Genomic DNA, 114798 nt, shown 5'->3' on the forward strand with positions numbered 1-114798 from the left:
GTCACATGGATGTCACCGGTGCCGGAGACACTGACCACAGTAGTCGCCCGGGTGCCGTAGTCTGAGCCGGCGATAAAGGGGGACGAGAGGAAGCGTTCGGTATCAATCCCCACCCCGGTGTCGGGTAATAGCCGGTCCGGGGCCGGCGTGGTGTCCTGAAGCAGCGCAACCAACACGCCGTGCAGTTTGCCGGCATCGTTACCGGCGGCGGCAACGGCATCGCCAACGGCCTGGCGCAGCCGGACCAGCTTGGGCCAGGGAGTCTGCAGAAGATGGTTGCTCAGGCCGTAAACGCCCCGGTGGATGTGCCGGCCGGGATGAGCGTCCCGGTTGCTGAAATACCAGCCGTCCCGGGGCGTCAGGTGAACGAGGTTGAAGCCGGAAAAATGATCGGCATTACGATGCAGGTAGCCTTCAAGGTGCCGCCTGGAATCGTTGAGCGCCCGCAGGGGAAGTTCGCCCCGGCTGATACGGCCGGTTTCCGGTGTACCTTCGCGTACGTTGGTGACAGCGCTGACGTCCCCTTCGGCAGAGACCGCAAGCCAGGTTCCGCCGGACTGAAGATCCCGGCCGGCGAGCACCCGGGTGCCTGTGTCGGTTGTCCACCAGTCCATGGCGGCCGTGGGGCGACGAAAGAATTCATCCCGGTTGGCCGCGACAACCAGCGGAAAATGAGGGTTCTGGCCAAGGGCAAAGGCAATCAGGCACATGGTGGAGAACGGGCTCCCGGAGTTAATGAAGTTGACTCTTGCGCTGTGTATCATACCAGCCTTGGTTTTCCCGGGTGCGTGACAAACTATGACGCTGATCTTCGAAATAGCATCGTATCTGGCCCTCGGCGCCCTCGCAGGCACCGTTGCTGGCCTGTTTGGTATCGGCGGTGGGCTGATTATCGTGCCGGTGCTTATTTTCAGTTTCGGTCTCCGGGGGATCAGCCCGGAGATTGTTCCTCACTTGGCGGTGGGTACGTCGCTGGCAACCATCGTGTTCACGTCGGCCAGTTCCATCCGTTCCCACCACCGGCATGGCGCTGTGCGCTGGGATCTGTTCCGGCCCATGACCATGGGGATTATTGCCGGAGCCCTGATCGGTGCCTGGACAGCGTCGTTGATGAGTGGCCCGGCCCTTGAACTGGTTATTGGCGTTTTTGTCATCCTCGTTGGCCTCAAGATGTTTTTTCAGGTGGACCCCAAACCTGGCCGGGATGTTCCGGGTATCGCGGGGTTGGGGGTTGCCGGCGGAGGCATCGGCTGGGCCTCGGCCATCTTCGGGATTGGCGGGGGCACGCTCACCGTACCCTACCTGAGCTGGAGCAATGTACGCATGCAACAGGCTGTGGGTACATCGGCCGCTTGCGGCCTGCCGATTGCCATCGCCGGTGCACTTGGCAACATCTGGACCGGCTGGCAGAATCCAGCTCTGCCGGAACTGAGTGTCGGTTTCATCTATCTGCCTGCGCTGACCGGTATTATCCTCACCAGCGTTTTCTTTGCCCGGATAGGTGCCAACCTGGCCCATCGGCTGAACCCCCGGGTTCTCAAGCGTATTTTTTCCATCATGCTTTTGCTGGTGGGTCTCCGTTTTCTCCTGAGCTGAGAGGTTAATCGATGCTGCAACATCCCCAGATTGATCCGGTGGCCATTGCCATTGGCCCCCTCAAGATCCACTGGTACGGCCTGACCTATCTGGTGGGCTTTGTCGCCGGCTGGTGGCTTGGCAAGATCCGCACACGCAAACCCTGGTCTCCCATCAACGAAGAACAGATGGGCGATCTGCTGTTCTACCTGGCGCTGGGGGTCATTCTCGGGGGCCGTGTGGGTTATGTGCTGTTCTACAATTTTGATGCCTTTCTGGCAGATCCGCTCTGGCTTCTGCGGGTCTGGGAAGGCGGTATGTCCTTCCACGGTGGCTTGCTGGGCGTGATATTCGCCATGTGGTGGTACGGGCGCAAAGTAGAGTGTGGTTTCTGGCGCATGGCCGATTTCGTTGCACCGCTGGTGCCGGTAGGGCTTGGCGCCGGCCGGATTGGTAACTTCATTAACGGGGAGTTGTGGGGCAAACCCACGGACGTTGCCTGGGGCATGGTGTTCCGTACCGCGCCGGATTCCCTGGCCCGTCATCCCTCCCAGCTCTACCAGTTTGCCCTGGAAGGCGTCGCCCTGTTCGTCATCCTGTGGTGGTTCTCCTCCAGGCAAAGGCCCAGAATGGCCGTCTCCGGCCTGTTCCTGATCGGCTACGGCGTGTTCCGCTTTATGGTGGAATTCGTGCGCCAGCCGGACCCGCAGCTGGGCTACCTGGCCTTTGACTGGCTCACCATGGGGCAGGTGCTTTCCTTCCCGATGATTGTTGTGGGTGCAGCCCTGATGTTTATTGCCTACCGGAAACAAGCCGAATGAAAGCCTACCTCGACCTGATGCAAGACGTTGTCGATAACGGATTCGACAAGGGTGACCGTACCGGCGTTGGTACCCGCTCGGTATTCGGCCGCCAGATCCGGTTCAACCTGCAGGATGGCTTTCCTCTGGTAACCACCAAGAAAGTCCATCTGCGCAGCATCATCTACGAACTGCTCTGGTTCCTCCGCGGCTCCACCGACAACACCTGGCTGAAAGAACGCAAGGTATCCATCTGGAATGAATGGGCACTGGCGAATGGAGACCTCGGCCCCATCTACGGCAAACAGTGGCGCAGCTGGCAGTGCCCGAACGGGGAGGTGGTGGACCAGATCAGCGAGGTCATCGGGCAGATCCGCACCAAGCCCAATTCCCGCCGCCTGATCGTCTCCGCCTGGAACCCGGCGCAACTGCCGGACGAATCCATCGGCCCTCAGGACAACGTCCGCCAGGGCCGCATGGCGCTGGCTCCCTGCCACTGCCTGTTCCAGTTCTACGTGGCCGACGGCAGGCTCTCCTGCCAGCTCTACCAGCGTAGCGCGGACCTGTTCCTTTTAGACGAACAAGAAAAAGATGCACAATATATGGTAGCTGCGTAACGCTCACCAAATCTTACTCCTGTTTATTTCCGACAATTGAAATTTGCACAATACGTAGCTATCATCTTTGTTAAGATGGGAGAAAATTGTGCAGATATTCATCGCTAACAAACAAAATTTATCTAAAAGTCAGATCGATGGATTGAGTCTAGGTTCGCAGACCGTCTCAGGTGCTCTGGTTCTGGATGATGATGAAAAAGTTATCAGATATCCTTCCAATTGGTTGTCTACGCTTCTTGATTTACAGGAAATCTCATATAAATCCGCCGAGACTTACGGGCGAAATACGATCTATTTCCTCAAATTTTTGATTGAGAGGCCGGAATACGTCGGATTAACTCCTGATGATATTCTTCTCCGAGTAAATCGGTCGGTTCTTGAGGACTGGATTATCAGACAGCAGGATTCGGGGTTGTTGGATCGGTCAACGATCCGAAATCGCGAGAGTTCAGTGCGATCATTATATGATTTTCTTTCTGACAATGAACGGCAAGATTCTGTTCTTGAAAAGAGTCCTTTCCCCAAAAAATACATTAGCGCTCAACCACATAAGAAGCAGGTTGTCAGTGCTTCTTTAATTGATCTCCTAGCGCTGATGTATGAATGTCGTTACGAGAGAGATCGGCTGCTTCTCCAGTTTATGTACGACGCTGGTGTCAGAATCAGCGAGGTAGAGCGAATTACCTTTGGGGACATCCAAAAGGCTATAAGATTTACGAACTCGGCCTTTGTGAATTCAGAGAAAGTCGATGTGCCTGTTCGTCCTGGCTATGCGCCCGTGCTCATACGTGGCGCAAAGGGCCGGGGGGGCTCGGTGAAAGAGCGGTTTGCCGTAGTTACGACGGCGACTTTGAAGAGAATCGCTTCGTACCACTCGACTCCACTATATAAACGGTATCAGCAGAAATACCGTAATCGACACAATTTTCCTGCCTTCTTAAACACGGAAGGCAACCCTTACAACGAAGACTCCTTGGCGAAAATGATAGAGCGGCGCTCAGACAAGGCTCTTAAAAAGGGACGTATTTCGAAAACGATCCACGCACATCTTTTCCGACACGCATCAGCTTATTTGACGTTGGAAGACCCCGATCTTGGTGAGGATTTTCTTGATCGCTTGGTTAATGTCCAGAAGACGCTTGGTCATTCTTCGATTACGACCACTGAGCGTTATACAAGCATTCCTCACGACATATACAACTCCATAGCAGATTCTGAACTTGGCGCGCTGAGGACCAAAATCGACAAGATGGAAAAGGTTGTTGAACAGACCAAGCTCAGAATCAAGCCGGGAGACAGGAAGTGATGGAATTGAAGAGCCGAAAAAATAAGGACTTATGCCGAAGGCTTGTTCAGGAGTGGATAGGAGAAGCCTCCAAAGATCCTGGGATTCTCTACCAGGTGAAGTTGACCGATCGAGGGAATACCGAGGTTCCGATGGTTAGCAGTGGGGACTTAGGGGTCAAGATTGGTCTTTCGCGCAGGCAAGCTGCCCGGGTATTGCCTAGCATGTGTCGGGGCGAATTGGATCAAATTCTTGAGATGATGCGCTCTGAGGGCCTGGTTACCCCGGGTGCCACTGCTCAGAATATGAATCATATAAACAAACTGAAGTTATTTTTATTGAGGGCTAAAAAGAATCCGGCCCTGCTAAAAAGAATCCCAATGCACGGGAGAAAAATTCAGGTTACGAGATTTATCCACGAGTTTCCTGAGTACGAATTTCCAACGATTTTCACAAAGTCTGCCTTCAACCGATCGTCAAGGGTTTCATACGAGTATTTCCACAGTGTTTTTGCGCCGGAAGTTGTTAATGAGCTCAAAAAGGCTGGTCTTTGCGATGAAATATTTACAGCCTCAAATAGAAAACCGCGTTCTGAGCCAGCAAATAATACTTTTAAGGAAACTAGGGATGGCATCGATATCTCTTCAGTTTCTGAGTTCGAGACTCTTTGCAAAAAGCCTTTTGATTCGGTCTATTTCTTGTTCGCACTTGGTGCGCGAGGTGTATCGTCTTTGTCAGCGATAGAGCAATACAGGACAACCGCGCAGTTCGTAGAAAGCTTCTTGAGATCTCAAGGTATGGATGGTTCTGAAACTGTCCGAGAAGTCTTGAGTGATTATCTTGCAGTGAAGTTTCGAGCCTATTTGGAAAATTTAATTGCTGCAAAAGACATCTCTCCAACCTACGGCTCGACACAAGTTTCGAATCTTCTGAGGTCGCTTCAACGCTTCTCTGAGCTGGTCGGGGCGGAACATTTCGATTTTATAAAGGCTTCTGGCTTCAAGGTGATGGGAAGGACAACTGAGAAGTACCAGCCTTACTCTCGAACGGAACGCGAAGTTATCGCCGGTGCCTTGGAAAAAGATATGCGGCGAGTATGGGAGCAATATTCTAGCGTTTACGAACCTACACAGAGTGGTCAAACCTTTGTGGTTGAAACGAAAAGTGGACTCCAGATCGACGGAAGCCTTTGCACGAAAGAAAACTTGCGTTGGTTTTTCGATCACAAACTTGGGAGTAAGCCATTCCGTCTAAGTGAACTTATAGGGAGTGAGGCCCAATCAAACGAGAAGCTTTTCCGATCAGGCTTTGAGCAATACCGGTGGCGTTATTCTGATGAGCAAATGACTTTGTCGCAGCTTTACGACTCCTGGGGTGTTCCAAGGAATCCTTACCGAGAAGATATTTTTGCTTTTTACATGCGCCTGGTCCAAGTCACAGGCATGAACCCCATGTCCGCTTTGGACTTAGAGGTCGATTCATTCGAGCCAAAGCATCCGGCGACACTGAAGCCATGCTTGCGTTATTGGAAAGAACGAAGCAGTGGAGCGAAGGAAATGCACCTTGATATCTTTAGCTCTGAGATAACGTGGCTCTCAGCGTCTCAAGCATCCAAGATTTCTGAAATTATTGAAAGAGTAAAAGCTCTTACAAAAAATCTCAGAGACAGCCTTCCTGAAGATCACGAGAACAAAAACCTATTGTTTATAGCCGAAGCAAAACCGCCACAGGCCCTTGGCACGGTGCTTCGTTTCTACTCCTCTGGCTACGACAAGTATCGAAATATTTTCGAAACGAGATATATCAATGAGCTCACAGACTCTGATACGGGCGAGATGGTTTCAATTGTTGCTACGCGCTTCCGAGCCTCTATGGTCAGCGAGATGATTGAGGCAGGAGTGTCTGTGCGCGAAATTCAGTTAATGATGGGGCACTCTTCGATAAAAACTACCCTTAGCTATTTGGATCGAATGGATTTCAATAAACAATCTCGCCAAATGATTCTCGAAAAGCTGGAGATGATTTATAACAACGCCTGGGTTCCTCAGGAGAAGGATAAACTGCCTGAGAAGGAAAAGGATCATGGGGAGGTTATTTTTAAGACTCCTTTGGGAGGGTGTGCGAATATCTTTAATCCGCCAGATTTCATAAAAAATTCAGCTAGTTATGATGGTGGTGCATGTTCTAACTTTAATAAGTGCTTGAGTTGCGAAAATGTGATCATCACTACTTCCCACCTTCCAGATCTTTTTGCCTTGCTGCGCGACTACCGAGTCGCTTGGAAAAACGGAAGCGTTGCAGCAACGCCGTACGGCTCAGTCATTCGTGAAAATATTGAAATCCTAGAACTGATTTTGGGAGACGAATCGGAGTTCCAGAAAAGCGAATTGGAAAAGGCCGAACGGCTCTCCAGGTACATTGATTCTGCGGTGATGATAGATGGGGCGGCTGTATGAATATTGGGAATGTATTTGAGAGTTTAAGGCAGTACCGCCAAATATCCTCTGCGCTCCTCATACTGAGTCTGAAAGGACAGAAGGCTAATAGTGCTTCGGAATCGAAAGAGGTCAAGGCTCTACTTGAAATATTGAATCTGAAAGTATCTGGTTCCTCAATTTTTTCAGACAAAGTTTGGCATTTCGAGGAAGCCCAAGAAAAGTCTGCAAAATCAATATCAAAGGATAGGTTTAAGTTCAATTTTGATGATTACCCAAACATTCCTGAGCCCATCATTTTTGAGTTAAAAATGGTTATTTTGATGGTCTCACTGCTTCCACGCTCTGAACTCCAAAGGATTGAGAAAAAGAACACATCGTTCAAAATTCAGTCCCTCACGAGCATGTTCAAGGCTACCCTTAGGTATTTTGATCACATCTTTTCTTCTTTGATTGATGCTTTTGGTGCTGATGTCGTGAGCGATAACTTCCAATCATTGCAGGACCTGAAAAGGACCCACTTCGTTGAGTATTCCGAGGGTTTTGAGATCACAAGCCAAACTGCAACTCTGATTGAGCGAGCTTTTGGTTTTTTTCATGCTAAGCGTATTCGCGAATATGTATTTGCCAAAAAGCTCGTTCTCCCTCGGTTAGCCCAAACAAAAGCAGTAGTTTCTGAGTCTACGAAGCGAGACCGCGATAAGGTTTTACCAGGTGAGGTCTTTGAGAAAGTATCTGCAATTTCGGGATATGTTATAACTGATTTTCTAACAAAGCTTGGAGTCGAAGTTACGGACAAAACTGCACTAAAGATGAGGCGAAATTTTCCGTTCGAAGTTGAAGATCTGGGGTTGCTAGATGTTGATTGGGGTGTCATAGATACCTACGCAATGAATAGGTTGCTAGGCCGAGGCTATCCCTACGATGAAGCACTTAAGTATCTAAACGATGTTTCAAACTTGTTGACGAAAGGTCAGCAAGTTGCCGCGATGCGCGGGGCTTTAAACCAGCGTTTTGACGCTAGAAATGGATCCGCTCTTGTTCAAGACTATCTGGCTCTGGTCTATCGATCAGCGCTCTATATCATTGCTCAATACACAGGGATGCGTCCATCAGAGCTATTCGAAATTAGATTGGACAAGCCTCTTGAAGAGTCCTTCGGCGTTCCTTGCATTGTGTCGCATGTAAAAAAACACCAGGAATTTGAGCGATCGCTGTTCGACGATAAATGGGTTTGCATTCCCGCAATGGTTGATGCCCTTAACGCAGCGAAGGTCATTTCACGCATCAGAGTAAATCCCTATCTGCTTTCAAAAGACGGGACAACAGCTTTCGGTGGCGAGCCATCTCATTACTCTGCAAACGGGCTGAAAACCCCGCTCAAGCTGCATTTTCAGCAAATTGTTCCCGAGGACTATGACGAGATTGAGGTCTACCCCTATCTCCTGCGACACACCCTTGCATACCAGCTTTTCAGGGCCGACTTAGGGCTTCCGTTTATCAGTCACCAGCTCAAGCATTTCGGCAATCTCGTGGGTGCGTTTAGTACAGCATCGAATAAAGGCTTTTCCGTAAACACCCTGAGCTACGGTGAGATCGGCGAGCAGCTGAGTGGATCTGGGAGAGCGAGAAATCTTCGCCATAAAGCAGAAGTTGATGCTGTGCGAGCCGCTTTCGATCCGGATGCAGCCTATGCAGGAGTAAATGGTGAAGACCACAAAAATAGAATGATAAGAGTTTTTGAGGGCTACCAGGCATCTGGCTTCACTAAAGAAGAGATCTTTGAGGCTATGGCAGAGCAAGGTATGGCAATCGCAAACGTTGGGACTGGGATGTGTTACGGGGGTAAAACCGAAGATTTCGATGAAAGCCTTCCTTGTATTGGCGGGCTTAGATGCAATCCCGTTCGATGCTCAAATGCTGTCGTCACGGAGGCCCACATTCCGAAGTGGCGTGAGGTGTATGTCGAGAATATGAGAGTCGTTGAAAGTGGAAGTGAAGATGTGTCCACAGAACACGCTCTGGAGGCAGCCAATGAAGCTCGAATGGTTTTACAGTCTTTAGGGGCATTTTGAATGACCGAATTACCATTCGATCAGCGGAACCAGGAAGACTTTGAGGATGTCACTGAGCGGATCAGCGAGGCTCTTCTGGAAATTGCGTCCGATTCGAAAGTCAAAGCGACGATTACTGAATTGGCGAAAAGAGCAAAAGTACATCGAAATACCATCAGGAACCGAGAGTGGCCCTTGGATCGGCTAGACGCGATTAAGTTAGATCGAAAGTCGGCGGTCGAGAAAAAGGCAGATCAGAATCAGCCTAAGCCCGTCGATGTTCTTGCTGAAAGGCTTGAAAAGTCTCATCAAGAGATACTCTATTGGTATAAAGAATATAAAGGTATGAAAGCCATGTACGAAGGTGCGAGTGAAAGCGTTACGTTTTTGGCAAAATCGAAAGAAAGCCTAAAAGCGAAAGTTAAGACCTTAGAGCAAGAGCTGCAGAACTTGAGAGATGAGTACGAGCGAGTCCGCGACCTTTTGAATACGGTGAGTGAGTAATGAAACAGTATTTGGATTTATGCCAGCGAATCATTGATGACGGTGTGTGGGTTGAAAATAGACGCACCGGCAAGCGTTGCTTAACCGTGATAAACGCAGACATGGAATATGATGTCGCTGGCAATCTGTTCCCGCTGATTACGACTAGAAAGAGTTTCTGGAAGGGCGCTGTTGCTGAACTGCTGGGTTATCTCAGAGGTTATGATAACGCAGCTCAATTTCGATCCATCGGCTGTAATACGTGGAATGCGAATGCCAACGAAAATGAGGCTTGGCTAAATAATCCAGCCCGTAAGGGTGAGGATGATATGGGGCGGGTTTACGGCGTGCAGGGGCGAAGCTGGCAGACCCCGGATGGCAAGCCCATTGATCAGTTAAAAAAGGTTGTCGATGATTTGTCAAAAGGGATCGATGATAGGGGGGAAATCGTCACATTTTATAACCCCGGCGAATTCCATCTTGGATGCCTGCGCCCGTGCATGCACACACACAATTTTTCTTTGCTCGGGGATAGACTCTATTTAACATCAACACAGCGATCGTGTGATGTGCCGCTGGGCCTTAACTTTAATCAGGTCCAAGTATTCTGCCTCTTGGCGTTAATAGCGCAAATCACAGGTAATAAACCAGGCAAGGCATTTCACAAGATTGTTAACGCGCACATCTATGAAGACCAGTTAGAGCTCATGCGCGATGTTCAGCTGAAGCGCGAGCCTTTCCCATCGCCTCAGTTCCATATCAATCCGGACATCAAGACTCTAGAGGACATTGAGACGTGGGTGACCGTGGATGATTTTGAAGTAACCGGCTACCAACATCATGGGCCTATCAAGTATCCCTTCTCGGTGTAAATTGGTCTGGCCAAGTGGGACAACTTTTTGGGTGAAAATGGAGAACACTATGCCTGTTGGACGTGAACTTGCCTGAGTTTATTACATGGAAACAGTTTGAAGCATACCACCCTTACCCCGAACAGGCTGGTAAGGACCGTCTCTTTCATCTGCGGCCTATCGCAGGCGTTAAAGATTGTCGCCTGGAACACTTGTTTGTTGATGGCTTGCTTTTTCACTCTGCACCAGAACGCCTCAATGACCCATTTGAGTGTAAGCCGCACTACAAAGAGCCCGCGAACCAGGCGGAGCGAGATATATTATTGAGCCATCTTCACAAGGTCCTTCTGAAACACGGAATGCATGCAGATGAGGCTATGGCTAGGATAGTGGGGTGCATTAAAAATCCGACACTTCTCTCTCAACTTCTGCATCAAAGCGGGCTTGAATCATTCGCCGAGATGCGAATGTATAGTTTTACTGCATCCAATAACAACCTCCCTATGTGGACGCACTATGGAGCCCTACATACTGGGATTTGTATTGAGTTCGATGCCACAGTTTGGCCGATCAGCGGTGCACGAAAGGTTAAGTACCAGAAAGAATATCCTCAGATTGCCTATCCGCCTGAAGAAGATGAGAGAAATATGCGTCCAGGTTTAATCAAGTCGGAAGCGTGGGGGTATGAGCAGGAATTTCGACATATTTTTTTCCCGGGAGCTGAGGTAATTCCGAGTAACGGAGATTCGATACCACTGCATCCTGAGACCATGACTGGACTTTACTTCGGGGTCAACGCAGATCCTGACGAGAAAGATCGAATTCTAAAAATGGTAGAAAAAGGACCCTTTAATCCAAAAATTTATGAAGGGGCTCTGTCCTCGACCAAATTCAAGATTGAATTTGATCCGATGAGTAACCGTTTAGATTGATTGTTGGTTCGCAGTGAGGCCCTGAGTGACTCTCTGAGCGCCTTGTTCGTTTGAGGGGGGGGGGAGGAGGAGTGTTGGGTTTAGTTGTGTCGTCCCCTAGAAGTGCCTTTTAAGGAGAAATATGAGCAAGGAAAAAGGCAGGGAGTATTTGGAAAAGTTCAGGGCTTGGGCTGCTTCCATGAGCGACGATGATTTCCTCAACATCGTTTACGCCCCCACGGGCGGTCTGAATAAGCAGGAGATCAAGAAGGTTGCGGGCTTGAGTGATCAAGCGATTAAAAAGAATGCTGGGGTGGTATCGGCCCTAAAAGAGCTGGAGAGCGAGCTGCGGGATCGTGGTGTCCTGCCACCACTTACAGAACACGGTGAAAAGGCTCAGTCCGGGCCGAAACACTATGACAAGAAGGCCCGCAGTGCCTCAATGGATGCCCAGCGAGTCGCGCACTTAGAGTCCGATAACCATGACCTTAGAGTGCGAATAGACAAGCTTGAGAAAGAAAATGAAGCGCTTCGATCCAAGATCTCTTCAAGCAAGGAAACAATCGAAGCAATCACAGACGGTCTAGCGGTATTTACACAATGTCCGTCGAGCTGATCCCTGGCGAAGAAATGATTCGAGTCACTGGCGTTCCCCTCAAACGCACTTACTCAACGGTGATTCGAGGCGTGCCGGTCAACAATGAACACCAGCTGAAGTCTGCAAATTATTTCGTTTCAGTGATTGTCGAAACCCAGTTCCTGCCGGTAGATCCGACGCCTGGGCAGCTTTGGAAGCTGCGAGGAAATAAGACCGTCACAGAAATGGATCATGGTAACTACAAGACCAACGAACACGCCTACGACAGGCCGGAGGTGTTTGACCTCCACATGCCAGATACCGGCGAAAGTTTCATCACCTTTGTGGGTAAGGACAAAGCGTTCACGGGGATCGGAGAGTCCAAAGCTCGCCAGCTTTGGGCTCGCTTCGGCGTCGACATCCACCGAATACTCTCAGCAGGCACCGCAAAGGACGTGAAGGCCTTGCAGGAGGTGATCACCGATAAATCGATCAAGGCCCTTTTTGCAGGCTATGAGAAGTATCAGAACCTGCGCCATACGGTATGGATGAGCCAAGCCGGAATCCCCCATCACGTTCAGCGTAGAATCCTGAAGCATCACAAACTGGGTACGATTGAAGCGATCAGGGGGAATCCTTTCGAGTTGATTCACTTCGGGATGAGCTTTAAGGACATCGACAACCTGCTGAATGCCACATATCGGAATGCCTGGGAGCATGACCGTTATCCAGCAGAGCGGAAGAAAGCCGCTATGATCCAAGCACTGAAAGATTGCATGGAGGACGGCAGTACGTGGCTCAGGGCTGGTCAGGTTAAGACCAAGGCATTCAACTATCTCAAGAATGAAACTCTTTGTGAAGAAGGCATCGAATGGCTTAAAAACACGCCCAGAGTCGCTCTCTATTACGAGCCGGATGGCCGGCTGCATCCAACAGCAACTGCCATCCAAGAGCTTGCCACCGCGAAGCGCATCAAACACTTATTAGCCCGTAAAACACCACTTTCGGATCAGGATGAAGGGGCGTTTCAGGAAGTTTTGTCTCAACTTCCTTACGAACTGACGGGCAAGCAACAGCTCGCCGTTATGACCAGTCTTACCGAAGGTATCAGTTGCATTACCGGCGGTGCGGGAACGGGCAAAACCACCGTGTTGTCGACGTTCCTTCAAACAGCTTCAAAAATTGGTTATAGCATCCATGCGGTTGCCTTGTCTGGTCGAGCTGCCATGCGACTCCACGAGTCTATTGGTTATCTCACGATGACCATTGCCCGGTTTTTGCGGGAAGAGCCTGTTTCATGCCCAGAAGGCGGCAAAGTGCTACTGGTCATCGACGAGGCATCGATGATCGATCTCCCAACCATGTTCAGCATTATCAATCACGTTCATTCATCCGTGAAAATCGTCTTAACTGGAGACCCAAGCCAACTCCCGCCTATAGGTGTTGGGAAGATCCTTCATGACCTGGTTTTGTCCGATCATGTCCAAAACACCATGTTGGATATCGTAAAGCGCCAGAAGGGAAGCACAGGGATCCCCGAGTATTCGAAGAAGGTTAATCTAGGCGAGGTGCCTAACGAATTGACTACTGGAAACATTCATTTCCATGAAGTTGATAACACAGATCTTGGGCTGAAAAAGGCCGTCGAACTATACCTGGAAAGCCCCGAGGCATCTCGAATAATCGCGCCCACAAGGAAGCTGGTTGAAGTGGCCAATTCGTCTATTCAAGAGATTTACAACGGTGACTCACCGGTTATGAATTTCAACTTGGAAAGTGAAGAATATTACCTAAAACTGCGATTAAACGATCAGATCTTGTTTACTCAAAACAATCCCGGGGTCGGTGTCCAAAACGGGTCGCTCGGAAAGCTGGTAAGCGTGACGCAAGAAGGTGACGTTTTGGGCATCGTAGAGTTGGATACAGGGGGGGCTGTCGAAATCGAAGGTGGGCTACTGGATGCGCTGGAACTTGGCTACGCGATGACCCTGCATAAAGCCCAAGGCAGCCAGTTCCGGCGTGTGATCATTCTCCTGAAAGCAGGGAGAGTTATGGATCGGAGCTGGATATACACAGCCCTCACTCGTGCTGAGGTAGAAGTTCACATTATTGGTTCCCCCTCGGTCTTCCGTAAAGTCGTTGAGGCACCACCTAAAGCCTTCAAGCGAAAAACATTGCTACCGCCGCTTCTCAATCACCTGACGTGAATTGGCTGGGAAACAGAAGGCCCCATTTTGGATAAACGCTAAGGTGAAAAAGGCTTGCGATTAGGTTATGGGAAGTTGATATTTGCTGCCTCATGAACACGAAATGGCCACTCAAGTTCAGCATTAATCATTATTGCTCGGGACAATGACTATTACTTTCGCGTCTAGATTCAGTGCTTGGCCATCCCCGATCTCGATTAATGGACCATCAGGCCAATGCGTGTGACCGAATAAAGTAAGACCTGAAAAGCTCTTTTCCAATGACTGAGTAATTGCGGGATTGCCCTTTCGGCCTCTTTCCTTGTCTTCGGGGCCCTGATGCAGCATAAGAATATGGGGACACTTTCGGGTACACAGTTCCATGTAACGGATAAATGTGTCCTCATCACGACGGTTGTAGCGTTTTGGATCCCCAATGATGCCACCAAGACCACCAATCCGCAGTCCAAAGCTAGTTGTGATGACGTTTCCCTCCAAAATCGTGATTTTGGTGGGTAGTCGAGGTTGAGAAACCAAAGTGTCATGATTTCCCAGAACCGCAATCACTTCTTCAGACACGCCGGAAAGCGATAAAAAAACCGTTTCAACTGGGCCGGTACCCCCAGGTTTTCGGCAGTCCGGATAGTCGTATAGATCCCCGCATACCATGACCGTACTGATTTGAGGGATTTCGCCGAGGCCCACGAGGACAGAAAGCTCTTCGGCAACCGCTTCACCGAGTAACCTTTCAGTGCCCACTAAATTCGCCGATAGGTATTCCCGACCTTGCAGGTCTGACAATAAAACCAGGGATCCAATGCCGTCTGGGAGTCCTTCAGCTTTGGCATGGAAAAACGGCAGTTCTCTTTGGCGCGGAGTTCCGCCGGGGCCGCTCGACCAGTATGACAGCGAATGAAACGGTGTTGCCTCAATACTATTTAGTCGCACGGGACACCCAGAAATGAATTGGTTTTTTTGTCTAATGCTCACATTTTACGCTTTTTCCAGGGCATTGAAGCTTTGCTTTCGCCCGGGGTCAGGCGACCACCATCTGATCCAGCATATATTATGGTTCGAGGGCGCCAAGCTAGAACTCATGCTGATTATGGCTGGCCTGCCAAATTTTAAATTCTCATGGTGTAAGCACCGCGATAGCTGTTTCAGATGGTGTAAGCAGCACGAAAGCTGGGTCTACTTGTGGTGTAAGCAGCAGCCTTTCCGTTTCTTAAAATAGTGTAAGCAGACTGATTTGCTCACCCGCCGGCCCGATCTTCCCTCTGTTTACGAGGATTGTCGTGGTGTAAGCAGATCGACCCGCTACTCACAAAATGGTGTAAGCAGACCAAGTGTCGCTCAGCGATCCTACCAGCCTCAATTTGTAGTAGTCGGTCGCGTGAGCGGGCAAAGAGATTAGAGAAAGGTCTGTAGGTCAATGAAAATAGTGGGATTCAGTCTTCTCAGATATAGGAGCAGAAAATCAACGCACCTTTTCAATGCCGGCTCTGGGGAAAATGCTTGGGGCGATCTGCTCACATATAGACCCAGCTTTGCACCATACGTCCTTATTTTTCACCCAGAAAGAGTTCAAGCTGAGTCACATTGGCCTGCACCAGGAGCTGCTGCTCATATATAGAAGGAGAAATTCACCATGGGTATGGCTTCAGCCGGTTCTCGAACAAGATGACTTGCTGAAGCTTGGAAATGCTGTCCACAATATTTATTCACGTCATGGAGACGGAAAAAGATAGAGATGAGAGGTTTTTATGGATGAAAATTCAGTTGAGCATGGCGTGAGCGGGCTACGTTAGGGGTCAGTTACGCAACGACCGCATGATCTGAGGCGTTTGGCTCGGTTATCAAGTAAGTGGACGGCGGTAACCTAGGTCTCGTCCAGGGCTAGTGAGCAGCGACGGCAATAGACAGCAATAATTGAAAACTGAGAGGTTACAAATGAGTACTAAAGCGTCAATCGCCGCAGGTGATAAATTCCATCTGTACAACGAAGAACTTCTTTCCTCCGAGCCTCGCTCAGTATTCCTCAACCTCGAAAAACCCTCGTCTTATGAGATTTCCAAAGAAACCTTCAAAGATCAGATCATTGAGAGCCTTACCGTTGAGATTCCTTCTGAGGTGCTAGACGAAATAGCGATCAGATGGATCAAGTACCGGAAGCTTCAGGGCGCTGTTGGAGGCCCGGTTGGTTTGGAATGGGGAAGTCCCGATTGCCCCTATGACTAGACGAAGGGGGGCGATGCTGGCTCGCTTTGGGGACAGAAGCGGTGCGTTGGGACTATCCATGAGAAATCGAAGTACTCGGCCTGCCAGACTCCTGAGCTCCCGTAATTGTGAGACAGCCCTCCTGACTTATCGCCATTTGAAGGAGGCGATATCAAGATACTCGATGACGTGCTGGAAACCTTGGACACTGGTCAATTGATCAATCGGTCTCCCTTTCAGCGCTTCGTTGGGCGTCTCCAGCCAATGAGCAAGATTTTCCCGGTCGTCGCCAATAGCGGCGACCATGCTATGCCGGAGTTTTTGGAAGAGTTGCGCGACATCTTCTCCGGGATAGCGGTTTGAAGAAGCGATTTCGACCAACTTGTCGCCAGCAACACCGAGCTCCTCGGCTACAGAACGAATAACTCGCTCTTTGTCATTGTCCATACTTCAATAACTCCAGGCTTTCGAACACTTCCTTGATGGCTTCGAGCTTGCCGGTCAAAACGAAATCTAACGGTCTCTGACCGTAGTAGGGTGGGTTTTGATTGATAGACATCATAAAACCGCTGTGGTTTTCCGGGTTCTGGAAGAGCTCTTTTAGGGAGGCGTGAATATTGAGAAGGTAGGAAATCTTCGTCAATTGACTCTGAGCCGTTGTATCGATCGTTTCAGGGGCGTCAACGAGAGCTTGATCAATGTTTAAAATACGGGCTTGATCGGGACCCTCAATACCCCACGCCTGCAAAATTCGAATGGCCGCCTTTAGTCCGGCACGATGCTGCTCGATTGTTGTTTCACCGGGGGCATGGTTCATTGCTGAAAAATACCTCGTTATACAGTCATGTCTGCGTGCGATTTGTGAGGTTCCTTATTGAGCTACCAAGAAAGTCCTTGGCGCCAAGAAAGACCAAAGCATCACACCAAAACCATTCTGAGGCAATTAACCTCGAACAACCCTGTTGCGAATTCCGGGGTATAGCCGTCGGGCGGGTGATCGGGTGTTTCCAGAATTACGCCATCTCAAGCCGCATCTCACCTTGGATTTGGCTCTTTTTATCAGGTTTTCTCTGATCGGCCGTCATTCTTAACCCCTTTCCGAGAGGCTCGCCGATGAATGCACGGTTTTCGCGATCTCCGTTCTAGGTTTTGCCTTTGTCGATTGAAAGAGCTCGAGAGCGCCACCGTAAACGAGCTCAGCCAGCGTTCTTCGCAAACGGTAATGTCAGGGCAATGACACTCCCCGTTAGGCCCTCTGGACCTCCTCAAGCCCCTTCCAGCCGACATGGCGCAACCGGTCATCCGCGACACGCATCTATAAACGATCGTAACCAATGGGACTCGGACGAGGAGGGCTTTAGGTCGTAACCTTTTACGATCCGGACAAAACGTACGACATAGCCGCATTGACCAGTGGGGGGTAACCACTCGTTCGGCGGCCTTGCACCTTTGCTCCTATTCAAGCTCAATTATAACAAGCCAAAATATACGAAATTTGTTGTCGTGTGAGTGAGCAACCCTTCAATATCAGCCCTGTAATACAGGAAAAAGGCAACATTCATAAAGCAATGCATTTGAAATGACGATCTGGCGGTGTTCCGAGCCAACCCGATCGGGACGCCTGCTATTGAATCCGATAGCGCCTCAGCGAACCATCTGTTCAGCTCACTATGATTGGGTCGCAGTTTCACACCATGGTTTGGCCGGTGTCGGATCGAGCCAGTTTGATATGACCACAAAGCAGACCTTTTCAGATGGGGGCCTACCCAATCCGCTATTCGGAAACAAAGCACGCTGAGGTCGCAAAGCGAACGTTCAGATTTAGGGACAACGCCAGCGCACAACGGCGCCCTTGTAATGGAGGCGCAGCCGCAATGTAAAGGGCGTCCGGTGGCCGCAGGCCGCGATTGATGCGCCTTGTTAGGTTGCCATGCCACGCTGATGCCCGATTTTTCTCAGCAGAACGTGTATGGTTGATAAGTAAAAATAAAACATCCAACTTAACCAGATATTCTCGTCGTATAATGTTTTTTGCTTTTCATTTAGATGCCTAATGCCGAAGTTGTTGGCAATATTGAAAAGGTCTCCCTCGTCCTTGGAGGTAAAAAATTCCTTTACCTGTGGGCGCAAGTATTCAAGAACATCCACAAGATCACGGACAGCCTGCCTGCGGTCATCCATGTTTGACCCGTGACGCCTAAAGCGAATAATGGCTGAGTTTATGCGGCCGACGACGTTTGAATCTGTAGATGGGACATCCGCGTTGAATATTGGCTCAAACCCAGCCTCTGCCTTTCTCAGGACCTGCCCCTTCTCAGACAACTCGAAGTGGTTTTCGTAGTGTTGAAGAAGCAGGTTTATGCGGTCTTTGAATACTTTTTTGCCTTCCTCTTGGCTAAAGACTTCCCAGTGCATTCCGCAATTCCCATAGGAGTGCATAGTACCGTCTATTGGTTTTGATACGTGCTGATACAGGAACTCAATCAGATCAAATAGGTCATCTTCGGAGTAAAGGTAATGCTGGTCTGCAATCGGCCATAGGTCCTTTTTGCGGACTGCTAGAAGGATCTCCAAGTCGATGTCTCCAATCTTTCCAGGAACCTGTCCGGCGTCCACACAGTATGAACCCAGTGCCTCATCGAAAAACCCATCACCACGTAATTGGTCGAAAACCTTCTCAAATAGCTCGCAAATATCTCTGAGCGGCAGCCCGTTGGGATTGGGATTCGTACCGGCTCTTTGTGAGAAATATCTATGTGTCACGAATACCTCCCGGCAACCTAACGAGGCTGTAGAAAAACCCGGTTCTGAGTCGTTCCCATTGCCTGGTTCCTAAAATTTTTGTGGCGGCCATCAGCTAGCCGATTATCGTCATTGCGATGTTTAGCCATCAGTTTCGGCCCTTTGACCGTGTCAGTGCCTGTATTACTGGTCTCCTACGGACACCAAAGCGGACCTTTTCCTGAGCCGCGCGACCCCGTTACCTTCCCCTCCGATTCACTCGAAGACCTGACATGGGAATAACTGGCGAAAAACTCTAATCAGTAGTGCAACTAAACGTTGATATTTGCTCAATAACTCCACAATTTCTTTCGGTGCCAAGGTTAAGCTTGTCCTCAAAATCGCAAAAAAGTGGACTGATCCTACTAAACCGCAGGGGAATTTGGGATTTTCTACAGCCTCAACGCCTCATTCTTTCGGCCAAATAAGTTCCTTTACCTTTCTAACGCCTCGAAGGATAGCCGCGGAAATCGTTTCAATTATTCCTCGTTTAGGGAGAGTCCTAGCGTTCTTAGCCGCGATGTACTGATTAATGGCTCTTTGGTCGTTAGACTGTACTCGTTTTATCGCTTCCTTTGAAAAGGCCGCAGCCCAAAATATACGGTTTTCGTTTATGAAGTAATGAGATTGACATTTGTAAGACCAGTTTCCGATTGAGGGATGCAAGGAAACTCTCCCCCCCTTTTCCGTTAGTCGCCATTGAGCTGGGTTAAGCGGCGTGACCACTTCCTCACCACATCCGCAACAGCATTTATGTACAGCAGTCTGAAATTCCTTGCTTATGTAGAGCTTGCCTTCACGCACTGACTCCGCCGGGGGAATGCATTGAACGAAAACTGGTTCCAAACCTTCCAATTTGTTCATTATTCTTCTATGGCCTCTTCTCTGTGCATTGACTGCAATGACATCGTCATTGTCAGGTTATGGGCCTTTTGTTGGTCTTGATAAACACCAAGGAATTGTTTCCAACGAACAACAGCCATCGCAGCGTTTAATGCATTCATGTCCGCTATCTGAATATTGCTGTCGTAGACATTGTCATCGTTGGGAGCGTAATCGAGAAAGCGATCCATATGATCCTTCTTTTCAGGGCTAACCACGGTTACCCTACAGGTCGCTGAAAGTTGTTCCTGCTGCCCCTCAACACTCTGTAGCGTCATCCCAATGCCGGTATCTATGAACGCTATTCCACGGTCCGCCAGAAATTCACAAATTACCTTTCGCGAATCGCCGTCGTCGATGCAGACAAAAACAAAGTCGAAGGATTCTAGCTCCGTAAGTGTGTCGCCAGAAACCTTATAGGGATGACTGACAATTCCCTTCCGAAAGCTCCCGTACTGCTCTTGGAAAAACACTGCTTTCAATTCGTTTCGGTTGATATTTTCAATCGTTGCGGCACCCGGTGATCGGAAAGCATTGTGCGATTCGAAGGTGTCGCCGTCGAAAAGATGGATCTCTGCTACCGGTGTTTTTGCTATTAAATCGAGCACGTAACTGCCAGTCCCCCCGACACCGACTATCGCCACTTGATAATCTCGAAATCGTTGAGAAAGGTTTGTAATACCAGAACGACAGGATGCAGTGTCTGGATAGCGAAAAACGGATTCAGGATCACGGTTTGCTCGAACCTTTCCCGTCCGACCATCTACGTTGGGAGCAATCTGCTGGGCTTCTGCACTCAATAAGCCGTGATAATGGCTAATCAAATCGTAGAAATTCTTGGGAACCTGATTGTTGGGTTTATTTGAGAGGTAATGATTCCCAACAAAACCTTCACACAATTTCCGATCCGCTGAACTATTGATTAAGCCGTGCATTGGCTTACGAGACGCCGCATGGTGCGGCGTCTCGCCATGGAGCCATATGGTGTGCCCTTTTGGCGTTGCTGATACTCCCTCGACGCGGTTCCCCGTGTAGGGCGCCGCAAGGACCCCCCAGCACACCTCGCCACAATGATTAACGTAAGGGACTCCGTGCACCAAGAGATGTTGGTGCAGGAGCTCAAGCTCGTAGCCCTCTTTGAGCAGTTGCTCGACGCTAGGATCAGGATCGGTTAGTACGGCTGACATCGAACTTCATCCCGTTAACAAGTTTGATAGAACCGCCTTCAGCAAGGGAGCCGTCGGACATGTTGGGTCCGGTATATTTGACCGAGAACAGTACTCCGTCTGTTGTGCCGCCCGGATTAGCCAACGCGACCAACTCGGTGTAGGTAATGGTGTCGCCGTCGTAGGCTGTTGGGCGACCATTGATAAAAATATGTTTGGCCTTCTGCTGGCCAGGAGCATTCTCGTTTGCGCTCATATCATGGATACCTCTGTGGTTCTGGACGTTTTCAGGTCCGCACGTTGTCTGCTAGCTTGATCTGGGTTAACTTTGGTTAACCCAAATATTTCGTCGTTGGCATCAAGTGCCCTCAATAACCCATACTCTTCCCAAATAAAAAGTGCCGATCTTTCTCCACTTTTTTCTTAAGCGGAGTATTGCAGGACTAGGACGATTCGATTCTGTGACCAGTGAGATGTCCCAGCCGGCGCATTACACCTTTGCCGAAGTCCAGCAGTTGTTGGGAACACTTACGACTGCCGACATCGCTCGCCTATTACAGGCCTATCGCATTAGCGGATGCGACGCCCGCGCAGGCATGTCGTCGAATGATGTGCTTTCGGAAGTCGCGCAGGCGGTATTGACGATGGAGAGGGCCTGGCCGCGTCGTACAGAGACGATTCCATATTTGCTGATGACCGGTCGAAGCGTGATCTCAAACGAGGAGAAAAAGTACTCTCGCACCGAGAGTACTGATTCAACCCGAATTGAAACGGGTGATATCGCGCTTCAGAAACCGGAGCTTTCGGCAGATCACTCTATGCGGTCGCCGGAAATTCAGGTTGCGAAGGCACAAAAAAAGTCCACCATGAATGAGTGGATCGACAGAATACGCCAACTGTTTGTCGACGATGAAGACGCGAAATGTTTTCTTACTCAAAAATTGGCAGAGTTGAAAAAGGCAGCCATTCTTGTTGCCTGTAACTTCACCGACCAAGGTTACCGAGCAGTAGAAAAACGTATTAAAGATAAGGTACGGAAGAGGTTTCCCAAAGGCCTCCCTTGGTGGGAGATACAGTGATGAATTTTGAGCTTATAAAACAAATCAATGAATACGTGACCGAATCTCTATTGGAAGCCGAAGAGCAAGAAATTCTTTCTTGTATAGACTCCCCTGACTATCCCTCGAGTCAAGATATTAGTGAAGCTTCACAACTCATTCAGTCAGCGATTCAAGAAAGCAAACGTCGGCGCCTCGCAGAGAGGCAAGCAGCATTTGCTGCTCACCAAGCCAGCCATGCAGATTCTTCCGAGGGCAGCAGACGGAGAACGGCGTCGGAGATGGTCGCCGACATTGCCAAGGCACTTCAGAATAGGGATAACGTCCCGCAGGGGCTGCTTCTAGCCTTCAGGGAGCAACAAAACAATGCCACCGATGAGGATGTCGCAAGAATCTGGCGAGATTTGGTTGCACTGGGTCTGATTGAACCTGACGACACAGACTCCGACCGATGAAGTTTAAACGTGCTCCGGAACACATCCTCAGAGAGATCGGGATCGATAGCCCGGATGAGATTGATTTGGATTTAATCGCGTTTGATTTGAATGCAGTGGTTAAGCGGGACCGATTGCCAGGGTGTGAAGGACAGATCGTTGGTACAGACACTCGTGCAATTATTACGATTAACAATGAGTCTGCACCGCAGCGCCAGCGATTTTCTCTTGGGCATGAAATAGGTCATTGGATAAATGATCGTGGAAAGAATCTAAGCTACCGATGCACTGACTCCGATATGCGTCAGCACGCGATCTCGCGTCACAATTTCAAGCAGCAAAAAGAAGTTCGTGCAAATCGATTCTCCGCTGAGCTTTTGATGCCTGGTTATCTTTTAAAACGATATTTACCTGCAAGGGAAATCAGCGTGAGTACGGTTAATTACCTCTCTCAGCTATTTGACGTTTCGAGGACGAGCGCTTCGATACGATTAGTCGAGGTTTCCGATCTTCCATGCATGCTTGTTTGCTGGGATAAGCAAGGCAGACGAAAGTGGTTCTCTCGCAATCCCATCGTACCCGACTCGATCTGGCCTCACAGACAGATTCTAAGACCACATGAGGTTTTTGGAGAGTCTAACGCCCTGACCGTGGATGCGGATAGGTGGATCGACGGGGCCGCGGCTGCGAATTCCACTATCACTGAGAGCCAATACACGAATGGCTATGACCTGTTCTCTTTGATTTGGTGGCCGGATGAATCGGCTTTAAATCAGGAGCCTGACGAATAGCAACATGAGAACTCTTTAGACACCCGGACATTATGGGATGAGTGCCAAGATTTTCGTGGGGTATACGTTTAGGTCTAGGCCATATTAGCTCAAACATCGCATGCATAGGTCGTATCCAGACATAGCTGGCTTTCCGCAATGTGCGCATTGGTTATTTGGTTGTTGCCCGTAGGGCTTAGATGCTTTCAGCTTGGGTTGGGTTCCGCTTTCTGCGAGCTCAGCAGGGCCGGTGCTAGCTAGGGAATTTCTAAACTTCGCTAGTTTTGAAACTGGGTGGTACGCCCTTTCGATAGCCTCGGCAGAAAATTCTAAATCTTTCCCATTGGGACGTTTCTTGTTTTTCGTTTTTCTTTGTTTGCGTTTTGCCAGCCTTTTTTGTCGATTCGCCTTTTTCTTTTCGGCTTTCTCAAGTTGCTCCGAGAGTTTTTTGGACTCTACTTCCCGATCGTCAGCTTTCTTTGGCTTCCGGCCTTTGATCATCGGCTTGGGTACCGGACGTTCAAATAGTTTCGCTAGCTGCTCTTTGAAACTCTTCATCTTCCACGCACCCGAGAGAGTTTTTAGAAAATGGAGACCATTGCTTTGAGCGAAAGCATGTAAGGCCACCGCCTAAATCGTAGGAGATATTCCGGAAAACAGCCAGTAGCTTGTAAAGCGCTCATTACAATATTTCTTGTATGTCCTGCTTCCTCAGACTTTACCTCTATGGTAATTGCCGCGAGAGTGATCGTCTGCCAATCCAAGCCATCCTAAATAGGTTAATTTGACGCAGTAGAAAGGCCCGCTTTCCAATGGAAGCATGGATCTTTAAAAAAGGCTTACTAATGTTCGCTTTTGTTTAGGGAAGGTCTGAATAACCGCTGATTTTTGCCGATCTTGGTTTTAACCGGCAAAAAATCGAAGATTCAGACACTATTTCCATTTATTTGTGTGTTTTTTGCCCGTTTCCCGCCATTTTGGCGAAAAACAGGCGCACTGGCCCTACGCCAGCATGTATTTTTCACCGATCAGCAGGTTGCTGAACGCGGCCAGCAAATGCAGCCGGTTATTGTTCTTTGCAAGGCCGCGATAGCGGACCTTGCTATAACCGAAGACCTGCTTAATGTACCGGAAGGGATGCTCCACTTTGGCACGAACACTGGCTTTGATTTTCTCGGCTTTCAGCTTGTCGGCATCCAGCGTCTTCCGGGTGCCAGGTCGTTTGGCAATGAACCAGGAGACGTCTTCGCGGTGCTTATGCTCATCCCGATTTTGAATGCCAAGGTAACCGGCGTCGCCGAAGACTCGTTGTTCTTCTCCGTGCAGCAGCTTGTCGGTGGGCACGATGTCGTGAACATTAGCCGCGGTGGTATCGATGCTATGAATCAGTCCCAGCGTGTCATCGACACCAATGTGCATCTTCATGCCGAAGTGCCATTCGTTGCCCTTTCTGGTCTGGTGCATTTCTGGATCGCGCTTGCCGGTACTGTTCTTGGTCGAGCTGGGAGCAGAAATAATAGTGGCATCAACAATGCTGCCTTCGCGCAGCATCAGGCCATTTTTTTCCAGGTGTTTATTCACCTCTTTAAACAGTGCCTTGCCAAGACCGTGTTGCTCCAGGAAATGCCGGAAGTTAAGAATGGTGGTCTCGTCCGGCAATCGGTCCAGCTTCAGGCCGGCAAAGTGCCGCATGGATTCGATCTCGTACAGAGCGTCTTCCATGGCCGGGTCGCTGAGGTTATAGAACAACTGCATGCAGTGAACTCGCAGCATGGCAGACAGCGGATACGGAGGTCGTCCGTTCTGGCCCTTGGGGTAATAACGGGCTACCTTCTTCTCCAATTGCTTCCAGGGAATCAGCTTGTCCATCCGTTCCAGAAAGATCTCACGACGCGTTTTGCGCTTCTTGGTCTGGTACTCGGCTTCGGAGAACGTGATCTGATCCATGGTGGCAACGAATCCTATGTGGTTGGCGATGGCCGTATTATCGCTGATTTCGAGACTTATTCAGAGTCTCCTTAGGTATCGCCCGGGATGCGGGAGGTCGCAAACCGGACATTCATGTTGGACGATCACAGCCTTCTGATGAACCGCTGTTCGAGGCGGGGGAAGTCCAGTATAGCCCCGTCATTCCTCATCACCTCCACCGGTCACATCCAATCGGTAGCAACAAGTTTCCTGACACTCAAGTTACTTACTTTATTACTTACTTTATTACTTACTTTCTTTCTTTGTTCGTCTTTATGTTCTAATATTTAGTACCAGTCTGACATCAGGAAGTGGTTATGCGCCCAGTACAATATCCGAATGAAAAAATTATTGAGGCCGGCACGAGGATACAAGACGAAGGGCGAACGGTGACCGCTTTCGCGATTCGTAAAGCCATTGGAGGTGGGGATACCAAAAGGATCGCTCAAGTTTGGTATCAGCATGTGACCGAAGCGACCAATGATGAATCTCCAGTGCCAGACCTTCCGGTCGAAGTCGAGGAAGCGTTTGCTGCAGGTAGAGAACGCTTCGGGGACTATCTTCGGTCAATTGCAACGGAGATTAACAAAGTCTCTAATCGTGCGGCAGACCGCCGAGTGGCCGACATGACGCGAGATCTTGAGGCTGTAAAGAGGCAAGCGGATGCTGAAATGGCCGACTCTAGCGCTATGATCGAAGAGCTTGAGGATAAAAATAGGGATCTCGAAAACAAAGTCGATCAACTTGAGGAGGATCTGGGTATTGCCTGTCGGCATCGCGATGAGCACAAAGAAAGAGCGGACAAGGCCGAGGCAAAGCTTTCACAGTCAGGTGGCATGGAAGCTCTTCTAAAGCGTATCGAGAAGCTAGAGCACAGCAGTAAGTGAATCGAGTGGTCTCATAATAAAACGGAATTGTACTGTGACTTTTTCATGTCACTTTCCGTTTGCCGCATTGTAGGCCAGAGAACTCTAATTACGCATGCCCCGGTTTTAGGAGATGGTTACAGTGTACCTTGGTGCTCGTTAATTGTAGCCCAACCGCTCAAGATCGATTTTCTCCTGAGCACGAGCAAATTCTCTTTACTCGGCCCTCTCGTACTATATTACTTTGCAGTTCTTCTCATACTCGCTAATTCATACACAGAAAACGGTCGTTTGTTGGACGTCTTCACCACCCCCTCAAAAACCCCGCTTTTTACCTTGTTTAGCGATCAACAATCACGTACAACAATCTATGACTAGAAAAGGTGCCTTTTATGATCATAGGTTATGCGCGTGTTAGCACTCAGGATCAAAATTCCGAACTCCAGGTGGATGCCCTGGAAAAAGCAGGGGCTGAACAGGTCTTCCAGGAAAAGTTGACCGGCAAGCTCCGAGAACGACCTGTGTTGTCGCAGTGCTTGCGTACTCTGAGGAAGGGAGATGTTTTAGTTGTTTGGAAACTTGATCGGCTGGCCCGATCACTGAAAGACCTCGTGGAGATCGTCCAGGATCTTCATGGTCGCGAAATCGGTTTCAAATCACTGACGGAATCCATCGATACCACCAGTTCAGGCGGTCGCCTGGTGTTTCATATATTTGGTGCCTTGGCTGAGTTTGAACATGATCTGATTCGAGAGCGGACCATCGCTGGGCTGAAGGCGGCCCGGGCCCGAGGTCGAAAAGGCGGAAGAAAACCGGCGATGTCGGATGCCGACGTGAAGAAGGCGGCGGCCATGCTGTTAGACCCGAACATCACGAAAAAAGAAGTGGCTGAACATTTTGTCGTAGCCAGAACCACCCTGAATGCTTCGCTCAACCGCCTGAAAAAAGGGTAACCCTCCTCTTAATAAAGGTATAAGGCTCAAGACGGCGCCACTGGGGCCTTTACCTCGTAGATTCCTTGTTGATTACACTACCTATATCTCTCAACCTCCAACCTTGGTGTAGAGACCGGCGGGTTATGCTTCGGTCCTCGATGATTCGTGACTACTTTAGATACATCTGTTGGTAAAAAGGCAAGATAACGCTGCGGTGAAGCCGGAGGGGGGCGAAGCGGCAGAATTCCTTAATGGCCTGCTGGGTGCTTGCGCCGATCTCCTTAACCCGCAGCAAATGATCCGCGAACTCAATCAGCTCCTGACAGCGTTGTGTCTCGGCGGTTAGGGCGATCCAAGCAAACAGCTCCCTCTTACTGTCCCTCTCCTCTTGGGTGCTGGCAATCGCCCCCAGAATATTTTCAATCCGTTGGGTGGCGTAGTACATCTGAATATGCGCATACTCCTCGCTGCGCAGGAAACTATAGACCCTGGGACCTGCCTCTTCAGTATCCTCAAAGAAGTGGTCTCGGTAGAACGCCTCCTCCCGCTGGTACCAATCCAGCAGCTTCGGCGAAGGTTCGCGGAGGCCTTTACCGCTATCCTGCCAAAAAAAAGTAATGTGCTTCAGTTGGGTCTTACGAGCATCTAAATTGACGGGATCATCCCAGTAGCTGTAGGGAATGGGTTTCTCAAGGGCATCGGCAAGTGGGATTCCGGCGAGCCCCCACAACACCCCAGCAATCAGGTACCGTTTCATAATTTCTCCTACCTTATCTCGTTCCAGCATAGCCCGGCACGGCTTAACCTGCAGAATTCCATTGCTGATTTCCGGTATTTCCACCCATTCGCTGTCAACATTAAATACTCTGGGCGGAGCCGCGTTAGGTCTGGACAGTGCCCTTGCCGGTTGGGACGTTGTCGTTTACTTTTCTAATGACAACACTCGCCGATCCTAGCCGGGGCATTTTTAACGGGGAGAAACGCTTCAATGAATACCGCCGACTATAACTTCAGAGACCGGGAATTCATTCAGCTATATACCACCAATGGACAAGAACTCTATCTTCGCGCCGACACCGTCACAGCTTTTGAAGAAGTCGAAAGCAGTCAAAACGATATGTTGAAATCAGTGGTTTATATCGAGGGTTCGAGCCAAGGCTTCGAAGTCAAAGAATCCTGCGACGACATTCTTTACTATCTAAGCATTTGCCAACGGTGCCGAGAGCAAGGCCGAGAAAACGACCAGTAATCTCTCCTCACCGCCTACAAGCGTATTTGCGTTCCAACACGCCTGCTGCTGATCACCGACTGCGCATAAGAACCGAATTATGGTAAACCTGCGTTTCCGATCCGGGGCTTCTTTTGGGGAGTGTGAGCCGCTGGATGATAACTGCTAGCTTCAAGGTCAGGGAAATCACTCCTCAGCTTGGATATATTGCACGAGCATTCGACCAAGTGTCGTGACACTGAAGCGATTACCTTTCTGCTCGACAATCCCGAACCGCTGCAGAGTCTGCTTGTAGCTCTCCTGAAGCGCTGCCTTCGCCAATTGTTCCTGAGAAGCCCCCATTGTTTTGCTTACCGGCTCCAATATTTCTGGGTGCTGCTCCACCCATTCTTTATGGGGGCCATCTCCAAAGACCGGATTCATAGAATAGTAAATCAACCAAATGATCTCCGGATCTGTTAGTTCTCGGTAGATATTGAGCAATTTTCGGCTTTCTTCGTATCGCAACTCTTCGGTTGATAGGGCTCTAGCAACCAGGCGTCCAAGACGCTTTTTGCGGTCTGCAGATACTGCCCTGGATGCCTGAACGAAGCCTTCCTCCAAGAGGTCCAAACCTTCTTCGGTTTGAAGGTGTTGCTCAAAGGTATCCAGTCGCCCGTGAATGCTTGCGACTTCGGAGTCAAGCTGTTTCAAAAAGGCGACTATGCGGTCCAAACGCAAATCTGGAATGATGGTTGTCATCACTTCAGAAATGAGGGTTCCGACAACTGGAAGCGCGCCAGCAGCACTGTTGGCGATACTGACCAACCTATCCCGTGTATTGGAATCCAAAGTTTTCTGGTCGAGATTGCGCATAAATCTGTTATCGATTGTGACAAGCATTAGCGCAGAAGAAGCAGCCATCCACATTGTCATATTTTTGTCGAGCCGCTTCGAGAGCCTCCCTGCATGATGAGAACATGCCCAAATAGGTGCGATTCAGAATTTCAGGCATGAATTGGCAACCCTCTTTATGCACCTCATGCTCACCGGTATTTTGTGCATTGTCGTTTCCGTAATAGTGTTCCACTGAAGCCTCCTTGGCTTAACTGTCTCAATCCAGAATAGACAGCTTGCTACTATTTCGCCAGATTGGGGCCTGCGCCGGCGCGCAGCAGGCATCCACACGGTGATCCGAAGGACCGGATTCCATAAATTGTTGCTCTTATGGCCGCCAGTCTCAGGACGCCCACGCATTGCTCTCGCTAAATATGAAAGGAAAGCGATCACTCCCGATATATCCTAAGCGTTAACAAATAGTTACTTAAAAAATTGTCCATTTTGACATTTGCCGTCGATACTTCACTGAGTTCGAATTACGCTGCAATCTTGTGTCACCACGTATATTCATCGTCTTTCGCGGCATTCTCGACAAAAATAATCTTTATTCAGAGCGGGGATCGTCATCCAGTGATCAGCTCAGAGTTACTCTGGAGATTGCGCGTAAAGGGCATTCTGAGAAGAACCCCATCTGTCAGCAGAGCATGGCACCATGAGCGACATTGAATTTTCTGTGCTGGAAGCGCAGCAAAACATCCATGAGTTGATCGCCCAGCAACATCCGCTGGAGCAGACGCTGGACGCCATAGCTGACTGGGTCGGCAGCATGATGCCTGGCGCACTGGTTTCCATCATGCAGTTTCATCCCGCCTCCAACAGCCTCAGCCTGATGCCCAGTGACCGATTCTCGGATCGTTTTTACCAGGCCATGCAGGATATTCAGGTGGCTGAGAATATGGGTACTTGCGGTACTGCGGCCTTTACCCACCAACCGATAATCACAGACAACATTCAGAAGGATCGCCGCTGGACGGGCTTCCATGAGATTGCCGAGGCAGAGGGTGTTCGTGCCTGCTGGTCCATGCCGATTCTCACCTCGAAGAACGAGCTCCTGGGCACCTTTGCCACCTACTACCGCGCTCCAGCCACCCCAACTGCAGGTGCTCAGCGCAACCTGGCTCGGGGCGCTGTCCTGGTCGCCCTGGCCATTCTTCGACACCGGGATGCTGAGATCCATCGGACCCTCTCCGAATGGCACCGGACCCTGTTCGACAACCATCCAGACGGTGTATACACATTCGACCTCGATGGTCACTTCCAGAGCTGTAACGACGCACTGGAAGGAATTTCCGGCTATTCGGCGGATAGCGTGCATGGCCTTCACTTCAATCTTTTTATTGAACCTGATTACCGCGCAGAGGCCCAGGCGGCATTCAACAGAGCCCGAAACGGTGAAACCATCACCTACGAAACTATGGGCACTCACGCCTCCGGCCACCCCTACTTCCTGGAGGTTACCAACTTCCCGGTCACCATCCAGGGCGAGATCGTCGGCGTCTATGGTCTTTGCCGGGACATTTCCGATCGCAAACACCAGGATGCGGACCTGCATCTGCTCAAGCGCGGCATTGAAGCAAGCCCGAACGGTATGCTGATGGTGGACGCGCGAAGCCCAGACATGCCGGTGGTCTATGCTAACCCCGCGTTCACTGAAATGACCGGTTATGACCACCACGAAGTCATTGGGCGTAACTGCCGTTTTCTTCAGGGAGAAAACACCGCTCCGGAAGCGCTCGAAACCATACGGCGGGGGCTGCATGACCAAGCCGAGGTCAATGTCGAACTGATCAATTACCGAAAGGACGGTACGCCTTTCTGGAATCACCTTCGGATCAGCCCAGTGTTCGACCATGATGGCCTATGCACTCATTTTATTGGCACTCAGCAGGATATTACCTACCAACGGGAGCAGGAAGCCCAGATTACCTACCAAGCCACCCATGACCTACTCACTGGCTTGCCCAATGAAGCCTCGTTTCAAGAGACGCTGCGTGAGTCACTGATTATGGATGGTGGGGGTGGAGCGTTAGCTGCCCTGTATCTGGACCTGGACGGATTCAAGCCCATCAATGACGAACTGGGGCACCATGTCGGCAACCAGGTGCTCATAACCATTGCCCGGAGACTGGTAGACCTAACGGCACCTGAGGCGACCGTTGCCCGGTTGGTTGGGGATGAGTTTGGTGTGCTGCTACCTGGGTACACAAACCGCAAGGAGGTCGTTCAACTGGCCGAGCGCATACTGGTACACCTTGCACAGCCAATTGACCTGGACGGCCAGATGATTCAAATCAGTGCCAGTATCGGGATCGCCTGTAACTGCACGCCTCTGGACGCCCCCCATGGATTGCTCCAGTTTGCAGACATTGCCCGGGAGCGGGCCAAACGGCAGGGCAAAAACACCTGGCAATGGCACAGTGGCCAGAAAGCCGAGCGCAGCCGGCACAGCGTGAACCTGAGGCATGATCTTCACGCCGCGCTGAGGGAAAACCAGTTTGAGCTCCATTACCAGCCCCTTGTGGACGCTGTCACGGGACGCATGCGCAGTGTTGAAGCTTTGGTACGGTGGCATCACCCTGCCCGGGGCATGATCTCTCCCGGTGAATTCATTCCCTTGGCCGAGCAGACTGGCCAGATCGTGCCCCTCGGCCTCTGGGTCCTCAAACAGGCCTGCGTAGAAATAGCCGACTTCAATGCCCAGCGGGAAAGGGGACTGCGCGTTGCCGTCAACATTTCATCGCTCCAGTTTATCCGTGACGGCTTCCTGGATGACGTCCGCCGAGTACTTACAGAAACTGGCCTTCCGCCACAGCTGCTGGAACTGGAAGTGACCGAAAGTGTTTTGCTGGACGGGGCGAAGCCCGTGATCGAGTTGATGGAAACCCTGAAAACTCTGGGCGTACGTGTGGCACTGGATGATTTCGGGACCGGCTTTTCCAGCCTAAGCTATCTTCGGGATCTGCCCACTCACAAGGTAAAACTCGATCGAAGCTTTGTGGAGAAAACCACGACAGATCACCGGATAGCCGCCATCGTTCAGGGCGTGATTACCATGGCCCACCACATGGATATGATCGTGGTTGCGGAAGGGATAGAAACCCGAGAGCAGCAGGACGACCTGGCCCGCCGGCACTGCGATATCCTGCAAGGCTACTTGTTTGCCCGGCCAATGCCCCTGGCGGAATTGAAAAAGCTACCTGATGTCTTGCCGGTGGATCCTGCGACATGACGATACTGCCTATATGCCCGGCTCTAGCCAGACTGCGGCTGAAGCTTTATCCAGAACCCCCGGCCGACTTTGCTGCAGTCGTATAGGACAGGAAGGGAGTCGTGGGCGGGCGGAAAGAAGCGGCTACCCGCTACAACCGGGCTCTGCCAACTCTTGCTGCGCATAATCTGAGGTTATGTTCATTTGGAGGGGAGACCATTCGCAGTAGTATATACTACTGATCTCTTTGCTCTAAGTGGTCCCGACCTCAGTCCGCCTCCAGGATTTCCGCTTCTCCCGTTCGTCTCAAATCATTCGCGTTACTCACAGGCTCGCACACCAACCGCGCCGGGATATGGGGCTTCATCAGTTTCTGAAACGCATCGACTTGGTGGAACTCTGAATCCAACCAAAGATCAAAATCGTCCGACCGAAGCATCAGCGGAATGCTCTTTGGGTGAATGTGACTAAACCTGGGGTGCGGTGGAAGTGTAATGACCGTAAAAGAATTCACGGTTTCGTCTCCAAATTTCCAGGATTGCCACAACCCGGCTAAGGCCGCCGCCTCGTTTTCCGGGTGGATGTTGTAGACCTGCTTGCCCTTCCATTCATGGAACGCACTCACCGGGAGAATACAGCGTTTGGATGGATACGCTTTTTTCCAGAGCGGGCTGCTGGTCAGCCTGTCACTTCGGGCGTTGAAGGTCTGAAATTTTGGATTCGGTCGATAGCCGTTCCCCGTGGGCCGAGGCTCAATCAATAAAGACCAGATGCCCCTTAAAAGACGGCGATTGCCGGCGGCTTCAATGACGAACTCACCGACGCCCCCGGGCGGCACGTTCAACTGCGGGGTCGGCACTGTTCCTGGCAGCTTCAGTTGGCCCATCAGAACCCGGATCTCTGGAGAATCGGTGACGTTGTATCGACCACACATGTACGCCTCTCCCTGAATGTTTATTGACTGATCTACCACAACAATAAATGATTTCAGGACCGACCGCTCAGTTACTAGCTGATGCTCGACGTTTAAAGGTTGCCGATGTCACCTGACTCCAGGGAGCGCGTTCCAGTCTGTTGTGTACGCTGGCGATAAATACCCTCTTCGCATGGTATGCGCGGCTGGGCCAGCCGCTCTTGCCATAAAAACAGTGGCCCGGGATCTTCGGTTGATTTCATCCATGACCGTCATCAGCCTCTCGGACTTGCCACTATCAACATTATCGGTAGTGGCTGACTCAAACAGATCCTCTTGCAGCCCCGTGGCATCCACCAGCTCACTCAGCAATACTCCAGCCTTTGCGTAGTTGTACCCGGACCGATATATGGATCGAAGCTGGGTTAGTGTTCTCTGAACAATCACGCGGGAATCCTGTGTTGGATTCACCAACCTGACGGATATGCTTCTGGAATACTGAGGTTCGCCGGGGCGGAACGGGTTGGTCCGGATGAACACCATCAGCTCACCCGCATACTGCTGGCCTTTCCGGAGTTTTTCAGCGGCTCGGGTGGCGTACTGCGCCACGGCGGCTTCGAGGTCCGGCAGTGTCCGAATTGGCTGGCCGAAGGATCGAGAGAACATGATCTGCTTCTTCGGCGCGGGTGCATCCTCCCAGACAAGGCAGGAAATGCCGTTCAGTTCACGGGCGGTTCGTTCCAGCACCACGGAGAAGCGTTTGCGCAGCGTCACCAGGTCGGTATCAGCCAACTGCAGAGCCGTTGTAAAGCCCATAGCCTGCAGTTTGGCCGAAAGCTTGCGCCCTACACCCCATACCTCCTCAATGGGCACATGGGCCATCAGACGCCGTTGTCGAGCCGGGTCCGTCAGATCAACAACGCCACCCGTCGCTGGATATTTCTTGGCAGCGTAATTGGCGATCTTGGCCAGCGTCCGGGTCGGCGCAATGCCAACACAAACAGGAAGCCCGACGTTCCGATATACGGCATCCTTCACCTGCCGGCCAAACGCCTCAAAAGATACCACTCGCTCAATTCCGGTGAGATCTAGAAACGCTTCATCGATGGAGTAGATATCAACTCGTGGCGCCATGGCTTCCAGGTTGGTCATAACCCGTCGGCTCATATCACCGTAGAACGCGTAATTGGAAGAGAAAACCTGGATGCGGTGGTGGCGGATTTCCCTTTTGATCAGATGGGCGGGCACGCCCATTTTATTAGTACTGTAGTTACATGTAACAAACTTATAAGTGATTGAAAAGATTCAAAAGAGTCGAGGTTACACTTTTCCCGGTTTTCACTCTGATAATGTGACAATATTGTGGCCGGTTCTGGCCGTAGATTACCTGCATAATTCGGCAGTTAAGGTCGCAAAGCGAACATTCGAGCAGATCGATTAAGAACCGGACCAGGAACTGCTTGAGGCGAAGTACAGTCACTACCAGCCGAATGTATTTCTGCTCGATTACTAATAATATTAGAATTTTTCACCCTTAGAGGCGTCGTTAAGGTAATACTTATCACCTGTCGAAATACTTCTGTAAACAGCTTGCAGATATGTCGAAAGATTATCTGTCGAGCTTTTCAGTTCATTGTCAGCTAGCTTTTTAAGAAGTTGATAATCCAATAGCTCAGACAGTGATTCTTCAGATATTTCCGCATACGGACCGTTCGTTGAATCACTGCCACACCGGCCTATAAGCTTCGCGACCTTTTCTAGGCCTGATTCTTCACTTAGCCACCGGCTGAAAACTTGCTTGGCTTTCTCTTTAGACGCGCGATAAAAAACAAAATAAATATGTGAAGCATGAACAGAGTCTACAAGATTTCCTTCCAATAATTCACTCATTACCAAGCCAGACCAGAGCTCGATATATTCTTCGCTCTTCTCTTTTGGCAACCACTGCTCTTGCTTAAATCGCGGGTCGTCTGTTTCTATCCTTCCTATCTGCAACAACAAGCGACGCGTTATATCTGCTGTAATCGGAAGTGCTTTTTGCTCTTCAAGAAGCCCGAAAAGAAAACTTTCTTTTTTATCTGAATTCTCAATAATTGAAAACGTCAACCACATAATGCTTCGATAAAGATCAAACTTAAAAAAACCATGAAACTCGTCTTCGTGTCTTTTAATATAATCCGAATCAAAAAAGACATAGTACATCGCCTTCAAAGAATGAAACGCGTCCTCTTGGCTTGCCTTTTCTATATTCTGTTGCAGAAGCTCGAATAACCTCTCCACAAATTCTTCATCAATTGCTTTCTTCAAATACTCTTCACGATCAATAGTTCCGCTTAGAAACGAAACTATCTCCGTATCTGACACTGAACCAGGTGGAACCTGATAATGAAGGGCCGTATACAAACGTTTCTCCGACGCTACCCGTCCACATTTATCGTAATCGGAGCCGTACATTGAATAAGCGGTATCATCGAGAAGAGGAAACAATTCTTTTAATATCCCTCCTATATAGATAGAATCTTTTTCAGAACACTTCGCGAGAACGGCTTCTCTTTTTCCTTTATTTATTTCTATAACCTCTTCCCGCTTTTCAAAAGAAATATCGTCATCAAATTTTCGGCCGACATACAATTCGGGGGAGTCTTTAATTGATTGATATATTTCGTGGCTCTTTATGGCCAAAATAGATAGGCAGTACAAGTCTGTGAAGCAAACCTTACCCTCGGTCTGAGCAAGCACAAATCGTAAATGATTGAAAATCCTTTTTAGCTCACGAGGGCTTCTTATAAGATGTTTTGCATAACGATGATATAAATAACTCAATCTTTCCTGGTCGCGCTCAAAGCTATCTGTTAAAGATTTTTCCGATAAATTTTGGAGCTCGATATTGGCTAGATTCTGAAGATCACGATGGGCTATAATAGGCAAAGGAATTCTTAGCTGAACTACTTTATCTATATATTGACTTGATTTGTCAATACCCTGCTTTTCAAGCGATCTTGCGAGATAAGTCGGGTCAAATGACAATAAAAAGGATGTACCCGGAAAATCGGCTACGGCCTTTACCAGCCTAATCACTTGGAATGCTTCATCTGGAGTCAATCGGTCAATGTCGTCAATAACAACGACTATTGATACTCCCAGATTTTCTAGAATAGAGTTTATCTTTTTCTTTCTCCCAAGCAGATCAAGTTCTCTTAATTTACTAATCTTTTTAGTGGCGCCACCAACCGCACCGAAAACCCCTTGAACTGTTGAAGCCCATGGTTCCACTCCAGGAATGAATTTCATGGCGTTAAATAGCTTTGAGTACGCCAATAACTCCCTAGAGGCCTTTAATCCTTCTTTTGGCCTATCTGGTATATTGAGTTGCGCGGAAAACTGAACCAAAAAATCTTGTACTAAGGCCTCTGCTTTCCCCGCCAACCATGGATTATACTCCACTATTACAGGACTATTTTCCTGTTGTGATAAAGTTCTTTTAACGAGATTAATTACAGAGGTTTTTCCATAGCCCCAATCGCCTTCAAGAGATACTGTCATACAGTCATCAGTGGGTGCTACGAGAAGTATTTTTGCCAAACGCTCAGAAAATTCCTTTCTACTCAAAAGGTCAGGATTTTCCTCTTCGCCGCTAATCGGCTGATCATTATGGTAACTTCCCATGAACTTATTTTCCCTTTCTATTCTTTACTTCTAGGACGAAAAGTGGCTTTGACTTGAACGAGCCTTGCGCCATGGATAAGCCGCCTCTTTGGGGCGCCGCCACCAAACTGTGGACTTCCAGAATAAATTAGACACGCCCCGTCAGAACCCTATCGGTGCCCTACCAACCAAGGCCACTGTGCAACCATACCATGGCCCTGAATCCAACAATGGGACGTTGGGTCTTCTTTCCTATAATTATCTTCGCCATCGCCATTTCCTTCAGAGGAGTGATCGATTCGAGCCTATTTAATTGGCGCATGTCCATTATTGGCCACGACGAAATTCGAACGCCCGAAATAAACCCGATATCAGCGGTGTTCGCCGAATCGGAATAATTATTCCACTTATCGTTAGTCAATCCGCTTAAGCGCTTCGCCAATCGTCAAAATTTAATCGAAAGCCGATTCTAAGCTGAGAGCTGCAAATATTCACTTTTGTTTAAGCTCCGGCACTCATTCAGAAAAGACGGTATCCATCCAGCCTCGGATGAGGAGGGCTGAAGATTATACTGTTTCACAACACGGAGAAATCTCGCCACATAACCACACTGGGCTGACGGTGGCAGCCATTCGTCCGGGCCCTTGGCGCCTTTGCTGCGATTCAAGCCCAGTTATACGAAGTAGGCATAACTGATTTTTGTTGTTAATTTTTCTCGAACCTCTGAAATCCATGCACTGCTCAGCTTTTTTACAGCAACATTTTTTTGCAACGTTATTTCGACCATCATTGATTCTTAGTTTCAACTCAGCCCGCAACATTTGTTCGTGCGCTCCACGAGACAAATCTAGGGTTGGCATAACGGCTGTGAGCGTAGACAGGACAATGCCAGAGAGAGAAGAGTTCAGTTCAGACATGAAGTGGGCACCCCAGCAGTAAGGGGATGACCGCCACCGTCGCTTTTCACCTCACCCAAGTTGGTCATTGAAATAGCCTTGAGTGCCCTGTTGAGCCATGGCATCCACAATCCGCCCGACACCCTGGATATAGGCGGCTGTGCGCAAGGGTATGGCTTTCTCCTCCGCCAGGTTGAAACAGGCATTCGCTTCACGCTCAAGACGCTGCCTGAGTTGCTTTTCCACGGCTTCGCCTGACCAGTAATCGCCCATCCGGTTCTGAACCCATTCCAGATGGCTGACTATCACGCCGCCGGCGTTGGCGATGATGTCCGGGATCACCGGGATATTACGATCCTTCAGGACGCGGTCACCGTCGCTGCTGACGGGGCCGTTAGCGATCTCCACGATCATCCTGGCCCGGACCCGATCTGCGTTGGCGTCCGTTATCTGGTTTTCCAGTGCGGCCAACACCAGAACATCGACGTCCAGTTCCAGCAATTCGTCGCCGCTAAGGGACTGCGTGTCCGCGAGGTCACACACGGAATCGTCGCATTAGACCATGCCCTTGAGTTCGCGGGTACGGTTTTTGTGACGCAGGATGGGCGAAGGATCCAACCCCTCATCACTGTAGATGCCACCCTGGGAGTCAGACAATGCGACAATATTATAACCGACATCGTGCGCCAGGCGCGCAAAATGCTGGCCGGCGTTACCGAACCCCTGGACAGCCACTGTCAGATCTTCCGGTTTCTGGTGCTGCCGTTTTACCCACAAGTCCAACACCTGCAACGCACCTGCACCAGTGGCTTCCTCACGACCAATGGAGCCCCCTAGTCCCAGGGGCTTACCAGTAATGACGCCGGGCACGTGCCGACGTTCGATCTGGGCGTATTCATCCACCATCCAGCCCATGATTATGGCGTTAGTGTTGACGTCGGGGGCCGGAATATCGCGTTCAGGGCCGATCACATCGTGAAAGGCACGGATATAGCTGCGGGACAATCGCTCCAGCTCCAGGCGGGAGAGGGTCTTCGGATCGACACAGATACCCCCTTTGGCACCACCAAACGGCAGGTCGACCGCAGCGCACTTCAACGTCATCCAGAAACTCAGTGTCGCGACCTCATCCTCGGTGACATCGGGGTGGAAGCGAATGCCGCCCTTGGTGGGGCCACGGGTATCGTCGTACTGCACGCGCCAGGCAGGAAAAACTCGCAGCGAGCCATCATCCATGCGCACCGACAAACTGGCCTGATGGATGCGTTTAGGTTGCCCCAGGCGGTGGCGACTATCGTCAGCCACCTCCAGCCACTCGTAAATGTCAGCCATTCGGGATTGGGCATCTTCGAGTAAGTGATGGGTATTACTGCTCATGGTTACCTCAATATCTCGATAGGGAAAGTAAGGTGTAGACAGCCGTGTCTTTTCTCTGGACACCGCTCCGGTGTAGGCGTTCACTTATGGCGAAATTGAATCGCTTAACCCGGCTCCACGCTCTGCCTTTGTCAACACTTGGGTACAGCGATTCAGCGCCGCCCTCTTAACGGCAAGAGTATCCTGTATTTGCCGCTTGGCTGTGCGGCACTGCTGCTCATCCCCGTTGTCGAGCGCATGAACAAACTCGGCGATTTCCGGGAGCCCCAGGCCTGCCTCACGACAAGCCCCAATGAACTTCAGCCGTTCCAGACAGCGGTAATCAAACAAGCGAAAGCCCCCCGAGGTTTTTCCGCAGGCCTGCACCAGTCGCATATCCAGGTACGTCCGAATTTGCGGCACCGACAGACCACAGCAACGGGCCGCCTGGGAAATGACATACCCTTGGCTTTGTGTTTCCGGTCCGCGTTCAACGTCAGGTTCTGCTCTTAGAGTATTCACCGTCATGTCAGTCACTCTCCGCTTTGTCGAGCAATTGCCGGGCAATGGCCTGACCCAGTTCGAAACCTTCCTGAACAGTCACAATGCTTGCGTGCGGTTTGTCCCCGGACCACGCTTCCCCGGCAGATCGAGAAGCAAAAAAGTGGACATCGCAACAGAAGGCACTGCGAATGTCGCCGTCCGTGGCCACGGAAACCAGCGAGAGAACCGCGTCCTCTGGCTGGAGCGAAAGCACTTCCTGTGGCGTGACCGTCAAGGTGACCGGCTTGTGGGTGTGGGGACAACGCGACCGAACCTGTGCGGGTTCGCCAATGACAGCCGGAAACATCAAGGCGTCGAGTGCACACCAGGTGTAGAGCGGCTGATCGTTTACCACAAACGCATGCGGCGTTTCACGCAGGGTGATGCCTGAGCCGACCAGCCGTCCCTGACCGTCATACTCGACGGTTCCGCAAGGCAGCTGTTCCAGCACCTGCACCACCTGGTCCGTCGTCCAGTTGAGCGACGCTGCAAGCCGCTCAAGAGTGACCGGACGACCCTGGACCAGCTCACGCAATAGCGCCACATGAAGCGTGGCCTCCGCTTCTCCGGTCAGGCCCAGCCGATTTACGATTTCACGCACATCATTCATGGGGCCTTGCCTTATCCCGCGCAGCAGGATAATTGTTTGACATCCTTGGTAAAGGTTTGAGCGCACAGCTTCAGACCCTCAACCATCGTCAGGTACGGGAACAGCTCATCGGCAATCTCGTTGACGGTCATGCCCGCGCGTATGGCCATCACGGCGGTCTGGATCAGTTCGCCGGCCTCACCCGCCACGGACTGCACACCCAGTAACCGCCCGCTTTCACGTTCCGCGACCATTTTAATGAAGCCTCCGGTATCAAAGTTGACCAAAGCCCGTGGCACGTTGTCGAGGGTCAGGGTACGGCTGTCGGTGACGTAGCCTCTTGCCTCGGCGTCGGCCTCGGACAAACCGACAGTCGCGATCTGCGGCTCGGTAAAGACCACCTCCGGCATGGCACTGAGATCCAGGCGGGCATCGCCGTCGGTCATATTGATCGCGGCCCGGCTACCACCTGCGGCCGCCACATAGACGAACTGGGGCTGATTGGTACAGTCGCCGGAAGCGTAAATGCCCGGCACCCGGGTCTGGAGTTGCTCATCGACGACAATGGACCCGCGATCCGTCTCGACACCGACCGCTTCCAGATTCAGCCTGTCTGTGTTCGGTGTGCGTCCCACGGCCACCAGCAGCCGATCGGAGCGCAGTTCCCCTGCGTTCGTGTCGAGCACGAATTCCTCGTTGGTATAACTGATCTGGCTCGCCTGGGTGTCATTCAGAACCTTGATACCCTCGGTTTTGAACGCAGTTTCAATGGCCTCGCCCACGGCCGGGTCCTCCCGGGAAAATAGCCGGCTGCGTGCCAGAATGGTCACCTCGCTGCCCAGTCGGGCAAACGCCTGTGCCAGTTCCACTGCCACGACAGACGCCCCGATGACAATCAGCCGGTCCGGAATGGTGTCGCTGGCCAGTGCCGTGGTGGACGTCCAGTACGGCGTATCGGACAGGCCCGGAACCGGTGGGATGGTAGGCCGCGCACCGGTACCAATGAACGCTCTGTCAAAGCGTACCTCGCGCTCCGTACCGTCGGCTCGCGTCACTGTCAGCGTATTGGCGTCGGTAAAACGGGCCTCACCCCGCACGACAGTAATCGCCGAATTGTCTTCGAGAATGCCCTCATACTTGTCGCGACGAAGCTCATCGACCCGGGCCTGTTGCTGGGCCAGCAACCGGGGCCGGTCAATGGACGGCTCGCTTGCCTCGATACCCTCGTCGAACGGACTGGTGCGGCGCATATGAGCCACGTTTGCAGCCCGGATCATGATTTTCGAGGGCACACAGCCGATATTGACGCAGGTGCCACCGAGGGTGCCGCGCTCGATCAGGGTGACCCGTGCTCCGCGTTCCGTTGACTTCAGGGCGGCGGCCATGGCAGCGCCGCCACTGCCAATCACGGCAATATGCAGGTTGTCGTTACTCATTCATGTGACTCCTTGGTAGATGGGCTATCGCAGCAGGCGTCGTATTTCTTTTTACGCCATACGGCGTAGCAGGTCAGGCCGATAAAAATGGCGAGCGCCGGCAACAGCACGTAATCCAGGTAGCCGGTCAGCGCTGCCAGACCAACGGATCCGAGTAAAACCACCAGAATCGGCGTGAAGCAGCACAGCGCGACCACGACAGTGCCAATAGCACTCGCTCGCAACAGCGTCTTGGGATCTTTCATGGTTACTCCTTGGTCGTCCCGGTTTATTTCAGGGTGGACGGATAACCCGCATTGGTGGTGGCCTGAGTCAGCGCCTCAACGGAGGTTTTCTCATCGTCAAAGGTCACCGTCGCATCCCGTTCCTCATATCGGACATCCACAGCACTTACGCCGTCGACCCGCTTCAGGGCGGCTTTGACGGTAATCGGGCAGGCCGCACAGGTCATGCCTGGAACGGACAAGGTCACCGTTTGTTGTGCCGCCAGGGTAGGCAGGCTGAACAGCGTAAACAGTACGGCGGTGATTAGGGACTTTTTCATGGTGTGGTGCCTCTCAGTAAATAGGTTGGATCAGGTTTCAGTAAAACAGCGGTAAGACGAAAGGGAACGCCAGCGCGGTCAGTATCAGCAGCGCGACGATCCAGAAGGTGATCTTGTAAGCAGTGCGCACTTGCGGTACCGCGCAGACTTCGCCCGGTTCGCAGTCCTGCGCGGGCCGGTATATCCGACGCCAGGCAAAGACCATCGCCAACAGAGCAGCACCAATAAACCACGGCCGGTAAGGCTCCAGAGCGGCAAGGTTGCCGATCCAGGCACCGGAAACACCAAGGGCGATCAGGACCAGGGGGCCAAGACAGCAGGCCGATGCGAGCACTGCTGCGACCCCGCCTGCGATTAATGACCCGCGACCGGATTTGGACTCTGATTTCAACTCTGACATTGTGATTGCACCTTTTATGGCCTTGTTCGATAAGCTAAGCTTAAAGCCGTAGTCAACTACGGAGTCAAGGCAAATGTCGGATGAAATGAACTCATTGACCATCGGGGGGCTGGCTAAGGCGGCGAACGTCTCAGTTGAGACCATCCGCTACTACCAGCGACGTGGGTTGATACCGGAGCCCCAGCGTCCTCTCGGGGGTATTCGACGCTACGCTCCCAGCGATATCAGCAGGTTGAGCTTTGTGAAAACTTCGCAGCAGTTAGGCTTCAGTCTCGATGAGATCAGCGACCTGCTCCGGCTCGAAGACGGCACCCACTGCCAGGAAGCCAGTGTTCTGGCCGAGCATAAGTTGCGGGACGTGCGCGAAAAGATCGACAGGCTGAAGAAAGTCGAGTTGGTTCTGGGCGAAATGGTTGACCGATGCCACGCCCAACAAGGCAATATTACCTGCCCGCTGATTGGGTCATTGCATGAAGGGATCAGGGGGCATATAACCCAGAGGGACGAGCAATCTGCCCAGTAATATTTGGCTTCGGGCCGGTGTTGATCTCGGTTAGCCCTGTGTCCACTCGGCCCCGTACCAAGGTACAGACGTTAATCTGGCAATAGAGATGGCAAGGGTGCCGCCCCACCCGCGCTCCCAGTGACCTTAGCATTCAGAAGTTAATAGAATCGTGGAGCTAGTGCCGACGACCCGGTCAACGAGACCAATAGATACACAGGGTACCACTTGCTTTGAACGCGATTTCAGATCTTCCGAGTAGATTGTCTGGCTCCCACTCGAAAAGTTCGTCTGGGTGCAAATTATCGATAACGTAATGGTCGGTATGCTGACGTACGGACTTGCGGTGTTCGGGTGGTGACCTGCTTCGATTTTTGCTGTCCATTCGTCATCAGGCGATCCCCAACTTCTTTTTTATCGGCAGAGGTAAACCTTCGAAGATTTCGTCCAACGGTTCTGCTGCCAATGTCCTCAACGCTTCGTTCTTCATCCGCAATTCCTTGACCAGATCGACCAGGTCGTCTTTCCGGCTCTTCCTGATCCCGGTGGCTGTGGGGCGTTCAGCCCGCTTCAGTTTCGCGCTCTTGGCTTCGTCTAGATCCACGTTTACTGCATCGAGGTACTGTTTGAGATGGGGTGAATAGCTCGACGTGTTCATGAGCGTCGCGCGGTTCATGCCGAGCACTGCGGCGACTTCGGAGCCTTTGATTTGATAACTTTTCTTCACGAGAAAATCCGTAGGCGTGCGGTGACGCCGAATGTAGAGCGCTTTCTCTCGTTTCATATCCTCAACACACTGCCAGGCGGCAGCACTGGCGTTTCTGTCGGAAACCCAGTCTGGACGATCTTCGAGTCCTTTGCCGGCCCCTGCCTCCGCACGTTTTTTTAGATACTCCATCACCATTACGCAGCCCTCAACTTGTAACTTGTTAACACGGATTCAAGCTCAGGTAGTGCCTCGTGGCGGGCGTTCAGCGTCCGGACGTGACGTGTGACATTGCGCACCAGCTCGAACGAAGGCTGTTTGAAAATGTCCGGGACGACCGGGTTGTTCAGAACCTCAACATGTGACGCAATTTGAAAAAGCATCCACTCGACATTGGTCGTCTGCATCAGATTATGGACGCACCCCAGACACAGCTCAGGGGACGCATTGTGGCGCATCGGTTCACCCTCTTCGGCACATCTGGCTCTATACCTGGTCCGCCGCATCAGCAAACAATACCCCCAGGGATTCGCCTTGATGTTTTCAACCTCTATGTTTGCCAGTTGCTCGGCCAATTCCGTCTGTTGCTCCGGGCTCTGGACGCGCGTCTGCCGGAGGAGGCGGCGCAGTAACTTGTTCATTTGACCGGCGTAGCCTTCGCCGTGATGTTTGATGTAGTTGTGGACAAGCGAACTAATGACACGGATCTTCACCCGTTGGTGGCCTGCGCGGTTGTCTTTATCGCGGATGTAAGCCAGCCACATGGTTCGACTGATGTGTTTGAACTGGCTGCGGATCATCCAGCCTGCATCACCATCAAACCGTCGGTAAATCGCCTCTGCCCACATGTGGCGGAACGCGTGGGGGCTTGGATACAGTGCCTCACCCAGCACCTCGCTGTGGATAGTTTTGGATGTTTCCCCCGATCGGCACTCGACTTCACTGAGTGAGAAAAGCCAATCCCGTGTTTCGTCGGACAGGTGAGTGTTAAGCAGAGCCCGCCAGTCTGGCCGCAGGGTACCGTTACGGTATTGGGTCACCCAGTCTTTCTTGTCGCCGACAGATTTCTGGAAAAAGAAAGCCAGCCGAGGCCACTCTTCACGGGTTCGACGATGCGCCTCTCGTAAATTCCCGTCTATTGTGAGTTCGTTCCATTCGTCGGCGGAGCGCGATACCAAAAGCCGTTCCTTTTCCCGGTACTGGTCCATCGTCAGCAAATCGCCGGATGCTTCAACTTGCGCCAAACTTTGCCACGACCCCCAGTTATCGATCAGTTCAAAACCGGCATAGTTTTGGACGTAGTGCGGCCAAAGGCCACCGACGGCTCTGAGCACTGATTCTTCAGACTGGGAGGGGATTTTTTTATTTAATGTTCCATACAAACATGGCCGGTCATGGTCAGAGCCATGTATACGCCCCAGGCGCTCAGCGATAGCAACAGCACTGAAAGTGACTTCCCGTAACTGTCGGACTCGCCCGGATGTCTTATAGACGTACCAATCTACCTGATAGCGATGCGGGAAGGCATACTGATCCAGCTTGTCCATGTTTCGGTTGCGCTGGATGTCAGAATAGGAAAACCCGAACTCGCTTGCTCGCCATCCGGTCAACGCCACCACACCGACTAAGCCAGCTGACGCGACCAGTTCAATGAATTGGCGAGGCAGACTGTAGCCACCTTTCGTCTTTTTTCCGCCCTCGTAGGCCGTTCCTTCAAGGCCAAAGGATTTAAAAAATGCCACCGTGGGCACAAAAGAGCCACTTTGGTCACAGCGTTGTTTCATGGCATCGAGATTTTGCAGGAACAAGTGCCAGGGCACCGGCCTCTGACATTCCCCCAGAAGGTACTGCGTTTCCTCGATATCCTCCCGGCGCAGCCAGTTCCAGATGATAACCCGCAGGCGGTCTACGGTCTCTGGTGACGGGATAAGGCCGAAAGCCTCGCCAATCTGCTCTAACACATTTTCTTTCAGGACGTGATGTTCGAAGCGTGCCTGACGGTGAGCTTCCAGGAAGTAATCCACAACAGCCGTCTGCACCCGCTGCCCCAATGCTGGCCTACTTGGCCATATCTCGGTGACCGGTCGCCCCTCAAGGACCCGTGAGATATGAGCCCTGACAGATGTCTGGCTCACGCCCAGATCCGTGGCAATCGTCGCAAAGGCTTGCAATGTTTGACTGAGGGCGCAGGCAAGCGCGGCGTGCTCCTCAAAAAAATTGAGACAGTGCTCCACATAATATCTTCCATGATCCAATGTAAGCAGGTTAAAGGATTGGCCTTTTTTCCAATCCTGGTAGGTCAGGTTATTATCCGTCAGTTCAGGGATCAGCTCCTTGAACTGCTTCCTGACATGAGCTTCGGTCACATCCCGAGAAATCCAGTCAAGGCCCAACTCCGAAGTGGCGTCTTTCAGCGCTTGAAGGGGCATGAGAAACGTCATGTCTATTTGACTGCGTACGGCTTTAAGCGGCGAGGGGCGTCCCCCTCTCCAATTGTTCGTTAGCATGAAGGCCAACACCTCTCGGCTGTTTTCGCGGGTGAGGCGGGGCAGGTTTCTTCGCGCCAAGGCGACCATCCATAGCCTCAGTCCTTTCAGTCTTCTTGTGTAGCTGTTGACGGTCGTCGATTCGGCGAGGGACAGCCAGATCTCTTTGGAGAGCGAGACGGGATCAATACCCTGTTCCCGCACCCAGTCTGGGTAGTCCTCAGACAGTGCCAAAACAGTGTCAAAGTCGACTGTGTAACATTTTCCCCTCAGGTTGATGAATTGCCATACGTTCTCCGTAAATTGATTACTCCGGTTACCAGGCAAAGCGTTGAGACGTGCCTGCAATTCATTGAGATCCGGTAGATTCCGATGCCGACGTGCTGTCGTTGCGGTCATTCCACAGTCTCCAGTAGGTAATCAAACAAATTGGGCAGATGGGGCTTAAGGTCGGCATATTGTTTCTGGGCCTCAGCAGCAGAACGCATACGAGCCAGATTGCGCGTCATCCATTCAACGCGGATCAACAGTGTGCGCTCGACCCAATCGGGCCGAACTGCCAGCATTTGCGGTAGCCGAGTCTCGGCTTCGGCGATCGTATGAATAAACAGCAGCGCCTGCTCCACTGTGTCAGGAACGAGGATGACATCGTCGTTTTGGATCCGTTTGATCGACTGATCGATCGAATGAACTCGAGCGTCCTCTGAACCGGTGGCCTCTACCACGCGAGTGTTCAACTCGAGATCGTTCACCGCTGCCGCCATTGCGGAGACGGATGGTTGGTATACAACATTCTGGAGATCGTTCAGAACCAGGCGGGTGACCCGACCTGCACGGTTGACGAAATCCTTATTGGCGTCGGTCAGATAAGCATGCTTTTCGGTTGCCGAGGTGTGCGAGTGGTGGTTGATCAGGTCACCGTCACGGTAACGGTCCGACCCCGCATGGACGGCAGTGGTCTTCACATGCGTGAGAGAAAATATGTTCTGAGGAAGCGGGCGCGCGACCGACTCGCGATACGCCCCGATATTATTTTCGGATGTCTTTGCGAAAATGCCCACAGGCTCGCTGCCCTGAGTCAGCGCCAACGCGGCGTCCAGAAAAATCGAACTGGCACCGGCTCGCCTTAAAGCTGCGTCAATTAGCCGCTGGACGCGAGGCAATTGCCAGATTCGCCACAAGAAAGAGATATCTCCTTTCTGCGCGAAACCTTCTCTAATGTCCGGCATCGCTTTTTCTGACATAACGTTGAATTGGAAGACAGGGCTAGAGACCGGCAAACCTGTTAAGTAGCGATACTGGGCTTTTGTCCAGCAGTCGGACGCCATCAGGATCGCTGGTTGCCGAGTCGAGCTGGCACGGCCCTTGTAGTAACAACACTCCATCGCAATCAGGCGACCGGATTGATTGAATTCGTGTGCGTAATCCGTTGTTTTCAGTTTGGGAATATCGGTTGGCTGCACCGCTTCACAGGCAACCAACCAGGCCATCAGGCGCTCCTCAAGAGGGGAGTAAACGTGTTGATAATCCGGATGATAAATGGTGGGAGAGCGAGCCCAGGATCGAATACGTTGGCCGCAGACCCGAGGCATAGAGGCCAAGCTTTCAATGCCGCTCTGCGATAACAGCGTTTTAATAGACCCTCGGTCAGAGGGGCGAACCAAATCCAGCCACAGCAGTTCTGTCCATGCCTCTCGCGGCTGCCCTGCGGAATCAAACGAACCAAAACGCCTTAATATCTTGTAGTTCCATTTACGAAACCAGTTCTTCCCGCAAGCAGACTCTTCAAACGTTGTGATGGGGTGTTGCTGCCATTCTGCCCGGACGTCCAGTAGATGAAGTAGTGTCTCGGCAATCGTCACCCGAAAGCTCAAAAACATTCTGCTTGGGCTTTCCAGTTGAAGGTATTTTTGCTCACCGAGAACAGATCGCAGCCAGGGCAGATTGAACCAGTCCGTAAGGGTATATGGCTTAGCACCCCCTCCTTTTGAAGGCTTTGACACCTTCAGTAGTGTCTTCAGATAGCCGAAATCCTCGTCCGTCAGGCCGGGGCTAGCCAGGGCCCTGTTCATAACTGCGGTTAAGAATTCTAACGGGCTGCGCTTCTGGCCCTGCTGATTCATGCAATACGCTTCGTAGGACTTCAGGCAATCGTAACGATTGATATCAGTGCTTTCGTAACCCGTTTCATTTACCCAATCGATGAATCGGCGTATGGAGTCCGAATAAGCTCGTCGCGATGTCTCTGTAAGGCCATGAAACCAGTCTGATTGAAATGTGGCAGAGGCCCCTTGGAAAATGGCTTCGTGAAATTTGTTTTCCCGGGTTAAGGCGATGATCTGAGTGGTACCAGCCTGGGTGTTGTATGTGATTCGAGTAGGCTTAATCGATGTATATGTGGGTTGTTCCGGCAGCGTCTGATCGAATGCTTTAGCCATATCGTCCGGTGCATGCGCCAGCTCAGCCACTCCGTCCAACTTTTCACTCACCTCCCGCCCTCAAGTTCTAACATTTGGAGTCTCATGCGGATGTACCGAGTTGTGACCGATGAAGCATGACCGTCTCGCCCGACGGTGTGCCGGAGTCGCTGGGCAACAACAATAAGCGCTGCCGATTCCGAGCGTGTTTCCCGGCCGTCAGGCCCCGTGAGTTCTTCATGAAACAGTTCCGTTGCGAAGGTATGGCGGAGATCGTGAAAGCTCAGACTGGAGTGCAAACCAGCCTCATCGGCCCTCTGTCGAAAGCGTCGTGAAGCGTGCCACTCGCTGATGCCCGTACCGAGGAATCGCGGATCTGTTCTGAGAAAAAAGCTTTCATCCGCCGTTCCGCTTTCGTCAATCGCCCACTGGCGTTCGGTACTAAAATACCGTCTCATATCCGAAAGCAACTCTCTGTCAAAATACACCCAACCACTCTTGCTGTTTTTGGCATAGCGACCCTCCAGCCAGTACCTAAACTGCTCGACGTGGTCGTAAGCTCGGTCATCCAACTGTTTGAACAGAACACACAAGGCTGGTGTGCGCAGACCCCGCAACTCCGCAGTCCTGAGCCCCACCTCAAACCCCAGTCTCATCATGAGTTTTTCAGCCAGCTTTTCACAATGATTCAGCAATGTGAGACGCGTGTGTCTCGGAACGTACTGGATGTAATGCTGTTTGGTGTTCCGTTCCGCCATGGCCTGCCGGGTCCGTCGATAAACGCGCAGCGCCAGGCGTGAAGAGAATTCCATGTAATGCAGGAAGTTATAATAAGCAGTGAGTGCTGATAGATGGGTCTGGAGGGATTGCGAGGATTTAAGACGGTTTGAAAGCACCTCATTGAGGTAATGATTCACGAATCGCTCACTACAGGACGAAGAGGCATGCAGTCCCGCCGTCTGATGACTCAGCCGACATTCTTCCAGGTAGCCCAAAAACTGAGCCAACGCGTAGATATAGGCTCGCATCGTCGCATCAGAGACCTCTCTCTCGACCAGTTCGTAGAGCTTGCCGGTGCGCCCTTGCAACGTTCCGTCGGACAATTCTTTGATCTCAAAGACAGCGCCGAATCGAGCTAGAAAGGTAGTGAACATAAGCGGCAGAAGCGGTGGTTTGCGCCGCTCATTGAGGATAAGCCAGAAGGGCTCAAAACGGTGACCGTTAAATTGATAATCGACTTGCTTCTCGATGAAAACAGTCACATCGTCACCGGCATTTGAATGGTCTTCTTATACTTTGCCGATCCGACTACAAAAGCAATGCTTTTCCTATTCGATATTGGTCTTTCGAAAAACCCAACTCGACCGGCCAAAGGTTGACTGGATCGTTTGCAAACCTTTCCCGCTTCTTCGAGGTCCACGTATCGGCCCCGCGCTCCCATGCCCACTTCAGTGGCACCACATGGTCAATATCAATATCTTGGCTGTTCTGGATAACGTTGCCTGTAAAGGGGCTGATCCAACGACCGGCAACGACCCGGCAACGATTATCGCTCGCGAAACGCACTGGCGTACTGGAACTTGCGATCAACGCCTCAGCGCGGCTGTTCTGGCAGTCGCCATCGGCATCGTCCCAGCCGTGACCGAAGGCCGATCGTCTGTATGAATCGGCCCGATGTTTGTTCAGTTTGGGCGCGTTATTAGAGGCCAACTGCTTGGGTAGGCGACCGCCACTGGCTACGCATGTCTCCAGTGAGTCAAAGGCGAGGAAATTTTCGGTGCGATCGTAATATGAGCTTTCAGGTGGGTGACAAATGCCTGAAGACGTCTTTTTGATTGTCTCAGCTGCAACGGGTGCAAACCCAATGACGATTATGAGCGCCAGTAATGAAAACGGGAGGTACCGCAACTACTTCTCCTTAAATACAAAAAGCGTAATCTGGCGGCCATCGTATCGGGCACGGCCTCGCATGTCTCGCTGTAGGAGATAACCCAATCGTTTTGCAGTGATATCGGCTTTCGCCGGGGGGCCAAGTCGCACATACTGGTTGGGAGTCAATTGATCAGGAAGATCGGGGCTCAGTGCCGGCAGGGATGCCAGGCAAACGCGACACCTGCCCAGTGGTGTGACGCGCCAGGGAGAGGCCTGGCTCCCTTTCCCTGAGACGTTTCACCATAACCTCAAATTTTGTGCAGTCCACAGATCAAGGGCTAACGGGGCTTAAACGGTTGAAAGCCGTCTGGTTTATATAGAGGCGAACCAGTCGATGATCAATCTGACAGATGCGCCGCCTACCGTTAATTCAATGAGGCTTACACTGGCTATGTTGGATTTGCCCACTTTTGCGTGCGTTGAGGATCCGTAATAAGCTGGCCGGTTGGAGCTGGTTGCTTATCAGCGGGCTTGTATACAGCCATGTTTTAACAAGCAGGAAGACAAAAGTTGCAAAACCTATTTAAATATCTTGAAAACCTTTTGCAAAAGGAACAATCCTTCATCTCTGATGGAGCAATCCTAAAGAATGCGGTGGTCGAGGCCGCGTTGAATTTGGACTCTCGACTGCTGGAACTACTGATGCAGTTCGACACGATCAAAGCGCATTTCTTTACCGAGGTATCGGGTGTGCTCGTGTTTGACAAGGTTAAATTTCAGGATTTCATTTCCAACAAAGCCTTCTTGCCAGACAGCTATACTTCTTTCAAAAACCGCATTGGACTTACAGATGGGGGGCGCGACTATTTTAGCCAGTCTCGCGACGTGGTGCTTGCTTGGCCTTATAAAGACTGCGTGCTTGAAGGCGGGATGACGAATGAAGATCGAGGCCGCAATGAAGTTTTCTGAAACACCACGCTGGCGCCGGATGAAATTACCCGACTATTCGAGCCAAAAGTGATGACCGGATGGGAGCGTTGGGACGCCGAGGCTGTTGCGACGGGAGTGCCCAAGCCCGTCGGAAAAGTGGCGGACGATGACAATCTGCTGATTAAGGGTAACAACCTCCTCGCGCTCCATTCGCTTAAGGCCAGCTATGAGGCCAGGGTTAAGCTCATTTACATTGATCCACCCTACAACAAGGTGCTCACTTGGTAGATCAGGATAGGTGGAAAGAGGACTTTCTCAAACAACTTGAGACAGATGCGAAAATGCACCTTTTGTTTCAAGGAAAGGACTACAAGGTTTTCGGGTTGCCATTCTTCAATGATGCTGCACCGTTGATCAACGATTTTCGGGAATGCTTTGGCTCGAAAGCGGGCATTAATAGCAAAGCGTAGCTTGTAGCGTAATGTATACCCAGTTCATATTGACGTTAGAGCATCGCCGAATTAGCCGCGCCTTTAGGTAAGTGCCGGTGCGGCCGAGCAGCTCAAGGCTTCAAGGTTTTTTTGCGCGGCCCGCTGCAGAAGGCGAGGGTACGGACCCTTTAGGCCGGATCCTTGAGTACCATTTATGGGGTTGCAGTCATCGGCTGCAACCCTTGCTTTACCCGCGAGGGCCGGGGTATGGGACTAGCCCCATTAGGGTTAAGCTGAATTACCGCAGGTAAGTTCATTTTGCACACCTGATGCTGGGCTGTTTTTGTGTAATTTTTGGGTTCAGTATTTCGTAAGATCTTGATATATTTAGATAAAATTTTCGCTTCTAGCGTTTTTTTAAAGGAGATTGATTTGTGCAGTTTCTTGAGTGCACAGTAGGTAAATTGAGGGTTAGCCCACCCACCCAGGTGAGTTGTGCAAAAAATCGGTCGTATAATGATCCTGGGTGTACCGTTCAATATCGCCTCCTATGCGTTGTTGACCCACATGATCGCCCAGCAGTGTGATCTGGAAGTGGGTGAGTTTGTCCACACATTCGGCGACTGCCACTTGTATCAGAACCACCTGACTGACGACATTGTCTTCGAGCAACTGACGAGAGAGCCCCGGGCGTTGCCGAACCTCGTTATCAAGCGCAGGCCGGCGAGTATATTCGAGTACGAGCTGGAGGATTTTGAGTTTGAGGGCTATGACCCGTATCCCGGGATTAAGGCTCCTATTGCTATTTGACCCTTTGTCTACGGCCTGGTCCGATAGGTTTGGGGGCGGCAGGGGAGCGGGATGGGGCTTTCCGAAAAACGCTGTGAATACGTCCGTGTACGCTTGGCTCCGCCATCCATGGCTCCGCACATTTTCGGAAAGCCCCATCCCGCTCCCCTGCATCCAAGCTGAAGGAGATAGAATCTCCCGAATCCGCGAACGAGTTGGAATTCCGGTTGTTACAAAGGCACTTGTTAGTGGCCAATTAAAATGACCCACTACTGGCCATTAATTTTGACCCACCCCCGGGTGGCCGTCAGGCCACAGAACCAGCTACTGTCCCCCGCTTTTATCCATGGCCGGGGGCATGTCAGTGAAGGAGTGGGTTGTGATACACAAGATCAAGGCACTGCACGATAACGGCAAAGGGCTGTCGATCCGCGCCATCAGTCAGGAACTGGGGTTGTCCCGCAATACCGTTCGCAAGTACCTGCGGATGGAGGTGGATGCGATTTCAGAACGGTTTGCAGACCCCTCGCGGAGCAAGCGACTCGATGATCACCGGGATTATCTGGTGCATTTGCTCCAGCAGTTTCCCAAGCTCAGCGCCGTCAAGATTGCCCGCAAGCTGCAAGAGAGGGTTGGCGAGTTGTCGGCCTCGGATCGCACCATCCGACGCTATGTGCGGGTGCTTAAGGAGGAAGTGGCCTCGGCCCAGATGCGCTACTACGAACCCATTCTGGACGATGTGCCGGGTGTTCAGTGTCAGGTGGATCCGGGTGAGTTGCGCGGCGTGCTGATCGGTGGCGAAGAGCGGATTCTCCACTTCGTGGTGTTCGTGCTGTCCTTCTCACGGCTGATGTACGTGGGTCTGGCCTTCCGCCCGCTGGATACCCAGACGTTTATCCAGCTCCATGACGAAGCCCTGCGTTACTTCGGTGGCCTGCCAGAGGAGTGCGTCTACGATCAGACCAAGCTGGTGGTGATCAACGAGCAGTACCGGGAACTGACGCTAAACCAACGGTTCCATGAGTATGCCACCACGGCCGGGTTCCGGATCCATGCCTGCGAAGGCTATGACCCGGAGAGCAAGGGCAAGGTGGAAGCTGGCGTGAAGTACGTCAAGCAGGATTGCCTCTACGGTGAAGTCTTCCGGGACCAGGAGCACGTGCGCCAGCACGTGCAGGACTGGCTTGAGAGCGTAGCCAATGTCCGCATCCACGGCACCACCGGAGAACCACCCCGGGAACGCTTCGAACGGGATGAGCGAGAACACCTGGAGGCTTACCTGTCACCAGCTTGCGTGCAATCTGTGGCCCACGAGACACGTCGAGCCGACAAGACCGGCCTGATCGCCTGGAAGGCCAACAAGTACTCTGTGCCCATGGCCTGGCAGCAGGCCCGGGTGGGCGTTCTGGAGTCCGGCGGCCAACTCCACATCAGCGACCTGAACACAGGGGAAGTCATTGCCAGCCATGCTCTGTGTGCCGATAAAGGCAAGGTAATCAAGAACACCCACCACTACCGGGATCATGCCCAGCGGGTGGCCACCCTTGAGGGTAAGATCAACGACCTGATCGGCAGTGACATCGGGCCACGGTTGTGCCAACAGCTCAAGCGTTCCGAGCCCAAGATCTACAAGGACCAGCTGGTGGCTGCCCGTGACCTGCTCAAGCGCCATGCGCCCGTGGATCCGGCATTAATTACGACGCTGGCAGAGCGTCCCGGCATGACCGCGACACGGCTGCAAAGTTATCTGGAAGCAGCCCAGGCCGCCGTTCTCCGGGAGCGACAGCCGGAACCGCTATCGGAACCAAAAGAAACACTGGATCTGAGCGCTTACCGCCATATTGGCCGCTCCAGTGGCCAGGGGGTGACCCATGAGCCAGCTTGAACAGACCGTGGCCCGTTACCGCAGCCTGCGCCTGAGCGCGGCCGCCGACGAACTGACCAACCTGCTGGCCGAGGCTGAAGCCAACGAGATGTCCTATCTCAGCTTCGCGGACCGGCTTGCCGAGCACGAACTGACCCAGCGCCAGGACAAACGCATCCGCCGGAACCGGAAAATGGCTGCGTTCCCAGCGGAGAAGCGCCTGGAGGGCTTCGACTACCGGCACCAGACCACCATTACCAAACGCCAGGTCAATGCCTTGCTGGACTTCCAGTTCATCGACGAGCGAAACAACCTGGTGTTCATCGGTCCGCCCGGTGTAGGCAAGACCCACCTGGCCATCGGCATTGGCCACAAAGCTGTGGAGGCCGGCTACCGGGTGCTGTTCCGCAACGCTCTCGATCTGGTGGAAGAACTAGAGCTGGCCGAGATGAAGGGTGAGCTGAAAAAGCGGGTCAGCCAACTGGCCAAGTACGACCTGCTGGTCATCGATGAACTGGGTTACCTGCCCATGACGCGGCAGGCCCGGTACAACCTGTTCCAGCTGATCAACAGCCTGTACGAATACCGGTCCATCATCCTCACCACCAACAAGGACTTCACCAGTTGGGGCGAGTTCTTCCACGACGACAACGTGGCGGTGCCGATCATTGATCGGGTCATCCACCATTCACACATCTTTATGCTGGGAGGAGAAAGCTATCGGCTGAAGCAGAAAACGACAGGCTAGACTATGAAAGGTGGGTCAATTTTATTGGCCAAAGGTGGGTCAAAATAAATGGCCATTGACAGCACTTGAAGTGCTGTTGAAAAGGCCTTTGGGGCAGCTGCATCATGGCTTGAATCGCAGCAGGGCGGGCACATCCCTCCAAAAATGTGCGGAGCCATGGATGGCGGAGCCCAAGCCGCGCATGGATGCCTTGAGGCGTTTTTTGGAGGGATGTGCCCGCCCTGCTGCAGCCCGCGAACTATGAGATTCAGAGTTACACGTTAGTCAAAGGGAGAGCAAAGGTGAGAAAAGCCCTGATAGTAGCCATGTCCCGAAACCGGGTCATAGGCCGGAACAACAATCTGCCTTGGTACCTGCCGGGCGATCTGCGGTACTTCAAGCAGGCCACCATGGGCAAGCCTATCATCATGGGACGGAAAACCTGGGACTCCATTGGCCGGCCGTTGCCGGGGCGGATGAACGTGGTTATTTCACGGAACGATGCCTGGGAAGCGCCAGCGGGAACCGTGGCGGCAAAGTCGCTGCAAGAGGCGTTGGTGAAAGCCGAGGCTCAGGCTGAGCTGGAAGGCGGAGATGAAGTGATGATTATCGGTGGCGGGCAGATCTATGCCGAGGCGCTGCCGATGGTTGATCGCATGTACATCACCCAGGTGCACGCTGAGGTGGAAGGGGATGCATTTTTTCCGGAAGTAAACTGGGATGAGTGGGAGGAAATCGGACGGGAGGATTTCTCCGCGTCCGATAACAACCCTTACGACTATAGCTTCGTAGTCTATCAGCGCTTGGCGTCGGCATGACGGGGCGGGCGCTTGCCTGCGGGCTTGCCGCCTTTGCCAGGGGGCTTACCCTTCGGGCCGGGACCGCCACGGCCCTTGGGGCCTTTCTTGAAGCCGGGCTTGTATCCGGGCTTGCCACCCGGACGACCACCCTGGCGGTCTCGACGCGGCGGCGCGTTGGCTGAAATCTCCGGCAAGGCCTCCGGTTGCTCCAGCGGAAGCGAGCCCGGCTGGGAGGCTTCCAGCCAGCAGGCCAGGGCGCCGGCCACCATCGCCGTGTCCATGTCATTGCGCTCGGCAATCTCATCCAGCAGCGCCATCGCTTTCGCCAGTTTGCCATCCTCGGAAAAACCCAACAGCTGCGTTTCGAACTGCTGCTCGCGCATTTTTTTCAGCTCAACCGGCGAAGGCAGTTGATAGGCTTGCATGGGTGAGTTGGTGGCACGCTCCAGGGTGCGCAGCCAGCTGCGTTCCCGGGGTGTGACCAGCAGGATTGCCTTGCCTTCCCGTCCGGCGCGGCCGGTACGGCCGGTGCGGTGGATGTAGGCTTCGGTATCGTAGGGTACATCGTAGTTGATCACGTGGGTGATCCTGGGCACATCCAGACCGCGGGCGGCCACGTCCGTGGCGACGATGATGTCCTTCTTGCCGCGTTTCAGGTCTTCAACGGTCTGCTCCCGCTGGCGCTGGTTCAGATCGCCATTCAGCGGTGCAACCGCGTGGCCGCGGGCAGAGAGTTTTTCGGCCAGCAAGGTGGTTTCCGCCTTGGTGCGCACGAAGATGATGGAGGCGTCGAACGGCTCCACTTCAAGAATCCGGGTCAGGGCATCCAGCTTGCGCTCGGCGTATACCGGCAGAACAAACTGGGAGATACGCTCAACCGTGCGGGTTTCGCTCTCGATGCGGACCTCGACGGCGTCGCTCAGATAGGTCTTGGCAACTTTCTTGATCTGCGGCGGCATGGTCGCCGAGAACAGGGCGCGCTGACAGTTTTCCGGCGTTTTCGCCAGAATTGCCTCTACGTCATCAATAAAGCCCATGCGCAGCATTTCGTCTGCTTCATCCAGAACCAGTGCTTTCAGACTATCCAGCTTCAGGGTGCCCTTACGCAGGTGGTCCAGCATGCGGCCCGGCGTACCCACGATAACCTGGGCGCCACGGCGAAGGCCTTTGATCTGGGGATAGAAATCCTGTCCGCCATAAATCGGCAGAACATGGAAATTACGGAACTTGCTGGCGTAGGTAGTAAACGCTTCGGCCACCTGGATGGCCAGTTCGCGCGTCGGCGCCAGCACCAGAATCTGGGGGTCGGTTACAGAGGCGTCAATCCGGCTCAGCAGAGGCAGTGCAAAGGCCGCGGTTTTACCGGTACCTGTCTGGGCGACACCCAGCAGATGCTTGCCGGCAAGCAGCGCAGGGATGGCCTGGGCCTGGATCGGTGACGGGGTTTCATAGCCAACGGCGGATACAGCTTCAAGTACGGCTGGATCAAGCCCCAGTTCGGCAAAAGACAATTCAGACATTGATTCACTCGGAATTCGGGAGGTAGAGCATTGCCGGGCAATGCATGATGTGCGGGTATTATAGCGGTTTTCTTGCTGCTTTAATACGCCAAACCCTGCCGGGCCTGTAGGTAGTTGCCGGTGAGTGTCCCGTTGCTTTGCCGGCCCGTTGTCCCGAGCCGGCAGACCGTGACGGTCTTCGGTTGGGAGAAAGGGTGGCTCAGGCCGCCATTTCCGATCTCAGGGCGTCGATGATGATGCGCGCGAAATCTTCCGGCGAGTCTTCCTGGAGGAAGTGCCCGCCACGCAGGGTGATGTGGGGCTGGCCGTGGGCCCCGGGAATCCGGCGCTGCATGTACCGGTCGCCGCCGCGGGTGATCGGGTCGCCGCTACTGAAGCAGGTGATGAACGGTTTCTTCCATTTTTCCAGAACCTGCCAGGCGGCTTTGTTGGCTTCGCTGTCCGGAGCCCCCGGTTCGGTTGGTACCAGCTTGGGGAAAGCTCGTGCTCCAGCTTTGAAATCCGCGGACGGGAATGGCGCCTCATAGGCGGCAAGTTCCGCTTTGCTCAGGGTGCGTTCAGTGCCCAGTTGAACAATCCGCCCGACCGGGAACCAGGGGCTGTGGGTGGCAAACGTCTTCCAGACCGAGAACACAGCAGGCATCCGGGTTTCTCCCGTCGGCAACATGCCATTACCGACAATGATGCGGCTGAATCGCTGCGGATGTTCGGCAGCCAGTCGCAAACCCAGCAGTGACCCCCAGTTCTGGCACACCAGGGTTATATTCGTAAGGCTCAGGCTCTCCAGCCAGTTGGCCAGCCAGGTCAGGTGACGGCTATAGCTGTAATCCTCAACCGAGTCCGGCTTGTCGGATTTTCCGAAGCCAATCAGGTCTGGCGCCAGCACCCGGTGGCCGGCGCCTGCCACCAGCGGAATCATGTGCCGGTAGAGGTAAGACCAGGATGGCTCGCCATGCAGCATCAGTACCGGAGAGGCATTGCGTGGCCCATCGTCAACATAGTGCATCCGGAGACCGGGCTCTACGTCGACATAGTGTGGAGCAAAAGGGTAGTCCGGAAGACCTGCGAAGCGGGCTTCATCGGTTCTCAGAATACGCATGCCATCGACTGTCCTGACTGATTGGTTGCGTGATTGCCGGGAGCCATCTGGCGATCAGACCTCCCTAATACAATCGTCGAGTGTCAGGATAAATCAGATGGAAATTTTGTGTGTTTGAGTTGCGTAACAGAGCGTTGCCGGTTTGAATCAGGAGGCGATGCCCGGCATCTGGCCAGGTATGGCAGTTCAAGGTCCTGTTGCCGGATTTGTACGGCTCATTTGTCCGGATCGACCAGTGGTTTGCGGTTGGAGCGCTTGTCTTCCCAGTCGAGCTCCTTGGGGTTGTACCAGCCGATGGCGTCCAGCACTCTCTCCCGTGTCTGCGGTGACAATGTAGGCCAGAGTTCCTGGAAGCCCTCAAGACCCAGTTCCCGCTGTTTCAGTTGCTTGCTCTGCAGGCGATTGATAATGCGGGGCAGTTGCAGAGCCTCGCCCAACTGCCCGGGCACCATCACGTCCTGGCCCATCACCTTGCGTCGGTGAGTCCGTGCGGCCAGTACCTTGCGCAACTGCGTGGCAGCTTCCAGGGCGGTTTCTGTGGTGAAGGTTTCCGGTTCCAACAACATGACCTGTTAACTGGTTGATCAATAACCGTCCACTATAACCCGAAGATGACTACAGTGGCCACGCCAGCATGGTAGGCTAGAAGTGCTTGCCATCATTCAGGACGATTTCCGGGGAACCGCCAGTACTATGTACGCAAAACTTGAAACACGGACTTTTCTTGCCTTGTTGGTGGGGGTCTCTCTGGCTTTCGTGTTTCTCATGAAACCCTTTTTCGGCCCTATATTCTGGGCCGTTGCGATTGCCCTGATTTTCCATCCGGTGCAGCAGTTGCTGGTCCGTAAGCTGGGAAACCGGCCCAATCTGAATGCGTTGATTACGCTCTTCATCTGCATGTTTATCGTAGTGATTCCCGTTCTGGTTCTGGTGACATCGCTGGTTGCCGAGGGCGTGGCGCTTTACCAGCAGATCCAGAGTGGAGACATACGACCCGGGGAGTACATAGACCGCGTCAATCAGTCTTTCCCGGCTATTCAGGCATTCCTCGCGCAGTTTGATATCAGTTTTGCCGAATTGAGAGATAGGGCAGTGAGTATTTTCGTGGGAGGCAGCCAGTTCCTCGGCAAGCAGGCCCTGGGGCTCGGCCAGAATACCTTCCAGTTTTTCCTGGGGCTGGCGTTGATGGTTTATCTGGCGTTCTTCCTGCTGCGGGACGGCAGTGCGCTGGTGGAACTGATCATTAGAGCGCTGCCACTCGGGGATGAGCGGGAGCGGTTGTTGTTTGCCAAATTCGCGGAAGTCACCCGCGCTACCGTCAAGGGTAACTTGCTGATTGCCATCATCCAGGGAGCCCTGGGGGGGCTGATTTTCTGGATTCTGGGTATCGGCGGGGCGTTGCTCTGGGGTGTGGTAATGGCGATTGTATCGCTTCTGCCAGCGGTGGGCGCCGCGCTGGTCTGGGTGCCGGCGGCCATCTATCTGGCGGCGGTCGGGGATGTGATCGAGGCGGCGGTACTGACGGCATTTGGCGTGGTGGTTATCGGCCTGGCTGACAACCTGCTTCGCCCGGTCCTCGTTGGGCGAGACACCAAACTGCCTGACTACATCGTGTTGCTATCGACCCTCGGTGGCATCGTGATGTTTGGCATTAACGGCTTTGTGATGGGGCCACTGGTGGCGGCACTGTTCATGGCGTTCTGGGGAATCTTCATACGTGAGTTCAGTGAGGAGGCACAGGTCGCGGAACCGGTGGCCGAAGAAGCTGTTGAACCGGAGCGGAGCGAAGAAACGGGGCCGGATGTCGGGTAGGGCGACATGCGACAAAAGTATGGTAGTCTCTGAAATGTTTGCCCCAGCCTGTGGAGATAGGCACCACATAACAAGAAAGAAACGGGTATCGATGAGATATCAGGAGTTAAGCAGGTGAGCACCATGAGAAACGCAACTACCCGACTGGGACGCCTGGCCGCTGCGGCCGTTATGGCGGTTACACTGGGCTTTGCCCCCGCAGCCTTCGCGGACGAGACCGTTGCACTCAAGAACGCACTTTACGGCGCAGGGTATGAGATCAACAATGTCAGTCCGCAAATGGATGACACAACCCGGGCTGCACTGACTAAATTCCAGAAGGACAACGGGCTTCAGGCCAGCGGAGTTCTGGACGAGCCAACGAAAAAAGCCTTGGGCATGATGTCGGTAAAGGTTGCGTCCTCGGCACCCGCACAGTCAGCAGGCGGTTCCGCCGCCACAACGCAGGAAGCGGCACCTTCCTCCACTTCGACGGCGGAACCGGAGCAGGAGGGCGCCATCGAAGAAAAGGACGATGGCGGCTGGTCTCTCTGGTAAGTCTGGTTCGCGCATAAAAAAAGCCCGCCGGATGGTCTCCCGCGGGCTTTTTGTTGTCCGGCTATCCAGTCTCTCAGTCGAGTTTGCTGAGGTCCCGGACGGCGCCCTTGTCGGCACTCGTTGCCAGCAGTGCGTAGGCCTTCAGGGCCGCTGACACTTTCCTGTCCCGCGGCAGTTCCGGCTTCCACCCTTTTGCATCCCGGGCTTCCCGGCGACGGTCCAGTTCGTGCTGGTCCAGCTCGACGTTGATGGTCCGGTTCGGGATGTCGATCCGGATGACGTCGCCGTTCTGAATCAGCCCGATCGCACCACCGGCAGCAGCCTCGGGCGAGGCGTGGCCAATGGAAAGGCCGGAGGTGCCGCCAGAGAAACGCCCGTCGGTCAGCAGCGCGCACTCCTTGCCCAGCCCCCTGGATTTCAGATAACTGGTCGGGTAGAGCATTTCCTGCATCCCAGGGCCGCCACGGGGACCCTCATAGCGGATGATTACCACCTCGCCGGGCTTGACGTCATCCGCCAGAATGCCGGCAACCGCCGAATCCTGACTTTCGAATACCCTGGCCTTGCCTTCGAAAACATAGATGCTTTCGTCCACGCCCGCGGTTTTGACCACGCAACCGTCCAGAGCGATATTGCCGAAAAGCACCGCGAGCCCGCCCTCTGAACTGTAGGCGTTCTCAACCGATCGAATACAACCGGATTCCCGGTCGCCGTCCAGGCTTGGCCAGCGGGTGTTCTGGGAAAAAGCGGTCTGGGTCGGAATGCCGGCCGGCCCGGCCTTGTAGAATTCCACCACTTCCGGCGTCGGGGAGCGCATGATGTCCCAGGTCTGGAGGGCTTCCTTCATAGTCTTGCTGTGCACGGTAGGCAGGTCGGTATTGATCAGCCCTCCGCGCTCCAGTTCGCCGAGAATGCCCATGATGCCGCCGGCGCGGTGAACGTCTTCCATATGATACTTGGGTGAGTTCGGCGCCACCTTGCAGAGCTGGGGAACCCGGCGCGAAAGCTGGTCGATTTCGTTCAGGGTGAACGGAACACCACCTTCCTGGGCGGCTGCCAGCAGGTGAAGTATGGTGTTGGTGGAGCCGCCCATGGCGATGTCCATGACCATGGCGTTTTCAAAGGCGGCCATGGAGGCAATGCTCAGCGGCAGAACACTGGCGTCGTCTTCCTCGTAATAGCGGCGCGCATTCGCCACAATCTGTCTGCCGGCTTTCAGGAACAACTGCTCCCGATCTGCGTGGGTGGCCAGCATTGAGCCGTTGCCGGGCAGAGCCAGGCCAATCGCCTCGGTGAGGCAGTTCATGGAGTTGGCGGTAAACATACCGGAGCAGGAGCCGCAGGTTGGGCAGGCGCTGCGCTCATACTCCTCCACCTGCTCGTCGCTGGCATTCGGGTCTGCGGCGATGACCATGGCATCCACCAGGTCCAGCTTGTGTTCGGAAAGCCTGGTCTTACCCGCTTCCATGGGGCCGCCGGAGACAAAGACGGTGGGAATGTTCAGACGCATGGCTGCCATCAGCATGCCCGGGGTAATCTTGTCGCAGTTGGAGATGCACACCAGGGCGTCGGCGCAGTGGGCGTTCACCATGTACTCCACGGAGTCCGCAATGATTTCCCGGGAGGGCAGGGAATACAGCATGCCGTCATGGCCCATGGCAATGCCATCATCCACGGCGATGGTGTTGAATTCCTTGGCAACACCGCCGGCGGCTTCGATTTCGCGGCACACCAGCTGACCGAGATCCTTGAGGTGCACGTGGCCGGGTACAAACTGGGTGAAGGAATTGGCAACCGCGATGATGGGCTTGCCGAAATCTTCGTTTTTCATACCGGTGGCGCGCCAAAGGGCGCGGGCGCCGGCCATGTTACGGCCTGCGGTGGATGTCCGCGAACGATACTGAGGCATGGCGTTCTGGTCTCTCTGTTGTTGCCTGACGACGTTGTGCAAAAAACAGAGGATACCAGATTAGACTCCAGGCGCATGGTTGTTTTCAGAAGCGCTGTTTACAATAGTTAACAGAGTTGCCAGACATTTTCCGGTTTGAACCGACAAGGAGTATGCCTATGGCTGGCCAGGAAAGCCTGCCGCTACGTCGCCTTAAAGAGTTTCAGCCGCTTAACCGGCTGACCGATGATCAACTGGTGCTGCTTGCCAGCCGTGCTGAACGAAGGACTCACGGTCCCGGCCAACGGGTTATTGAGCGTGGCGTCCGGGATGGCCTTGATTTCTTCCTGATTGCAGGCATGGTGGAGCTGGAATCGCTGGATGGTCGCAAGTCGGTCATTGAAGCGGAGACTGAAAAAGCCCATAACCCCATTGCCCGCCTCCAGCCCCGAATGTACGACGTGACGGCAGTCAAGCCGTGCGAATTTCTGGTGGTAGAGCAGGAGATACTCAATCAGCTTCTGAGAACGGCGCCGGTAGAGCAGGTTGAGATGGACTCCGGAGAGGGCTCCGATGGTATCGAAAGCGAGGAACACCACCTGCTGATGGAGTTCTACTCGGAACTGCGATCGAACCAGGTCAAGCTTCCGAGTGTTCCCGATGTGGCCTGGAAAGTCCGGCGGGCGGTCGATCGCGAAGAGTCCACGGCGGACCAGGTAGCACTTGCGGTGTCTGCGGATCCGGCCATGGCTGCGAAACTGGTTCGCGCCTGCAACAGTCCCTTGTACCGCGGATTCAGTGACGTCCGGAATGTCCGTGAGGCGGTAGTCCGGCTTGGCATGCGGACTACCCGGCAGCTGGTGACGGTGTTCTCCATGCGGGAAGTTTTCAAGACCCGCCAGGCTGCGCTGCAGAAAGAAATGGAAAAGCTCTGGCGCCATTCAAGGGAAGTGGCGGCCCTGTGCTGGGTGCTGGCGGACCATGCCACTCGCCTCAACCCGGAGGAGGCGCTGCTGGCGGGTCTGCTTCATGACATCGGAGTGGTGCCGATATTGGTGCAGGCAGAGCACCACGTGAATCTCTTTGCCGATGAGGCCAACCTGAACCATGCTGTTAAAGAGTTGAGATCGGACGTGGGCACGGCCGTTCTGGAGAACTGGTCATTCCCGCCAGCGTTCACTGAAGCGGTTCGGCATGCCGAAGACTGGGGTTACGAATGCCGTGAATCGGCTCCGCAACTGGTGGATGTGGTCATCGTGGCGCAATTGCACTCGATGATTGGTTCCAGCCAGAATGCCGAGTTACCTCCGTTCGACCAAGTGCCGGCATACCGGCGTCTGGGCGAGCTTGAACTCAACGCCTCCCGCAGTTTACAGCTTCTGACGGAGGCCAGGGCACGGGTAGACGAGGTTCAGCAATTGCTGTCCATCCGATGATTGTCCGGGCTTGGTAAACTGTGGAATCTGCCTTCCAGTGACTGTTGCACTTATGAATGTACCTCTGTTCCCCCTCAATTCCATCGTCCTGCCCAGGGGGAGGATTCCCCTGCAGCTGTTCGAGCCGCGCTACATCGATATGCTCACCCGCTGCCTGAAGGAGGACCGGGGCTTCGTGGTTGTGCTGTTGCGGGAAGGTGGGGAAACCGGGCCCACTGCCGCTTTCTATGATATTGGCACCTATGTGCGGATCATTGATTTCCAGCAGCTTGAAAACGGACTTCTGGGAATTATCGTTGAGGGGGTGTCGAAGGTGTCGGTGGTCCGCAGCTGGCAGCAGGAAGACGGGCTCAATGTCGGTGATGTGGAGTGCCTGATCGAAGAGGCGGAAAGCGAGGTGCCCCAGGGTTTTAGCGAGCTGCCTTCGGTGCTCCGGGCGCTGTTCCGGCATCCGGTAATCCGGGACCTGAATATGGATATCGACTACGGCGATGCCCGGGATGTGGGCTGGCGCCTGACAGAACTGCTGCCACTGGACAAGCAGGAGAAGCAGAAACTCGTGGAGTTGCAGGATCCGCTGGAGCGGCTCAGTCGCCTGCAGGGGCTGCTGGAAGCGCTGGAGGAGGGCTAGAGTCCGTGGCCAATCGGGCGAAAGTTTGTGATTGCCTCATCCCAGGAAAGTGAAATGTAGGTTACCGCGAAAAGCAGCCACAACGCCGATGCAACCGCAACAGTCACATCCGGTGCCAGTGGCACCCGGTCATACCGGCTGTAACTGGCCCTCACCGCCCCGGTTACCGCAAGGCCCAGCAGAAGCCCCCCGATAACATCCGTAAACCAGTGAACCCCCAGGTAAAGCCGGCTCAGGGCCACAGGCACCAGTGGGAGTGACAGGATGACGTAGGATTGCCAGCGCTTGCGGTTCCGGGTTTCGCCTGCAACAAAGCTGGCCAGCAGGGTGACCAGAAGGGTGATTCCGGCGGTGTGGCCGCTGGGGAAGGCGCCGGAATCCGGCGGACTCAGGACTTCGTCCGGCCGGGGGACTCCGAGCATGGATTTCAGGCCCCAGACCAGAAAAACGGTCATCAGGGCGGCAATCAGAACATGAACTGCGGCGGCATAATAGCCTCTGAACAGCAGTGCCACGCAGGCCAGGACTCCGGCGGCCATCAGAACAGGCGGATCGCCCAGCAGCGTGACGGCAATGAACGGTCCGTCCAGCAGCGGCTGGCGCAGTTGCTCAAACCAGTGCAGGGTCGCCTGATTAAATCCGTCCAGCAAATGAGTCATCGTGGCCAGTTGGCCCCAGATCAGCAGCAGGGCGGTGGCGCCCAGCGCGAGCATGAAGGAGGCCAGCGGGAATTCCCCCTCCCGGGCTGGTCGCTGGTTGGTGTAAAGGCGCCAGAAACGGTGAGTGGCCTCGTACTGCCCCATCCACTGTTTCAGCCATTGGTAAAAACGACCCTCTTCCCCGAGCCCGAGCTGAAACCGCAAGAGCACGAAATAGACGACGAGCAGCGCCGAAAGGCTGATGCCGGTGACCGCATAAAAGTGAGCTGGCGGTCGTATGCCGCTGGCCAGGGCGCTGCCCACCAGAAAGCCGGGGAAAATATACACCGGCGCCCAGGCGACCGCCGAGCCGATGTTGAATGCCAGAAAACGATGCCATGGCATCATCAGCGCCCCCGCAATCAGAGGGATCACTGGCCGTACCGGCCCCACAAAGCGCCCGATGATGACACTCTTGCCTCCGTGGCGACAAAAGAAGCGTTCGCCCTTGTCGATGATCACCGGGTAGCGGCTTAGCGGCCAGGCAGTCGCCAGGCGGCCCTGCATCAGGCGGCCCAGGCCAAAACTCACCGTGTCACCAGCGATCGCGCCCAGGCCCGCCCAGAGCAGGGCCTCTGGCAACGGCATCCCGGTCTCACCTGCCAGCAAGGCCACCGCAAACAGGATAGCGACGCCAGGAACAATGATGCCGGCAATGGCAAGGGATTCGGTGAAGGCTGTGGTAAAAAGAGCCAGTGCCAGCCAGCCTGGATGAATGCTCAACCAGGCCGACAATTCGTTAAGCCAGGCATTGCTCATGTTTCGATGGTTTCTCCGGGGCTGAACCAGACTGAATCCGGGCCTCGTTTGCGCGCCTCTTCCATGGCCTGATGCGCCCGCTTCCGGAGCATGTCGGTCCGGGTGTCGCCGTTGCCACGGGTGGTGCAACCCAGACTCACTGTTGCTTTCCCGACCACCGGCCAGTGGTGCTCGGCAATGGTCCGGCGGATACGTTCAGCAATCACCCTCACTCCTTCTTCCGGTGTGAATGGCAGTATCAGGAAAAACTCGGATTCGTTCAGGGTATACAGGGTGTCGCCGGCACGAATAACACCGAACAGATGCTCGGTCATGTGCCGGAAAAGCCCCTGAACCTGATCCTTGCCGTGCAAGTCGGCAACTTCGTTCGCGTAATCAATGCTCAGGTCTATCACGGACAGGGGGTGCCCGGTGGCGATTGCCCGGCTGATTTCCTTTTGCAGGGTTTCGTCCAGGAAACGGGAATTGTGCGCGCCGGTGACCGGATCGATGATGGCGAGATCCTCGGCAGACTGTGCCATGTGATCGTATTGCCAGATGTACAGTGCGGCGACTGAGAGCAGAATGAAGAGCCCCCCGATGACGGTGATTGCATCTGCCGGAGCCTGCCGCAGGAACAGGATGACCGACATCGGAATCAGCAGCAGAAGCGACAGTGCCACGCCCTGGCGCAATGGCAGAACCAGTAGGTTCAGTGCGACCAGGGGCATGGCCCAGTGGGAAATGCCAGGCGCATCCAGGGTCAGTAGGGCGGCCAGCATGCCGCTGTTCAGGCCCGAGAGAATGACCAGGTGGCCCGGAGCTGAAAGCTGGTGCCGGCGGCAGATGACCGTGTAAATGGCGCCGGCCAGCGTCAGGGCTGCCATGCCTGTGGCCAGGTAAAACAGCTCGTAAAAGCCATACCGGAGATTCTGCATGGCCAGTGTAAAGATAAACAGGCAGGCGATGCTGTAGCCGAAGGCGTGTGTCCAGGTTCTGAGGCGGGTTTCAGTCATGAAGCTGGCCCCTGTGCCTGCGGCTGGCTCGGTTGCGCCGGCTGCGACCAGGAGCTGTATGCCTGGCTCCGGTTACCCCCCTGTTGTTGGGCCCGGCGCAGGGCGTTGGCCGCACTTTGCTGAAGCGTGTTGGCGTCGTCTCCGATATTGAGCCCGGCAATGCCTGTACTGACTGTGAGATTCATACCGTGACTGTTCAGCAGTGTTGCCAGCCCCTTGCGAATGGTTTCGCCCCGGGCGATGGCGTCACTGGTGGAAATGCCCGGGAGGATAACCAGGAGCTGGAGATCAGCCACCCGGTAGTAGGTATCGAAATCCCGTATCTGGGAATGCAGATAGCGGCCGATGCGTGGCAGGATTGAACGGATATCCTCGTCCGGATCATGATCGCTCAGATGGGTGTCCAGCCCGATCATGATAATGGACATGTCCGTACCTTCCCGTTCGCTGCGCTGGATTTCCTTGTGCAGATCGGCAGAGAGGTATTCCCGGCTGGCGGCCTGGGTCAGCTCATCGGTCCGGCGCAGTGGCGCCAGTTGCCGGGTTTTGTATTCACGCAGGAAGACGAGCAGGCCAGACAGCAGTATGGTGAGAAGAAACGCACTGATCATCTGGTGACGGTCTGCCAGGCCGACTGCCCACTGTGTGGCAGCCATGGCCAGAACAACGATGACCAGGGTAATGAGTGCTGCTGCCGCAGGCGGAACAAGCGCAAAAGCAACGAGAGGGATGGCATACAGCCAGTGGCTCAGAACCCATGGGCCGGTCCAGAAACTGGTCAGAAGAATCAGCAGGAGAACCAGGAAGAAAGCCTGCTGAACCCGCGGCCAGGGTTGGTTTGCCCGGCTGGGGTGAAATGTTTTGCCCGCAATCACAACACCGGCGGCTGCGGCCGCTGCCGCCGCAACCATGGGTTCGCCCAGCGTGGCGCACAGAACCGCAATCGCAATCAGGGCCAGGAAGCCTGCCCGTGACAACTTGCTTAACAGGAATTTTTCGGCCATTTGGGCCATGGTGTCCTTCCTTTTCCTCAACTCCCTGAAAAAACTTTCCCGAGGTTTCCGAGTATGGCATACCGCAGCGGTATAATATCCGTTTGGGATGCGTACTTGAAACGGGAAAGGTAAAGTTAGGCACTTATTCCGGATTTCGCTTTGAAATAGCGCTTTGGAAACGAAAAGGTAACTGAATGGATATTGCAGCGTACATGGCTGAGGTGGGGCAGCAGGCCCGCGCAGCGGCAACACAAGTCGCGCGCTCGGCCACCGCCGTTCGTAATCACGCCCTGATGGCAACGGCAGAGGCCCTTGATGCGGCACGGGAAGAGTTGACTGTGGCTAATGGCAAGGATCTGGAACGGGGCCGGGAAAACGGCCTCGATGCGGCCATGCTGGACCGGCTTGAGCTTACGCCCACACGGATCGACGCCATGATCGAAGGGCTGAAGCAGGTGGCATCGTTGCCGGACCCCATTGGCGCCATTACCGATATGGCGTACCGCCCCTCGGGCATTCAGGTCGGCAAGATGCGGGTCCCTCTCGGTGTGATCGGCATAATTTATGAGTCCCGCCCCAATGTGACCGTTGAAGCGGCCAGTCTGTGCCTGAAATCCGGAAACGCCACCATTCTCCGGGGTGGTTCCGAATCGATCCATTCCAATCAGGCCATTGCTCGCTGTCTCGCGGAGGGACTGGCAAGGGCTGGCCTGCCAGAAACAGCCGTACAGGTCATCAAAACAACGGACCGCGCCGCCGTGGGAGAGCTGATCACCATGCCCGCGTATGTGGATGTCATCGTGCCCAGAGGGGGTAAAGGTCTGATCGAGCGCATCAGCCGGGATGCCAGGGTGCCGGTGATCAAGCATCTCGACGGTGTATGCCACGTTTACATCGACAGCCATGCCGATCCGGAGAAGGCACTGAAGGTGGCGGTCAACGCCAAAACCCAGCGGTACGGCACCTGCAACACCATGGAAACACTGTTGGTAGACAAGGAAATTGCGGAGGACATTCTGCCGCTTCTGGCACCGGCCTTCGCCGAAAGAGGGGTGGAGCTTCGCGGTTGTGAACAGACCCGTGCCATTGTTGAAGGTGTTGCCGGGGCGACCGAGGCAGACTGGGAAGCCGAATATCTGGCCCCGGTTCTGGCGGTGCGAGTGGTTGATGGGCTGGATGGCGCCATTGACCACATCAACCGGTACAGCTCGCAGCACACCGACAGCATCGTCACCGAGAATTACACCCGGGCGCGCCGGTTTATCACCGAGGTGGACTCCAGTTCGGTGATGGTCAATGCCTCCACACGCTTCGCGGATGGCTTCGAGTATGGCCTGGGCGCGGAGATCGGTATCTCCACTGACAAGATCCATGCCCGTGGACCGGTGGGGCTTGAGGGGCTCACGTCCCAGAAGTACGTTGTATTTGGCGACGGGCATATCCGGACCTGATGCCCATGCATGTGATTTATGGCGGAACCTTTGATCCGGTGCACCATGGCCATCTGCGGCTGGCCCTTGAAATCGGTGACCGCCTCGGGGTCGGGGGCGTCAGTCTCGTGCCCTGTCATATTCCGCCGCATCGGGGGCAGACCGGTGCGTCTTCAGACCAGCGTCTGGACCTGCTCAGGCTGGCGGTTGCCGGGGAGTCTCAGTTGCGAATTGACGACCGGGAGCTGGTTCGGGAGGGTGCGTCCTACACTGCCGATACGCTTCGCCAGTTGCGGGCTGAACTTGGCCCGGACGAGCCGCTGGTAATGGTGGTCGGCACGGATGCCTTTGCCAGCTTCGATCGCTGGCGGCAATGGCAGCAAATCCCGGACCTTGCCCATGTGGTTGTGGTTCGCCGGCCTGGCCCGGCGCTGGACCCGTCGGGCAAGCCGGCGCAACTGCTGGCGGAGCGGGCTGTGACAGGGCCACAGGTGCTGCATGGCCGTCCCTGTGGCGGGTTTCTTGAGCTGGATCCGCCGCTTCTGGACATCTCTGCCACGGGAATCCGGGAGCGTATTCGTGACGGCCGTTCGCCCCGTTACCTGGTGCCCGATCCGGTCTGGTGGGAAATTCGCCGCCAGGGGCTTTACGGCGCATGCCCCGGCGGGAACTTTTAGTGCTACAATCGCGTCTGAATATGACATTTCGGGCGGCCATTCCGGCAAACGCCCGTCCAACAGGGTGATTATGCAGGCAGAGCAACTGAAAGACCTGGTAGTGAATGCGCTTGAAGATGTGAAAGCACAGGACATCAGCGTGATTGATGTCCGTGACCGGACCAGTGTCACCGACTTCATGGTTCTGGCATCAGGAACGTCCAACCGACATGTGAAATCCCTTGCCGATTCCGTGGTTGTTGAAGCCAAAGAGCAGGGCGTTCGCGCGAGCAACGTGGAAGGTGCCGGCGTCAGTGACTGGATTCTGGTAGATCTTGGCGATGTGGTTGTCCATGTCATGATGCCTGCCACGCGGGAGTTTTACGATCTGGAGCGTTTCTGGCGCGATGCTCCGGATCTTGGTGTTGCAGGCAGCGAATAATCATGCGGTTACGCCTGGTCTGTGTGGGGCAGAAAATGCCCGACTGGGTCAGTACCGGATTCGGAGATTACGCCCGCCGCATGCCGCCGGAGCTGCCCCTGGAACTGGTGGAAATACCCATGGCTCCCCGGGGCAAGAATCCCGACATTCCCAGGCTGATGCAGCGTGAAAGTGACGCCATTCTCGCAGCGACGGGCCCGAAAGACCGGGTGATTGCGTTGGAAGTTGGTGGGCGGCCCTGGTCGACCGAAAAACTGGCCAGTCAGCTTGAAAACTGGCAACAGGATGGCCGGGATGTGAGTTTCCTGGTTGGCGGCCCTGACGGTCTGGCGGAAGACTGCCGGAAACGCGCCGACCAGCAATGGTCCCTCTCGCCGCTTACCCTGCCTCACCCTCTGGTGCGTATAGTTCTGGCGGAACAACTTTACCGGGCCTGGTCGATCACCCGCAATCACCCGTACCACCGGGCTTAGGGGGCTACTATGCCGTGGGGCGAGTTCAAGGATACGGCGGCGGAACGCCGGCTTTTCCAGCGCCGGACTGTGGTCGTGCTGGTGCTTGTTGTGCTGGCAATTGGCGGCCTGCTTGCGCGCATGTATCAGCTTCAGGTCGTGGAGCACGACGTTTATACAACCCTGTCTGACAAGAACCGCGTGCAGGTCCAGTCAGTCCCCCCGCCCAGAGGTCTTGTCTACGACCGCAACAACATCCTGCTGGCCGAGAACCGCCCGGTTTTCAGCGTGACACTTGTGCCGGAACGTGTTGACGGCATGGATGACACTCTCGGGCAGCTGGGCACTATTCTGGATATTTCCGGGGAAGACCTCGAGCGCTTCCGGCGCCGGCTTCAGGAACCCCGGCGGCCGTTCCAGGAAATTCCCCTTCGTTACGACCTCAATGAGCAGGAGATGGCTCGCCTCGCGGTGCATCGCCACGAACTCCCCGGTGTGGAGGTGAGTGCCGAGCTTGTCCGGTATTACCCGTACAGCGAGCTGACCGCCCATGCGCTTGGCTTTGTCGGCCGAATTAACCGGGATGAACTGCAGCGTATCGACCCGGTGAACTACGCGGGCACCAACTACATCGGAAAATCGGGCATCGAACGGTTTTACGAGGAAATCCTCCACGGCCAGGTCGGTTATCAACATGTTGAGACCAACGCCCGCGGGCGGACCCTGAGGGTTCTTGAGCGTGAAAACCCGGTACCTGGTGAAGACCTTCAGTTGCATCTCGATCTCAGGTTGCAACAACGTGCCCATGAGCTGCTGGATGGCCGCCGGGGCGCTATTGTAGCGATTGAACCTGACACCGGAGGCATTCTGGCGCTGGCCAGCGTGCCGGGATTCGATGCTAACAAATTTGTCACCGGTATCAGTGTCAAGGATTATCGTGAGCTCAGTGAAAGCAACGACAAACCTCTCTTCAACCGCGCTCTGCGTGGGCAGTACCCGCCGGGCTCAACGATCAAACCCATGCTTGCTGTTGCCGCGCTCGACAGCGGTGCCACCACCCGGGAATACACCATATGGGATCCTGGATACTTCCGTCTGAATGCAGGTGGCCGGCTCTGGCGGGACTGGAAGCCGGGTGGCCATGGCTGGGTGGATCTTAAAGACGCAGTGGCAGAGTCCTGTGACGTCTACTTTTACGAAATGGCCGTCGAGATGGGCGTGGACACCATGTACAACTACCTGTCCCACTTCGGCTTCGGGGAGGATGCCGCCCTGGATGTTTCCGGTGCACTGAGTGGCCTGCTTCCCTCGCGGGACTGGAAGCGGGCGGTCAAGAATGAGGCCTGGTACCCGGGGGATTCAGTGAACTTTGGTATCGGTCAGGGTTTCATGCTCGCCACGCCACTGCAGCTGGCCACTGCAACCGCCCTGATAGCAAATCGGGGCAAGTGGGTGGCGCCGAGGTTGCTCAAGGACATAAAGGGGGATCACCCGGTCGATGAATATTTGCCTGAGGAAACCCACGAGCCGCTCAAGCTGAAAAATTCGGGTGACTGGGAGTATGTGGTGGAATCGATGGTCGAGGTAATGCATGGCCGGAAGGGAACCGCCCGGGGCGCAGCCCGCGGCGCTCCCTACAAGATGGCTGGCAAGACCGGAACGGCTCAGGTGTTCAGCCTGGCAGAAGATGAGAAATACGACGCGGAAGAGATCCGTGAGCGGCTCAGGGACCATGCACTTTTCGTCGGCTTTGCGCCCGTGGATAACCCGAAGATTGCGGTGGCCGTGATTGTTGAGAATGGTGGCAGTGGTAGCGGCACGGCGGCACCGGTTGCCCGTGCTCTGTTCGATGCCTGGTTGCTCGACTACGCCGAGCAGCCGGAGGGTGCGCTGGTCAGCGGTGTTGAAGCGCAGGTGTCGAACTGATGGCTTTCAAGACGTTACTGGATCCAACCGCGACTAATCCCCTGGGCCGGCACCGGAGCATCTGGATGGCGTTGCATCTTGATCCGATCCTGCTGTTGTTGTTGCTCTTGCTGGTTTTTGGCGGCCTGTTCGTACTTTACAGCGGTGCAGACAGGAACCTGGAAGTGGTCAAGGCACAGGGAATCCGAATGGGTGTGGCATTCGTGGTGATGCTCGTGTTCGCGCAACTGGACCCGTCGGTGTTTCGCCGCTGGGCGCCCTGGCTCTACGGGGCCGGAGTCATTTCGCTGATTGCGGTCATTCTGGTGGGGGTGGGGGCAAAGGGTGCGCAGCGCTGGCTGGCTCTGCCGGGACTGCCCCGCTTTCAACCTTCCGAGCTGATGAAACTCGTGGTGCCCATGATGGCTGCCTGGTATCTCTCCAGGCACTTTCTGCCTCCGCGCGGCCGGCATGTGGCAGTGGGGCTTGCGATCGTTCTGGTGCCCATGGTCATGATCATGAAGCAACCGGATCTGGGGACCTCACTGTTGGTGGGGCTGGCGGGCATTTTCGTTGTGTTTTTTGCGGGCATCAGCTGGAAACTGATCGCCGCTTTTGTTGCCATGGTGTCTGTGTCTGCGCCACTGATGTGGTTTTTTGGTATGCGGGAATACCAGAAGCAGCGGGTCTTGACGCTGCTGGATCCCCAAAGCGACCCGCTTGGTGCCGGCTGGAATATCATCCAGTCCAAAACCGCGATTGGTTCCGGAGGGCTTGAAGGCAAGGGCTGGCTGCAGGGTACCCAGTCCCATCTCGAGTTTTTGCCGGAGAGCCACACTGATTTTATCGTTGCCGTGCTGGCGGAGGAGTTCGGTTTTATCGGGATGCTGGTTCTGATGACCATGTATTTCCTGATCATACTCCGGTGCCTGTACATCGCGGCCACGGCCCAGGATTCCTTCGGCCGCCTGCTGGCCGGCGCACTGGCCATGACCTTCTTTATTTATATCTTTGTGAATGTCGGGATGGTAAGTGGACTTTTGCCCGTGGTGGGTGTGCCATTGCCCCTGATCAGTTATGGTGGAACGTCGAGTGTTACCCTGATGGCCGCATTCGGAGTGTTGATGTCGATCCATACTCACCGGCGAATGATCGGCGCCTGACCGTAATGCCGTCAACCATGGCGGCCGGGTAATGGTGAAGGCCGCGGATAACCCGTTACAATGAGGGTAATGCTGCCGAAACTTTGATGACGGTGGCCCAGGTGATCAAGAGGAAATCCGGACTGTGAACTGCAAACCTTCCCTGTTGTTCGTTCTGGCGGTTGCCGCGGCAGTGATCCTCAGTGGTTGCGCCTCTGCGCCGGAGACGGATCATTCATCCCGCTATACCCTGACGAATGACCGGGCACCTTCGGACAATTTTGATACCTCCGGGCTCAACGACGCGGTTCCGGTTTACGAGGCGCCCCGTCGTTCAGGGAATAAGTCTCCCTACACGGTCTGGGGCAAGCAGTATCGTGTTCTCGACAGCAACAACGGTTATACAGCCCGGGGCACGGCGAGCTGGTATGGCGAGAAATTTCATGGCCATAAGACGTCCAATGGTGAAACCTTTGACATGTATGCCATGTCTGCGGCTCACAAATCATTGCGGATCCCCGGGTACGCCCGGGTAACGAATCTTGATAACGGTCGCTCGGTGATTGTCCGGGTTAATGATCGCGGGCCTTTCCATGGCGACCGGATTATCGATCTTTCCTACGCCGCTGCCAAAAAACTGGGTTACCAGGCCCGGGGCACTGCGAGGGTTGAAGTCGCCGCCATCACGGTGAAGCCGGACGGCTCCATGTTTCTTGCCGGCAAGCCCTTTTCGCCGGAGGATGCGGCCGGACCCGCCGCAAGCCGGGTGAGGGCAAGCGGTGAGATGGCAATGGAGAAGCGTTCGCTGTTCGTGCAGCTGGGCTCCTTCAGTAGCCGTGATCCGGCCGAGAAATTGCTCAGCCAGGTAAGGGCAGTACTTGAGAACCCGATGCGGGTCAGAGCTGTCGATACCGCCTCCGGACGGTTTCACCGTGTTCAGGTGGGACCATTCCGGGATGAAGATTCCGCCAGGAAGACCCAGAGTCTCCTGGAGGCGCGTGGATTTGATCAGTCGATCCTGCTGACGGATTCACACTGAACAAGTCAAAAAAGACGCTGAAAAAAGACACACACCTAACGACGAACGAATGGACCCATGGCCTTAAAATCTGCTTTCCGAACACTATCTGTTGTCTTTGTACTGATGCTCGCCCTGACCAGCAAGGTAATGTCGCAGTCGGTGCTGATCCCGTCGCCACCCCAGATTGCCGGCAGCTCCTATGTTCTGATGGACCCGAAAAGCGGGCGGATCATCATGGAAGAGAACAGCCATGAGCGTCTTCCGCCGGCGAGCCTGACCAAGATGATGACGGCCTACATTGTCGAGCGGGAGCTGGACGAGGGGCGAATCTCCATGTCCGACATGGTCCCGATCAGCGTCAAGGCCTGGAAAACAGAAGGTTCCCGCACCTTTGTAAAGGAAGGTACCCAGGTTGCGGTCGAGGATCTTCTCAGAGGGGTCATTATCCAGTCTGGTAATGATGCCTCCGTGGCACTGGCCGAATTCGTCGCCGGCAGTGAAGGTGCCTTTGTTGATATCATGAACCAGCAAGCGCAGTTGTTGGGCATGAAAGACACCCATTTCGAGAACGCTACGGGTCTGCCGTCTCCGGATCATTTTTCAACCGCCTACGACCTGGCGATCCTGGCCCGGGCGATCATCAACGATTACCCGGAAAACTACCCGATCTACGCAGAAAAGCATTTCACCTACAACAACATCCGTCAGCCGAATCGGAATAGTCTCCTGTGGCGGGACAACAGTGTCGATGGCCTGAAGACCGGCCATACCGAAGAGGCCGGTTACTGCCTGGTGGCTTCGGCCAAGCGTAATGACACCCGCTTTATTGCCGTGGTCATGGGGACAAGCAGCACTGAATCCCGGTCACAGGAAGTTCAGAAGATGCTGAACTACGGCTTCCGTTATTACGAGAGTGAGCGCCTGTTCCGGGCCGGACAGGAACTGATCGAAGCCAGGGTCTGGGGTGGCCAGGCGGATGAGATCTCGATCGGCATGGCGGACGATGTTTACGTCACCATTCCCCGGGGCTCCAGGGACAGCCTTGAGTCGACGGTAGACCTTGATTCGGTGATCAAAGCACCCATCAAGGTGGGGGATGAGCTGGGACAGGTCAAGGTGTCGTATAACGGTGAAGTGTTGGTTGACCAGCCGGTACTGGCTCTGACCGATGTTCCCGAGGGCGGTTTCTTCAAACGCATCTGGGATGCCATAAAGCTCTTTTTCGTTCAGTTATTTCAGTAGGGTGACTTTGGTCACCGGGAGTAAAGCGGCATGAGTCAGCCGAAAGCACCAAAAATTGAGTTTCCATGCGACTACGTGATCAAGGTGATTGGTAATTCTGCACCGGATTTCACTGAGTTCGTGGTCGAGGTCGTGGAACAGCATGCGCCGGGGATCTGCGAAACCGATATATCGGTGAATGAGAGCAGCAAGGGCCGCTTTTCATCGGTGCAGCTGAAAATCGTGGCCACCGGTGAGGCTCAGTTGAAAGCCCTGTTTGAAGAGCTCAAGGCCAGTGGCCGTGTGCACATGGTGCTCTGACCCAGATGGCTGAACTGATCGTCCGGTCCCTGGGAGAACAACCCTACCTGGAAACCTGGGAGGCCATGAAAACCTTCACCGCCAACCGGGATGACACCGTGGCCGATGAGCTCTGGTGTCTTGAACATCCCCGGGTCTATACCCAGGGCCAGGCGGGCAAGGCCGAGCATATTCTGGCGCCCGGTGATATCCCGGTGATCCAGGTAGATCGCGGCGGCCAGGTGACCTATCACGGCCCGGGCCAGCTGGTGATTTACCTGATGATCGATCTGTCCCGGAAAAAACTGGGTATCCGCGGCCTGGTGGACGAGATTGAACAGGCCATCGTCCGCACCCTTGCCGGACTGGGTGTGGAATCCGCACCGCGGCCTGATGCCCCGGGTGTCTACGTGGGCGATTCGAAAATCGCGTCGCTCGGCCTGCGCGTGCGCCGGGGCTGCTCGTTCCACGGGCTTGCCCTCAATGTGGACATGGACATGGAACCCTTCCGACGCATCAATCCCTGCGGTTACGCTGGCATGGTCATGTGCCAGGTACGCGATTTCGTTCCGGGTGTGACGGTTGCGGATGTCCAGAAACGCCTGGTGGAGCAGTTGGTCGGGGGCTTGGCCATGTGGCCAGTTAAACCCGGGCAACTCGGTTAGGCCGGCTCACCGGACTAGCCGTATAATGGCGTGAGCCGCCAAACCTGGTGAAATTCTCTGATCCGAACAGGTCATCCATGTCATCCAGACGCTCAGGAAATTCGGTCTCCCGCATCAAGACAGGCAGCTTTGAACGCCGGTTGAGCATGACGCGTGCCGGTTTGTTCGCTGGTACGCGCATGGCCTCGCACATGGCCACCAACTGGTTCAGCAGCAGGGAGAACCGGGAAAAGCGCCACCGGGCGATGCTTTCCAGTCAGGCGCGATTTCTGGTGGATGAGCTTGGTAAGCTCAAGGGCAGTGTGGTGAAAATTGGCCAGGTGATGGCGCTGTATGGTGAACATTTTCTGCCCGAGGAAGTGACCGAAGCGCTGCACACCCTTGAGGACCAGACCACCTCACTGGAATGGCCGGCGATTGAACGGGTGCTGAAGGCTGAATTGGACCCAGAGCGGCTTGCCGGGCTGGACGTGGACCCTGAGCCCATCGGCGCCGCCTCGCTGGGCCAGGTTCATCGCGCCCGGCGCCGCAGCGACGGACTCGAGCTGGTTCTGAAGGTGCAATACCCCGGCGTGGCCGAGGCCGTAGACAGTGACCTGAATGCCGTTGCCCAGCTGCTCCGGGTCGCCAGACTGGTCAGTTTCGGCCCGGAGTTTAACGATTGGCTGGAAGAAGTCCGGGAGATGATGCACCGTGAGGTGGACTACCGTCTGGAAGCGAAGACGACGGAAAAGTTCCGCCAGATGCTTGCCGGAGATCCCCGGTTTATCGTGCCGAGGGTTTTGCCGGAATTCTCAACCGCCCATATCATCGCCTCGACCTTTGAGCACGGCCACTCGGTCAGTTCCCAGGCCGTCAGAGACTTGCCTCTGGCACGCCGCAGTGCGTTGGGGGAAGCGGCACTGGAGCTGTTTTTCCGGGAGCTGTTTGACTGGGGTGAAATCCAGACCGACCCCAACTTTGGCAATTACCGGATCCGGATCGCCGGCGAAGAGGGCGAAGATCCCGGGTATGACCGCATCGTCCTTCTCGATTTCGGGGCTGTGCAGGTGTACTCGGACGAGTTTCTCAAGCCGGTGATCCAGATGATCAGGGCCTCTTACGAAAACGATCTGAAAGCGGTGATCGACGGTGGCGTGAAGCTGCGGTTCATGAGCCCGGAATGGCCGCAGGAAGTGCTGCAGAAGTTTGGTACGGTGTGTATGTCGGTACTCGAACCCCTGTCCAGCGACAAGGATTCCTGGCCGGATTATGCCGTCAACCGTCACGGGCAGTACCGCTGGAAGCAGAGTGATCTGCCTTCCAGGGTGGCTCGCCAGGCGGCCCGTTCCGCCATCAGCCGGTATTTCCGGGTGCCTCCCAAGGAATTCGTATTCCTGAACCGAAAGCTGATCGGGGTCTACACGTTTATCGCCGTTCTGAACTCCGAGTTCAATGGCGAACCATTGCTGCGCAAATACCTCTATGGTGAGGGTGACGATGCCCCGGATGCTTCCGCCACCAGCCAGAGCACGAAGGCGTAGCGGGTGCCCTTGCCGATAGCCACCAGAATAACGAAGTTCAGCCAGGGCACGCGCATAATGCCACCCACCAGGGTCAGCGCGTCGCCCCCCAGGGGCAGCCAGCCCATCAGCAGTGACCACTGGCCATAACGATTGAAACGGTTCCGCGCCTTGTGCAGCTGCAGTTCGCTGACCGGAAACCAGCGTTTGTGCTTGAAGCGGTCCACTTGCCGGCCGATAACTCCGTTAACGACCGAGCCAAGCGTATTGCCCAGCGTTGCCCAGAACCAGAGCCACCACCAGGAGTAGTCCTGGCTAATCATGGTGCCAAGCAGAATTTCCGAGTACGCGGGCAGCAGCGTGGCGGCGGCGAATGCAGTCAGAAATAGCGTCAGGTAGGCCACCGGACCCTCCTTGATCTGTGATGAACGGAATCTCCAGCACCCCGCAGGTCCGATTTTACCATGAAACAGTTATCGCTCCTCTTCAAGCTCTAAGCGCTCGTCAAGCTCTAAGCGCCTGTTGTGCCACTGCTCCTGACTATGGGCCAGCATTGTGGCGACTATGACGGCGATTCAAAGCATCAATTTCCAATTCCGGCTTGCCGTGTCATCATTCAGCCATTGTCTTACCCATCTCAAAATTTATCGTTACAGACGTTTGGGAGGTCTTTATGGAGCAGGTCACGATTTACGGCCGTTCAAGTTGTGGATTCTGTGTTCGGGCAAAGGACTTGTGTGAGGCCAGGAACATCCCGTATGTCTGGGTCGATATGATCGAAAAAGGCATGAGCAAACAGGACATCGCCGACAGCATTGGTCGGCCGGTATACACCGTGCCGCAGATCCAGGTGGGCAATCGGTATGTGGGTGGGTTCGATCAGTTCTATGCCTATGTGCGGGACCACGAAGCGGAACTGGTCCGTTAACCGCAGATACTGCCCCGCAGAATAAAAAGGCCTGGCAGAGGATTTCTGCCAGGCCTTTTTGGTGCTTACGATGAAGTCCGACAGGCTGTCTAGAGCTGGAACCCGGTTTTCAGCTTCTTCTCGGTGAGCGTGTTCTGCAGTCTGGCAACCCGCGGCAGCCCATTGTCGAACGGCGGGAAGCTCTCCCCGAAAATCAGGGGTTCCAGATAGTCCCGGCAATCCTGGGTGATGCCAAAACCATCGTCCGTGATGTAGTGAATCGGCATCTTCTTTTCCTGGTTCGCCACGTCACTCAGCGGCGCTTCGCCAATCTTCCAGCGGTAAGGCTTCGCCTGTTCGCGAACGATGGTCGGCATCAGTGCCTGTTTGCCATCCAGGGCCATTTCCACCGCGGCCTTGCCGACGGCATAGGCCTGTTCCACATCGGTGGCGGAGGCAATGTGGCGGGCGCTGCGCTGGAGGTAGTCAGCCACGGCCCAGTGGTACTTGTGGCCCAGGGCCTGCTTTACCATATTCGCCAGGGCGGGGGCAACGCCGCCAAGCTGGGTATGACCAAAGGCATCCTTGGCACCGGCGTCGGCCAGGAATCGGCCGTCTTCGTACTGGGCACCTTCGGAGGCGACGACAACACAGTAGCCATACTCCCTGACGCAGTGGTCCACGCGGGCCAGGAAGGTTTCGCGATCAAAGGGAATTTCCGGGAACAGGATAATGTGCGGCGGCTCGCCCTCGCCCTGTCCGGCCAGCCCGCCGGATGCGGCAATCCAGCCGGCATGGCGCCCCATTACCTCCAGGATGAACACCTTGGTGGACGTCTCGCACATGGACTTGATGTCCAGACTGGCTTCCAGGGTTGAGGTGGCAATGTACTTGGCCACCGAGCCGAAGCCCGGGCAGCAGTCGGTGAACGGCAGGTCATTGTCCACGGTTTTCGGAACCCCGATGCAGGTAATGGGGTAGCCCATCTTGTCGGCGATCTGGGAGACCTTGTAGGCGGTGTCCTGGGAATCTCCGCCGCCGTTGTAGAAGAAGTAACCAATATCGTGGGCCCGGAATACTTCGATCAGGCGCTCGTATTCGCGACGGTTCTCGGAGATGTTCTTGAGCTTGTGGCGACAGGAGCCAAAAGCGCCCCCGGGGGTGTGAATCAGCGCCTGGATGGCATCATCGCTTTCAAGGCTGGTATCAATCAGCTCCTCTCTCAGCGCTCCGATAATGCCGTTGCGTCCGGCGAATACCTTGCCGATCTTGTCCGGATGCTTGCGGGCGGTCTGGATAACCCCGCAGGCACTGGCATTGATGACGGCGGTGACACCACCGGACTGAGCGTAAAATGCGTTCTTGATGGCCATCTCGGGCTGGAGCCTCCTGCTGGTTCGACAATGGCGCAGATGATACGCCAAACGCCGGCAATTTTCATGAGCAGGATTGCGGATAGCGTGGCTCTTGACGGGGTGGGGCGGATACGGGAGGCTTGTCGGGTTTCAACACAGAGGGCAGTCGCCGAATGCACATTCATATCCTCGGAATCTGTGGCACCTTCATGGGCAGCCTGGCTGTTCTCGCCCGGGAGCTCGGGCACACCGTGACCGGGTCCGATCAGGGCGTATATCCACCCATGAGCACCCAGTTGGAGGCCCAGGGCATCAGCCTGATGGAAGGTTACAGCCCGGATCACCTGGAGCCGAAGCCGGATCTTGTGCTGATCGGTAACGCCATGTCCCGTGGTAACGCCGAAGTGGAAGCCGTGCTCAACCGCAACATCGACTATATGTCCGGTCCGGAATGGCTGGCCCGTGAGGTGCTGAGGCACCGGTGGGTCATGGCGGTAGCCGGTACTCATGGCAAGACCACCACGACTGCCATGCTGCTTTGGATACTGGATCAGGCCGGTTTTCAGCCCGGCTATCTGGTGGGCGGTGTGCCCCGGGACTTTCCGGTGTCGGCGCGTCTGGGTAACAGTGATTTCTTTGTCATCGAGGCGGATGAATATGACAGCGCCTTTTTCGACAAGCGCTCCAAGTTCATCCATTACCGCCCCCACACCCTGATCCTGAACAACCTGGAGTTCGATCACGCGGATATTTTCGAGAACGTCGAAGCCATTGAGCGACAGTTTCATCACCTGGTCCGAACCGTTCCCTCCCAGGGCCTGATCGTCCGGCCGGCCATCGATGCGCATCTGGATAATGCCCTCGCCATGGGCTGCTGGAGCCAGGTGCAGGACACCGCCATCGGCAGCGAAACCCCGCGCATGTCGGACTGGCGCGCCGAGCTGCTGTCCGAGGACGGCAGCCGGTTTCTGGTGATTCACCACGAACAGCCGGTGGCGACTCTGAAATGGGATCAGACCGGTCTCCACAATGTCCGCAACGCCCTGTCTGCCATCGCCGCCGCCCGCCATGTCGGTGTCACCCCCGATCATGCCGTGGCGGCCCTGTGCCGGTTCTCCGGCGTCAGGCGGCGGATGGAGCTGCTGGCGGATATCGGGGGCGTGCGCGTCTACGACGATTTTGCCCACCACCCGACGGCCATTGCCACCACCCTTGAGGGCCTGCGCAACCGGGTTGGTGAGGAACCGATTCTGGCTTTGATTGAACCGCGCTCAAATACCATGAAGCAGGGTGTCCATCAGCAGACACTGCTGCCCAGCGCCGAGGCGGCCGACCGGGTTTTGTGGGCCAACCTGAATGACATGGACTGGCTGCTGGCCCTGATTTCCAGTTGGCAGCAAGACAATGCCGGGTCTGATTTGCACCGGATTGAGGTCTCTGTGGAGAATCTGATAGCCCGGGTACTGGAAGATCTGCCCAGCCCCTGCCACATTGTGATCATGAGCAACGGAGGGTTTGGCGGTATTCACGGTAAACTCATTGCCGAACTTGAGCGTATTCGTGGCTGATCCGGCAATGCCGGCGACTCTGTTTTACTGACTGGTGGCGCTATCCATGACCAATGACCAAGCCCGGGTATCTACCGTTAATCTGGCGTTCACGGGTGCTTCGGGCGCCCAGTACGGATTGCGGCTGTTGCGGTGCCTGGTGTCGGCCGGTTGCCGGGTGAACGTGATGATCAGCCGTGCTGCCCAGGTGGTCATTGCCACGGAAACCGACCTGAAGCTGCCGGGAACGCCGCCCGCCATGCAGGATACACTGTCTGCCTACGCCAGTGCCGAGCCCGGCCAGGTCCTGGTGTTTGGCCGGGAAGACTGGTTTGCACCGCCGGCCTCCGGCTCTGGTGAAAGGGCCCCTTTGGTGATTTGCCCCTGCAGCACCGGCACGCTCTCGGCCCTGGCGACCGGGGCCAGCAACAACCTGATAGAGCGGGCCGGTGATGTTGCCCTGAAAGAGCGGCGCCCCCTCATCCTCGTGCCCCGGGAGGCGCCTTTCTCGGAGGTGCACCTGGAGAACATGCTGAAGCTGACCCGCATGGGGGCAGTGATCATGCCGGCCAGCCCCGGGTTCTATCACAAGCCGCAATCCGTCGGGGATCTGGTGGACTTTATTGTCGCCCGCATCCTTGACCATCTGAACCTTCCCCAGGACCTGATGCCCCGCTGGGGCGAAGCCCACGCCGAGGACAAGCGCAACAGCTGAGGCCAGAGGTGGTTCAGAGTTAATCCGAAGCTCCCCACGATGGTTTTGGCCAGCCCGATTGATGCTTTTCATCATTGAGCAAACGGACCTCCGGGCAGAGACTTGGTGAACGACAATCACAACACAGGTTATTCACCGAGGTTCACCATGATTCCACGCACTCTCTTCGACGCCGATCTTGAAGGCTTCCGCGATTCCGTCCGCAAGTTCCTGGAGCAGGAAGCCGTGCCTTACCATGACCAGTGGGAGAAGGACGGCCAGGTCAGCCGCGAGCTCTGGCAGAAAGCCGGCGAGCTGGGATTCCTCTGCCCGTGCCTGCCGGAAGAGTTCGGCGGCGTGGGCGCGGACTTCCGGTACAGTGCGGTGCTGATTGAAGAAGTGGCGAGAGCGGGCCTGACCGGAATTGGCTGGGGCCTGCACTCCGACATTGTCGCGCCTTACGTGCTGAACTACGGCTCCGACGAGCTGAAAAGCCATTACCTGCCCAAACTGGCCAGCGGTGAGATGATCGGTGCCATTGCCATGACCGAGCCCGGTGCCGGCTCGGATCTGCAGGGCGTGAAAACCACGGCGGTCAAAAACGGCGATCACTACCTCCTGAACGGCTCGAAAACCTTCATCACCAATGGCCAGCTGGCCGATGTGGTCATTGTTGTTGCCAAAACCGATCCCGGGGAAGGCGCCAAGGGCATCAGCCTGTTCATGGTGGAAACCGCGTGGCAAGGTTTCGAAAAGGGTCAGAACCTTAACAAGGTGGGCATGAAAGCCCAGGACACCTCCGAACTGTTCTTCCAGGATGTGAAAGTGCCTGCGAAGAACCTGATCGGCCCGGGCGAAGGTCAGGGCTTTTTCCAGCTGATGCAGGAGCTGGCGGCAGAGCGTCTGCAGGTGGCTCTCAGTGCCGTTGCGGCAGCCGAGGCGGCCTGGCAGTGGACCCTGGATTACGTCAAAGAGCGGAATGCCTTTGGCAAGCCGGTGATCTCGTTCCAGAATACCCGGTTCAAGATGGCGGAAATGAAAGCGGAAATCACCGCGGCCAGGGTGTTCACGGATCGTTGTCTGGAACTGCACCTGGAGAAGAAGCTCGACATTCCGACGGCGGCGATGCTCAAACAGCTCACCACCGACCTGCAATGCAAGGTGATGGACGAGTGTGTCCAGCTTCACGGCGGCTACGGCTATATGTGGGAGTACCCGATTGCCCGCGCCTGGGCCGATTCACGGGTGCAGCGCATCTATGCCGGCACCAACGAGATCATGAAGGAAATTGTCGCCCGCTCATTCTGAGCAGGACACGGATCTCTGGCCCCGGAGTGTTTGCGCCTCCGGGGCCAGTCGGTTACCAAACTTTACAAATTGCCAAGCCGGTCAAGGTCTCCGGCAAGCACATCCCCTAAAGTAGCGGCACAACCTCTGACAAGGATAAACGGTTGCCGCGATGAAACGCCTCATTTGCCTGTCTGTTACTGCTTTCTCCCTCGTCCTGGCCGGTTGCGGCAAGGAATCCGACGAGCTGCCCGTGGATGGTCGGGATTTCGATGGGGTGGAGTACAGCGAGCCGGTTCCCTACACGGGCAAGGTTATCGACGGCTACCTGAACAACGCCCGGGTCTGGCTGGATATGGATGGTGACAGCCAGTACACTCCGGGGCCCCTTGTTATAGAGCTGGAGAACGGTCAGGACGTTACCCTTGATTCCGGTGAGCCAACCGCCATGAGCGGCCCTGGTGGCCGGTTCACAATGGATATTTCCGGACTCGCGCTGGACCCGGCGGTAGGCCCGGATCTCGATCCGCGAAACTATCCGCTGTATGCCGTGGCCCTGCCAGACAAAACCCTTGAGGAGACCCGCAACGGAGAGGTCCCGGTGGCCAGCGCTTACATAATGTCGGCGCCTCCGGGGGTCCGGAACGTCACGCCACTGACGACCCTGGCGCACTATCGGGGTGTGGCGGGTCTGGGCTCCTTTCTTGAGAATCCGGCCGGAGCGGCGGCCAGTCTGGCGGGTCTGAACCTGGTGCGGGATTACATCCTCGTTGGGGATGACCGCTCCCACGCCTACGCCCGCGCCCTGGCAAGGTTCATGGCCAGCCAGATCCCCGCCGCCTATAACGATCTGCTGGCGATGGCGGGCAGTGATGGCACGGAGCGCTTTCTCAGCAAGGAGGCAGTGTTTCTGCTGGGTCTGTCACTGGTTCAAAATGCCGAAGCTGTCATCGCCGTGGTCGATGCGGCCGAACAAGGGGGCTACGGGAATATTGACGTCGATGCCCTTGAGCTCCCCGAGGTCAGTGTCGAGCTCAGTGATCCGGTCCTGCTCACGAGCCAGAAAATCTATGCCGAGCCCGCCAGCCAGGGTAACCTGCCGGCGAGCCGCTCCAGTCTCCTGATCTCCGCTGAGCTTACCTTTGATTACAGTGAGGGCGGGCGGCTTTTGTCGGTGTCGGCGAACGGATGCCTTGCGCCGTCCATGCGGGAACTGGCAAGGCTGGTCAGTGTAAGCGGCCGGATGGCGGATCTGGAGAGCCAGTGGTTACCGTCAGTCGCGCTCTCAGAGCAGAGCCGTATCAACTATGATGCCGAGGGTGTCGATGAGCGATTGACCTTCGACTGGGACAACCAGCGGATTTATTTTGAGGCCGGTACCACCTGCCATGACCATGAAGGCGTTTCTGCCGGCTCAACCGAGCTGGGGGGCAACCCGGAGGTTGTCTACAGCTGGACCATTGAGGGTGGGGATCTGGTGGAGCTTGTTGCCGAGTATGCCGGCGGAATGACCCGCAGGCTCGTTCCGGAAACCGCCAATGCACCACAGGTGTTCCCGGGTTACCGGATTTCGCAGAATGGTAGCGAACGGGAGGCGGTTGTTTTTGCTTCCGGCATTGACAGTTGTCGTGTTCAGGACGACGCGGCAGGAGCCAGTCAGGTTGTGACGGGTCGTCAGGCGTATGAGTTTTCTGGCTATGAGCCCCAGCCTGCCGGCTTTTCAGGTCTGATGCTTGAGTTCGATACCCGGGCGCTTTCCGGGGCTGAAAACTCAAACCTCCGGCTGTTGCGCTATGGCTTTATGGATCCGGCTCTTTCCGATCTCAGCCGGGTGACTGGAGACCGCGGTTTCGAGTGGGTAATGAACTATGCCGCGGCGGACGCTGCCGGCTTCTATCCGGAGCAGCCGGGTCTTATCCGTAATGCCTACCTCAAGCGTTATAGCGGCGGCGGTGAATGTGGCCGCGAATTCGACGGATTGCCAGTGTCGGCCTATGCGAGAGTGGAATACGGTTACCAGAGGCTGTCGGCATACCTGTTAACGCTGCTGGACTGACCGGGCCTGTCAACCGTTGCTCTCAGCCTCATGGCGTTTGACCTGGCGGGTAATAATGCCGGCCAGGTCTTGGGCACGGCTATGGCCATCAATTGTCTCTTTCCCGCCTTGCGTATGACCTGGAAAACCTCATTAGCCCGGCTCTGGCAGCCGTGATATTAGTGGTCACCAGTTGGCAGGGGCTTTCTCAGGCACCGTAATTGGTTTCATTGCATCGGCACTACTCGTGTCGTGGTTTCAGTAGCTATGCCGTCGGGTGTAAAACCAGAGAAACGCCAGGGTGGCGATGAAGTTGCTGAATTTAACAGGGAGGTAATTGATTCGCATCTCTTGAGGGAAGAGATGGTGCCGAGGAGAGGACTTGAACCTCCACGGGGTTGCCCCCACTAGCACCTGAAGCTAGCGTGTCTACCAATTTCACCACCTCGGCAGGTGATTTGCAGAATTATCGTTAGCTTATTGAAAACTAGACGTTTCTGCCAGCGTTGAGGTTTGTCTCTCAACCGATGGCGCGTACTTTAATAATTCCCGCCGGGGCTGTCAAACGTTTTTTTGCAAAAAGAATGGCAGGTATTTATGCCTATTCACGGCAGGTTGATAGGCAGGAGCTACATCCCAACGTTATACTCCGTTGCAAATGAATCCAGACTGTGCCGTTTTGGTACAGAAGTAAAGCAAGGATCCGAATGGTTTCCAGAAATAAGAAAGACCGGGATCCTCACGCCAGTCGTGAGGCCCAAAAATACGATAACCCTATTCAAAGCCGGGAATTTATCCTCTCGCATCTTAAGGATCGCGGGGCTCCCGCAACACATGAAACATTGTGTTCCGAGCTTGGACAGAACTCGCCGGAAGGTATCGAAGCCCTCCGTCGGCGCCTGATTGCCATGTGCCGGGATGGCCAGCTGATCTGTAACCGCCGTGGCGCCTACCTCCCTATCGAAGAAGCCGATCTGGTAACGGGCAGGGTCATCGGCCACAAGGATGGCTTCGGCTTTCTGGTGCCGGACGATGGTGGCTCCGATCTGTTCCTGACAGCGCGCCAGATGCGCCAGGTATTTCATGGTGACCGGGTTGCCGCCCGGGTTGACCGGGTCGATGACCGCGGTCGCCGGGAGGGTGTCATTGTTGAGGTGCTGGAGCATCGTACCGAGCAGACGGTTGGTCGATTCTTCAAGGAAAGTGGTATCGCCTTTGTTGTACCGGAAAATGCCCGGATCAACCACGAGGTATTGATACCGGAGGAGCATGCTGGCGAGGCATATCACGGCCAGTACGTGGTGGTGGAAATTCTGCGTCAGCCCACAATTCGCACCCAGCCAACCGGCAGGGTGATCGAGATTCTCGGCGAGCACATGGCGCCGGGAATGGAAATTGATGTCGCCATCCGTTCCTACGATATTCCCCACAGCTGGCCGCCTGCAGTGGGTGAGCAGGCCGCATCGATTCCCGCTGAGGTTGCCGAAAAAGACAAGGCAAACCGGGTGGACATCCGCAATATGCGGCTGGTCACCATTGACGATGAGAGTGCCCGGGACTTTGACGACGCGATCTACTGCGAACCCCGTCCCCGTGGTGGTTATCGCCTGGTGGTGGCGATTGCCGACGTGTCCCACTATGTACGGCCTGAGTCTCCGCTCGATGAAGAGGCCATTCGCCGGGGCAACTCGGTGTACTTCCCGGACCATGTGGTGCCGATGCTGCCGGAGAAACTCTCCAATGGCCTGTGCTCCCTGAATCCCGATGTTGATCGCCTGTGTATGGTGGCCGACATGACCATCAGTGCGGCCGGCAACATCAGTGGCTATACCTTTTATCAGGCGGTGATGCGCAGCCACGCCCGGCTGACCTACAACAAGGCCAGCGACATGCTGGAGCGGCCGGATACCGAGCAGGGCTTCCGGCTGGCGGCCCAGTACGCGGATCTTCTGCCGCATCTCCATAACCTGTACGACTTGTATAAGTTGCTTCGGCGGGCGCGTACTGAGCGTGGTGCTATCGATTTTGAGACCACCGAAACGAAAATTGTGTTTGATGCCGAGCGCAAGATTGAGGAAATCGTGCCGGTGCAACGCAACGATGCGCACAAGATTGTGGAAGAGTGCATGCTGTGCGCCAATGTAGCTACGGCCCGTTTCCTCAAGAAACACGAAATGCCGGCACTTTATCGGGTGCATGACGGGCCCTCTGAAGAGCGACTGAATGCCCTTCGCCTGTTTCTGGGTGAGCTGGGTTTGCAACTGGGTGGTGGAGACAAGCCAAGCTCTGCCGATTACCAGGCTCTGCTGGCCGAAGTGGCCGACCGGCCGGATGCCAATGTGATCCAGATGGTCATGTTGCGCTCGCTCAGCCAGGCGGTCTACAGCCCGGAACAAAGCGGTCACTTCGGCCTCGGGTTTGCCAGCTATACCCATTTTACCTCGCCGATCCGTCGCTATCCGGATCTGATCGTGCATCGGGCGATCAAGTCCCGTATTCACAATCCTGAAGTGAAGAAAGATATCGTAACCCCACCGGTTACGGATCCCGAGCTCGCTGAATACCCTTACGATTATGCCAGCATGGAGCGGCTCGGCGAGCACGTGTCCATGACCGAGCGTCGGGCGGACGATGCCACCCGGGATGTCATGGCCTGGCTGAAGTGCGAGTTCCTCAAGGACCATGAAGGCGAAGAGTACGATGGCATTATTGCTGCCGTGGTGCCGTTTGGCTTCTTTGTGAATCTGTCGGGCATCTACATCGAGGGGCTGGTTCACGTTTCCACCCTCAGTGGTGACTATTTCCATCACGATGCGGCCAAGCATCGCCTGATTGGCGAGCGCACCGCGGTGAGCTTCCGTCTGGGCGATGAAGTCCGCGTGCGGGTTGTCCGCGTGGGGATGGAGGATCGCAAGATTGATCTGGAACTGATCAGTACTCCGAAGCGGCGCCAGGCCGACCGGGATGCTCTGGACGTTTCCAAGCGTGAGGGCCCCGGCAAGGGCGGCAAGCGCGGTGAAAAGGGTAAGGGAGACCGGGGCGGCCGCAAGAAAGGCGGTACGTCTTCAGGTTCCCGTGGCCAGAAAAAGCCGGAGAGTGCGAGCCCCAAAAAAGGTGGCAAGCCCTCCAGTGCCAGGGAGCAGCTGGTCGCGGAAGCGGCAAAAGAGGCGACAAAGAAAAAGTCCGGCAAAGCGTCGGGTAAGTCCTCCGGCGCCAACAAGCAGCGCAAGCCCCGTAATTCAGGTAAGTAACAGGGAACAGAATCAGTGTCCGGAGAGTTTGTGTTTGGCTGGCACACGGTTGAGGCAGTTCTCAAGCGTGAGCCTGAACGATTGGAGCAGGTCTGGATTCAGACCGGCCGGCAGGACAAGCGGGTCAAGAGCATTACCGATGCGCTGGATACGCTGGGTGTGCGCTGGAAAGTGGTGCATCGAAGGGAGCTCGACGAGCGGGTTGCCGGTGTACACCAGGGCATTGTGGCAGAGGTCAGTGAAAGCCGGGAGTGGACGGAAGATGATCTTCTGGCGCAGCTGGCTGGCAGTGACAAGGCGCCATTCCTGCTGGTGCTTGACGGGGTAACCGACCCCCACAATCTTGGCGCTTGCATGCGTACGGCCGATGCCGTGGGTATTCAGGCGGTGATTGTGCCGAAAGACAAGTCTGCCTCACTGACTCCGGTGGCTCGTAAGGTTGCGTGTGGTGCCGCAGAGACGGTGCCGTTCGTGCGGGTGACTAATCTCGCCCGTTTCCTGCGGGGCCTTCAGGAGCAGGGTGTCTGGCTGATTGGCACCGCCGGTGAGGCGGATGCAACGTTGTACCAGGCAGATTTCAAGGGCCCGGTGGCGCTGGTGATGGGTGCTGAAGGCAAGGGAATGCGACGTTTAACCCGTGAGCACTGCGATCAGCTGATCAACATTCCAATGCTGGGCCATGTGGACAGCCTCAACGTGTCGGTGGCTACGGGTGTTTGCCTATACGAAGCTCTGCGCCAGCGACTTGGTTAACCCTTGCACACCGGGGCTCACCCGCCTAGAATACGTCACCCCTTTTCGAAGGGGCGGTTTTGTATTGCCTGAATGATGGCAGTGCAAGGTCTCGCTTTTGATCAAGCCTTTCTTGCAAAGCCTTATTGATAAAGCAAAAAGAAACCGGCAGCTCAGGCTGTCAACTCCTTGCTTTCATGTTTGCCGGTCGCGAATTTTTCAATCTGGCCGGTAAAAAGGAAGCTGTTTAAACCGTAGGGAGAACTCATGCGTCACTACGAAATCGTTTTTATGGTACATCCGGATCAGAGCGAGCAGGTGCCCGCGATGATCGAGCGTTATACCAGCGTCATCACTGAAGATGGCGGTACGGTACATCGCCTGGAAGATTGGGGCCGTCGTCACCTGGCTTACCCGATCAACAAGATTCACAAGGCTCACTACGTACTGATGAACGTTGAATGTTCACAGGCAGCGATGGACGAGCTGACTCACAACTTCCGTTTCAACGATGCCATCATCCGCGACATGATCCTGCGCCGCGATGGTGCTGATACGGACCTGTCCCCGATGAAAGCTTCCGAGTCCCGTGAAGACCGTCGTGGCGGCGATGATCGCCCGCGTCGTTCAGCCGAATCTGACGAGCCACGTCAGCGGGCTGAAACCCAGGACGAAGAAGAGTAATTAACCGGAGTTGAGGAGTTAAGTTATGGCTCGTTTTTTCAGGCGTCGTAAGTTCTGCCGCTTCACGGCAGAGGGTGTTAAAGAGATCGATTACAAGGATCTGGACACCCTGAAAGGCTACATCACTGAAACCGGCAAAATCGTGCCCAGCCGCATCACCGGCACCAAAGCACGTTATCAGCGTCAGCTGGCTACCGCTATCAAGCGCGCCCGCTACCTGGCACTGCTGCCGTACTCGGACAGCCACGATAACTAAGTAACAGAGACACGGGACTTGGGACCATGCGTGCACTTGCACAGTATGTAATGCGCGGTCCCCTGCAGGCGGGCGGGGTAGCAGCAGTAACCACTGCCATACCCCTGCTGTTCTGGATTGGCGCAGCCGTTGTCGGCCTGGTTATTCTCAGGCTCGGCATCAGTCAGGGGCTCAACATCGGGCTCTGGGCATTGCTACCGGCACTCGGCTGGAGCATTTTCGGGCAAGACCCGACGGCTCTGGCGGTACTGCTTCAGGTGATGCTGATGGCGGCGCTTATCCGAACCACGCAGTCCTGGGAGAAGGCCCTTCTCGGAGGGAGTTTTCTCGGAATCGTCACAGGCCTGATGTTGCCTGTGATCTATCCCGGCCTGCTGGATGATCTGGTCCAGACCGGGGTGAGCTTTTACCAACAGTACAACGCCGAAATTGCGAAGAGTCTCGGGGATGACCTTGAGAGAGTGATTCGGGACACCATGAACGCGAGCATGGCAGGCACCTACCTGGCAACAGGTGTGGGCATGACCATGCTGGCGCGCTCCTGGCAGGCGGGGCTTTATAACCCCGGCGGATTCCGCAAGGAATTCCATGGTCTGAGGCTGTCTCCGCCGATTGCGGTGTTGTGTGCGGTAACCATGGTGGTGGGTCCGTTTCTCGGTCTGAACGCCATGCTGCTGGCCTGGGCCGCGGGAACGCCGCTGTTTTTGGCGAGCCTGGCGCTGGTTCACGGTATTGTTGGTTTGAAAAAGCTGAGTGGGCAGTGGCTGGCGCTGTTTTATATAGCACTGGTTCTGTTGGGCCCAAGCCTGATGATTCTGTTAGTGGTTCTGGCTTTTGTGGATAGCTGGCTGGATATCCGGAGGCGTATAAAACCTGCCGGGCCGGCTGAATAAAGCACGAAGAGGTTAACGAGATGGAAGTTATTCTGCTCGAGAAAGTTGCAAACCTTGGCTCCCTGGGTGACAAGGTAAAGGTCAAGGCCGGTTACGGTCGTAATTTCCTGCTTCCGTATGGCAAGGCTGTACCTGCCTCGGAAGCAAACCTGAAGGCGTTCGAGGAGCGTCGTGCCGAGCTTGAGAAAGCGGCTGCCGAGAAGCTGTCTGCTGCCCAGGCCCGTGCCGAGGCTCTGGAAGGTGCTTCCTTCACCGTCAGCTCCAAAGCTGGTGAAGAAGGCAAGCTGTTCGGCTCTATCGGTGTGCGTGACATTGCTGACGCAATCACTGCCGGTGGCACCGACGTTGAGAAGAGCGAAGTTCGTCTGCCGGAAGGCCCGCTGCGTGTGACCGGCGAATACGAGATTGAGCTTCAGCTGCACTCGGACGTCGAAGTCACCATCAAGCTGGCGATTGTTGCCGAGTAAACCGTTTTTCCTGAAAGCGGAGCCGGGGTTCCCCGGCCTTGGTAATACGCTGGTGGCCGGCGCTGTCTTTTCGAAGGCATCGACCGGCCTGCCCAACAGGCCCGAACCGCATCTTGCGGCTTTCGGGCCTGCTGCTTTCTGGTATGCTGTTACGGTCTGGTAACCCTCTCCCATTGCAGCGGCAGGTCGCTTAAACTGTCGTGGTTTTGACATCCAACTGAAGATGTTTTCATGGCCAAGCCCAATCTGAAGCCCGCGAGTACCGATCTCGAAACCAGTCGCATCAAGGTCCCTCCCCACTCTGTTGAGGCAGAGCAGGCGGTATTGGGTGGCCTGATGCTGGACAACCGCCGGTTCGATGAGATTTCCGAGATCATCTCGGCTGGCGATTTCTACCGGCAGGATCACCGGCTAATCTTTGGCGCCGTGGAGCGCCTCGCCAGTGAAAGCGAGCCATTGGATGTGGTGACCCTCGCCGAGTTTCTGGAGCGGGCAGGGGATATTGAAGATGCCGGGGGGCTGTCCTATCTGGCCGAACTGGCGGAAAAGACGCCGGGAGCGGCCAACATCCAGGCCTACGCCAATATTGTTCGGGAACGCTCTGTCCTGCGGCAACTGGTGGAGGTTTCCGGCAAAATCTCCGATTCCGCGTTCAACCCTCAGGGCCGGAACAGCAACGAAATTCTGGATGAGGCCGAACGGAACGTGTTCCAGATTGCCGAAGCGCGGGTCAAGGAAGGGTCCGGGCCCCAGGCAATCAACCCGATTCTGGCCAAGACCCTGAGCCGGATCGAGGAGCTGTTTGAATCCGGTGAGCAAACCACCGGTTTGACCACCGGCTTCAAGGACCTGGATGAGCAGACCTCGGGAATGCAGCCTTCGGATCTGATTATTGTGGCCGGTCGTCCTTCGATGGGTAAGACCACCTTCGCCATGAACATTGTTGAAAATGCGCTGATCAGCACCGGCACGCCGGTTCTGGTGTTCAGTATGGAGATGCCGGCAGATGCGCTGGCCATGCGTATGCTCTCTTCACTCGGGCGTATCGACCAGACCAAGGTCAGGGGCGGCAAACTGGAAGAAGACGACTGGCCTCGCCTGACGTCCGCGGTCAGCCTGCTCAAGGACAAACCGCTTTATATTGATGATACGCCGGGCCTTAGCCCCACCGAGCTGCGCTCCCGGGCCCGACGTATCGCCCGGGAGAACGGTGGCAGGATTGGCCTGATCATGGTCGACTACCTGCAGCTGATGCGGGTGCCTGGTAACACCGAGGGCCGGACGGCGGAAATTTCAGAAATATCCCGGTCCCTGAAGGGGATTGCCAAGGAGCTGAGTTGCCCAGTGGTTGCCCTGTCCCAGCTCAACCGGAGTCTTGAGCAGCGGCCCAACAAACGCCCGGTTAACTCGGATCTGCGTGAATCCGGCGCGATTGAACAGGATGCCGACGTGATCATGTTCGTATACCGGGATGAAGTGTACAACGAGGATACGTCGGACAAGGGTATCGCCGAGATTATCATCGGCAAGCAGAGGAACGGCCCCATAGGCACCATTCGCCTGGCGTTTATCGGCAAGTACACCAAATTCGAGGACCTGGCCCACGGCGATTACAGCGACTACGGCGGAGAGTATTAATGCCGAGGAGCACGGTCGCCCGGATAGACCTTGAGGCACTTCGCCGGAATTACCAGACTGCCTGCCGGCGTGCCGGCGGTGCACAGGTGATGGCCGTGGTAAAGGCTGATGGCTATGGTCATGGCATTGGTCCGGTGGCGTCGGCCCTGAACAGCCTGGTACCGAAATTCGCGGTAGCCTGTCTGGAAGAGGCTGTGGCCATTCGTGCGAGTGGCCTGGAACAGCCGGTTGTGCTGCTTCAGGGTGTCCACGCCGGTGAGGATCTGGCCGACTGTGCGCAGCAGGATTTCGAGCCGGTACTTCACAGTGTCCAGCAACTGGCGTGGCTGGAGCTGTCGGATCAACGGCCGGCGTTCTGGCTGAAGGTTAACAGCGGTATGAACCGGCTGGGGTTTCATCCAGGCGAGCTGGGCGGGGTGATGATTCGGCTGGAAGCCATGAAGGCCAGTGAAAGGCTGCTGGGTTTTGTGACCCATTTTGCCTGCGCCGACGATGCCGAAAACACCATGACTGCCGATCAAACGTCGGTCTTTGAGCAGGCAACTGCGTCCTGGCCCGGATTAATGAAAAGCGTTGGTAACTCGGCCGCCCATTTTCTTGCCGGCCAGCCCCTGTATGACTGGAGCCGACCCGGCATCATGCTTTATGGCGGTTCTCCGGTGATTGGCAAGACCGGCCCGGAGCTCGGCCTTGAACCGGTCATGTCGCTGGAAGCGCCGTTAATCAGCACCCGTGTTGTGCGTGCCGGGGAATCCGTCGGCTATGGTGCCGGCTGGGTGGCTGACCAGGACACCCGGATGGGTATGGTGGCCGTCGGTTATGGTGATGGCTACCCAAGACACGCAGGGACGAATACGCCCGCTGCCATCAATGGTCGGCGAATCCGGCTCATTGGCCGGGTGTCCATGGACATGCTGGCTGTCGATCTGACCGGAGCACCGGAGGCCAGAGAAGGGGACAGTGTGGAGCTGTGGGGCAGAACCGTGGGTGTTGACGAGGTGGCTGCCTGCGCCGGCACCATATCCTACGAACTTCTGACCGGTATCACCGCACGGGTTGGGCGGCAATACCGGTGATTTTGCCCGGCTGGCCGTCAGGCCTGCTCCGGCTCGTGAATAATTTCCTCGATGAAGTCGAGAATGGCAGCCAGGCTTCGGTCGTCGAGTTTTTTCAGAACCTTGTGAACGACCATTTTGCTTCCCTTGAGCATGCTGCCGATGCCCATTTTTGCCATGCCCATCATCATGCTGCTCGCGTGCAGTCGCCGAAGCGGCTCAAGGAAAAAGAAATCCAGACCTTCTTCGGTCATCTCCACGATCAGGTTGAAGAGTTTGTCGATCGCTTCCTTGTCGGCCCTGCCTCGTTCGCGAAGTTCGCCGACGGTATACAGGGCACGGGTTCGCAGCCCGTCGGGGATCGGCGCCACAATGTGACTCTGTTGCTTCAGCATGACAGTTCCTGTTGTTGTATGCTCTTGAAAGGGAAAGCAAAGAATTAAATTCAGACTGCGTCATAGTGTAGGGACCGGAAATCGTAAGCCATTGGCCAGACCGGTTCGGAACTACCGTCACATCAGTGATATCCGGAGGCATTGAACCCGCGTGCATGTACTTGTTGTTCACGATTACGGCCCTTTGGGGAAGATTTTGCTGGAGCGCCTGCGGGAAACGCACCTGCACGTCAGTCCGTTGCTCGTCAGTGACCCCGCCAATGCAGATCTGGACGCCCTGGAAAACTGGATTCCCGAGGATACCGACCTGATCATAAATGCGCTCTGGATGGCGAACCCTGAAGTCGCCGAAAAGGATCCTGAGGGAGCCCGCATGGCGGCATTTTCATTGCCGGTAGCAATGGCCGGGTTTGCCCATGGTCGTGGTATGGCGCTGCTCCAGCTGTCCTCATGCTATGTCTTCGATGGCCGAAAGCAAAGCGGCTACATCACCTCCAACCCGGGCCAGCCGGTCAACGAACTGGGTAACTGGCAGTGGGAGTGCGAGCAGGCGTTGCGCACGCTGCTGCCGAGACACATTATTCTGCGAACCGGCTGGAGCCTGGCGCGGTTCATCCGGAAGATGCAGGTCAGTACTGCGGCAGGCGAGACTCTGTCACTGCCCGGGCGGTGCCGCGGCCAGCCTGTTGCGGTTCGTGATCTTGCGCGGGTGATAACGGCAATGGTGCTTCAGATCGATTGCGGTGCCGAAGTATGGGGCACCTATCAGTATGCCGGTGCCGAGGAAATCAACCTGTACGAGCTTGGGCTCGCGATCGCCGGGCTTCCGGGTATTCCCGAGGGTATCCGGGTAGTCGATGAGGTGCCCGGCTGGGGACATCTTGAGCCAGTGAACACCACACTGATCTGCACCAAGATCCGAAATACTTTCGGTATCAAGCAGCTGCCCTGGCGCTCCGGGTTGGTGGATGAGCTGTCGATGCTGAAACAGACCAATGGCAGGGAAGTGACCGGCGAGCCCGCCGGATAACTCCCGGGCGGGCTCTGCTTTGCCTGAGCTTAGGGATTAGACTGCCGTGAGAACTCGCGGGTAACCAACTGCAGGGCCTCGACGTCCAGTAGTTCAACCTCCCGGCCTCGGGCCTTGATAATTCCCTGATTCTGGAATCGTGTGAACACCCGGCTGACGGTTTCTACAGCCAGCCCGAGGAAGTTGGCAATATCGTTCCGCGCCATCGGCAAGCTGAAGTTGGTGGGGGACATGCGCCGGCGCTGGAATCGGCTGGACAGTGACAGCAGCAGGGCAGCAATGCGCTCCTCGGCTGTGTTCTTGCTCAGCAGCATCGCGAGCTGATGGCTGTTCTGGATTTCCTGGCTCATCAGGTGAAACATGTGGTGCTGCAAATCCGGCAGCTTGCCGGTCAGCTCCTCCAGTTTATCCACCGGAAACTCGCACACGCTGGTTCTCTCCAGGGCTTTGGCTGTGCAGGCGTAGTTCTCGCTACTCATGCTGTCGAGGCCGACCAGCTCACCGGGCATGAAGAACCCGGTGACCTGCTCCTCACCACCTTCGGTAATGATTGACGTCTTGATCGATCCGCTTTTTACCGCAAAGCAGGAGCGAAAGGGCGCGCTCTGGTCAAAGATGTGTTCGCCGCGACTGAAAATCCGCCCTTGCTGGACGATATCTTCCAGTCTGTCCAGGTCGTTCTCTGCAATGGCCAGGGGCAGGCACAGGTTGCTCAGGCTGCACTGGTGGCAGGACGCCTTCAGGGGAAATGCCTGACGAAACGGAATTGCTTGAGCCATACGTAATGATCCGTCCGATTTGATTCATATCAACAATGTACCTTAATACGGATGACTGTCTTTGCCAATGATCAAGCGGGATGGTCTTAGAATTTATTTTTTTAAAAAAAGGGCCCAAGGGCCCTTGCAAGAGAGGATTTACAGTTTCTCAAAGACCAGCGAGGCGTTGGTGCCGCCAAAACCAAAGCTGTTGGACATCACGGTGCCCAGGTCTGCCTCGCGGCCTTCAGGGCCCACCAGTGGAATATCGCCGATTTTCTCATCCACATTGACCAGGTTTGCGGTGCCGGCCATGAAACCATTCTGCAGCATCAGCAGCGAGTAAATTGCCTCCTGCGCGCCGGCAGCGCCCAGGGAATGCCCGGACAGTGACTTGGTTGAGGAAATGGCAGGAATGTCGGATCCGAAGGTGGCACGTACCGCGCCCATTTCAGCCACATCGCCTACCGGGGTACTGGTGCCGTGGGCGTTGATGTAGTCGACCTTGCCACGGATCGTGGCCATGGCCTGTTTCATACAGCGCTGTGCGCCCTCGCCGGAGGGGGCTACCATGTCGTAGCCATCAGAGGTGGCGCCATAGCCTGTCAGCTCGGCAATAATATTGGCGCCCCGTTTCTTCGCATGTTCCAGTTCTTCCAGAACCACCATGCCGCCACCGCCGGCGATCACGAACCCGTCCCGGCCGTTATCGAAGGGGCGGGAAGCCGTTTCCGGCGCTTCGTTGTATTTGGTGGAGAGGGCTCCCATGGCGTCGAACATCATGGTCAGGCTCCAGTCTTCTTCCTCGCCACCACCGGCGAACACGATGTCCTGCTTGCCGGCCTGGATCTGCTCCATAGCGTGGCCAATGCAGTGGGCGCTGGTGGCACAGGCAGACGACATGGAATAGTTTACGCCCCGGATCCTGTAGGCGGTGGCCAGGCAGGCTGACACCGTGCTGGTCATGATGCGCGGCACCATGTAAGGCCCAATACGCTTGACGCCTTTTGCACGCATGATATCCGTGGCTTCAACCTGGCTGGAACAGGACGCACCACCGGAACCGGCAATCAGGCCGGTGCGGTCGTTGGAGATCAGATCTCCGGTAAGGCCCGCCTGGGCAATGGCCTGTTCCATGGCGAGATAGCTGTACATGGCGGAAGGGCCCATGAAGCGGCGGATCTTGCGGTCGATAACGGATGTGTCTACGTCCACAGAGCCGGCAATCTGGCTGCGGAAGCCCATTTCCTTGTAGGTTTCGTTGAAGCGAATGCCAGACTTTCCGTTTTTCAGGCTGTCCCTGACCTCATCCAGTGAGTTGCCGAGGCAGGAAACGATGCCCATACCGGTGACGACGACGCGTCTCATAAATTCCTCCTTCCCGGCCGGCCGAAATGGCCGACCTTGCGATCAATTACGTTATCTAACAGTCTAGGCGCTTTGGGCCGAATGCGATATTTGACCTTGGTAAGGGGGCGGTTAGCTGGTTGCCTCCCGGGCTTCACGCTCAACCATCTCCGGTGTTTCCAGAGAGATACGCCCCAGCGTTCCGGCCCTGAATTCGTTGAGTAAAACCTCTGACACCTTGTGCAGATCCGGAACGCCACCCCGACCGAAAAACCGACGTTTTGCGGCAATACCATCCATCAGTCCCAGACCGTCTTTCGGCAGCTCCTCAAAACCGTAGCGGGCCTTGACCAGCTCCGGGTAGGCCTCGAGCAGGTAGTCCGCCTCGAACATGGCAACGTCCTCGAAATCCAGCACCGAGCTTCGAATGGCGCCGGTGATCGCCAGGCGGTATCCGCAGGCTTCCGGAGACAGCTTGGGCCAGAGGAAGCCGGGGGTGTCGTACAGAAGGATGTTGTCGGGCAGCTTGATGGCCTGCTGCGCCCTTGTGACCGCCGGCTCGTTCCCGGTTTTGGCTGCGGGCCGTCCCGCCAGGGTATTGATCAGGGTGGACTTGCCGACATTGGGAATGCCCAGGATCATCACCCGCAATGCGCTTTTCTGGCGATCGTGATCTGGCGTCATTTCCTCGGCAAGCTTGAGGATGGACAACGCCTCGGTGCGTTGATTGTGAGTGAGGGTAATGGCACGCACCCCACGCTCTTTCTCGAGCCAGACCAGCCACCGCTCGGTGATCTCCGGGTCTGCCAGGTCGCGCTTGTTCAATACCTTGATCAGCGGCGTTTCGCCACGCAGGGCCGGCACCAGCGGGTTTTCGCTGCTGAAAGGAATCCGCGCATCCACCACCTCAATGATGAGATCCATCTGCGGCATCACCTGTTTGATCTCCTTGCGGGCCTTGTGCATGTGCCCTGGAAACCAGTTAATTGCCATCTTTTCTGCTCCGGCTGTCTGTAATCGGCGCCATTATGAAGGGGAATGACTAAACTTTCACATTTGTTTGAATGCCCGTGTGTGGCGGTTTGTGGCGGGGGATAGTGAGAAGTATGTACAAAAACAGGGCTGATCGGGGTGAAAAACCGCGTGCGGATGTTTTAGGGTGTAGGGCCTGAACGACGAAACCAATGTATGTCGGTGGTATTCACGTTGTGACCACCCTGTTAACGGAGAACTTTATGAAGCTTGTAAAACTGTTTGGTACTGCTCTGGTCGCCCTGAGCCTTTCGGTTCCCGCCATGGCCCAACAAGCCGCTGGTGGACAGCCAGACCAGGTTGATCAGCTGGCGCAAATGGTGGGCCTGTCCGGGGATCAGCAAACGGAGATCCGCGCCATCATCGACGAGATGCAGGGTGAGATCGGCGAGCTCCGTCAGGAAGCCCGTGCGCTGCAGCAGCAGATGCAGGGTGAGATCAAATCCGATTTTGATGAGGCCGCCATTCGCGAGCACGCCGAAAAACTGGGCGATGTCACCGGCGAAATTGCGGCCTTGTCCACGCTGATGCAGGCCAAGGTAGACAATGTGTTTACCCAGGAACAGCGTGACGAGCTCGATAAGCGCATGCAGCAGATGCAGCAACAAATGCAGCAGCGCCAGATGATGCAGCAGCAGGGCCAGGGTATGCAGTGATCTAGCTTCCCGCTAGCTGTTCTGGAGAAGGGCCGCATCTTTGGGTGTGGCCTTTTTTATTTGTAGCCTGTCACGCCAGCTCCTGAACCAGGAAGGCCAGGAGCCAAAGCCAGACTCAACACCCGAACCATTTTCTGGCAGGTATACCAAGTGTCCATGGACAACTGCTCTGCCGGTTCAGACGAGTGCAGAGTGTGCCATAAACCTCAGTGAACCGTGACCTTTGAGGATGCTTCTTCCAGGGAATCAATCAGCCGCTTCAGGCGCTTGCTCATTTCGGCGCTCTCGGCAAGCTGGATCACCATGTTCTGGGTGGTTTCGCGGATACCCTGAACATTGGCCAGGACACCGTCGGTGCCGGCGGTCTGTTCAGCGGACACATTGGCGATCTCCTGGTTAGTCTGATCAATCCGGCTGACCACCTCGTTGATGGCCTCAAGGGCGCGGAGGCCTTCCTCGGAGTCCTCGACGCAGCGGCTGGCACCCTCGGAGCTTCCGGTCATCCGGTTCACGGCGGTACTCATGGCATTGAGCAACCGATCGATGGTGCCCTGAATCTGATCGGTGGAGTCCTGAACCCGCTGCGCCAGATTGCGCACTTCGTCTGCCACTACCGCGAACCCGCGGCCCTGTTCACCGGCCCGGGCCGCCTCGATGGCGGCATTCAGAGCCAGCAGGTTGGTCTGCTCGGCAATACCCCGGATCTCGGTAATGGCGTGACTGATTTCGTGACTGTTCTCGGCCAGGGCCTCGACACTGCTGGCGGAATCGCGCACCACATCGGCCAGTTTGCGGATGCTGTCTGCACTCTGGCCGACACGCTTGCTGCCGTCACGGGCGGTGTCCCGGGCCTCGTGGGACAGGGTTTTGGCGATCCCGGCCTGTTCGGCAATACCAGTGAAGCTCTGCAGCATGGTTCCGATGACGTCTGCGGAGCGGTCGGCGTCTGCCTGCTGTCGGCTCAGATCGTCCCGGCGGGCTTCGGCAGCCGCGGTCAGTTCCCGGACTTCACTGTGCAGGCGATCAATGGCTTCCTTCATGCTCTTTACAACGCCCACGGTACGGTCCTGCATGGCATTGAAGGCGCTGGCCATTTCGCCGATTTCGTCAGTGGAATCCACATCGGCCCGTTGGCTCAGGTTGCCAGAGGCCTGTACCTCCACCATGGTATTTTTCAGGCGATTCACATGGCGTTCTATAAAGGAGATCAGTAACTGGGAGCCGGCCATTTCGAGCGCCATGAGAACCGCGACCACCAGCGCGAATCCCGGCGCCGTTTCGGAAAACACGTCATTAAGGGCTTTGCCGGTTTGTCCTGCAATGGTGTGCATGGCATAGAGCACCAGCAGGCAAAGCACTGCAAAAACGACAATATTCAGCAACCAGAATTTGTACTTCAGCCGGGCATTTCGCAGCAGTTTCAGCATGGGCGTTCTCAGTCGACGGCCTTCACCGGAATCTGCATGGCTTTGGAGGCCTGGGGGACTTCCTGTAAGGCGAGACCAAGATTGTTTTTATCGAAGACTCTATCGGCACGGTAACTGGAGCGGACCATGGGGCCGGACGGCACTTCCATGAAGCCTTTTTCCAGACCGATCTCGCGGTAGCGGTTGAACTCTTCGGGCGTGACGTAGCGTTCCACCGGCAGGTGGTTCGGGGTAGGACGAAGGTACTGGCCCAGGGTCAGGATATCCACGCCAATGGCCCGCAGGTCGTCCATGGTTTCCAGGATTTCTTTCTCGGTTTCGCCCAGGCCCAGCATCAGGCTGGTCTTGGTAAGCACATCCGGCCGGTGCTTCTTGGCGTGTTCCAGTACGCTCAGGGTTTTCTCATAACCGGCGCGGCGGTCCCGCACGTGGCTGGTCAGGCGTTTCACGGTTTCCACATTCTGGGCGAAGACATCCAGCCCGGAATCCACCACTTTCTCAACATCCGACATCACCGCGTCAAAATCCGGAGTCAGTGCTTCCACAGCCACTTCCGGGGTGCGCTGCTTGATGGCGGATACGCAGGCGGCATAGTGCGCGGCACCACCGTCGTCCAGATCGTCCCGGTCCACTGAGGTGAGCACGATGTAGCGAAGGCCCATCAGCTCCACCGACCTGGCGGTATTCTCCGGCTCTTCCACATCCAGCCAGCCCTTCGGGTTGCCGGTATCCACTGCGCAGAATTTGCAGGCCCGGGTACATACCGATCCCATCACCATGATCGTGGCGGTCCCGGCGGTCCAGCACTCGCCGATGTTGGGGCAATGGGATTCCTGGCAAACGGTGCTCAGGCGATGCTCACCGACGTTCTTGCGAACCGCCTCATAGCGTTCGCCTCCGGGCATGCGTGCCCTCAGCCATTTCGGCTTGCGCTCCACCGGTGTGGCTTCCTGCTTTGATGACCGCTTGACGCCATCCTTGATGGCTGAAAAACCATGCTCGTTGCGGAATTTGGAACCACTGGTAATGCGGGGCTTTGCGCTGTCGCTCATTGCAACCGGACTCTCATAAAGGCTTGGGGAACACTAAAGAGTAATGGGCTGGCGGGGGAGTTACAAGGCAGGTACGGGCAATCACGGGGATACCGGGCACGACATTGGTCGTACCCGGTTGATCGTCATCAAGCCTGGGCTTTGTCCAGGGCCTGGGTGATGTCGGCAATGATGTCGTCGACATGCTCGATGCCGATAGACAGTCGCACCAGGTCCTCGCTCACGCCGGCACTTTTCAGTTCCTCCGGGTTCAGCTGGCGATGGGTTGTGGTGGCCGGGTGACAGGCCAGGGATTTGGCGTCGCCAATGTTCACCAGGCGCAGGATCAGATCCAGCGCATCGATGAATCTGGCACCGGCTTCCCGGCCACCCTTGATGCCAAAGCTCAGGATGCCGGAGGCCTTGCCGCCACAGATCTTGTCGCAGGTGGCCTTGTAGGGGCTGTTGGACAGAGTCGCGTAGTTCACCCATTCCACCGATGGATGGTTCTGCAGGAAGCTGGCCACTTTCTCCGCGTTCTCGCAGTGGCGTTCCATGCGCAGCGCCAGTGTTTCCAGACCCTGCATGATCAGGAAGGCGTTGAACGGCGCCAGGGCTGCACCGGTGTTGCGCAGCGGCACTACACGGCAGCGGCCGATAAAGGCGGCGGCGCCGAGGGCGTCGGTATAGACCACGCCATGGTAGGACGGATCCGGCTCGTTCAGCATCGGGAACTTGGCGGCGTTGGCTTTCCAGTCGAATTGGCCGGAGTCGACCACGACCCCCGCCACAGTCGTGCCGTGACCGCCGATGTACTTGGTAAGAGAATGGATAACGATATCCGCGCCATGCTCAAAGGGGCGACACAGGAACGGCGTGGCGACAGTGTTGTCCACCATCAGCGGAATGCCGTGCGTGTGGGCGATCTCGGCCCAGCGCTGGATATCCACCACATTGCCAGCCGGGTTGCCGATGGACTCGCAGAACAGGGCGCGGGTGTTGTCATCAATCGCCTTTTCCACGGCATCGAAATCATCATGAGGTACCATTCGGCACTCAATGCCCTGATTGGGCAGGGAATGGGCGAACAGGTTGTAGGTGCCGCCATACAGTTGGCTGGTGCTGACAATGTTGTTGCCAACCTTGCAGATGGTTTGCAGGGCGTAGGTAATGGCGGCCATGCCAGAGGCCACGGCCAGGGCGCCAACGCCGCCTTCCAGTTCGGCCATCCGCTGTTCAAGAACCGCATTGGTGGGGTTCATGATGCGGGTATAGATGTTGCCCTGAACCTTCAGGTCAAACAGATCGGCACCGTGCTGGGTGTCATCGAAGGTGTAGGACGTGGTCTGGTAGATCGGCGTGGTGGCGGCCCGGGTAGTGGGGTCGCTCTTGAAGCCGGCATGCAGGGCGAGCGTCTCGAATTTCATAGTAACTTCCTTGCGAACGGGGAGTTGGCGTTATTGGATCCGGGCTTCAGTATGCCACAGAGAATGTGCCGGGAGGACCGTTCCCGGAGCCGAAAACAGCGCCAAAGACGGCTTTCAGCCGCGCCAGAAGTGAGGAGAAAGCAGCACCAGAACGCTCAGCAACTCCAGCCGCCCAAGCAGCATGACCACCATCAGAACCCACTTGGCGGCATCCGGCAACGACTGGAAATTTCCGGCCGGGCCAATGGTATCGCCCAGCCCGGGGCCAACGTTGGCCAGTGCAGTGGCGGCGCCGGTGAGGCTGGTGACCAGATCCAGGCCCAATGCCGCGAGCACGGCAGAGGCGAGGGCGAGAGTCGCGAGAAAGATGAAAGAGAAGGCGACTGAAGAGGCAATAATCTCGTCACTGATGACCCGGCCATTATAACGCCGTCCCATGGCGGCTCTGGGGTGGAGCAACCGGATCATCTGCTCCCTGAGCAGAAGCATTGAAAGCTGGAAGCGGAACATCTTCATGCCGCCACTGGTGGAGCCGGAGCATCCGCCGACAAAGGTCAGGAAGAAAAAGATCACTATCACCAGCGGCCCCCAGAGCATATAGTCCTCACTGGCGTAGCCGGTGGTGGTGACCACAGAGGTTACGTTGAACAGGGCATGAACAAAGGCCTCCGCCACCGGTGCGCCTGCGGTCACCACCCGGTAAAGCGTGATAATGAGCGCGGCAATGAGAAGGAACTGCAGGAAAAAATGAACCTGTTTGTCCCTCAGCAGTGGCGTGTAGTGACCATTCAGCAGCCTCACAAAAAGGAAGAACGGAATGCCGCCAAGGGCCATAAAGAGCGAGGAGGCGAGGAAGATCAGGGAGTTGTCAAACTGGCCCATGGAGCTGTCAGAAGTGGAATAGCCTCCGGTTGAGACAGTTGTGAGTGCGTGATTGACGGCATTGAAAAGATCCATGCCCAGCAACCAGTAAACGCCGATGCAGCTCAGGGTGATCGCGAGGTAACTGAAGACAAGCCCCCGGGCAAGCCGGTTGGTGCGGGGCACGGCTTTTTCGGTCCACTCGGAGGATTCGGTGGCAAACAGGCGCATACCCCCGATACGCAGGAAAGGCAGAATCGCCACGGCCATCCCGATGATACCTATCCCCCCCATCCACTGCATGAGTGAGCGCCAGAGAAGAATGTCGGCCGGCATGTCGTCGAGCCCGGTCAGTATCGTTGAGCCGGTGGTTGTAATGCCGGAAATACTCTCAAAAAAAGCGTCAGTGACCGATAGGCCCAGATCGCTGAAAAGAAGCGGCAGGCTGGAAAAGAAAGGGATGATAACCCAGGCGGAAACGGTCAGGAGGAACATCTCCCGCTGTTTCAGCCCGTGGCGTTTTCTGTCGGTTACCATGAAGCAAAGGAAACCCACCCCAAAACAGATCAGTGCCGAGGTAACGAATGCTTGCTGATCCGGCGTTTCTCCAAGAACAAGCAGGTTAACGGGTAAGGTGATCAGAAAACTGAGCAAAATCAGCAAAAAGCCGACGATCTGAACAATCGGAAGAACTCTCACCGGGGGTAGGATCCTTGCGCGCCACAACAACGGGCGAAGCATAGCACGAGAACCCGGAACGGTTTGAAGGTTCAGGCGCCAAATGCAGTGCCGGTCTGGTGGCTGGCCGGGCGAAGTCAAAATAATGCAAAATATTGTGACCATTCTAACGAATGACTTTTTTATTTACATATATTGTTAGCCCCCCAACCTAAAGAAACGGATTTTCCCTGCTTGGAGCACAGCCTACGCAGGTTTCTGACGCCCAGGACCGAATCCGGGGCACGTGGCGCAAATACACGGCCACCAAGCTACCCCCCCCGGGAGCAGGAGCTTGTGGCCGAAGCGGAGGTGCTGTTCCGGAAGGCGGACCCGGCAATCGCTGAGGTAGACCAGTTGCTCCAGGGTTTTTCCGGCTCGCAAGCCCGGGATCTTGGCAGCCAGGGGCGAGAAGGGGCGGGAATCCCTGATTCGCCTGTCCCACGAAATCCAGCAGGTGGCAGAGAAAATCCGTTCCCTGGAAAACAAGAGCACGGATATACGGCGCGTGGTGGATGTCATCACGGAGATTGCGGATCAGACCAACCTTCTTGCGCTGAATGCGGCCATAGAAGCCGCCAGGGCGGGGGAGCATGGCCGGGGGTTTTCCGTCGTGGCTGACGAAGTGCGTTCTCTGGCGCAACGAACACAAGCGTCTACCTCCGAGATCCGGGAGGTTATCGAAAGCCTGGTGGGTGAAAGCCAGCAAACGGCAACGGTTATGCAGGCCGGACTGCAGCAGGTGGAAGACAATCGGGTGCTGAGCGAACAGGTAGCGCAGTCTCTCAATGATATTGGGGATGCGATTGACCATATCACGCGAATGGGAGAACAGATCGCCAGCGCTGCTGCCGCGCGAGAGAAGGGCGGCGCTTTGTGAGCGTTGTGGTACAACCGCCGGCAAAACCAAAAAAAGGGCTACGACGTAAATCGTAGCCCTTTGAATCTTGGTAGCAAGGGGCGGAGTCGAACCGCCGACCCCAGCATTATGAGTGCTGTGCTCTAACCAACTGAGCTACCTTGCCATTTCGCTTTGGGCATCGCCCCAAACAAGGCGCGTATTTTCAGTATTTGGGCTCTTTCTGTCAAGGCTTCGGGCCCAGTTTTTCCTGAAAAGTTACACGTTGAAGCGGAAGTGGATGACGTCGCCGTCCTTCACGATGTATTCCTTGCCTTCCAGGCGCCATTTGCCGGCATCCTTGGCGCCGGCTTCGCCGTTGTACTTCACGAAGTCGTCGTAGCTCACCACCTCAGCACGGATAAAACCGCGCTCAAAATCGGTGTGGATCACACCGGCGGCCTGGGGCGCGGTGGCGCCGATTTTGACGGTCCAGGCGCGGACTTCCTTTACTCCGGCGGTAAAGTAGGTCTGCAGGCCCAGGAGGCCGTAGCCGGCGCGAATCACCCGGTCCAGGCCGGGCTCTTCCATGCCCATTTCATCCAGGAACATGGCTTTCTCGTCGTCTTCCAGTTCGGAAATCTCGGCTTCCAGCTTGTTGCAGATGGGCACTACCACCGCGTTCTCGGATTCGGCGATCTTGCGCACGGTATCCAGGTGCGGGTTGTTCTCGAAGCCGTCTTCGTTCACGTTGGCGATGTACATGGTGGGCTTGACGGTAAGCAGGCACAGCTCGCGAACCAGCGCCATCTGGTCCTTGTCCAGGTTCATGCTGCGCACCGGCTTGCCTTCGTTCAGCACCGGCAGGAGTTTTTCGAACATCTCGAGCTGGGCCTTGGCTTCCTTGTCTCCGCTCTTGGCCACACGCTGTACCCGCTTGATGGCCTTTTCCACGGTTTCCAGATCGGCCAGGGCCAGTTCGGTGTTGATCACCTCAATATCCGATGCGGGATCGACTTTGTTGGCCACATGAATAACGTTGCCGTCTTCGAAACAGCGGACTACGTGGGCAATGGCGTCGGTCTGGCGGATGTTGGCCAGGAACTGGTTGCCCAGACCTTCACCTTTGGACGCGCCTGCTACCAGGCCGGCGATGTCGACGAACTCCATGGTGGTTGGCACAACGCGCTCGGGCTTTACGATCTCGGCCAGTTTGTTCAGACGCGGGTCCGGCATGGCGACTACACCGGCGTTGGGCTCGATGGTGCAGAAGGGGAAGTTTTCCGCACCTATGCCGGATTTGGTGAGCGCGTTGAACAGGGTGGATTTGCCGACGTTGGGAAGGCCGACGATGCCGCAGTTAAATCCCATGGAATGCCTCTGCTGGTACTGGAAAATTTGGCCGGATTATACCGGTGTATGGGGGTGTAAGCGAGTAAGGGGGTGTGTCAGGGAGCCGGTTTGAAGCCGTGCAGGCGGTTCATGGCGGCGGCAAGTTTGCCGTTGGCTGCATCGGGCAGTACCCGCATGATTTCATCCGTTACGGCGTTCAGTTGCTCGGTTTCCTGTTTACCCAGGCGGCCGAGAACATAACCGGTTACCTTGCGGCTGTCGCCGGGGTGGCCAATGCCGATGCGCAATCTCTGGAATTCGTTGGTGCCCAGGTGGGCAATGGTGTCCCGCAGGCCGTTATGCCCGCCGTGGCCGCCGCCTTTCTTGAGTTTGGCGGTGCCTGGTGGCAGATCAAGCTCGTCGTGGGCAACCAGAATCTGTTGGGGCTGAATCTTGAAGAAGTCTGCCAGCGCTTTGATGGCCAGGCCGCTACGATTCATAAAGGTGGTGGGATTCAGGAGATGCAGGTCGAGGCCCTGCCACTGAATGCGGGCGTAAAGCCCGTGGTACTTCTTCTCTGGGCGGAGCGCCTGGCCCGCGGAACGGGCCAGGGCTTCGACAAACAGGGCGCCGGCGTTATGGCGGGTATTCTCGTAGTCGGCCCCGGGATTTCCCAGGCCAACCACCATGACAATATCCTGCGCCATTCGCCGTTGCCCTCGTCAGTACAGGAGTCATTACTCCTTGTCTTCGCCTTCTTCACCTTCTTCGCCGTCTTCGGCCTCATCAACCTTGGCGCCGCGCGGCTTGTGGATAGCCACTACAGGCAGGTCGTGATCTTCACCCTGAAGCAGAGCGGCAATCTTGACGTCTTTCGGCAGTTTCAGGTCGCTCAGGTGAACTACCTGATCCATTTCCACGGTAGCCATGTCCACTTCGACGAACTCGGGCAGGTTCTGCGGCAGACAGATCACTTCCACTTCGGTGATCTGGTGGTTCGCTACGCCGCCCTGAAGCTTGATGGCCGGTGCGCTTTCTTCATTGATGAAGTGCAGCGGAACGTTTACGTGGATCTCGTGATCCTTGTCGACGCGCAGGAAGTCAGCGTGGGTCAGCAGTGGCTTGTAGGGGTGACGCTGCAGATCCTTCAGGATCACGCTTTCTTTCTTGCCATTCAGTTCGACGGTCAGAACGTGAGAGAAGAATGCTTCGTTTTCCAGAGCCTTTTTCAGCTCGTTGTGCCAGATGGAAACCGCAGTTGCGCCTTTTCCGCCACCATAGATGATGGCCGGAATTTTACGCTCCTCACGACGCAGGCGGCGGCTCGCACCTCTCCCCTGATCGTCGCGAGGAAATGCTTCGATAACAAATTCCTGAGACATGGTATTAACCTCAATCGTCACCTGAACTGCCCGCGACCAGGCGTTGGATCAGGTGATGTTTCTGAAAAGCCGGGTTTTCCGGCTGAGTAAAAGAGTCGGGAGCCTGTGTAGGCTCCCGACCCGGCAACTACCTGTTATGCCTGAAAAATATGGCCAGATGACCGTTCAGACATTCTCGAACATGGCGCTGATGGACTCTTCGTTGCTTACGCGGCGAATAGACTCCGCAAGCAGCCCGGCCATTCCGAGGACGCGGATTCTATCACAATTCTTCGCTTTGTCACCCAGCGGGATGGTATCGCAGACCACCAGTTCGTCCAGTTGGGACGCATTGATGTTATCAACGGCCGGACCGGAGAGTACAGGGTGGGTGCTGTAGGCAACCACTTTGGCAGCTCCGTGCTCTTTCAGGGCGTTGGCAGCCTTGCACAGGGTACCGGCGGTATCAATGATGTCGTCCACCAGGATGCAGGTCTTGTCCTTTACATCACCGATGATGTGCATGACCTGCGAGACGTTGGCTTTCGGGCGACGTTTGTCGATGATGGCCAGATCGGCGTCGTCCAGTTTCTTGGCGACGGCGCGGGCGCGAACGACGCCGCCAACATCCGGAGAGACCACCACGAAGTTCTCGAAACGCTGCTTGAAGATGTCATCAAGCATCACCGGCGTGGCATAGATGTTGTCTACCGGGATGTCAAAGAAGCCCTGGATCTGGTCGGCGTGCAGGTCGACGGTCAGAACCCGGTCAACACCGATGCTGGAGATCATGTCGGCTACCACCTTGGCGCTGATGGCAACGCGGGTAGAGCGAACCCGGCGATCCTGGCGGGCGTATCCATAGTACGGGATAACGGCAGTGACACGTGTTGCGGAGGCACGGCGAAGTGCGTCGGCCATCACGATCAGTTCCATCAGGTTATCGTTGGTGGGGTAGCAGGTCGGCTGGATGATGAACACATCATGGCCGCGGACATTCTCATTGATCTCGACGGTGGTTTCGCCGTCGCTGAAGCGGCCTACCGTGGCCTGACCCATGGGAATGTGGAGTTTCTGGGCGATGGCTCTGGCAAGCTCGGGGTTGGCATTGCCGGCAAAAATCATCAGTTTGGACACGACGGCATCCTTCTCAGTATCGGGGTTTGATTCAGAAGAAGCGGGAGAAAGGTGGCTGGGGTGGCAGGATTCGAACCTGCGCATGACGGGATCAAAACCCGTTGCCTTACCACTTGGCGACACCCCAGTATCGTGCTTTTTTGGCATCATTTCAGCTCTGTTAGCTTTTTGTGCAGAGGTGAACTGTTCACCCCTTTAGCTACGAACCCCGTGACGCCGGAGGGTTTGCTTTCCCAGATGATCCGGGCTGCGGATTCTGTCGGGAAACGTCCAAATATGCAAGCCCCGGTTCCGGTTAATCTTGCAGGTCCGAATTGTGAAAGCCATTCCAGGCTCTGGTTGACCTCAGGATACAGTTTGCGAACTACATCCTCACAGTCGTTTCGGTACCTCGAGGCGTCTCCCTCAAAAGCGGGCGCTATTCTGATTCTCGGGGTGTTCCTTGTCAACCCTTGCTCGGAAAAAATCTTGCCCGTGTTTATGTTACAGGCAGGTTTGATAACGACGAACCAGTCTTCCGGTGGATTCGCGTTGGTCAGCTTTTCACCAACGCCCTCGCCAAAGGCGGCGTGGCCACGAACAAACACTGGCACATCGGCGCCCAGGGTCAGGCCAATATCGGCCAGTTCATCGATGCCGAGGCGCAGGCTCCAGAGGTGGTTGAGTCCGAGCAGTGTGGTCGCAGCGTTGGAGCTGCCGCCGCCGAGGCCTCCGCCCATGGGCAGCCGTTTGGTAATGCGAATGTTAACGCCGGGCAGTTCTTCGCGGTTGCGCTCCATAAGGGCTTTGGCGGCGCGAATGACCAGGTTGTCGTCATCGGGTACGCCGGGGACAGACTCCTCAAGCCTTGCGCCGGGCCGTTCAGGGGTAGGGGTGAAGGTGAGGTCGTCGCCGTAATCGAGAAACTGGAACAGGGTCTGCAGCTCGTGGTAGCCGTCTGGCCGGCGCCCGACAATGTGCAGAAACAGGTTCAGTTTGGCGGGCGAGGGCAGGGTGATGCCGAGGCTCACAGCGCCTGCTCCTGCCAGTCGGAGACCACCAGCCTCACCCGTTTGTCTTCTTTCAGGGCGGTGATGCGGGCGGGCAGTGCCGGGTAGCTGGCAAGAAAGTCCCGCCAGCGGTCGTAGCGGATCTCCCAGCCGTCTTGCCGGATGATCGCCAGGCTGCCTTGTTCATCAAACAGCAGGCGGTAATCGCTGCCGGGTGAGGGCAAGCCGCGGATCCACCAGGTCAGGTTCTCCAGGGGCAGCTGCCAGCCGGTGGCCGCTTCCACCAGGGACTCCGGTTCGCCAGAGCGGTAGGTGTCGCCATTGGGGAGTGTAAGCTCAATAAAGCCGGGGACGCCTTTGAGTCTGGTGCTGCCCATGCCCAGAAACGATGAGGACAGGGCCAGGTCGTAGGCCTGGCCGTCCTGAATCCAGTGGTTGATGATGGCGGTGCCGCTGTCCGATGGCTGGCGGACCGCCAGTTTGCCGGAGAGCTTCCAGTGATCCAGTTGCCCGAGACTGGCCGAGCGGGCCGTCCAGTTCGCAGGTGGCTGGTCTGTCATCCCTTCCGGCAGGGGTTCGAGCTGAATGGTGGTACAGGCGCCGAGGGTGGCGAGCATGAGGAGTGCCGCCAGGGTTCGGACAAGTTTCATTACTGCTCACCACCACGTGTCAGCCGGTCTATGGTTTCATTGAGTACTTCGTGATTGGGGTCCTGATCAAGGCCTTTCTGCCAGATGATCCTGGCCTGGTCCTCGGCCCCGCTCATCCACAGGGCCTCACCGTAATGGGCGGCTACTTCCGGATCCGGATAGGCGGCCCAGGCGCGGGACAGGTGCTCGAGCGCAGGCCTGATCTGCCCCTCAAGGAGCAGGATCCAGCCCATGCTGTCGAGAATGGCCGGATTCCCCGGGTCCAGTGACAGTGCCTTCTCGATGTAACCGCGGGCCTCTCTCAGTCGGTCGGTACGTGTGCTCAGGATGTAGCCGAGGGCGTTCAGGGCAACGGCGTTTTCAGGGTCCTGCTCAACAATCCGCTTCAGATCGGCCTCGGCATCAGCGGCCCGGTCAAGTGTGTCGTAAAGCATGGCGCGGGCGTAGCGGATCTGGAGGTTGTCGGGGTGTTCCTCCAGGGCTTCCGTTGCTGTGCTCAGTGCCTCTTGCCGCTGTCCTTCGCCGAGGAGCAGGTTTACCTCCAGCAACCAGAAGTTTTCGGCCTGTCTGGGGTTGGCGTCCCGGAGTCTCCGGATTCTGTCGACGGCGTCATCCAACTGTCCGTTTTCGGCAAGCAGTGAGCTGGCGCGGGCGAGTGCGGGGAAGTAGTAATTGCCCTGTTCAACGCTCTGGTAGTAGCCAATGGCCTGTTCGGTGTTGCCGGCCTGGTCTTCAATGCGGCCCAGGTAATAGTTGGCTTCGCTGCCATGTTGGCCCTGTTCTGTCAGCTGTGTCAGTTCTTGCCTGGCCAGATCCGTTTGCCCGTTTTCCAGGGCGACCAGTGCGTGGGAAAGCCGGAGGCCCGGGGTGTCCGGGTACTGCTGCACCAGGCGACTGAATTCGTCCTGGGCGGCCTGCAGTTCGCCTTCATTGATCAGCATCCGGCCATAGAGCGTGCCCATCTGTCGGTTGCCGGGAAAGCGCCGGGTATTTGCCAGGAGGTAGTCGAGGGCGCTGCCTTTCTCGCCGGTCTGATAGAGCAGATCAGCTCTAAGGATGATCGCCGGCTGGAAGTTGGGGTTTTCTTCCAGCAGCGGCTCCAGCCGGTCCAGTGCCTGTTCCGGTTGCCCCGTGATCTTGAGCAGCAGCGCGATGCTGTAATCAAGCTCAGGGGTGTTGGGGCGGCGTAGGGACATATCTTCATATAAAGAGAGCAGTTCCTGCTGTTGTTTCGGCGGCAGGTTGGTGGCCATGGCCGCCAGGCTGTCGAAATCGGCATCGCCGCCCCGGTCCATGATTTGTTCCATGTGGTGCAGGGCCGTTTGGAGGTCATTGCTCTTCACTGCCTGGATAGCGGAAATCCGGTGAGCCTGCAGGCTGTCCGGGTCAACCTCCAGCCACAGGTCGGCCAGCTGTTTCTGGGCGTTGTCGCCGTTCAGGGACTGGGCAATCCGCATGGCGCGTTGGATCACGCCTGGGTCCCGGGACTGTTTGGCGGCCTTGACGTAATTCACCAGGGTAATGTCATAGCGGCCGCGCTGGGCTGCAATTTCGGCGGACAGAAGCAGATAAAGCGTTTCCGGCTCGAAGTCTGCGTATTCCACCGGCGGCGGTGCATCCGCTTTTTTGTCGGCAGTAGCTGTTTCTTTCGGGGCGGGCATTTCCTCGGTGCCGGTGAAGCTGGCACAGCCTGCCAGTGTCAGGCCAAGCAGGCAGGTAACCAGGAACGGTACGGATTTGTGCATGCAACTTCCCATGATCTGTCGAAAACGCATCAGAAATAACCACTCTCCGGCCCCTTTTTTTGAGGTAGATCGGGTTCCGGCCTCGGCCGAGCCCCTATAATGGCATAAGCGCCTGATCTTGCCCAACCTGTCCGCACTTGCCGAAG

106 protein-coding genes, 3 tRNA genes and 4 pseudogenes (1 of these 113 only partly in view) are annotated in these 114798 nt (G+C 55.3%); 58 read left to right on the plus strand and 55 right to left on the minus strand.

The genetic code is table 11. The annotated features are described in order from the left end of the window. Positions 1-710 carry the 5' portion of an NRDE family protein gene (locus D0851_RS16725; RefSeq protein WP_117619641.1) on the minus strand. It extends 64 nt beyond the left edge of the window, so 710 of the gene's 774 nt are visible here — the first part of the coding sequence; it begins with the start codon at positions 708-710; its stop codon lies beyond the left edge, outside the window. An 88-nt stretch (positions 711-798) separates the two neighbouring features. On the opposite strand from D0851_RS16725, the gene D0851_RS16730 reads away from it, so the two are divergent. From D0851_RS16730 to D0851_RS16780, 11 genes and pseudogenes are all read left to right on the plus strand, one after another. Continuing rightward, positions 799-1596, plus strand: coding sequence for a sulfite exporter TauE/SafE family protein (locus D0851_RS16730; protein WP_117619642.1), 798 nt, complete (start codon positions 799-801; stop codon positions 1594-1596). A gap of 11 nt (positions 1597-1607) precedes the next feature. Continuing rightward, positions 1608-2396, plus strand: a complete 789-nt coding sequence (lgt, locus tag D0851_RS16735; RefSeq protein ID WP_117619643.1) for a prolipoprotein diacylglyceryl transferase — start codon at positions 1608-1610, stop codon at positions 2394-2396. Further along, positions 2393-2947, plus strand: a pseudogene (gene thyA / locus D0851_RS16740) (thymidylate synthase); the annotation flags it as partial. The gene lgt and the pseudogene thyA (D0851_RS16740), both read left to right, overlap by 4 nt. A 133-nt stretch (positions 2948-3080) precedes the next feature. Then, on the plus strand, positions 3081-4298 hold the full coding sequence (locus D0851_RS16745; RefSeq protein ID WP_117619644.1) for a tyrosine-type recombinase/integrase: 1218 nt from the start codon (positions 3081-3083) through the stop codon (positions 4296-4298). Beyond that, complete coding sequence (locus D0851_RS16750) at positions 4298-6733, plus strand: site-specific integrase (RefSeq protein ID WP_117619645.1); 2436 nt, start codon at positions 4298-4300, stop codon at positions 6731-6733. The genes D0851_RS16745 and D0851_RS16750 overlap by 1 nt, the downstream gene beginning before the upstream one ends. After that, on the plus strand, positions 6730-8787 hold the full coding sequence (locus D0851_RS16755) for a hypothetical protein (RefSeq protein ID WP_117619646.1): 2058 nt from the start codon (positions 6730-6732) through the stop codon (positions 8785-8787). The genes D0851_RS16750 and D0851_RS16755 overlap by 4 nt, the downstream gene beginning before the upstream one ends. After that, positions 8788-9270 (plus strand): hypothetical protein, encoded by a 483-nt coding sequence (locus D0851_RS16760; protein ID WP_117619647.1) that lies wholly within the window; start codon positions 8788-8790, stop codon positions 9268-9270. It begins immediately after the preceding gene. Next, the gene (locus D0851_RS16765; RefSeq protein WP_117619648.1) at positions 9270-10121 is read left to right on the plus strand and encodes a thymidylate synthase; all 852 of its coding nucleotides are present in this window, start codon (positions 9270-9272) and stop codon (positions 10119-10121) included. The genes D0851_RS16760 and D0851_RS16765 overlap by 1 nt, the downstream gene beginning before the upstream one ends. 68 nt (positions 10122-10189) lie before the next feature. Beyond that, entirely contained in the window at positions 10190-11032 is an 843-nt protein-coding gene (locus tag D0851_RS16770; RefSeq protein WP_162893765.1) for a DUF2971 domain-containing protein, read from the plus strand. A 121-nt stretch (positions 11033-11153) separates the two neighbouring features. Continuing rightward, positions 11154-11627: a VPA1267 family protein gene (locus D0851_RS16775; RefSeq protein WP_117619650.1), complete on the plus strand. Its 474-nt coding sequence runs from the start codon at positions 11154-11156 to the stop codon at positions 11625-11627. Further along, the gene (locus tag D0851_RS16780) at positions 11612-13795 is read left to right on the plus strand and encodes an AAA family ATPase (RefSeq protein WP_117619651.1); all 2184 of its coding nucleotides are present in this window, start codon (positions 11612-11614) and stop codon (positions 13793-13795) included. The genes D0851_RS16775 and D0851_RS16780 overlap by 16 nt, the downstream gene beginning before the upstream one ends. Before the next feature lie 123 nt (positions 13796-13918). On the opposite strand, the gene D0851_RS16785 is transcribed toward D0851_RS16780, so the two are convergent. Then, on the minus strand, positions 13919-14764 hold the full coding sequence (locus tag D0851_RS16785) for a metallophosphoesterase (protein WP_227539334.1): 846 nt from the start codon (positions 14762-14764) through the stop codon (positions 13919-13921). A 960-nt stretch (positions 14765-15724) separates the two neighbouring features. Between D0851_RS16785 and D0851_RS16795 the strand changes: the two genes are divergently transcribed. Next, a complete protein-coding gene (locus tag D0851_RS16795; RefSeq protein ID WP_117619654.1) occupies positions 15725-16012 on the plus strand; it encodes a hypothetical protein in 288 nt (95 codons plus the stop codon). A gap of 126 nt (positions 16013-16138) precedes the next feature. On the opposite strand, the gene D0851_RS16800 is transcribed toward D0851_RS16795, so the two are convergent. From D0851_RS16800 to D0851_RS16830, 6 genes are all read right to left on the minus strand, one after another. Continuing rightward, a complete protein-coding gene (locus D0851_RS16800; RefSeq protein ID WP_117619655.1) occupies positions 16139-16438 on the minus strand; it encodes an antitoxin Xre/MbcA/ParS toxin-binding domain-containing protein in 300 nt (99 codons plus the stop codon). Next, positions 16428-16808, minus strand: coding sequence for a hypothetical protein (locus tag D0851_RS16805; RefSeq protein ID WP_117619656.1), 381 nt, complete (start codon positions 16806-16808; stop codon positions 16428-16430). The genes D0851_RS16800 and D0851_RS16805 overlap by 11 nt, the downstream gene beginning before the upstream one ends. Before the next feature lie 1103 nt (positions 16809-17911). Continuing rightward, positions 17912-18754 (minus strand): hypothetical protein, encoded by an 843-nt coding sequence (locus D0851_RS16815; protein WP_117619657.1) that lies wholly within the window; start codon positions 18752-18754, stop codon positions 17912-17914. A gap of 426 nt (positions 18755-19180) precedes the next feature. Then, the gene (locus tag D0851_RS21120) at positions 19181-19636 is read right to left on the minus strand and encodes a DUF6527 family protein (protein WP_227539335.1); all 456 of its coding nucleotides are present in this window, start codon (positions 19634-19636) and stop codon (positions 19181-19183) included. Continuing rightward, on the minus strand, positions 19636-20841 hold the full coding sequence (locus D0851_RS16825; RefSeq protein ID WP_117619658.1) for a ThiF family adenylyltransferase: 1206 nt from the start codon (positions 20839-20841) through the stop codon (positions 19636-19638). Before D0851_RS16825 ends, D0851_RS21120 begins: the two co-directional genes overlap by 1 nt. Continuing rightward, positions 20816-21076 (minus strand): multiubiquitin domain-containing protein, encoded by a 261-nt coding sequence (locus tag D0851_RS16830; RefSeq protein WP_117619659.1) that lies wholly within the window; start codon positions 21074-21076, stop codon positions 20816-20818. Before D0851_RS16830 ends, D0851_RS16825 begins: the two co-directional genes overlap by 26 nt. Before the next feature lie 205 nt (positions 21077-21281). On the opposite strand from D0851_RS16830, the gene D0851_RS16835 reads away from it, so the two are divergent. Genes D0851_RS16835 through D0851_RS16845 form a run of 3 tightly spaced genes read left to right on the plus strand, consistent with a single transcriptional unit; the run spans position 21282 to position 23103 of the window. After that, positions 21282-21899, plus strand: a complete 618-nt coding sequence (locus tag D0851_RS16835; RefSeq protein ID WP_162893766.1) for a hypothetical protein — start codon at positions 21282-21284, stop codon at positions 21897-21899. Further along, a complete protein-coding gene (locus D0851_RS16840; protein ID WP_117619661.1) occupies positions 21899-22333 on the plus strand; it encodes a hypothetical protein in 435 nt (144 codons plus the stop codon). Before D0851_RS16835 ends, D0851_RS16840 begins: the two co-directional genes overlap by 1 nt. Beyond that, the gene (locus D0851_RS16845) at positions 22330-23103 is read left to right on the plus strand and encodes an ImmA/IrrE family metallo-endopeptidase (RefSeq protein WP_117619662.1); all 774 of its coding nucleotides are present in this window, start codon (positions 22330-22332) and stop codon (positions 23101-23103) included. The genes D0851_RS16840 and D0851_RS16845 overlap by 4 nt, the downstream gene beginning before the upstream one ends. An 84-nt stretch (positions 23104-23187) precedes the next feature. On the opposite strand, the gene D0851_RS16850 is transcribed toward D0851_RS16845, so the two are convergent. Together D0851_RS16850 and D0851_RS16855 are read right to left on the minus strand one after the other, a co-directional pair. Further along, on the minus strand, positions 23188-23640 hold the full coding sequence (locus D0851_RS16850; RefSeq protein WP_162893767.1) for a hypothetical protein: 453 nt from the start codon (positions 23638-23640) through the stop codon (positions 23188-23190). A 444-nt stretch (positions 23641-24084) separates the two neighbouring features. Further along, entirely contained in the window at positions 24085-25029 is a 945-nt protein-coding gene (locus tag D0851_RS16855; RefSeq protein WP_117619664.1) for an IS5 family transposase, read from the minus strand. Positions 25030-25367: 338 nt separating this feature from the next. Between D0851_RS16855 and D0851_RS16860 the strand changes: the two genes are divergently transcribed. Continuing rightward, the gene (locus D0851_RS16860) at positions 25368-25937 is read left to right on the plus strand and encodes a DNA-binding protein (protein ID WP_117619665.1); all 570 of its coding nucleotides are present in this window, start codon (positions 25368-25370) and stop codon (positions 25935-25937) included. 371 nt (positions 25938-26308) lie between these two features. After that, a complete protein-coding gene (locus D0851_RS16865; RefSeq protein ID WP_117619666.1) occupies positions 26309-26869 on the plus strand; it encodes a recombinase family protein in 561 nt (186 codons plus the stop codon). 151 nt (positions 26870-27020) lie between these two features. Here D0851_RS16865 and D0851_RS16870 read toward each other — a convergent pair whose 3' ends face one another. Next, the gene (locus tag D0851_RS16870) at positions 27021-27608 is read right to left on the minus strand and encodes a hypothetical protein (protein ID WP_162893768.1); all 588 of its coding nucleotides are present in this window, start codon (positions 27606-27608) and stop codon (positions 27021-27023) included. Positions 27609-27839: 231 nt separating this feature from the next. On the opposite strand from D0851_RS16870, the gene D0851_RS16875 reads away from it, so the two are divergent. After that, positions 27840-28100, plus strand: coding sequence for a hypothetical protein (locus tag D0851_RS16875; protein ID WP_117619668.1), 261 nt, complete (start codon positions 27840-27842; stop codon positions 28098-28100). 165 nt (positions 28101-28265) lie between these two features. On the opposite strand, the gene D0851_RS16880 is transcribed toward D0851_RS16875, so the two are convergent. Beyond that, complete coding sequence (locus D0851_RS16880) at positions 28266-28934, minus strand: hypothetical protein (protein WP_227539336.1); 669 nt, start codon at positions 28932-28934, stop codon at positions 28266-28268. Positions 28935-28941: 7 nt separating this feature from the next. Beyond that, positions 28942-29148, minus strand: coding sequence for a hypothetical protein (locus D0851_RS16885; protein WP_117619670.1), 207 nt, complete (start codon positions 29146-29148; stop codon positions 28942-28944). A gap of 462 nt (positions 29149-29610) precedes the next feature. Between D0851_RS16885 and D0851_RS16890 the strand changes: the two genes are divergently transcribed. After that, positions 29611-32187, plus strand: coding sequence for an EAL domain-containing protein (locus D0851_RS16890; protein WP_117619671.1), 2577 nt, complete (start codon positions 29611-29613; stop codon positions 32185-32187). 247 nt (positions 32188-32434) lie between these two features. Here the strand turns inward: D0851_RS16890 and D0851_RS16895 are convergent, their stop codons facing one another. The 10 genes and pseudogenes from D0851_RS16895 to merT all read right to left on the minus strand — a co-directional run bounded on the left by D0851_RS16895 (position 32435) and on the right by merT (position 42488). Beyond that, entirely contained in the window at positions 32435-33100 is a 666-nt protein-coding gene (locus D0851_RS16895; protein WP_117619672.1) for an SOS response-associated peptidase, read from the minus strand. 108 nt (positions 33101-33208) lie between these two features. Next, positions 33209-34384 (minus strand): DUF4113 domain-containing protein, encoded by a 1176-nt coding sequence (locus D0851_RS16900; protein ID WP_319922348.1) that lies wholly within the window; start codon positions 34382-34384, stop codon positions 33209-33211. Positions 34385-34597: 213 nt separating this feature from the next. Next, on the minus strand, positions 34598-36745 hold the full coding sequence (locus D0851_RS16905; RefSeq protein WP_117619674.1) for a P-loop NTPase fold protein: 2148 nt from the start codon (positions 36743-36745) through the stop codon (positions 34598-34600). 947 nt (positions 36746-37692) lie between these two features. Next, positions 37693-38997: pseudogene (locus D0851_RS16915) on the minus strand (Glu/Leu/Phe/Val family dehydrogenase). Between the two features lie 84 nt (positions 38998-39081). Continuing rightward, on the minus strand, positions 39082-39504 hold the full coding sequence (locus D0851_RS16920; protein ID WP_117619675.1) for a MerR family DNA-binding protein: 423 nt from the start codon (positions 39502-39504) through the stop codon (positions 39082-39084). A 1-nt stretch (position 39505) separates the two neighbouring features. Further along, a complete protein-coding gene (gene merB, locus D0851_RS16925) occupies positions 39506-40129 on the minus strand; it encodes an organomercurial lyase MerB (RefSeq protein WP_117619676.1) in 624 nt (207 codons plus the stop codon). 11 nt (positions 40130-40140) lie between these two features. Then, positions 40141-41544, minus strand: coding sequence for a mercury(II) reductase (gene merA / locus D0851_RS16930; protein ID WP_117619677.1), 1404 nt, complete (start codon positions 41542-41544; stop codon positions 40141-40143). Beyond that, positions 41541-41789, minus strand: a complete 249-nt coding sequence (gene merF / locus D0851_RS16935) for a mercury resistance system transport protein MerF (protein WP_085919224.1) — start codon at positions 41787-41789, stop codon at positions 41541-41543. The genes merA and merF overlap by 4 nt, the downstream gene beginning before the upstream one ends. A gap of 23 nt (positions 41790-41812) precedes the next feature. Next, positions 41813-42088 (minus strand): mercury resistance system periplasmic binding protein MerP, encoded by a 276-nt coding sequence (gene merP, locus D0851_RS16940; protein ID WP_117619678.1) that lies wholly within the window; start codon positions 42086-42088, stop codon positions 41813-41815. A 37-nt stretch (positions 42089-42125) separates the two neighbouring features. After that, positions 42126-42488, minus strand: coding sequence for a mercuric ion transporter MerT (gene merT, locus D0851_RS16945; protein ID WP_117619679.1), 363 nt, complete (start codon positions 42486-42488; stop codon positions 42126-42128). 73 nt (positions 42489-42561) lie between these two features. Between merT and merR the strand changes: the two genes are divergently transcribed. Further along, positions 42562-43011: an Hg(II)-responsive transcriptional regulator gene (merR, locus tag D0851_RS16950; protein WP_117619680.1), complete on the plus strand. Its 450-nt coding sequence runs from the start codon at positions 42562-42564 to the stop codon at positions 43009-43011. A 370-nt stretch (positions 43012-43381) separates the two neighbouring features. Here merR and D0851_RS16955 read toward each other — a convergent pair whose 3' ends face one another. From D0851_RS16955 to D0851_RS16975, 5 genes are read right to left on the minus strand one after another with little or no spacing between them, the layout of a single operon-like run. After that, on the minus strand, positions 43382-43894 hold the full coding sequence (locus D0851_RS16955) for a hypothetical protein (RefSeq protein WP_117619681.1): 513 nt from the start codon (positions 43892-43894) through the stop codon (positions 43382-43384). Further along, positions 43894-46581, minus strand: a complete 2688-nt coding sequence (locus D0851_RS16960) for a hypothetical protein (RefSeq protein WP_117619682.1) — start codon at positions 46579-46581, stop codon at positions 43894-43896. The genes D0851_RS16955 and D0851_RS16960 overlap by 1 nt, the downstream gene beginning before the upstream one ends. Then, the gene (locus D0851_RS16965) at positions 46578-48671 is read right to left on the minus strand and encodes a hypothetical protein (protein WP_117619683.1); all 2094 of its coding nucleotides are present in this window, start codon (positions 48669-48671) and stop codon (positions 46578-46580) included. The genes D0851_RS16960 and D0851_RS16965 overlap by 4 nt, the downstream gene beginning before the upstream one ends. After that, on the minus strand, positions 48668-49861 hold the full coding sequence (locus tag D0851_RS16970) for a tyrosine-type recombinase/integrase (protein ID WP_117619684.1): 1194 nt from the start codon (positions 49859-49861) through the stop codon (positions 48668-48670). The genes D0851_RS16965 and D0851_RS16970 overlap by 4 nt, the downstream gene beginning before the upstream one ends. 46 nt (positions 49862-49907) lie before the next feature. Next, positions 49908-50507 (minus strand): HNH endonuclease family protein, encoded by a 600-nt coding sequence (locus D0851_RS16975; RefSeq protein WP_117619685.1) that lies wholly within the window; start codon positions 50505-50507, stop codon positions 49908-49910. Between the two features lie 534 nt (positions 50508-51041). Between D0851_RS16975 and D0851_RS16980 the strand changes: the two genes are divergently transcribed. The 6 genes and pseudogenes from D0851_RS16980 (at position 51042) to D0851_RS17010 (ending at position 56030) form a co-directional block, all read left to right on the plus strand. After that, positions 51042-51440 carry a site-specific DNA-methyltransferase gene (locus D0851_RS16980; protein ID WP_117619686.1) on the plus strand — a complete coding sequence of 133 codons (399 nt, stop codon included), beginning with the start codon at positions 51042-51044 and terminating at the stop codon, positions 51438-51440. 48 nt (positions 51441-51488) lie between these two features. Then, the gene (locus D0851_RS16985) at positions 51489-51689 is read left to right on the plus strand and encodes a hypothetical protein (protein ID WP_162893769.1); all 201 of its coding nucleotides are present in this window, start codon (positions 51489-51491) and stop codon (positions 51687-51689) included. Positions 51690-52348: 659 nt separating this feature from the next. Continuing rightward, a pseudogene (thyA, locus tag D0851_RS16995) lies at positions 52349-52642 on the plus strand (thymidylate synthase); the annotation flags it as partial. Positions 52643-53000: 358 nt separating this feature from the next. Further along, on the plus strand, positions 53001-54506 hold the full coding sequence (istA, locus tag D0851_RS17000) for an IS21 family transposase (RefSeq protein ID WP_162893660.1): 1506 nt from the start codon (positions 53001-53003) through the stop codon (positions 54504-54506). Next, on the plus strand, positions 54493-55233 hold the full coding sequence (gene istB / locus D0851_RS17005) for an IS21-like element helper ATPase IstB (protein WP_092034459.1): 741 nt from the start codon (positions 54493-54495) through the stop codon (positions 55231-55233). The genes istA and istB overlap by 14 nt, the downstream gene beginning before the upstream one ends. Before the next feature lie 305 nt (positions 55234-55538). After that, on the plus strand, positions 55539-56030 hold the full coding sequence (locus D0851_RS17010; RefSeq protein ID WP_413773557.1) for a dihydrofolate reductase: 492 nt from the start codon (positions 55539-55541) through the stop codon (positions 56028-56030). Here the strand turns inward: D0851_RS17010 and D0851_RS17015 are convergent. The 3 genes from D0851_RS17015 to D0851_RS17025 all read right to left on the minus strand — a co-directional run bounded on the left by D0851_RS17015 (position 56009) and on the right by D0851_RS17025 (position 59197). After that, the gene (locus D0851_RS17015; protein WP_117619690.1) at positions 56009-57532 is read right to left on the minus strand and encodes a DEAD/DEAH box helicase; all 1524 of its coding nucleotides are present in this window, start codon (positions 57530-57532) and stop codon (positions 56009-56011) included. The two genes, D0851_RS17010 and D0851_RS17015, sit on opposite strands and share 22 nt — an antisense overlap. Before the next feature lie 199 nt (positions 57533-57731). Further along, complete coding sequence (locus D0851_RS17020; RefSeq protein ID WP_117619691.1) at positions 57732-58631, minus strand: haloalkane dehalogenase; 900 nt, start codon at positions 58629-58631, stop codon at positions 57732-57734. A gap of 215 nt (positions 58632-58846) precedes the next feature. Beyond that, positions 58847-59197 carry a hypothetical protein gene (locus tag D0851_RS17025; RefSeq protein WP_117619692.1) on the minus strand — a complete coding sequence of 117 codons (351 nt, stop codon included), beginning with the start codon at positions 59195-59197 and terminating at the stop codon, positions 58847-58849. A 127-nt stretch (positions 59198-59324) separates the two neighbouring features. Between D0851_RS17025 and D0851_RS17030 the strand changes: the two genes are divergently transcribed. After that, complete coding sequence (locus D0851_RS17030) at positions 59325-60443, plus strand: AI-2E family transporter (protein WP_117620443.1); 1119 nt, start codon at positions 59325-59327, stop codon at positions 60441-60443. A 123-nt stretch (positions 60444-60566) separates the two neighbouring features. Continuing rightward, positions 60567-60980 carry a peptidoglycan-binding domain-containing protein gene (locus D0851_RS17035; protein WP_117620444.1) on the plus strand — a complete coding sequence of 138 codons (414 nt, stop codon included), beginning with the start codon at positions 60567-60569 and terminating at the stop codon, positions 60978-60980. Between the two features lie 73 nt (positions 60981-61053). Here the strand turns inward: D0851_RS17035 and ilvD are convergent, their stop codons facing one another. After that, positions 61054-62889 carry a dihydroxy-acid dehydratase gene (ilvD, locus tag D0851_RS17040; protein WP_117619693.1) on the minus strand — a complete coding sequence of 612 codons (1836 nt, stop codon included), beginning with the start codon at positions 62887-62889 and terminating at the stop codon, positions 61054-61056. A gap of 158 nt (positions 62890-63047) precedes the next feature. Between ilvD and D0851_RS17045 the strand changes: the two genes are divergently transcribed. Both D0851_RS17045 and D0851_RS17050 read left to right on the plus strand, forming a co-directional pair. Next, positions 63048-64304, plus strand: a complete 1257-nt coding sequence (locus D0851_RS17045) for an HDOD domain-containing protein (RefSeq protein ID WP_117619694.1) — start codon at positions 63048-63050, stop codon at positions 64302-64304. Positions 64305-64356: 52 nt separating this feature from the next. Beyond that, positions 64357-64935, plus strand: a complete 579-nt coding sequence (locus D0851_RS17050) for an LON peptidase substrate-binding domain-containing protein (RefSeq protein WP_117619695.1) — start codon at positions 64357-64359, stop codon at positions 64933-64935. Here the strand turns inward: D0851_RS17050 and D0851_RS17055 are convergent. From D0851_RS17055 to D0851_RS17065, 3 genes are read right to left on the minus strand one after another with little or no spacing between them, the layout of a single operon-like run. Beyond that, positions 64932-66392, minus strand: coding sequence for a bifunctional DedA family/phosphatase PAP2 family protein (locus D0851_RS17055; RefSeq protein ID WP_117619696.1), 1461 nt, complete (start codon positions 66390-66392; stop codon positions 64932-64934). The genes D0851_RS17050 and D0851_RS17055 overlap by 4 nt on opposite strands. Then, positions 66389-67387, minus strand: coding sequence for a GGDEF domain-containing protein (locus D0851_RS17060; RefSeq protein ID WP_117619697.1), 999 nt, complete (start codon positions 67385-67387; stop codon positions 66389-66391). Before D0851_RS17060 ends, D0851_RS17055 begins: the two co-directional genes overlap by 4 nt. Continuing rightward, on the minus strand, positions 67384-68400 hold the full coding sequence (locus D0851_RS17065; RefSeq protein WP_117619698.1) for a GGDEF domain-containing protein: 1017 nt from the start codon (positions 68398-68400) through the stop codon (positions 67384-67386). Before D0851_RS17065 ends, D0851_RS17060 begins: the two co-directional genes overlap by 4 nt. A gap of 176 nt (positions 68401-68576) precedes the next feature. On the opposite strand from D0851_RS17065, the gene D0851_RS17070 reads away from it, so the two are divergent. The 11 genes from D0851_RS17070 (at position 68577) to D0851_RS17120 (ending at position 79139) form a co-directional block, all read left to right on the plus strand. After that, positions 68577-69833 carry a glutamate-5-semialdehyde dehydrogenase gene (locus tag D0851_RS17070; RefSeq protein ID WP_117619699.1) on the plus strand — a complete coding sequence of 419 codons (1257 nt, stop codon included), beginning with the start codon at positions 68577-68579 and terminating at the stop codon, positions 69831-69833. 5 nt (positions 69834-69838) lie between these two features. Then, positions 69839-70489, plus strand: a complete 651-nt coding sequence (gene nadD, locus D0851_RS17075; protein ID WP_117619700.1) for a nicotinate-nucleotide adenylyltransferase — start codon at positions 69839-69841, stop codon at positions 70487-70489. 70 nt (positions 70490-70559) lie between these two features. Beyond that, a complete protein-coding gene (gene rsfS, locus D0851_RS17080; RefSeq protein WP_099619416.1) occupies positions 70560-70910 on the plus strand; it encodes a ribosome silencing factor in 351 nt (116 codons plus the stop codon). Positions 70911-70912: 2 nt separating this feature from the next. After that, complete coding sequence (gene rlmH, locus D0851_RS17085; protein WP_117619701.1) at positions 70913-71383, plus strand: 23S rRNA (pseudouridine(1915)-N(3))-methyltransferase RlmH; 471 nt, start codon at positions 70913-70915, stop codon at positions 71381-71383. A gap of 9 nt (positions 71384-71392) precedes the next feature. Next, a complete protein-coding gene (gene mrdA / locus D0851_RS17090; RefSeq protein ID WP_117619702.1) occupies positions 71393-73288 on the plus strand; it encodes a penicillin-binding protein 2 in 1896 nt (631 codons plus the stop codon). Then, positions 73288-74430, plus strand: coding sequence for a rod shape-determining protein RodA (gene rodA / locus D0851_RS17095; protein ID WP_117619703.1), 1143 nt, complete (start codon positions 73288-73290; stop codon positions 74428-74430). Before mrdA ends, rodA begins: the two co-directional genes overlap by 1 nt. Positions 74431-74554: 124 nt before the next feature. Continuing rightward, positions 74555-75448 carry a septal ring lytic transglycosylase RlpA family protein gene (locus D0851_RS17100; RefSeq protein WP_117619704.1) on the plus strand — a complete coding sequence of 298 codons (894 nt, stop codon included), beginning with the start codon at positions 74555-74557 and terminating at the stop codon, positions 75446-75448. A 57-nt stretch (positions 75449-75505) separates the two neighbouring features. Further along, the gene (locus tag D0851_RS17105; RefSeq protein ID WP_117619705.1) at positions 75506-76672 is read left to right on the plus strand and encodes a D-alanyl-D-alanine carboxypeptidase family protein; all 1167 of its coding nucleotides are present in this window, start codon (positions 75506-75508) and stop codon (positions 76670-76672) included. Positions 76673-76702: 30 nt separating this feature from the next. After that, positions 76703-76972, plus strand: a complete 270-nt coding sequence (locus D0851_RS17110; protein ID WP_117619706.1) for a YbeD family protein — start codon at positions 76703-76705, stop codon at positions 76970-76972. Between the two features lie 5 nt (positions 76973-76977). Beyond that, positions 76978-77616 (plus strand): lipoyl(octanoyl) transferase LipB, encoded by a 639-nt coding sequence (lipB, locus tag D0851_RS17115; protein WP_117619707.1) that lies wholly within the window; start codon positions 76978-76980, stop codon positions 77614-77616. Between the two features lie 77 nt (positions 77617-77693). Next, entirely contained in the window at positions 77694-79139 is a 1446-nt protein-coding gene (locus D0851_RS17120) for an ABC1 kinase family protein (RefSeq protein WP_117619708.1), read from the plus strand. Here the strand turns inward: D0851_RS17120 and D0851_RS17125 are convergent. Continuing rightward, the gene (locus D0851_RS17125; RefSeq protein WP_117619709.1) at positions 79079-79522 is read right to left on the minus strand and encodes a YqaA family protein; all 444 of its coding nucleotides are present in this window, start codon (positions 79520-79522) and stop codon (positions 79079-79081) included. The two genes, D0851_RS17120 and D0851_RS17125, sit on opposite strands and share 61 nt — an antisense overlap. 269 nt (positions 79523-79791) lie before the next feature. Here D0851_RS17125 and D0851_RS17130 point away from each other — a divergent pair, with 269 nt between their 5' ends. Next, positions 79792-80046 carry a GrxA family glutaredoxin gene (locus D0851_RS17130; RefSeq protein ID WP_117619710.1) on the plus strand — a complete coding sequence of 85 codons (255 nt, stop codon included), beginning with the start codon at positions 79792-79794 and terminating at the stop codon, positions 80044-80046. Positions 80047-80135: 89 nt separating this feature from the next. Here D0851_RS17130 and D0851_RS17135 read toward each other — a convergent pair whose 3' ends face one another. Further along, positions 80136-81398: a 6-phosphofructokinase gene (locus D0851_RS17135; RefSeq protein WP_117619711.1), complete on the minus strand. Its 1263-nt coding sequence runs from the start codon at positions 81396-81398 to the stop codon at positions 80136-80138. 155 nt (positions 81399-81553) lie between these two features. Here D0851_RS17135 and mpl point away from each other — a divergent pair, with 155 nt between their 5' ends. The 5 genes and pseudogenes from mpl to D0851_RS20950 all read left to right on the plus strand — a co-directional run. Beyond that, complete coding sequence (gene mpl / locus D0851_RS17140) at positions 81554-82948, plus strand: UDP-N-acetylmuramate:L-alanyl-gamma-D-glutamyl-meso-diaminopimelate ligase (protein WP_117619712.1); 1395 nt, start codon at positions 81554-81556, stop codon at positions 82946-82948. Between the two features lie 46 nt (positions 82949-82994). After that, the gene (locus tag D0851_RS17145) at positions 82995-83642 is read left to right on the plus strand and encodes a flavin prenyltransferase UbiX (RefSeq protein WP_117619713.1); all 648 of its coding nucleotides are present in this window, start codon (positions 82995-82997) and stop codon (positions 83640-83642) included. A 147-nt stretch (positions 83643-83789) separates the two neighbouring features. After that, a complete protein-coding gene (locus D0851_RS17150; protein ID WP_117619714.1) occupies positions 83790-84929 on the plus strand; it encodes an acyl-CoA dehydrogenase family protein in 1140 nt (379 codons plus the stop codon). A 151-nt stretch (positions 84930-85080) separates the two neighbouring features. After that, on the plus strand, positions 85081-86964 hold the full coding sequence (locus D0851_RS17155; RefSeq protein ID WP_117619715.1) for a hypothetical protein: 1884 nt from the start codon (positions 85081-85083) through the stop codon (positions 86962-86964). Positions 86965-86967: 3 nt separating this feature from the next. Further along, a pseudogene (locus tag D0851_RS20950) lies at positions 86968-87193 on the plus strand (hypothetical protein); the annotation flags it as partial. Between the two features lie 114 nt (positions 87194-87307). Here the strand turns inward: D0851_RS20950 and D0851_RS17165 are convergent. Next, positions 87308-87394, minus strand: a tRNA-Leu gene (locus D0851_RS17165). Positions 87395-87650: 256 nt separating this feature from the next. Between D0851_RS17165 and rnr the strand changes: the two genes are divergently transcribed. From rnr to alr, 8 genes are all read left to right on the plus strand, one after another. Next, positions 87651-90194 (plus strand): ribonuclease R, encoded by a 2544-nt coding sequence (gene rnr, locus D0851_RS17170; RefSeq protein WP_117619716.1) that lies wholly within the window; start codon positions 87651-87653, stop codon positions 90192-90194. Positions 90195-90209: 15 nt separating this feature from the next. Next, positions 90210-90947: a 23S rRNA (guanosine(2251)-2'-O)-methyltransferase RlmB gene (gene rlmB, locus D0851_RS17175; protein WP_117619717.1), complete on the plus strand. Its 738-nt coding sequence runs from the start codon at positions 90210-90212 to the stop codon at positions 90945-90947. A gap of 246 nt (positions 90948-91193) precedes the next feature. Continuing rightward, positions 91194-91610, plus strand: a complete 417-nt coding sequence (rpsF, locus tag D0851_RS17180; protein WP_117619718.1) for a 30S ribosomal protein S6 — start codon at positions 91194-91196, stop codon at positions 91608-91610. 25 nt (positions 91611-91635) lie between these two features. Continuing rightward, positions 91636-91866 carry a 30S ribosomal protein S18 gene (gene rpsR, locus D0851_RS17185; protein WP_007154918.1) on the plus strand — a complete coding sequence of 77 codons (231 nt, stop codon included), beginning with the start codon at positions 91636-91638 and terminating at the stop codon, positions 91864-91866. A gap of 26 nt (positions 91867-91892) precedes the next feature. Beyond that, the gene (locus tag D0851_RS17190) at positions 91893-92759 is read left to right on the plus strand and encodes a hypothetical protein (RefSeq protein WP_117619719.1); all 867 of its coding nucleotides are present in this window, start codon (positions 91893-91895) and stop codon (positions 92757-92759) included. A 20-nt stretch (positions 92760-92779) separates the two neighbouring features. Further along, complete coding sequence (rplI, locus tag D0851_RS17195) at positions 92780-93226, plus strand: 50S ribosomal protein L9 (RefSeq protein WP_117619720.1); 447 nt, start codon at positions 92780-92782, stop codon at positions 93224-93226. Positions 93227-93457: 231 nt separating this feature from the next. Beyond that, positions 93458-94864 carry a replicative DNA helicase gene (gene dnaB / locus D0851_RS17200; protein ID WP_117619721.1) on the plus strand — a complete coding sequence of 469 codons (1407 nt, stop codon included), beginning with the start codon at positions 93458-93460 and terminating at the stop codon, positions 94862-94864. After that, the gene (alr, locus tag D0851_RS17205) at positions 94864-95940 is read left to right on the plus strand and encodes an alanine racemase (RefSeq protein ID WP_117619722.1); all 1077 of its coding nucleotides are present in this window, start codon (positions 94864-94866) and stop codon (positions 95938-95940) included. The genes dnaB and alr overlap by 1 nt, the downstream gene beginning before the upstream one ends. 17 nt (positions 95941-95957) lie before the next feature. Here alr and D0851_RS17210 read toward each other — a convergent pair whose 3' ends face one another. Continuing rightward, a complete protein-coding gene (locus D0851_RS17210; RefSeq protein WP_117619723.1) occupies positions 95958-96314 on the minus strand; it encodes a hypothetical protein in 357 nt (118 codons plus the stop codon). 151 nt (positions 96315-96465) lie between these two features. On the opposite strand from D0851_RS17210, the gene D0851_RS17215 reads away from it, so the two are divergent. Beyond that, on the plus strand, positions 96466-97344 hold the full coding sequence (locus D0851_RS17215; RefSeq protein ID WP_117619724.1) for an SDR family oxidoreductase: 879 nt from the start codon (positions 96466-96468) through the stop codon (positions 97342-97344). Positions 97345-97373: 29 nt separating this feature from the next. On the opposite strand, the gene fnr is transcribed toward D0851_RS17215, so the two are convergent. The 3 genes from fnr to ylqF all read right to left on the minus strand — a co-directional run bounded on the left by fnr (position 97374) and on the right by ylqF (position 100442). Then, positions 97374-98123: a fumarate/nitrate reduction transcriptional regulator Fnr gene (gene fnr / locus D0851_RS17220; protein ID WP_117619725.1), complete on the minus strand. Its 750-nt coding sequence runs from the start codon at positions 98121-98123 to the stop codon at positions 97374-97376. Positions 98124-98261: 138 nt separating this feature from the next. After that, positions 98262-99470, minus strand: coding sequence for a beta-ketoacyl-ACP synthase I (fabB, locus tag D0851_RS17225; RefSeq protein WP_117619726.1), 1209 nt, complete (start codon positions 99468-99470; stop codon positions 98262-98264). A gap of 111 nt (positions 99471-99581) precedes the next feature. Beyond that, positions 99582-100442 carry a ribosome biogenesis GTPase YlqF gene (gene ylqF, locus D0851_RS17230; RefSeq protein WP_117619727.1) on the minus strand — a complete coding sequence of 287 codons (861 nt, stop codon included), beginning with the start codon at positions 100440-100442 and terminating at the stop codon, positions 99582-99584. Between the two features lie 242 nt (positions 100443-100684). Between ylqF and D0851_RS17235 the strand changes: the two genes are divergently transcribed. Further along, positions 100685-101137: a Spy/CpxP family protein refolding chaperone gene (locus tag D0851_RS17235; protein WP_227539338.1), complete on the plus strand. Its 453-nt coding sequence runs from the start codon at positions 100685-100687 to the stop codon at positions 101135-101137. Between the two features lie 206 nt (positions 101138-101343). Here D0851_RS17235 and D0851_RS17240 read toward each other — a convergent pair whose 3' ends face one another. The 4 genes from D0851_RS17240 to D0851_RS17255 all read right to left on the minus strand — a co-directional run bounded on the left by D0851_RS17240 (position 101344) and on the right by D0851_RS17255 (position 106582). Continuing rightward, a complete protein-coding gene (locus D0851_RS17240; protein ID WP_117619729.1) occupies positions 101344-102564 on the minus strand; it encodes a methyl-accepting chemotaxis protein in 1221 nt (406 codons plus the stop codon). A gap of 8 nt (positions 102565-102572) precedes the next feature. After that, complete coding sequence (gene lipA, locus D0851_RS17245; RefSeq protein ID WP_117619730.1) at positions 102573-103616, minus strand: lipoyl synthase; 1044 nt, start codon at positions 103614-103616, stop codon at positions 102573-102575. Between the two features lie 128 nt (positions 103617-103744). Continuing rightward, entirely contained in the window at positions 103745-105022 is a 1278-nt protein-coding gene (locus tag D0851_RS17250) for an O-acetylhomoserine aminocarboxypropyltransferase/cysteine synthase family protein (protein ID WP_117619731.1), read from the minus strand. A 114-nt stretch (positions 105023-105136) separates the two neighbouring features. Beyond that, the gene (locus tag D0851_RS17255; RefSeq protein WP_227539339.1) at positions 105137-106582 is read right to left on the minus strand and encodes a TrkH family potassium uptake protein; all 1446 of its coding nucleotides are present in this window, start codon (positions 106580-106582) and stop codon (positions 105137-105139) included. 412 nt (positions 106583-106994) lie between these two features. On the opposite strand from D0851_RS17255, the gene D0851_RS17260 reads away from it, so the two are divergent. Continuing rightward, positions 106995-107480: a methyl-accepting chemotaxis protein gene (locus D0851_RS17260; protein WP_319922338.1), complete on the plus strand. Its 486-nt coding sequence runs from the start codon at positions 106995-106997 to the stop codon at positions 107478-107480. Positions 107481-107548: 68 nt separating this feature from the next. Here the strand turns inward: D0851_RS17260 and D0851_RS17265 are convergent. The 9 genes from D0851_RS17265 to D0851_RS17305 form a co-directional block, all read right to left on the minus strand. Further along, a tRNA-Met gene (locus D0851_RS17265) sits at positions 107549-107625 on the minus strand. A 92-nt stretch (positions 107626-107717) separates the two neighbouring features. Next, a complete protein-coding gene (gene ychF / locus D0851_RS17270; protein WP_117619734.1) occupies positions 107718-108809 on the minus strand; it encodes a redox-regulated ATPase YchF in 1092 nt (363 codons plus the stop codon). A gap of 77 nt (positions 108810-108886) precedes the next feature. Continuing rightward, the gene (pth, locus tag D0851_RS17275; RefSeq protein ID WP_117619735.1) at positions 108887-109477 is read right to left on the minus strand and encodes an aminoacyl-tRNA hydrolase; all 591 of its coding nucleotides are present in this window, start codon (positions 109475-109477) and stop codon (positions 108887-108889) included. A 30-nt stretch (positions 109478-109507) separates the two neighbouring features. Further along, on the minus strand, positions 109508-110152 hold the full coding sequence (locus D0851_RS17280; protein ID WP_117619736.1) for a 50S ribosomal protein L25/general stress protein Ctc: 645 nt from the start codon (positions 110150-110152) through the stop codon (positions 109508-109510). A 165-nt stretch (positions 110153-110317) separates the two neighbouring features. Further along, complete coding sequence (locus D0851_RS17285; protein ID WP_117619737.1) at positions 110318-111268, minus strand: ribose-phosphate diphosphokinase; 951 nt, start codon at positions 111266-111268, stop codon at positions 110318-110320. Positions 111269-111320: 52 nt separating this feature from the next. Then, a tRNA-Gln gene (locus tag D0851_RS17290) sits at positions 111321-111395 on the minus strand. A 19-nt stretch (positions 111396-111414) separates the two neighbouring features. Further along, on the minus strand, positions 111415-112278 hold the full coding sequence (gene ispE / locus D0851_RS17295) for a 4-(cytidine 5'-diphospho)-2-C-methyl-D-erythritol kinase (RefSeq protein WP_117619738.1): 864 nt from the start codon (positions 112276-112278) through the stop codon (positions 111415-111417). Continuing rightward, positions 112275-112907 carry a lipoprotein insertase outer membrane protein LolB gene (lolB, locus tag D0851_RS17300; protein WP_117619739.1) on the minus strand — a complete coding sequence of 211 codons (633 nt, stop codon included), beginning with the start codon at positions 112905-112907 and terminating at the stop codon, positions 112275-112277. The genes ispE and lolB overlap by 4 nt, the downstream gene beginning before the upstream one ends. Next, a complete protein-coding gene (locus D0851_RS17305; protein ID WP_117620445.1) occupies positions 112907-114652 on the minus strand; it encodes a tetratricopeptide repeat protein in 1746 nt (581 codons plus the stop codon). Before D0851_RS17305 ends, lolB begins: the two co-directional genes overlap by 1 nt. Positions 114653-114798: the final 146 nt, after the last annotated feature.

It is taken from the genome of Marinobacter sp. Arc7-DN-1, assembly GCF_003441595.1.
Classification (GTDB): domain Bacteria; phylum Pseudomonadota; class Gammaproteobacteria; order Pseudomonadales; family Oleiphilaceae; genus Marinobacter; species Marinobacter metalliresistant.

Coding starts and splice junctions, on each gene's coding strand:
- D0851_RS16800 (WP_117619655.1), bottom strand. CDS start 16,438: ATGGACAATGACAAAGAGCGAGTTATTCGTTCTGTAGCCGAGGAGCTC.
- D0851_RS16750 (WP_117619645.1), top strand. CDS start 4,298: ATGGAATTGAAGAGCCGAAAAAATAAGGACTTATGCCGAAGGCTTGTT.
- D0851_RS17110 (WP_117619706.1), top strand. CDS start 76,703: ATGAGTCAGCCGAAAGCACCAAAAATTGAGTTTCCATGCGACTACGTG.
- D0851_RS16860 (WP_117619665.1), top strand. CDS start 25,368: ATGCGCCCAGTACAATATCCGAATGAAAAAATTATTGAGGCCGGCACG.
- rnr (WP_117619716.1), top strand. CDS start 87,651: ATGGTTTCCAGAAATAAGAAAGACCGGGATCCTCACGCCAGTCGTGAG.
- fabB (WP_117619726.1), bottom strand. CDS start 99,470: ATGAGACGCGTCGTCGTCACCGGTATGGGCATCGTTTCCTGCCTCGGC.
- D0851_RS17240 (WP_117619729.1), bottom strand. CDS start 102,564: ATGCTGAAACTGCTGCGAAATGCCCGGCTGAAGTACAAATTCTGGTTG.
- D0851_RS16825 (WP_117619658.1), bottom strand. CDS start 20,841: ATGTCAGCCGTACTAACCGATCCTGATCCTAGCGTCGAGCAACTGCTC.
- D0851_RS16890 (WP_117619671.1), top strand. CDS start 29,611: ATGAGCGACATTGAATTTTCTGTGCTGGAAGCGCAGCAAAACATCCAT.
- merA (WP_117619677.1), bottom strand. CDS start 41,544: ATGAGTAACGACAACCTGCATATTGCCGTGATTGGCAGTGGCGGCGCT.
- D0851_RS21120 (WP_227539335.1), bottom strand. CDS start 19,636: ATGAACAAATTGGAAGGTTTGGAACCAGTTTTCGTTCAATGCATTCCC.
- D0851_RS17150 (WP_117619714.1), top strand. CDS start 83,790: ATGATTCCACGCACTCTCTTCGACGCCGATCTTGAAGGCTTCCGCGAT.
- lipA (WP_117619730.1), bottom strand. CDS start 103,616: ATGAGCGACAGCGCAAAGCCCCGCATTACCAGTGGTTCCAAATTCCGC.
- D0851_RS16905 (WP_117619674.1), bottom strand. CDS start 36,745: ATGGGAAGTTACCATAATGATCAGCCGATTAGCGGCGAAGAGGAAAAT.
- mpl (WP_117619712.1), top strand. CDS start 81,554: ATGCACATTCATATCCTCGGAATCTGTGGCACCTTCATGGGCAGCCTG.
- D0851_RS16730 (WP_117619642.1), top strand. CDS start 799: ATGACGCTGATCTTCGAAATAGCATCGTATCTGGCCCTCGGCGCCCTC.
- D0851_RS16830 (WP_117619659.1), bottom strand. CDS start 21,076: ATGAGCGCAAACGAGAATGCTCCTGGCCAGCAGAAGGCCAAACATATT.
- lipB (WP_117619707.1), top strand. CDS start 76,978: ATGGCTGAACTGATCGTCCGGTCCCTGGGAGAACAACCCTACCTGGAA.
- pth (WP_117619735.1), bottom strand. CDS start 109,477: ATGGCGCAGGATATTGTCATGGTGGTTGGCCTGGGAAATCCCGGGGCC.
- D0851_RS17050 (WP_117619695.1), top strand. CDS start 64,357: ATGAATGTACCTCTGTTCCCCCTCAATTCCATCGTCCTGCCCAGGGGG.
- fnr (WP_117619725.1), bottom strand. CDS start 98,123: ATGGCTCAAGCAATTCCGTTTCGTCAGGCATTTCCCCTGAAGGCGTCC.
- merR (WP_117619680.1), top strand. CDS start 42,562: ATGTCGGATGAAATGAACTCATTGACCATCGGGGGGCTGGCTAAGGCG.
- D0851_RS17065 (WP_117619698.1), bottom strand. CDS start 68,400: ATGGCCCAAATGGCCGAAAAATTCCTGTTAAGCAAGTTGTCACGGGCA.
- D0851_RS16845 (WP_117619662.1), top strand. CDS start 22,330: ATGAAGTTTAAACGTGCTCCGGAACACATCCTCAGAGAGATCGGGATC.
- rodA (WP_117619703.1), top strand. CDS start 73,288: ATGGCTTTCAAGACGTTACTGGATCCAACCGCGACTAATCCCCTGGGC.
- dnaB (WP_117619721.1), top strand. CDS start 93,458: ATGGCCAAGCCCAATCTGAAGCCCGCGAGTACCGATCTCGAAACCAGT.
- nadD (WP_117619700.1), top strand. CDS start 69,839: ATGCATGTGATTTATGGCGGAACCTTTGATCCGGTGCACCATGGCCAT.
- D0851_RS16875 (WP_117619668.1), top strand. CDS start 27,840: ATGAATACCGCCGACTATAACTTCAGAGACCGGGAATTCATTCAGCTA.
- merF (WP_085919224.1), bottom strand. CDS start 41,789: ATGAAAGATCCCAAGACGCTGTTGCGAGCGAGTGCTATTGGCACTGTC.
- rsfS (WP_099619416.1), top strand. CDS start 70,560: ATGCAGGCAGAGCAACTGAAAGACCTGGTAGTGAATGCGCTTGAAGAT.
- ilvD (WP_117619693.1), bottom strand. CDS start 62,889: ATGCCTCAGTATCGTTCGCGGACATCCACCGCAGGCCGTAACATGGCC.
- rplI (WP_117619720.1), top strand. CDS start 92,780: ATGGAAGTTATTCTGCTCGAGAAAGTTGCAAACCTTGGCTCCCTGGGT.
- lgt (WP_117619643.1), top strand. CDS start 1,608: ATGCTGCAACATCCCCAGATTGATCCGGTGGCCATTGCCATTGGCCCC.
- rpsR (WP_007154918.1), top strand. CDS start 91,636: ATGGCTCGTTTTTTCAGGCGTCGTAAGTTCTGCCGCTTCACGGCAGAG.
- ychF (WP_117619734.1), bottom strand. CDS start 108,809: ATGGGATTTAACTGCGGCATCGTCGGCCTTCCCAACGTCGGCAAATCC.
- D0851_RS16955 (WP_117619681.1), bottom strand. CDS start 43,894: ATGGTGATGGAGTATCTAAAAAAACGTGCGGAGGCAGGGGCCGGCAAA.
- D0851_RS17020 (WP_117619691.1), bottom strand. CDS start 58,631: ATGCGTATTCTGAGAACCGATGAAGCCCGCTTCGCAGGTCTTCCGGAC.
- D0851_RS17105 (WP_117619705.1), top strand. CDS start 75,506: ATGGCCTTAAAATCTGCTTTCCGAACACTATCTGTTGTCTTTGTACTG.
- mrdA (WP_117619702.1), top strand. CDS start 71,393: ATGCCGTGGGGCGAGTTCAAGGATACGGCGGCGGAACGCCGGCTTTTC.
- alr (WP_117619722.1), top strand. CDS start 94,864: ATGCCGAGGAGCACGGTCGCCCGGATAGACCTTGAGGCACTTCGCCGG.
- D0851_RS17155 (WP_117619715.1), top strand. CDS start 85,081: ATGAAACGCCTCATTTGCCTGTCTGTTACTGCTTTCTCCCTCGTCCTG.
- D0851_RS17305 (WP_117620445.1), bottom strand. CDS start 114,652: ATGCACAAATCCGTACCGTTCCTGGTTACCTGCCTGCTTGGCCTGACA.
- D0851_RS17135 (WP_117619711.1), bottom strand. CDS start 81,398: ATGGCCATCAAGAACGCATTTTACGCTCAGTCCGGTGGTGTCACCGCC.
- D0851_RS17120 (WP_117619708.1), top strand. CDS start 77,694: ATGTCATCCAGACGCTCAGGAAATTCGGTCTCCCGCATCAAGACAGGC.
- ylqF (WP_117619727.1), bottom strand. CDS start 100,442: ATGGCAATTAACTGGTTTCCAGGGCACATGCACAAGGCCCGCAAGGAG.
- rpsF (WP_117619718.1), top strand. CDS start 91,194: ATGCGTCACTACGAAATCGTTTTTATGGTACATCCGGATCAGAGCGAG.
- istB (WP_092034459.1), top strand. CDS start 54,493: ATGAGCCAGCTTGAACAGACCGTGGCCCGTTACCGCAGCCTGCGCCTG.
- D0851_RS17055 (WP_117619696.1), bottom strand. CDS start 66,392: ATGAGCAATGCCTGGCTTAACGAATTGTCGGCCTGGTTGAGCATTCAT.
- merP (WP_117619678.1), bottom strand. CDS start 42,088: ATGAAAAAGTCCCTAATCACCGCCGTACTGTTTACGCTGTTCAGCCTG.
- D0851_RS17145 (WP_117619713.1), top strand. CDS start 82,995: ATGACCAATGACCAAGCCCGGGTATCTACCGTTAATCTGGCGTTCACG.
- merB (WP_117619676.1), bottom strand. CDS start 40,129: ATGAATGATGTGCGTGAAATCGTAAATCGGCTGGGCCTGACCGGAGAA.
- D0851_RS16855 (WP_117619664.1), bottom strand. CDS start 25,029: ATGGATCAGATCACGTTCTCCGAAGCCGAGTACCAGACCAAGAAGCGC.
- D0851_RS16865 (WP_117619666.1), top strand. CDS start 26,309: ATGATCATAGGTTATGCGCGTGTTAGCACTCAGGATCAAAATTCCGAA.
- D0851_RS17235 (WP_227539338.1), top strand. CDS start 100,685: ATGAAGCTTGTAAAACTGTTTGGTACTGCTCTGGTCGCCCTGAGCCTT.
- D0851_RS17070 (WP_117619699.1), top strand. CDS start 68,577: ATGGATATTGCAGCGTACATGGCTGAGGTGGGGCAGCAGGCCCGCGCA.
- D0851_RS16920 (WP_117619675.1), bottom strand. CDS start 39,504: ATGACGGTGAATACTCTAAGAGCAGAACCTGACGTTGAACGCGGACCG.
- D0851_RS16755 (WP_117619646.1), top strand. CDS start 6,730: ATGAATATTGGGAATGTATTTGAGAGTTTAAGGCAGTACCGCCAAATA.
- D0851_RS16760 (WP_117619647.1), top strand. CDS start 8,788: ATGACCGAATTACCATTCGATCAGCGGAACCAGGAAGACTTTGAGGAT.
- D0851_RS17025 (WP_117619692.1), bottom strand. CDS start 59,197: ATGTTGTTGGAACCGGAAACCTTCACCACAGAAACCGCCCTGGAAGCT.
- D0851_RS17210 (WP_117619723.1), bottom strand. CDS start 96,314: ATGCTGAAGCAACAGAGTCACATTGTGGCGCCGATCCCCGACGGGCTG.
- D0851_RS17015 (WP_117619690.1), bottom strand. CDS start 57,532: ATGTCTGAATTGTCTTTTGCCGAACTGGGGCTTGATCCAGCCGTACTT.
- D0851_RS17130 (WP_117619710.1), top strand. CDS start 79,792: ATGGAGCAGGTCACGATTTACGGCCGTTCAAGTTGTGGATTCTGTGTT.
- rlmH (WP_117619701.1), top strand. CDS start 70,913: ATGCGGTTACGCCTGGTCTGTGTGGGGCAGAAAATGCCCGACTGGGTC.
- D0851_RS16780 (WP_117619651.1), top strand. CDS start 11,612: ATGTCCGTCGAGCTGATCCCTGGCGAAGAAATGATTCGAGTCACTGGC.
- D0851_RS16880 (WP_227539336.1), bottom strand. CDS start 28,934: ATGCGCAATCTCGACCAGAAAACTTTGGATTCCAATACACGGGATAGG.
- D0851_RS17035 (WP_117620444.1), top strand. CDS start 60,567: ATGAGAAACGCAACTACCCGACTGGGACGCCTGGCCGCTGCGGCCGTT.
- D0851_RS16960 (WP_117619682.1), bottom strand. CDS start 46,581: ATGACCGCAACGACAGCACGTCGGCATCGGAATCTACCGGATCTCAAT.
- D0851_RS17030 (WP_117620443.1), top strand. CDS start 59,325: ATGTACGCAAAACTTGAAACACGGACTTTTCTTGCCTTGTTGGTGGGG.
- D0851_RS16850 (WP_162893767.1), bottom strand. CDS start 23,640: ATGAAGAGTTTCAAAGAGCAGCTAGCGAAACTATTTGAACGTCCGGTA.
- D0851_RS16765 (WP_117619648.1), top strand. CDS start 9,270: ATGAAACAGTATTTGGATTTATGCCAGCGAATCATTGATGACGGTGTG.
- D0851_RS16895 (WP_117619672.1), bottom strand. CDS start 33,100: ATGTGTGGTCGATACAACGTCACCGATTCTCCAGAGATCCGGGTTCTG.
- D0851_RS17010 (WP_413773557.1), top strand. CDS start 55,539: ATGTCCCGAAACCGGGTCATAGGCCGGAACAACAATCTGCCTTGGTAC.
- D0851_RS16840 (WP_117619661.1), top strand. CDS start 21,899: ATGAATTTTGAGCTTATAAAACAAATCAATGAATACGTGACCGAATCT.
- D0851_RS16795 (WP_117619654.1), top strand. CDS start 15,725: ATGAGTACTAAAGCGTCAATCGCCGCAGGTGATAAATTCCATCTGTAC.
- D0851_RS17060 (WP_117619697.1), bottom strand. CDS start 67,387: ATGACTGAAACCCGCCTCAGAACCTGGACACACGCCTTCGGCTACAGC.
- D0851_RS17190 (WP_117619719.1), top strand. CDS start 91,893: ATGCGTGCACTTGCACAGTATGTAATGCGCGGTCCCCTGCAGGCGGGC.
- D0851_RS17250 (WP_117619731.1), bottom strand. CDS start 105,022: ATGAAATTCGAGACGCTCGCCCTGCATGCCGGCTTCAAGAGCGACCCC.
- D0851_RS16805 (WP_117619656.1), bottom strand. CDS start 16,808: ATGAACCATGCCCCCGGTGAAACAACAATCGAGCAGCATCGTGCCGGA.
- D0851_RS16775 (WP_117619650.1), top strand. CDS start 11,154: ATGAGCAAGGAAAAAGGCAGGGAGTATTTGGAAAAGTTCAGGGCTTGG.
- D0851_RS17045 (WP_117619694.1), top strand. CDS start 63,048: ATGGCTGGCCAGGAAAGCCTGCCGCTACGTCGCCTTAAAGAGTTTCAG.
- lolB (WP_117619739.1), bottom strand. CDS start 112,907: ATGAAACTTGTCCGAACCCTGGCGGCACTCCTCATGCTCGCCACCCTC.
- merT (WP_117619679.1), bottom strand. CDS start 42,488: ATGTCAGAGTTGAAATCAGAGTCCAAATCCGGTCGCGGGTCATTAATC.
- D0851_RS16870 (WP_162893768.1), bottom strand. CDS start 27,608: ATGAAACGGTACCTGATTGCTGGGGTGTTGTGGGGGCTCGCCGGAATC.
- D0851_RS17280 (WP_117619736.1), bottom strand. CDS start 110,152: ATGTCTCAGGAATTTGTTATCGAAGCATTTCCTCGCGACGATCAGGGG.